101 protein-coding genes and 1 riboswitch (1 of these 102 running past the window's edge) are annotated in these 115,343 nt (G+C 59.7%); of the genes, 77 read left to right on the top strand and 24 right to left on the bottom strand.

Annotated elements, in window-relative coordinates; all coding sequences use genetic code 11:
• The 4 genes in view from EPN96_05960 to EPN96_05945 are tightly spaced (at most 36 nt apart) and all read left to right on the top strand, a layout consistent with a single transcriptional unit that may run on beyond the window.
• A protein-coding gene (locus EPN96_05960) for a F0F1 ATP synthase subunit alpha (GenBank protein TAL17369.1) crosses the window boundary here: on the top strand, window positions 1-296 show its final stretch. Its footprint begins 1,216 nt before the window's first position; 296 of the gene's 1,512 nt are visible here — the last part of the coding sequence; its start codon lies off the left edge, out of view; it ends in the stop codon at window positions 294-296.
• 15 nt (window positions 297-311) lie between these two features.
• Window positions 312-1,175, top strand: coding sequence for an ATP synthase F1 subunit gamma (gene atpG, locus EPN96_05955; GenBank protein ID TAL17368.1), 864 nt, complete (start codon window positions 312-314; stop codon window positions 1,173-1,175).
• Window positions 1,176-1,211: 36 nt separating this feature from the next.
• Window positions 1,212-2,618: a F0F1 ATP synthase subunit beta gene (gene atpD, locus EPN96_05950; GenBank protein ID TAL17367.1), complete on the top strand. Its 1,407-nt coding sequence runs from the start codon at window positions 1,212-1,214 to the stop codon at window positions 2,616-2,618.
• Window positions 2,619-2,628: 10 nt separating this feature from the next.
• Window positions 2,629-3,045 carry a F0F1 ATP synthase subunit epsilon gene (locus EPN96_05945; GenBank protein TAL17366.1) on the top strand — a complete coding sequence of 139 codons (417 nt, stop codon included), beginning with the start codon at window positions 2,629-2,631 and terminating at the stop codon, window positions 3,043-3,045.
• Between the two features lie 191 nt (window positions 3,046-3,236).
• Here the strand turns inward: EPN96_05945 and EPN96_05940 are convergent, their stop codons facing one another.
• The 5 genes from EPN96_05940 to EPN96_05920 form a co-directional block, all read right to left on the bottom strand.
• Window positions 3,237-3,809 (bottom strand): hypothetical protein, encoded by a 573-nt coding sequence (locus tag EPN96_05940; GenBank protein TAL17365.1) that lies wholly within the window; start codon window positions 3,807-3,809, stop codon window positions 3,237-3,239.
• A 10-nt stretch (window positions 3,810-3,819) separates the two neighbouring features.
• Complete coding sequence (gene nifS, locus EPN96_05935) at window positions 3,820-4,977, bottom strand: cysteine desulfurase NifS (GenBank protein ID TAL17364.1); 1,158 nt, start codon at window positions 4,975-4,977, stop codon at window positions 3,820-3,822.
• Complete coding sequence (nifU, locus tag EPN96_05930) at window positions 4,959-5,816, bottom strand: Fe-S cluster assembly protein NifU (protein ID TAL17363.1); 858 nt, start codon at window positions 5,814-5,816, stop codon at window positions 4,959-4,961. Before nifU ends, nifS begins: the two co-directional genes overlap by 19 nt.
• Before the next feature lie 109 nt (window positions 5,817-5,925).
• Window positions 5,926-7,002, bottom strand: a complete 1,077-nt coding sequence (locus EPN96_05925) for a TlpA family protein disulfide reductase (protein ID TAL17362.1) — start codon at window positions 7,000-7,002, stop codon at window positions 5,926-5,928.
• Window positions 7,003-7,035: 33 nt separating this feature from the next.
• Window positions 7,036-7,503, bottom strand: coding sequence for a hypothetical protein (locus EPN96_05920; protein TAL17361.1), 468 nt, complete (start codon window positions 7,501-7,503; stop codon window positions 7,036-7,038).
• 70 nt (window positions 7,504-7,573) lie between these two features.
• Between EPN96_05920 and EPN96_05915 the strand changes: the two genes are divergently transcribed.
• The 8 genes from EPN96_05915 to EPN96_05880 all read left to right on the top strand — a co-directional run bounded on the left by EPN96_05915 (window position 7,574) and on the right by EPN96_05880 (window position 19,055).
• Entirely contained in the window at window positions 7,574-8,197 is a 624-nt protein-coding gene (locus tag EPN96_05915) for a flavodoxin family protein (GenBank protein ID TAL17360.1), read from the top strand.
• On the top strand, window positions 8,197-8,658 hold the full coding sequence (locus EPN96_05910) for a transcriptional repressor (GenBank protein ID TAL17359.1): 462 nt from the start codon (window positions 8,197-8,199) through the stop codon (window positions 8,656-8,658). Before EPN96_05915 ends, EPN96_05910 begins: the two co-directional genes overlap by 1 nt.
• A 112-nt stretch (window positions 8,659-8,770) precedes the next feature.
• Window positions 8,771-8,884: riboswitch (SAM riboswitch) on the top strand.
• A 153-nt stretch (window positions 8,885-9,037) separates the two neighbouring features.
• Window positions 9,038-10,150, top strand: coding sequence for a homoserine O-acetyltransferase (locus tag EPN96_05905; protein ID TAL17393.1), 1,113 nt, complete (start codon window positions 9,038-9,040; stop codon window positions 10,148-10,150).
• Window positions 10,151-10,229: 79 nt separating this feature from the next.
• Entirely contained in the window at window positions 10,230-11,885 is a 1,656-nt protein-coding gene (locus tag EPN96_05900) for a hypothetical protein (protein ID TAL17358.1), read from the top strand.
• Window positions 11,882-13,486 carry a tetratricopeptide repeat protein gene (locus tag EPN96_05895; protein TAL17357.1) on the top strand — a complete coding sequence of 535 codons (1,605 nt, stop codon included), beginning with the start codon at window positions 11,882-11,884 and terminating at the stop codon, window positions 13,484-13,486. The genes EPN96_05900 and EPN96_05895 overlap by 4 nt, the downstream gene beginning before the upstream one ends.
• Before the next feature lie 99 nt (window positions 13,487-13,585).
• Window positions 13,586-16,519 (top strand): tetratricopeptide repeat protein, encoded by a 2,934-nt coding sequence (locus tag EPN96_05890; GenBank protein TAL17356.1) that lies wholly within the window; start codon window positions 13,586-13,588, stop codon window positions 16,517-16,519.
• Between the two features lie 189 nt (window positions 16,520-16,708).
• A complete protein-coding gene (locus EPN96_05885) occupies window positions 16,709-17,011 on the top strand; it encodes a hypothetical protein (protein ID TAL17355.1) in 303 nt (100 codons plus the stop codon).
• Window positions 16,995-19,055 (top strand): diguanylate cyclase, encoded by a 2,061-nt coding sequence (locus EPN96_05880; protein ID TAL17354.1) that lies wholly within the window; start codon window positions 16,995-16,997, stop codon window positions 19,053-19,055. The genes EPN96_05885 and EPN96_05880 overlap by 17 nt, the downstream gene beginning before the upstream one ends.
• A gap of 253 nt (window positions 19,056-19,308) precedes the next feature.
• Here EPN96_05880 and panB read toward each other — a convergent pair whose 3' ends face one another.
• The 13 genes from panB to EPN96_05815 form a co-directional block, all read right to left on the bottom strand.
• The gene (gene panB / locus EPN96_05875; GenBank protein TAL17353.1) at window positions 19,309-20,106 is read right to left on the bottom strand and encodes a 3-methyl-2-oxobutanoate hydroxymethyltransferase; all 798 of its coding nucleotides are present in this window, start codon (window positions 20,104-20,106) and stop codon (window positions 19,309-19,311) included.
• On the bottom strand, window positions 20,094-21,029 hold the full coding sequence (locus EPN96_05870) for a 2-dehydropantoate 2-reductase (protein TAL17352.1): 936 nt from the start codon (window positions 21,027-21,029) through the stop codon (window positions 20,094-20,096). Before EPN96_05870 ends, panB begins: the two co-directional genes overlap by 13 nt.
• A 37-nt stretch (window positions 21,030-21,066) precedes the next feature.
• Window positions 21,067-22,077: a hypothetical protein gene (locus tag EPN96_05865; GenBank protein ID TAL17351.1), complete on the bottom strand. Its 1,011-nt coding sequence runs from the start codon at window positions 22,075-22,077 to the stop codon at window positions 21,067-21,069.
• 4 nt (window positions 22,078-22,081) lie between these two features.
• Window positions 22,082-23,479 carry an argininosuccinate lyase gene (argH, locus tag EPN96_05860; GenBank protein ID TAL17350.1) on the bottom strand — a complete coding sequence of 466 codons (1,398 nt, stop codon included), beginning with the start codon at window positions 23,477-23,479 and terminating at the stop codon, window positions 22,082-22,084.
• A 15-nt stretch (window positions 23,480-23,494) separates the two neighbouring features.
• A complete protein-coding gene (locus tag EPN96_05855) occupies window positions 23,495-24,700 on the bottom strand; it encodes an argininosuccinate synthase (protein TAL17349.1) in 1,206 nt (401 codons plus the stop codon).
• A gap of 52 nt (window positions 24,701-24,752) precedes the next feature.
• Entirely contained in the window at window positions 24,753-25,664 is a 912-nt protein-coding gene (gene argF, locus EPN96_05850) for an ornithine carbamoyltransferase (protein TAL17348.1), read from the bottom strand.
• Window position 25,665: 1 nt separating this feature from the next.
• Window positions 25,666-26,871, bottom strand: a complete 1,206-nt coding sequence (locus EPN96_05845; GenBank protein TAL17347.1) for an acetylornithine transaminase — start codon at window positions 26,869-26,871, stop codon at window positions 25,666-25,668.
• A 3-nt stretch (window positions 26,872-26,874) separates the two neighbouring features.
• Window positions 26,875-27,738, bottom strand: a complete 864-nt coding sequence (argB, locus tag EPN96_05840; protein ID TAL17346.1) for an acetylglutamate kinase — start codon at window positions 27,736-27,738, stop codon at window positions 26,875-26,877.
• 11 nt (window positions 27,739-27,749) lie between these two features.
• A complete protein-coding gene (gene hslU, locus EPN96_05835; GenBank protein TAL17345.1) occupies window positions 27,750-29,066 on the bottom strand; it encodes an ATP-dependent protease ATPase subunit HslU in 1,317 nt (438 codons plus the stop codon).
• A 1-nt stretch (window position 29,067) separates the two neighbouring features.
• Window positions 29,068-29,616 (bottom strand): ATP-dependent protease subunit HslV, encoded by a 549-nt coding sequence (gene hslV, locus EPN96_05830; GenBank protein TAL17344.1) that lies wholly within the window; start codon window positions 29,614-29,616, stop codon window positions 29,068-29,070.
• 223 nt (window positions 29,617-29,839) lie between these two features.
• Entirely contained in the window at window positions 29,840-30,769 is a 930-nt protein-coding gene (locus EPN96_05825; GenBank protein TAL17343.1) for a tyrosine recombinase XerC, read from the bottom strand.
• A 154-nt stretch (window positions 30,770-30,923) separates the two neighbouring features.
• On the bottom strand, window positions 30,924-33,851 hold the full coding sequence (locus tag EPN96_05820; GenBank protein TAL17342.1) for a hypothetical protein: 2,928 nt from the start codon (window positions 33,849-33,851) through the stop codon (window positions 30,924-30,926).
• On the bottom strand, window positions 33,848-35,137 hold the full coding sequence (locus EPN96_05815; protein ID TAL17341.1) for a DNA repair exonuclease: 1,290 nt from the start codon (window positions 35,135-35,137) through the stop codon (window positions 33,848-33,850). The genes EPN96_05820 and EPN96_05815 overlap by 4 nt, the downstream gene beginning before the upstream one ends.
• Before the next feature lie 103 nt (window positions 35,138-35,240).
• Here EPN96_05815 and EPN96_05810 point away from each other — a divergent pair, with 103 nt between their 5' ends.
• From EPN96_05810 to EPN96_05800, 3 genes are all read left to right on the top strand, one after another.
• A complete protein-coding gene (locus EPN96_05810) occupies window positions 35,241-35,702 on the top strand; it encodes a YbaK/EbsC family protein (GenBank protein ID TAL17340.1) in 462 nt (153 codons plus the stop codon).
• A 78-nt stretch (window positions 35,703-35,780) separates the two neighbouring features.
• The gene (gene aroF / locus EPN96_05805) at window positions 35,781-36,794 is read left to right on the top strand and encodes a 3-deoxy-7-phosphoheptulonate synthase (GenBank protein TAL17339.1); all 1,014 of its coding nucleotides are present in this window, start codon (window positions 35,781-35,783) and stop codon (window positions 36,792-36,794) included.
• A gap of 36 nt (window positions 36,795-36,830) precedes the next feature.
• Window positions 36,831-37,586 carry a hypothetical protein gene (locus EPN96_05800; GenBank protein TAL17338.1) on the top strand — a complete coding sequence of 252 codons (756 nt, stop codon included), beginning with the start codon at window positions 36,831-36,833 and terminating at the stop codon, window positions 37,584-37,586.
• Window positions 37,587-37,831: 245 nt separating this feature from the next.
• Here EPN96_05800 and EPN96_05795 read toward each other — a convergent pair whose 3' ends face one another.
• The gene (locus EPN96_05795) at window positions 37,832-38,173 is read right to left on the bottom strand and encodes a hypothetical protein (protein TAL17337.1); all 342 of its coding nucleotides are present in this window, start codon (window positions 38,171-38,173) and stop codon (window positions 37,832-37,834) included.
• 158 nt (window positions 38,174-38,331) lie between these two features.
• On the opposite strand from EPN96_05795, the gene EPN96_05790 reads away from it, so the two are divergent.
• The 3 genes from EPN96_05790 (at window position 38,332) to EPN96_05780 (ending at window position 40,504) form a co-directional block, all read left to right on the top strand.
• Complete coding sequence (locus EPN96_05790; protein TAL17336.1) at window positions 38,332-38,553, top strand: XRE family transcriptional regulator; 222 nt, start codon at window positions 38,332-38,334, stop codon at window positions 38,551-38,553.
• Between the two features lie 206 nt (window positions 38,554-38,759).
• Window positions 38,760-39,434 (top strand): hypothetical protein, encoded by a 675-nt coding sequence (locus EPN96_05785; GenBank protein ID TAL17335.1) that lies wholly within the window; start codon window positions 38,760-38,762, stop codon window positions 39,432-39,434.
• Window positions 39,431-40,504 (top strand): hypothetical protein, encoded by a 1,074-nt coding sequence (locus EPN96_05780; protein TAL17334.1) that lies wholly within the window; start codon window positions 39,431-39,433, stop codon window positions 40,502-40,504. Before EPN96_05785 ends, EPN96_05780 begins: the two co-directional genes overlap by 4 nt.
• A gap of 67 nt (window positions 40,505-40,571) precedes the next feature.
• Here the strand turns inward: EPN96_05780 and EPN96_05775 are convergent, their stop codons facing one another.
• A complete protein-coding gene (locus EPN96_05775) occupies window positions 40,572-42,197 on the bottom strand; it encodes a hypothetical protein (protein ID TAL17333.1) in 1,626 nt (541 codons plus the stop codon).
• A gap of 185 nt (window positions 42,198-42,382) precedes the next feature.
• On the opposite strand from EPN96_05775, the gene EPN96_05770 reads away from it, so the two are divergent.
• From EPN96_05770 to EPN96_05635, 28 genes are all read left to right on the top strand, one after another.
• Window positions 42,383-43,042, top strand: a complete 660-nt coding sequence (locus tag EPN96_05770) for a hypothetical protein (GenBank protein TAL17332.1) — start codon at window positions 42,383-42,385, stop codon at window positions 43,040-43,042.
• A 500-nt stretch (window positions 43,043-43,542) separates the two neighbouring features.
• Window positions 43,543-45,273, top strand: coding sequence for a formate--tetrahydrofolate ligase (locus EPN96_05765; GenBank protein TAL17331.1), 1,731 nt, complete (start codon window positions 43,543-43,545; stop codon window positions 45,271-45,273).
• An 87-nt stretch (window positions 45,274-45,360) separates the two neighbouring features.
• A complete protein-coding gene (locus EPN96_05760) occupies window positions 45,361-47,349 on the top strand; it encodes a DUF4445 domain-containing protein (GenBank protein TAL17330.1) in 1,989 nt (662 codons plus the stop codon).
• A gap of 63 nt (window positions 47,350-47,412) precedes the next feature.
• The gene (locus tag EPN96_05755) at window positions 47,413-48,174 is read left to right on the top strand and encodes a carbon monoxide dehydrogenase (protein ID TAL17329.1); all 762 of its coding nucleotides are present in this window, start codon (window positions 47,413-47,415) and stop codon (window positions 48,172-48,174) included.
• 70 nt (window positions 48,175-48,244) lie between these two features.
• Window positions 48,245-49,195: an acetyl-CoA decarbonylase/synthase complex subunit delta gene (locus EPN96_05750; GenBank protein TAL17328.1), complete on the top strand. Its 951-nt coding sequence runs from the start codon at window positions 48,245-48,247 to the stop codon at window positions 49,193-49,195.
• A gap of 40 nt (window positions 49,196-49,235) precedes the next feature.
• Window positions 49,236-51,179, top strand: a complete 1,944-nt coding sequence (gene cooS / locus EPN96_05745) for an anaerobic carbon-monoxide dehydrogenase catalytic subunit (GenBank protein ID TAL17327.1) — start codon at window positions 49,236-49,238, stop codon at window positions 51,177-51,179.
• Window positions 51,180-51,200: 21 nt separating this feature from the next.
• Window positions 51,201-53,405: a CO dehydrogenase/CO-methylating acetyl-CoA synthase complex subunit beta gene (cdhC, locus tag EPN96_05740; GenBank protein TAL17326.1), complete on the top strand. Its 2,205-nt coding sequence runs from the start codon at window positions 51,201-51,203 to the stop codon at window positions 53,403-53,405.
• A gap of 104 nt (window positions 53,406-53,509) precedes the next feature.
• Entirely contained in the window at window positions 53,510-54,853 is a 1,344-nt protein-coding gene (locus EPN96_05735; GenBank protein TAL17325.1) for an acetyl-CoA decarbonylase/synthase complex subunit gamma, read from the top strand.
• Between the two features lie 94 nt (window positions 54,854-54,947).
• Window positions 54,948-55,823, top strand: a complete 876-nt coding sequence (locus tag EPN96_05730) for a dihydropteroate synthase (protein TAL17392.1) — start codon at window positions 54,948-54,950, stop codon at window positions 55,821-55,823.
• A gap of 256 nt (window positions 55,824-56,079) precedes the next feature.
• On the top strand, window positions 56,080-56,865 hold the full coding sequence (locus EPN96_05725) for an IclR family transcriptional regulator (protein ID TAL17324.1): 786 nt from the start codon (window positions 56,080-56,082) through the stop codon (window positions 56,863-56,865).
• A 377-nt stretch (window positions 56,866-57,242) separates the two neighbouring features.
• The gene (locus EPN96_05720; GenBank protein ID TAL17391.1) at window positions 57,243-57,767 is read left to right on the top strand and encodes a cupin domain-containing protein; all 525 of its coding nucleotides are present in this window, start codon (window positions 57,243-57,245) and stop codon (window positions 57,765-57,767) included.
• A 14-nt stretch (window positions 57,768-57,781) separates the two neighbouring features.
• Window positions 57,782-57,982, top strand: coding sequence for a hypothetical protein (locus EPN96_05715; GenBank protein ID TAL17323.1), 201 nt, complete (start codon window positions 57,782-57,784; stop codon window positions 57,980-57,982).
• Between the two features lie 64 nt (window positions 57,983-58,046).
• Window positions 58,047-59,978 (top strand): pyruvate carboxylase subunit B, encoded by a 1,932-nt coding sequence (locus tag EPN96_05710; protein TAL17322.1) that lies wholly within the window; start codon window positions 58,047-58,049, stop codon window positions 59,976-59,978.
• A gap of 43 nt (window positions 59,979-60,021) precedes the next feature.
• Complete coding sequence (locus EPN96_05705; GenBank protein TAL17390.1) at window positions 60,022-61,566, top strand: methylmalonyl-CoA carboxyltransferase; 1,545 nt, start codon at window positions 60,022-60,024, stop codon at window positions 61,564-61,566.
• A gap of 122 nt (window positions 61,567-61,688) precedes the next feature.
• Entirely contained in the window at window positions 61,689-63,353 is a 1,665-nt protein-coding gene (locus EPN96_05700; protein ID TAL17321.1) for a methylmalonyl-CoA mutase, read from the top strand.
• A gap of 16 nt (window positions 63,354-63,369) precedes the next feature.
• On the top strand, window positions 63,370-63,762 hold the full coding sequence (locus EPN96_05695) for a cobalamin B12-binding domain-containing protein (GenBank protein ID TAL17320.1): 393 nt from the start codon (window positions 63,370-63,372) through the stop codon (window positions 63,760-63,762).
• 9 nt (window positions 63,763-63,771) lie between these two features.
• On the top strand, window positions 63,772-64,185 hold the full coding sequence (mce, locus tag EPN96_05690) for a methylmalonyl-CoA epimerase (protein ID TAL17319.1): 414 nt from the start codon (window positions 63,772-63,774) through the stop codon (window positions 64,183-64,185).
• Between the two features lie 8 nt (window positions 64,186-64,193).
• Entirely contained in the window at window positions 64,194-64,913 is a 720-nt protein-coding gene (gene queC, locus EPN96_05685; protein ID TAL17318.1) for a 7-cyano-7-deazaguanine synthase QueC, read from the top strand.
• Window positions 64,914-65,082: 169 nt separating this feature from the next.
• Window positions 65,083-65,361: a DUF507 family protein gene (locus EPN96_05680; protein ID TAL17317.1), complete on the top strand. Its 279-nt coding sequence runs from the start codon at window positions 65,083-65,085 to the stop codon at window positions 65,359-65,361.
• On the top strand, window positions 65,358-65,630 hold the full coding sequence (locus tag EPN96_05675; protein ID TAL17316.1) for a DUF507 family protein: 273 nt from the start codon (window positions 65,358-65,360) through the stop codon (window positions 65,628-65,630). Before EPN96_05680 ends, EPN96_05675 begins: the two co-directional genes overlap by 4 nt.
• Before the next feature lie 401 nt (window positions 65,631-66,031).
• Window positions 66,032-66,319, top strand: a complete 288-nt coding sequence (locus EPN96_05670) for a co-chaperone GroES (protein TAL17315.1) — start codon at window positions 66,032-66,034, stop codon at window positions 66,317-66,319.
• Window positions 66,320-66,365: 46 nt separating this feature from the next.
• On the top strand, window positions 66,366-68,003 hold the full coding sequence (groL, locus tag EPN96_05665; GenBank protein ID TAL17314.1) for a chaperonin GroEL: 1,638 nt from the start codon (window positions 66,366-66,368) through the stop codon (window positions 68,001-68,003).
• A gap of 290 nt (window positions 68,004-68,293) precedes the next feature.
• A complete protein-coding gene (locus tag EPN96_05660) occupies window positions 68,294-69,514 on the top strand; it encodes a hypothetical protein (protein ID TAL17313.1) in 1,221 nt (406 codons plus the stop codon).
• Window positions 69,501-70,958, top strand: coding sequence for a HAMP domain-containing sensor histidine kinase (locus EPN96_05655; GenBank protein TAL17312.1), 1,458 nt, complete (start codon window positions 69,501-69,503; stop codon window positions 70,956-70,958). The genes EPN96_05660 and EPN96_05655 overlap by 14 nt, the downstream gene beginning before the upstream one ends.
• A 301-nt stretch (window positions 70,959-71,259) precedes the next feature.
• Complete coding sequence (gene lysA / locus EPN96_05650; GenBank protein TAL17311.1) at window positions 71,260-72,507, top strand: diaminopimelate decarboxylase; 1,248 nt, start codon at window positions 71,260-71,262, stop codon at window positions 72,505-72,507.
• Between the two features lie 99 nt (window positions 72,508-72,606).
• Complete coding sequence (locus tag EPN96_05645; protein TAL17310.1) at window positions 72,607-72,891, top strand: type II toxin-antitoxin system Phd/YefM family antitoxin; 285 nt, start codon at window positions 72,607-72,609, stop codon at window positions 72,889-72,891.
• Window positions 72,881-73,159, top strand: a complete 279-nt coding sequence (locus EPN96_05640) for a Txe/YoeB family addiction module toxin (protein ID TAL17309.1) — start codon at window positions 72,881-72,883, stop codon at window positions 73,157-73,159. Before EPN96_05645 ends, EPN96_05640 begins: the two co-directional genes overlap by 11 nt.
• A 311-nt stretch (window positions 73,160-73,470) precedes the next feature.
• Window positions 73,471-73,728 carry a hypothetical protein gene (locus EPN96_05635; GenBank protein ID TAL17308.1) on the top strand — a complete coding sequence of 86 codons (258 nt, stop codon included), beginning with the start codon at window positions 73,471-73,473 and terminating at the stop codon, window positions 73,726-73,728.
• A gap of 385 nt (window positions 73,729-74,113) precedes the next feature.
• On the opposite strand, the gene EPN96_05630 is transcribed toward EPN96_05635, so the two are convergent.
• Complete coding sequence (locus tag EPN96_05630; protein TAL17307.1) at window positions 74,114-75,883, bottom strand: M3 family oligoendopeptidase; 1,770 nt, start codon at window positions 75,881-75,883, stop codon at window positions 74,114-74,116.
• A 161-nt stretch (window positions 75,884-76,044) separates the two neighbouring features.
• On the opposite strand from EPN96_05630, the gene EPN96_05625 reads away from it, so the two are divergent.
• The gene (locus EPN96_05625; protein TAL17306.1) at window positions 76,045-76,722 is read left to right on the top strand and encodes a TMEM165/GDT1 family protein; all 678 of its coding nucleotides are present in this window, start codon (window positions 76,045-76,047) and stop codon (window positions 76,720-76,722) included.
• Here EPN96_05625 and EPN96_05620 read toward each other — a convergent pair.
• Window positions 76,715-78,478 (bottom strand): ABC transporter ATP-binding protein, encoded by a 1,764-nt coding sequence (locus EPN96_05620; protein TAL17389.1) that lies wholly within the window; start codon window positions 78,476-78,478, stop codon window positions 76,715-76,717. The genes EPN96_05625 and EPN96_05620 overlap by 8 nt on opposite strands.
• A gap of 249 nt (window positions 78,479-78,727) precedes the next feature.
• Between EPN96_05620 and glmU the strand changes: the two genes are divergently transcribed.
• The 26 genes from glmU to galE all read left to right on the top strand — a co-directional run bounded on the left by glmU (window position 78,728) and on the right by galE (window position 109,375).
• Complete coding sequence (gene glmU, locus EPN96_05615) at window positions 78,728-80,116, top strand: UDP-N-acetylglucosamine diphosphorylase/glucosamine-1-phosphate N-acetyltransferase (protein ID TAL17305.1); 1,389 nt, start codon at window positions 78,728-78,730, stop codon at window positions 80,114-80,116.
• 3 nt (window positions 80,117-80,119) lie between these two features.
• Window positions 80,120-81,946 (top strand): glutamine--fructose-6-phosphate transaminase (isomerizing), encoded by a 1,827-nt coding sequence (glmS, locus tag EPN96_05610; GenBank protein TAL17304.1) that lies wholly within the window; start codon window positions 80,120-80,122, stop codon window positions 81,944-81,946.
• A gap of 73 nt (window positions 81,947-82,019) precedes the next feature.
• Window positions 82,020-83,096, top strand: coding sequence for a sugar transporter (locus EPN96_05605; GenBank protein ID TAL17303.1), 1,077 nt, complete (start codon window positions 82,020-82,022; stop codon window positions 83,094-83,096).
• 31 nt (window positions 83,097-83,127) lie between these two features.
• Window positions 83,128-85,482 (top strand): polysaccharide biosynthesis tyrosine autokinase, encoded by a 2,355-nt coding sequence (locus EPN96_05600; protein ID TAL17302.1) that lies wholly within the window; start codon window positions 83,128-83,130, stop codon window positions 85,480-85,482.
• Entirely contained in the window at window positions 85,479-86,186 is a 708-nt protein-coding gene (locus EPN96_05595) for a hypothetical protein (GenBank protein TAL17301.1), read from the top strand. The genes EPN96_05600 and EPN96_05595 overlap by 4 nt, the downstream gene beginning before the upstream one ends.
• Window positions 86,187-86,200: 14 nt before the next feature.
• A complete protein-coding gene (locus tag EPN96_05590) occupies window positions 86,201-87,517 on the top strand; it encodes a nucleotide sugar dehydrogenase (protein TAL17300.1) in 1,317 nt (438 codons plus the stop codon).
• A 50-nt stretch (window positions 87,518-87,567) separates the two neighbouring features.
• Window positions 87,568-89,118: a hypothetical protein gene (locus tag EPN96_05585; GenBank protein ID TAL17299.1), complete on the top strand. Its 1,551-nt coding sequence runs from the start codon at window positions 87,568-87,570 to the stop codon at window positions 89,116-89,118.
• Window positions 89,119-89,143: 25 nt separating this feature from the next.
• Window positions 89,144-89,668, top strand: a complete 525-nt coding sequence (locus EPN96_05580; GenBank protein TAL17298.1) for an acyltransferase — start codon at window positions 89,144-89,146, stop codon at window positions 89,666-89,668.
• 10 nt (window positions 89,669-89,678) lie between these two features.
• Window positions 89,679-90,854: a glycosyltransferase gene (locus EPN96_05575; GenBank protein ID TAL17297.1), complete on the top strand. Its 1,176-nt coding sequence runs from the start codon at window positions 89,679-89,681 to the stop codon at window positions 90,852-90,854.
• 34 nt (window positions 90,855-90,888) lie between these two features.
• Window positions 90,889-92,043, top strand: coding sequence for an O-antigen ligase family protein (locus tag EPN96_05570; protein TAL17296.1), 1,155 nt, complete (start codon window positions 90,889-90,891; stop codon window positions 92,041-92,043).
• Entirely contained in the window at window positions 91,953-92,630 is a 678-nt protein-coding gene (locus EPN96_05565; GenBank protein ID TAL17295.1) for an acyltransferase, read from the top strand. Before EPN96_05570 ends, EPN96_05565 begins: the two co-directional genes overlap by 91 nt.
• 38 nt (window positions 92,631-92,668) lie before the next feature.
• On the top strand, window positions 92,669-93,868 hold the full coding sequence (locus EPN96_05560) for a glycosyltransferase (GenBank protein TAL17294.1): 1,200 nt from the start codon (window positions 92,669-92,671) through the stop codon (window positions 93,866-93,868).
• A gap of 53 nt (window positions 93,869-93,921) precedes the next feature.
• Window positions 93,922-94,485, top strand: coding sequence for an acyltransferase (locus EPN96_05555; protein TAL17388.1), 564 nt, complete (start codon window positions 93,922-93,924; stop codon window positions 94,483-94,485).
• On the top strand, window positions 94,478-95,575 hold the full coding sequence (locus tag EPN96_05550; GenBank protein ID TAL17293.1) for a glycosyltransferase family 1 protein: 1,098 nt from the start codon (window positions 94,478-94,480) through the stop codon (window positions 95,573-95,575). The genes EPN96_05555 and EPN96_05550 overlap by 8 nt, the downstream gene beginning before the upstream one ends.
• Window positions 95,545-96,672, top strand: a complete 1,128-nt coding sequence (locus tag EPN96_05545; protein ID TAL17292.1) for an acyltransferase — start codon at window positions 95,545-95,547, stop codon at window positions 96,670-96,672. Before EPN96_05550 ends, EPN96_05545 begins: the two co-directional genes overlap by 31 nt.
• 24 nt (window positions 96,673-96,696) lie before the next feature.
• Complete coding sequence (locus EPN96_05540; protein ID TAL17291.1) at window positions 96,697-97,719, top strand: NAD-dependent epimerase/dehydratase family protein; 1,023 nt, start codon at window positions 96,697-96,699, stop codon at window positions 97,717-97,719.
• A 29-nt stretch (window positions 97,720-97,748) separates the two neighbouring features.
• Window positions 97,749-98,882, top strand: a complete 1,134-nt coding sequence (locus EPN96_05535; GenBank protein TAL17290.1) for an SDR family oxidoreductase — start codon at window positions 97,749-97,751, stop codon at window positions 98,880-98,882.
• Between the two features lie 5 nt (window positions 98,883-98,887).
• The gene (locus EPN96_05530) at window positions 98,888-100,000 is read left to right on the top strand and encodes a UDP-N-acetylglucosamine 2-epimerase (non-hydrolyzing) (protein TAL17387.1); all 1,113 of its coding nucleotides are present in this window, start codon (window positions 98,888-98,890) and stop codon (window positions 99,998-100,000) included.
• Window positions 100,000-101,259 (top strand): glycosyltransferase WbuB, encoded by a 1,260-nt coding sequence (locus EPN96_05525; GenBank protein TAL17289.1) that lies wholly within the window; start codon window positions 100,000-100,002, stop codon window positions 101,257-101,259. Before EPN96_05530 ends, EPN96_05525 begins: the two co-directional genes overlap by 1 nt.
• Window positions 101,256-102,314: a hypothetical protein gene (locus EPN96_05520; protein ID TAL17288.1), complete on the top strand. Its 1,059-nt coding sequence runs from the start codon at window positions 101,256-101,258 to the stop codon at window positions 102,312-102,314. The genes EPN96_05525 and EPN96_05520 overlap by 4 nt, the downstream gene beginning before the upstream one ends.
• 33 nt (window positions 102,315-102,347) lie before the next feature.
• Window positions 102,348-103,556 (top strand): ATP-grasp domain-containing protein, encoded by a 1,209-nt coding sequence (locus EPN96_05515; GenBank protein TAL17287.1) that lies wholly within the window; start codon window positions 102,348-102,350, stop codon window positions 103,554-103,556.
• Window positions 103,553-104,449 (top strand): DUF3473 domain-containing protein, encoded by an 897-nt coding sequence (locus tag EPN96_05510; GenBank protein TAL17286.1) that lies wholly within the window; start codon window positions 103,553-103,555, stop codon window positions 104,447-104,449. Before EPN96_05515 ends, EPN96_05510 begins: the two co-directional genes overlap by 4 nt.
• A 9-nt stretch (window positions 104,450-104,458) precedes the next feature.
• Complete coding sequence (locus EPN96_05505; GenBank protein ID TAL17285.1) at window positions 104,459-105,445, top strand: glycosyltransferase family 4 protein; 987 nt, start codon at window positions 104,459-104,461, stop codon at window positions 105,443-105,445.
• Window positions 105,442-107,361: a polysaccharide biosynthesis protein gene (locus EPN96_05500; protein TAL17284.1), complete on the top strand. Its 1,920-nt coding sequence runs from the start codon at window positions 105,442-105,444 to the stop codon at window positions 107,359-107,361. Before EPN96_05505 ends, EPN96_05500 begins: the two co-directional genes overlap by 4 nt.
• Before the next feature lie 12 nt (window positions 107,362-107,373).
• Window positions 107,374-108,387 carry an NAD-dependent epimerase gene (locus tag EPN96_05495; GenBank protein TAL17283.1) on the top strand — a complete coding sequence of 338 codons (1,014 nt, stop codon included), beginning with the start codon at window positions 107,374-107,376 and terminating at the stop codon, window positions 108,385-108,387.
• Window positions 108,388-108,391: 4 nt separating this feature from the next.
• The gene (gene galE, locus EPN96_05490; GenBank protein TAL17282.1) at window positions 108,392-109,375 is read left to right on the top strand and encodes a UDP-glucose 4-epimerase GalE; all 984 of its coding nucleotides are present in this window, start codon (window positions 108,392-108,394) and stop codon (window positions 109,373-109,375) included.
• On the opposite strand, the gene EPN96_05485 is transcribed toward galE, so the two are convergent.
• Window positions 109,365-109,766: a hypothetical protein gene (locus tag EPN96_05485; GenBank protein TAL17281.1), complete on the bottom strand. Its 402-nt coding sequence runs from the start codon at window positions 109,764-109,766 to the stop codon at window positions 109,365-109,367. The two genes, galE and EPN96_05485, sit on opposite strands and share 11 nt — an antisense overlap.
• 120 nt (window positions 109,767-109,886) lie before the next feature.
• On the opposite strand from EPN96_05485, the gene EPN96_05480 reads away from it, so the two are divergent.
• The 4 genes from EPN96_05480 to EPN96_05465 all read left to right on the top strand — a co-directional run bounded on the left by EPN96_05480 (window position 109,887) and on the right by EPN96_05465 (window position 114,896).
• Window positions 109,887-110,738 carry a decaprenyl-phosphate phosphoribosyltransferase gene (locus EPN96_05480; GenBank protein TAL17280.1) on the top strand — a complete coding sequence of 284 codons (852 nt, stop codon included), beginning with the start codon at window positions 109,887-109,889 and terminating at the stop codon, window positions 110,736-110,738.
• A gap of 12 nt (window positions 110,739-110,750) precedes the next feature.
• Complete coding sequence (locus tag EPN96_05475; protein ID TAL17279.1) at window positions 110,751-112,034, top strand: DUF362 domain-containing protein; 1,284 nt, start codon at window positions 110,751-110,753, stop codon at window positions 112,032-112,034.
• A gap of 170 nt (window positions 112,035-112,204) precedes the next feature.
• A complete protein-coding gene (locus EPN96_05470) occupies window positions 112,205-113,539 on the top strand; it encodes a UDP-glucose/GDP-mannose dehydrogenase family protein (protein TAL17278.1) in 1,335 nt (444 codons plus the stop codon).
• Window positions 113,540-113,549: 10 nt separating this feature from the next.
• Window positions 113,550-114,896 (top strand): phosphomannomutase, encoded by a 1,347-nt coding sequence (locus EPN96_05465; GenBank protein TAL17277.1) that lies wholly within the window; start codon window positions 113,550-113,552, stop codon window positions 114,894-114,896.
• Window positions 114,897-115,243: 347 nt separating this feature from the next.
• On the opposite strand, the gene EPN96_05460 is transcribed toward EPN96_05465, so the two are convergent.
• The coding region (locus EPN96_05460; GenBank protein ID TAL17276.1) for an IS1595 family transposase at window positions 115,244-115,343 on the bottom strand (100 nt) is incomplete at its 5' end.

The following is a 115,343-nucleotide window of genomic DNA, read 5'->3' as shown; positions in this document are numbered from 1 at the left end:
CCCAGCAGCAGCTCAACCGCGGCGCGCGCCTCGTCGAGATCCTCAAGCAGGGCCAGTTCCAGCCGATTCCCGTCGAAAGACAGGTCGTCCTGATCTACGCGGCCACCAAGGGTTTCATCGACATGCACCCCCTGGAAAAGCTCGGCGCTTTCGAGCAGCAGCTTTATTCCTTCATGGACACCCGCAAGGAGTCTCTCATGACGGAGATCCGCGAGAAGAAGGTTCTCTCGGACGAGGTCAGGAACGCACTAAATTCGGCGCTCGAAGAGTTCAACGGAGTCTTCGCAGCCGAATAACCTGGAGCTTTCGAGATGGCGAACCTCAAGGATATAAAAACCAGGATCGCGAGCGTAAAAAGTACGCAGCAGATCACAAAGGCCATGAAGATGGTCTCGGCCGCCCGGTTCCGCAAGGCGGAAGAGTCCATCATCGAGAACAGGCCTTACTCCGACAAGATTCTGGAAGTGCTCGGGAGCCTGGCCCTTCGTACCGAGGAGGAGGCTCACCCCCTTCTGGAGAGGCGCGAAGCCAAAAACGTCGGAATAATCGTCTTTACTTCCGACCGTGGGCTTTGCGGCTCCTTCAACGGCTCGATTATCCGCAGCATCGACCGTTTCCTGAAGGAAAAGGCCGGGAAGCACGACCAGATAAGCCTTTACGTCGTCGGCAAGAAGGCACGCGACTACTACAAGTCGAGGCCCGTCGAGAAATTCGGCGAAAAGGCGGAACTCTTCGGGAACGTGTCCTACGGCCACGCCCAGGAGATCGGCCGCGAGGTCGTTGAACGCTACACCAATAAAGAGCTCGACCTCGTCTACATGGTCTACAACGAATACCGTTCGGCCCTCTCTCAGGTGGTCGTCTACGACAGGCTTCTCCCTGTCGAGCCCCCCGCGGTGGGAGCCGATGCGGTAAACCCGGATTACATTTATGAGCCCAGCAAGGAGCACATGCTCAGCTGGGTTTTACCGCGCTACGTCGACGTCCGCATCTTCCGGGCTCTTCTGGAGTCCACCGCGAGCGAACACGGCGCGCGCATGACGGCTATGGACAGTGCAACCAACAACGCCAGCGACATGATCGAGCGCTTGACCCTGAAGTTCAACCGCGCTCGCCAGGAGTCCATCACAAGCGAACTGATGGACATCGTCAACGGCGTCGAATCAATGAAATAAAGGGCGATCCGAGTCCAGCCAGGGAGGCCTTACCCAATGAGCGAGTTCGGCAAAATTTCACAGGTTATCGGTCCCGTCGTTGACGTAGTCTTCGAAGGCGGTCTTCCGGAGATTTACACGGCGCTGCGGGTCACAAACGCAGCGATCAACGACAAAGAATGGAACCTCGTTCTCGAGGTCGCCCAGCATTTGGGTGAAAACACCGTGCGCACCGTCGCCATGGACTCCTCCGAGGGTCTCGTGCGCGGCGCTCCGGTAAAGAACACCGGCTCAATGATCTCGATGCCCGTCGGCCGCGAGACCCTTGGCCGCATCCTCAACGTCATCGGCGACCCGGTCGACGAAGCGGGGCCGGTCCCCACGGACAAGCGGTCCCCCATCCACAGGACCGCTCCTCCCTTCGTGGAGATGAGCACGGTCGTCGAAGCCTTCGAGACCGGCATCAAGGTCATCGACCTTCTCGCGCCCTACCAGCGCGGCGGAAAGATCGGCCTCTTCGGCGGCGCGGGCGTCGGCAAGACGGTTCTCATCATGGAGCTGATCAACAACGTCGCGAAGCAGCACGGCGGCTTCTCCGTTTTCGGCGGAGTCGGCGAGCGCACCCGCGAGGGCAACGACCTCTGGCTCGAAATGAAAGAGTCCGGCGTTATCGACAAGACCTCTCTGGTCTACGGCCAGATGAACGAGCCGCCGGGAGCCCGCGCGCGCGTCGCGCTCTCCGCTCTCACCGTCGCCGAATACTTCCGCGACGCCGAAGGGCAGGACGTGCTCCTCTTCATCGACAACATCTTCCGCTTCACCCAGGCGGGTTCCGAGGTTTCGGCGCTTCTCGGCCGCATACCCTCCGCCGTCGGTTACCAGCCCACGCTGGCCACCGAAATGGGAACGATGCAGGAGCGCATAACGACCACCTCGAAGGGCTCCATCACCTCGGTTCAGGCGATTTACGTCCCCGCCGACGACTTGACCGACCCCGCTCCCGCGACCACCTTCGCGCATCTTGACGCGACGACGGTTCTCTCCCGCCAGATCGCCGAGCTCGGCATCTACCCGGCGGTCGACCCCCTCGACTCAACCAGCCGCATCCTCGATCCCCGCATCGTCGGCGACGAGCACTACGCTGTCGCCCGCCAGGTTCAGGAGGTCCTCCAGCGCTACAAGGATCTTCAGGACATCATCGCGATTCTCGGCATGGACGAACTGGCCGAGGAAGACAAGCTGGCGGTTTCCAGGGCGCGCAAGATACAGCGCTTCCTCTCCCAGCCCTTCTCCGTCGCCGAGGCCTTCACCGGCACCCCCGGCAAGTACGTCAAGCTCGCCGACACCATCAGGGGCTTCAAGGAGATCGCCGAAGGCAAGCACGACGAGATACCCGAGCAGGCCTTCTACATGGTCGGCACCATTGAAGAAGTGCTCGAAAGAGCTGAGAAGATGAAGGACTAAGGTGAACCCCATGAGCGAAGCGAAATTTCGCCTGGAGATAGTCACCCCGACGCGCCACCTCGTGAGCGAGGGCGTGGAAGAGGTGACGGCCCCCGGCGTCGATGGCGAGTTCGGCGTTCTGGTCGGCCATACACCCTATCTGGTTGAACTCGGGCTGGGTGAACTGATGTACCGCATCGGGAACGAAAAGAGCTTCCTCGCCGTGCGCAGGGGCTTCGCGGAGGTCACCCTCGACAAGGTGACGGTCCTCGCCGAAGAGGCCGAGTTCCCGGCGGATATCGATCTGGCGAAGGCCGAGAGGCTCCTGGCCGAAGCCGAGCAGAAAGTCAGCGAGCTTGTCGTATCGAGCGAGTCAAAGGAATACATGGAAGCCCAGGCGAAGCTCGACCGCGCAATGAATCAGGTCGCCATAGCCAAGAGACAGTAACGAAGCAAGACATATAAAGAAAAAAAGGCCGTCCTGATTGGGCGGCCTTTTTCATTCTCGCATCCGGCTTTTGGCCCGCTTTTGCCGCTCATCAATCGCAAAATCCAGGGCGTAGAACAACTACGACTGCGGTTTTGCTCTGTCTTCGCGACAAAATCGCTCTCAAAATCCGGCGCGAGCTGATTATGTTGTCAGGCAGGTTCTTCGGCGGTCTTCTTCGGAATTATATCGCCCTTTATCTTCGGGCCGTTCTCCCCCTTGACGATGGTGAAGCGCACGGCGGCCACGTCCTGCCGGTTTATCACCTTGCTGGCCTTGGCTATCAGCATCTGCGCCAGCTCGTCGGGGACTACCTTGCCGGCGGCGCCCGAGGTGGTGACCATCGTGCGGACCTTGCCGGTGATCAGCTTGGGATTCGCCAGAACCAGGCGGTCGATGAAGATCGTCTGGCCGAACTCCTCCACGTCGCTCCCGTAAGTCTCTTCCAGCTTGGATTTTATGTAGGTTTCGCGGCGTTCCAGAAAGCGGCGAAGCTGCGCCTGCAGGGAGCGGAACTTGAAGGCGAGGGTGCGGATCTGGAACTGGAGCTGGGTCGAGCGGGTGGACATCTGCCGGGTCAGTTTCTGGACGAGGCTCTCCACCTCCGCCATGAGGGAAGCGGGCTCGGTCTTTCGGAGGCCGGAAAGATAGAGGTCGTACTGGCGGCGCAGTTCCTCAATCTTTAATTCGAGCTCTACGATTTTTGTGTCCCGGGGTGGCGCCAACCTTTTGCCTTCAGCCTTCCATGTAGGGGGATATCGAGCGCAGACGCGCAATTATAGGCGGAAGTTTCTCGATTACAAAGTCAATTTCCTCACGGGTGTTAAAGCGGCTCAGGCTGAAGCGGATCGAGCCGTGGGCGAAGGTGAAGGGAACGCCCATTGCGCGAAGGACATGGGAAGGTTCGAGGCTCCCCGAGGTGCAGGCGCTGCCGGAGCTGGCGCACATGCCAAGTTCGTTCATGAGAAGCAGTATCGCCTCTCCCTCGACGAACTTGAAGGAGATGTTGACGGTGTTCGGAAGCCGGTCGGTCGGGTGGCCGTTCAGCCGGGAATCGGAGATGGAGGAGAGTATCCCCTTTTCGAGGCGGTCGCGAAGCGCGCGGACGGTGGTGTTCTCGTGGTGGATGTTCTCAAGGGCGATTTCGCAGGCCTTGCCGAGCCCGACTATGGAGGGTACCGGCTCGGTTCCCGCCCTTCTACTGCGCTCCTGATGGCCGCCGATGATGAAGGGACGAAAGGGGGTGCCCTTCCTGACGTAGAGCGCGCCGATACCCTTCGGTGCGTGAAGCTTGTGGCCGCTGAGAGCCAGAAAATCCACCGAAGTTTTGGCGATGTTCATCGGTAACTTGCCTACGGTCTGCACCGCGTCGGTGTGAAAGAGAACCCCCCTGGATTTGGCGAGTTCGGCTATCTCCTCGACCGGGAAGATCGTCCCCGTCTCGTTGTTGGCCCACATCACGGAGATGAGGGCCGTATCGTCGCGGATGGCGTCCCGAAGCTCGTCCATATCCAGAGCCCCGTCCTGATCGACGCCCAGAAGGGTCAGGTGGTACCCCTTCTTGACGAGGTGCTTCGCCAGATTGAGGACGGCGGGATGCTCTACCTTGGTGGTAATGAGGTGGCGCTTCTCCGGCTGGGATTCGAGGGCGGAGCGAAGGGCGGTGTTGTCGCTTTCGGTGCCGCAGGAGGTCATTATGACCTCGGAAGGGTCGCACCCGATGAGGGCGGCCACCCGCTCGCGCGCGGTCTTCAGGTCTTTCCCCACCTCCCCGCCGAAGGAGTGCATGCTGGAGGGGTTTCCGTACCTGTCGCAGAAGAACGGGCGCATCTCCTCGAAGACGAGGGGGTCTACGCGGGTGGTGGCGTTGTTGTCTAGATAGACAGTGTGCATTTTACCTCCTCGACCACCTCGATCTCGGGATCGACCAGTTCGCGCAGCTTGCCCTGCACAACGTCCTTGAGGGTTATCTGGGCCGAGGGGCAGTTGGTGCAGGCGCCGCGCAAACTCACGAGCACCTTCTTGCCTTCGACGTCCAGAAGTTCGAGGTCGCCTCCGTCGGCCTGGAGGGCGGGGCGAAGCTCCTCGTCGATTACCTTCTTTATGAGGGAGATGCGCTGGAGGTTGGTAAGAACCTTCGAGGGAGCGGCGGGGGCTTTCGCCTGCTTCGCGCCAAGCTCCTCCTTCAAAATCTCGTCGATCCGTTCGAGGCAGCGACCGCAGCCGCCCCCCGCCTTGGTAAAATTGGTAACGTCCTCGACGGTCCCTATGTTGTTTTCGTGGATGGCGCGCCGTATCTGGGTGTCGGTGACGCCGAAGCACTCGCAGACAAGCTCGCCCTCCAGCTCGTGGATGTCGCTCTTTATACCGCGGTAACTGTTTATCGCGGCCTCCAGAGCTTCCCGTCCCATGACGGAGCAGTGCATCTTTTCCTTGGGAAGGCCGCCGAGAAAATCGGCGATGTCCTTGTTGGTTATCTTAAGGGCCTCGTCGAGAGTCTTCCCCTTGACCATCTCGGTCAGGGCGGAGCTTGAGGCTATGGCGCTCCCGCAGCCGAAGGTCTGGAAGGTGGCTTTCTCTATGAGACCGTCCTTGTCCAGCTTCAGGTAGAGCTTAAGCGCGTCGCCGCAGGCAAGGCTGCCGACCTCGCCCACGGCGTCGGCGTCGTCGATCTTGCCCACGTTGCGCGGGTTCATGAAGTGATCTTTTACCTTATCGGTGTAATCCCACATAGGTTGAATGACCTCCCGAAAAAGCGGGTTTGCGTGCTAAATGTTTACCGGTGCAATGTATCAATTGGCTGCTCAAGAGTCAAAGTCCGCGACTATAAAGAAAGTATAGCTAGATTTTTTCAAGATGCGCTTTCAGATCGTCCATGTCCTTAGCCCCCTCGCCGGAGTGGATTATCCTGCCCGCGCCGTCCAGAAGAACCGTCGTGGGAGTGGCGCTGACTCCGAAAGCCTTGGCCAGCGGCCCGGCGATGCCGCCCTTGCCCCAGTCCGGAATGCAGGGAAGGGTGGTGTTGGCGCTCAAAAACCCGCGAATGCGCTTTTCCAGATAGGGGGAATCGACGTTGACGGCGTAGACCTTTACCCTGGGATACTGCTTCGCAAGCTCTTCCATCGACGGGAACTCTTCCCGGCAGGGCTGGCAGTAAAAGCTCCAGAAAAACAAGAGCACGTTCTCGCCGCCGCCTATTATCGCCTCGCCGCCGTCGAGGGTAGCGATGCCGGTGGCTTTCCCGACTGCCCCCTCCTTGCGCAGGACCATTCCCGAGGGAGCGAAGGTCGTGAGTCCGTTCTTGCTGGCGAGGGTCACGTTCTCGTCCCGTTTCGTCTCGAGAAGTTTTTGAACCGCCTCCTCGAAGCGCTCTTCGTCGCCGGGCTTGTACCCCTCTTGAAAGAGGCGGATGTAGCCGGATTTGTCTATGACCAGCGTCACGGGAAGAAGCTCGACGTTGTAGTCTTTGGATATCTGCTGGTCCTTGTCGCGAAGGACAGGGTACTTCAAATCTATTCCGGCCTTCGAGAGGGTCTGGATTATCCTCGCGTCGGGGAAAAAGTCGGTGTTGACGGAGAGCACCGTCAGCCCCCTTGAGGAATACTTGTCGTGCAGTTTCAGTATCTTGGGCATCTCCTCGATGCAGGACTTGCAGAAGATCGACCAGAACTCCAGGAGGACGACGTGGTTGCCGATGAAATCCGAAAGACGGCCCTCTCCGCCTCCCAGAAGGGGCGCGGCGAAAGCCGGGGCCTTTGCGTTGACCTCGACCAGCACCGTATCGCCGGAAAGCCTCTCCTTTATCGTGCCGGACTGGTCCTCTGCCTTGGCAGGGGCGCCGGCCCCTTTCTCCTTCGAGCAGGAGACGAGGTTCAGGGCGAAAAAAAGGCAGAGGAAAAGAGCGACAAACCTTCTCATTTATGAAGCGCCTCGGGAAGAATTTTGAAAATATCAGCTTTCCCCGAGTGCTTTTTTGAGCGTTTCGAGGTGAAGGGTTTCTTCGGCCACAAGCCTTTTGTAAAAGGCCGTCTCGGCCTTGCAGGAGGCTTTGAGGAGGCGAAGGTTGTAGAATTCCATCGCCTCCTTTTCCAGTTCGAGCGCCTTTTGGAGGGCTCCCCTGACCGAGATGTCGGAGGGGAGGGGAAGGCGGGAACTTTCGCGCTCGAAAACGTCCACCACGCCGGTTTGGGCGGCGACCATCGCTATCTCTTCCGGCCAGCCCGGGTTGTTTTTAAGTTCCTCGTAGATCGCCCTTACTCTGGCGACGTGGGAACCCTCCTCCTCGGCAAGAGCGAGAAAAATGGCTTTTACGAGAGCGCTTTTCGCCTCTTCGGCCGCGAGGAGGTAGAATTCCCTTCCGTCCGATTCAAATTTCAGGGCCTGCTCAAGGGCCAGCACCGCCGAGTCGCTCATCGTCATCCTCCATTGAAATATTTCTCCTGAAAGATTATATGATTCTAATTCCTTCTACAACCCGGAGGAGAGCCGCATGGAACAAATTACCGCTCCGAGGATACTGTGCATTTACGGCAGCCCGAGGAAGGACGGAAATTCCGACCGTCTCATGGACGCCTTCGTGGAGGGGCTTGAGGAGGGCGGGGCAGTGGCGCAGAAGATCTACCTTAGGGAACTACGTTTCAATCCCTGCAGGGAAATATACGCCTGCCGCAACAGCGGCGAATGCGCCCTCAAGGACGACATAACCGCCATCTACGCCGAGCTGCGCTCCGCTGACGCGATTGCTTTCGCCATGCCGGTGATGTTCTACGGGGCGGGCGCCCTCGCAAAGTCCTTCATCGACCGCGCCCAGGCCCTCTGGGGCATCAAATACCTCCTGAATCAGCAGGTCGCCACAGGGAGGCTGAAAAAGCGTAAGGGGGTGCTCCTCTCCGTCGCCGGCTCCAGGGGGCAGAAGGTCTTCGACGGGCTTCGCCTCATCTTCAGGTATTTTCTGGACGCCCTCGACGCCGACCCCTGGGGGGAGGTGGTCTGCCGGGAGGTCGACGTGAAGGGAGACATCGACAAGCATCCCGAAACCCTCGCCGAGGCCAGAGAATTGGGAAAGCGCCTCGCCGGGGAGCTTGGGGCCGAGATTGCGGGGCTTTCGGCCTGATGTCCCGCGACAGGAAGGCGCAGAAGCGTTCCGAGGAGGGGCGAAAGGTTCTCTTCGAGCACATCAAGGGAAAAGGACTTCGCTGGACCCAGCAGAGGGACGCGATCCTGAAGGCGTTTTTGCACGCCGACGCGCACCTCAGCGCGGAAGAGCTTTACGGGCTCGTCCGGAAGAACTGTCCGGAGATGGGGTTCGCCACGGTCTACCGCTGCATGAACCTCTTCGTGGAGGCGGGGATAGCCAAGGAGAGGCGGTTCGACGAGGAGCGCGTCAGGTACGAGCCCGCGGTGATGGCCGAGCACCACGACCACCTGATCTGCACCAAATGCGGGCGGATACTCGAATTCGAGGACGAGCGGATAGAAAAGCTTCAGGAGTCGATCGCGAAGGCGAAGGGGTTTTGTGTAACACATCATCGGATGGAGCTTTACGGGCTTTGCCCGAAATGCAATAATTGCTGAGCGCAAAAATCTGGTATATTAAAATTGTGGCCGTTTATACCTCACCACCCGGCGTGTAGAACACCGGCGAAGAGGCGGCCCATGCAGGTCAGTCAGGCGGCTGGCCGAAGACTTCTTATCTAGAGTGGCGGAGGGACCAGGCCCTGCGAAGCCACAGCAACCGGCCCGTAAAACGGCATCAGGTGCTAATTCCTGCGGGGCACGAAAACGCCCCGAAAGATGAGTGGGACGGCCCGCCGAAGACGGCTTGCCCTGATGCCCCGCCCGGACTTGAATCTTACAGGTCCGGCGGCGTGGCGTCCGGCCTCCTTTATACGCGGGTCTCCTTCCGGGAGGCCTTGAAAAGTTGACTATCAAAACCGGTGAAACCGTCGGGGTAGTGACGAGCCACAAGTTGGTGGTGTGCGCCCCGCCCGGCGAACTCAATCTCCAGAGCGGCCGTATCCTCGGTCCCATCGAGGTCGCGTACGAAACTTACGGTACGCGCGCGCCCGACGACTCCAACGTAGTACTTGTCTGCCACGCCCTCGCGGGCGACGCCCACGCAGCGGGAATCGACCCCGAAGGCCAAAGGCCCGGCTGGTGGGAAGCGATGATCGGCCCCGGCAAGCCCATCGACACCGACAGGTATTTCGTCATCTGCCAGAACGTGCTGGGCAGCTGCAAGGGCACCACCGGCCCCTCCTCGATAAATCCCCGGACAAAAAAGCCCTACGGGATGAAGTTTCCCGTCATCACCATACGCGACATGGTAGACGTGCAGGCTCGCCTTCTCGACCAGCTCGGGATACAGAGCCTTCTTTGCGTAATCGGCGGCTCGATGGGCGGGATGCAGGCACTGGAGTGGGCCGTGCGCTATCCCGGCAGGGTGCGCTCGATAATGCCCATCTCCACCACCGGGGCCAGCTCCCCGATGTGCATAGGCTTCAACCAGATATGCCGCAGCGCGATAATGTCCGACGCCAACTGGCGGGGCGGGGATTACTACGAGAGCGGGGAGCCACCCGCCGACGGCCTCGCCATAGCGAGGATGATCGGACACCTCACCTTCATGAGCGACAAATCGATGAGGCGCAAATTCGGCAGGAAGATCTCCGGGCGCGAGGGCATTTACGCCTTTACGGCGCAGTACGACGTGGAAAGGTACCTCCACTACAACGGCTACAACTTCCCCAAAAGGTTCGACGCCAACAGCTACCTCTACCTGACAAAGACCCTCGACACCTTCGACGTCTCCGACGGTTTTCCCGGCGGGGTCGAGGAGGCGCTTTCGCGGATAACGGCGAGGGTGCGCTTCGTCACCTTCACCTCCGACTGGCTCTACAACCCCGCCGACACCGAGGCGCTCACCTCCATACTCGAAGAGAGGGGCCACCCTGTCGAGCATTTCTGCCTGAGGAGCGATTACGGCCACGACGCCTTTCTCGTCGAGCACAACCTTCTGGCCCCCATAGCCGGTGATTTTCTGAATCAGGTAAGCTCAGGGCGGTGAAGGACGCCGGACGGTTAATTTAAAAATCAGGCCCGATGGTGTACCATGAGCCGTAAATTTACCCGTTGTGAGCAGGCTTATGACCTTCAAAAAATACTCCACGGCGATATTCGCGGCCCTGCTGGCGGGGCTGGTGCTGACGGTTTATTGGCAGACGACGGGGTTTGAGTTTATCAACCTCGACGATCCGGAATACACGGTCCGAAATCCCTTTGTTAACGGCGGCCTGAGCATAGAGGGAATTCATGCCGCTTTCACTCAATTCTGGGGAAGGTACTGGATCCCGGTCACGTGGCTCTCCTACATGGCCGACGTCAGCGTCTCCGGCCTGTCCCCGGAGGGGTTTCACCGCACCAACGTCATTCTCCACGGTTTGAACGTTCTCCTTCTCTTTTTTGTTCTTCGTAACGCTACCGGTTCGACCGTCAGGAGTTTCTTCGTAGCGGCTCTTTGGGCGATTCACCCCCTGCGCGCCGAATCGGTCGCCTGGGTGGCCGAGCGAAAGGATGTTCTTTCCGGGTTTTTCTTTTTGCTGGCGCTCCTGGGGCACATCGAGTACGCAAGGACGGGGAAAAAGCTCTGGCTGGCGGCGATAACCGTTTTCGCTCTGTTTGGGCTTATGGCAAAGCCGGTGGTGATGGTGCTGCCGGTTGCCCTGCTGCTAATGGATTTCTGGCCTCTTGGGCGTTTTCCGGAAGGAAGATTGAAGGAAAACCTTCCGGGCTACGGAAAGCTTCTCTTTGAAAAAGCCCACCTTTTCGCCCTCTCGGCGGTCTTTGTACTGATAACCCTTAAATCGCAGAAGATCGACGACGCCTTAAACTCAGGCCTGACTAATACGGCAGGCGCTTATGTCAATTTCGCCGCCGCAGTAAAAGCCTATTGCGCCTATATCTTCGGGACATTCTGGCCGGTTGGGCTCTACCTGCGCGGTAAAGAGTATGAGTTGACCTTCGGCGTGCCGCTCACGATTTTGTGCTTCGCGGTTCTCGTGCTCGTCTCCTTTCTCGCCTTCAAACATCGCAAGCGTTTCCCCGAACTTGCTTTCGGCTGGTTCTGGTATTTGCTTATCCTTTTTCCCAACAGCGGGATAGTGCGGGCGGGGATTAGTACTTTCTCCGACCGCTTCACCTACCTGCCCCACATAGGCATCATGGTGGCCGCAGTGTGGGGCGTCGAACGTCTTTACAGCCGTTTTGCGAAGGATTTAAGGCCGCTGGCGACGGCGGGAGCGGGGATAATAGCCATCCTCTCCATTCTTTGTTTCCGGCAGGTTTCAATCTGGAAGAACGATATTTCCCTCTTCACTCACGCCGACAGGGTGACCGGAGGGAAAAGCGCCATGGCCAAGGAAGTGCTGGGTGTCGCATGGTTCCTTGTCGGCAGGTATCAGGAATCCTACGACAGTTTTACCGTGGCGCTTGAACTCGATCCGGGCTTTGCCGGGGGGTATGGATATAAGGGGCTGGCGGCGGCGAGGCTTGGCAGGTACGCGGAAGCGTCGGAGCTTTGCAGGAAGGAACTGCAGCTTAATCCGGGAAACAAGGAGATAACCACCAGACTCGCGTACATTCTGATCCGGGCGGGAGACTTGCCGGGTGGAGCCAGGCTCGGTCTTGAGAACATCCGCCGCTGGCCGGACGACAAAGTAGCGTGGGAGGCGGTGAATTACCTGGGCGGGGAAGCAAAGGCGAGAGCGCTGGCGCAATCCGGAAATTCCGGGGCCGGGCCATGACCTTTAAAAACAAACAGACTGCGATCTTCGCGGCCCTGCTGGCGGGACTGGTGCTGGCCGTCTACTGGCAGACGACGGGGTTTGAGTTTATCAACCTCGACGATCTTGAGTACACGGTTCTTAATCCCCTGCTAAAGGACGGCCTGACTTTTGCGGAAATAAAAGAGGCTTTTACTTCGATTCAGCTTCGCACTTACATGCCCGTTACCATCCTTTCATTAATGGCCGACGTTCAAATCTTCGGCCTGAAGCCTTCGGGCTTTCACTTCACGAATACCCTTCTGCATCTTCTAAATACCCTGCTGCTCTTCGCTTTTCTTTACCGGGCCACGGGCTCAGGCTGGAAAAGTTTCTTCGCTGCGGCCCTCTGGGCGGTTCATCCCCTGCGGGCGGAATCGGTAGCTTGGGTCGCGGAGCGAAAGGACGTGCTGGCGGGGTTTTTCTTCCTCACGGGACTTCTTGCCTACTGCGAATACGCGAGGAGCAGGCGGCCTGTCTTTTACGCTACGACTCTAGCCGCAATGGTTCTCGGCCTGCTCTCCAAGTCCATCGTCGTGGTCTTCCCCGCCGCGCTCCTGATTGCGGATTTATGGCCCCTTGAAAGGTTCAGGCAGGGAGAAACGCCAAAAAAACTGCTCATCGAGAAAATCCCGTTTATTTCGCTTTCAATCCTTTTTTCGGGACTGTCTCTCTACGTTCACAGGAACACCTTCCATATGCAGGGGCAAAAGCCGCTCCTCGGCCGCCTTGCCGACATGTCTACCGCCTATCTCCACTATCTGGGGGAAACCCTGTGGCCCTTCGGTCTGGTGATGGAAGACAGGAACACGGAGGTTCACCTCACGGGGTTATCTGCGTTTGGCGCGGGACTTCTTATACTCGCTCTCACCTTTCTCGCCTGGAAGGCGAGGAAAACGGTCCCTGCGGCAACCGCCGGGTGGTGCTGGTACCTCGCCCTGCTCTTCCCGGTAAGCGGGGTCGTACTGCTGGATTTTTTCTTCGTGGCCGACCATTTCAGCTACCTTCCCCATATCGGCCTCATGGTTGCGCTTGTGTGGGGAACCGAGAACCTTTGCAGCCGTTTCCTGAAAGATACGCGATCATTGGCTGTTGTCGGGGGAACACTGGTGGTTGTCCTGTCGGTGCTTTGCTTCCGGCAGGTCTCCCTCTGGAAAAACGACTTCATCTTCTTCGGCTATATCGACAAAATGACCGGCGGGCAGAGCGCGACGGCCAAGAAATCGCTCGGCATAGCCTATCTGAACTCAAAGAAATTTGAAGAGGCTTACAGCTACTTTACACAGGCGTTACTGGTCGATCCCTCCGTGCTGCAGGGTTTTGGCTACAAGGGTCATGCCGCAGCAAATCTCGGCAGGTACCGCGAAGCCGCGCAGCTTTACAGGATCGAGCTTAAAAGGGTTCCGGGTGACAAGGATTTCAGCCTGATGCTCGCGAACGCTCTGGTCATGGCGGGAGACCTGCCGGAAGGAGCGAGACAGGCACTGGAAAACATTAAAAAATGGCCGGAAGACAAAGTTGCCTGGCAGGCTATTAATTTCCTGGGAGGTGTGGCAAAAGCGAAAATGCTTGCTGGAAAGTAAAGGTAGAGAGGGCCGGGTGCCGGGCGCTTAACGATGATTTCCACACCCGCCCCGCAGGTGTTATAATCCGGCAAGTTAACAGACAGCCCGGAGGAACCCATGGGGGCCCAGGTTTTTACCGAAAAGGCGGGAAAGAGGTTTTTACGCTCCCTTGCGGGGGGAATCGGACTGGCGTTCCTCGCTTCCTCGGCGTTTTGCTCATCCTCGCCCCTCCCGGAAAAGGAACTTCCTGCCGTCCTTGGCTCCCTGCTCGACGAGATACGCATAACCTCGTCGAAAAACCTCCCTGCCGGAGTTAATCGCAGCTCCACCCTGATGGCCGTCGGGATACCTATCGACGAGGCCATGAAGTTCCCCCTCCACGATCTTTTCCCGCAGCTCTCCCCCTCCGCAGCGGCGGAATCCTCTGCCGAGTACCGTAAAGCAATCGAGGCGCTCGGGGGGAAAAGGACGGAGGACGCCCTCTTTTACCTTGAGGAGACGAGGGCTAAGTCTCCCGTCGAGTCCGAGAAGGATTCGGCGGCCTTTTACATCGGGGAGCTGAAAAGACAGCAGAAAAAGCCCGGTCAGGCGATTTTGTATTTCGGAAAAGTCAGGGGCGGCAGCGCCCCGGAGGCAAGGTTCCGGCTGGCCGTCGTCGCGGACGAGGCGGGGCGCATCGATGAGGCGCGCGCGGCCTTTACCGGGCTCGCCTCCTCCGACACCTCAAGCCACCGCGCCGAGGCTCTGGCGTGGACCGGGAAAGACCTCTATCTCTCGGGGGAGATGGCCGGGGCTGAAAAAGCCCTTCTTGAGTCAATCCTTATCGGCGGGCCGGGGTCGGGCGACGCCGCCTTTCTCCTCGGGCTGATGCGCAGCGGGAGGGGGGATTTCGAGTCGGCGGAAAAGCTCCTCACCGGCTTTCTGCTGAATTTCCCGGAACACAGGCTGGCCAAAAGCGCGCAGGGCGCTCTGGGATGGGTCTTTCTGGAGGAGAAAAACCCCGAAGCGGCGCGAAGGCGCTTTGGCTGGGCGCTGGAGGGAGAGATTCCCTCCTCTCTGGAGCCGAGGGCGAGGTATGGCCTCGTCAGGGCGGCCTCGGAGGAGGGAAGCGCCGGCCTGCTCAGAGAGGAGCTTGGCGGGCTGGAAAAGGCAAGGGTCGATCCGCTCTGGAGATTTCGCGGATGGGTGGAGGCCGGGAGGTTTTTTTACAACTCGAAAGACTGCCGCGGGGCGCTGGACGCCTTCAGCAGGGCGGTTGAAATCCACCCGGAGGGCGAGTTCGGCCCGGCGGCCCTTTACATGGCTGGCGAGAGCTTCTCCTGCCTCGAAGAACACCGCGCCGCCGCTGACACCTTTCTCAGGGTGAAAGAACCCTCCTCACTCGTCCCCTACGCCCTTCTGCGGGCCGGGGAAAACGACCTTCGGGTAGCGGAGAACAAGCGGGCCGCCTCCTCCTTCCGCGCGATAAGCGAAAAATTTCCCGCCTTCGAGCACCTGCACAAGGCCCGCTACCTCCTCGGAAAGGCGCTCCTCGCCTCCGGCGACGACGGCGGGGCGTGGGCGGCCTTTGAATCCATTCCCGAAAACTCGCCCTGGTTCGCCTCCTCGCTCTTCGAGCTGGCCCTGATGGCGCACGAGGAGGAGAACTGGGATCGCTCGGCGAGGCTCTTAACGAAATTCATCAACGTTTTCCCCGCCGATCCGCGAAGGGACAAGGCGGCTTCGCTGCTGGGGGAGGCGGGTCTCATGAGGGGAGACCTCAAGGCGGCTGCGGTCGTCTACGCAGACCTTGAAAAGAGCGGAACGGACGAGACCTTGCGGGAGGAGGCCAGATACAGGCGCGGGCTTATCCTTATGTCGGAGGGTAGAACCGAAGCGGGGAGGGAGCTTTTCGATTCGCTGCTCGCCTCTTCGCCCAGGGGGAAAAACTCCCTTCTCATAGCGCTGACTCTGGGCAGAAGCTATTCGGCGGAGTCGAAGTTCGCCCTCGCCCTGCCTTACTTTGAAAAGGCCCTAGCCCAAAATCCGCCGGAAGCGGAGAAGAAAGAGGCGGAAAAAGGTCTCGCCTTCGCCCTCCTCGGCGCGGGCAGGCATGAAGAGGCGCTTGCGGCCTTTAAAAAGCTGGGCCGGACGCGAGACGGTTTCTACGGAGAGTGCATGAGCCTGATAAAGCTCGGGCGGCTGGATCTCTCGATGGCCGCCGTGGACGAATTCGCCGGGATCTACCCCGGCGACGAGAGGATCTTCGATCTCGAAACAACTCTCGCGGAGGGGCTTTCCAGAGTTGGCCGCCAGCAGGACGCCGCCGCCTACTACCGACGCACCGCCGAGAGAATAAAAGGCGAAAAGCGCGCCCGGGCGGTGCTGGCCTCCGCGAGAAACCTCGCCGGGGCCGGACTTACCGAAGAGGCGCTGGAAGCGTACGGACTTTTGTCCTCCGAAAAGGATCCGGTGTCCCTGACCGCGAGGGAAGAGTTAGGGGCAACCCTGCTCAAGCTGGGCAGGTTCGACAAGGCCCGCGAGGAGTTCACCCGTCTGGCCGGGGACCTGAAAGAGGACGCAGGCGTATCGGCGGCTCTCCGGAACGCCGGAAAGGCGGCTGCGGGCGCGGGAGACATCGAGAGCGCAGTGAAACTTGTCAACGAGGCTTTTTCGAGGGCGCCCGTGGACGACCCCGGCCCCCGGCAGGCGCTTTTGGCCGACCTCGGCGAATACCTCCTCGGCGCGAACAGGCCGGGCGAGGCGGTCAAGCCCCTCAGGGAGAGTTTTTCAATGCTGCAGGGGGCGGAAGGGCTTCGCGCGGGCGTCCTGCTCGGAAAGGCGCTGGAGGGCTCGGGCGACGAGGAAGGAGCGATAGAGGTCTACGGTAGCGTCGGCTACCTTTACTCCCTCGAAAACGAAGAGGCTGGAAGGGCGCTCCTGCGCGCCGGGGACCTCCTCCTCAAGGGAGGCAAAGCCACCGAGGCTGCCGAGATATTCAAGCGCATAGCCGAAAACGGGAGCGAGGCGGTAAAAAAAGAGGCGGCGTCGCGGCTGGAGGCGATGCAATAGGCACCCGCTTCTTCAACTTCCGGCAGTTTTTTTGGGCGGCCCTAAGAAGGTTTAGCATGACTGGCAGCCCCGATAGGTTTACACTCCGTTCTTGATTACGGCGTCCTCGCTACGGTGAAAGGCCGCCTTTATAATTAACGTCGTCCGGCAAGTCGAAAGACGCCCCGGCGATTTTGGCAAGACCCTCTAATGAAGAACAGGCTTTACAAATACGCATTTATAACTTTTTGCGTCGTGGGCGCCCTCTTCGCCCTCGTCAAGATCGTCTTTTTTGAATATCCGAAGATATCCCGCCTCCGCGAAGACTGCAAAAAAGAAGAGATTTCCGTCGAAAGGCTCCGCAGGGAGAGCGAAACCCTCACCCGCGAGATCCACGACATCGACGTAGACCCCGAAGTGGTGGAAAAATACGCCCGCAAAGAGGGTTGGGTCCGCGAGGGGGAGACTGTCTTTTTCATTCCAGAGAAAATAAAGAATGGCAAACAACCGTAGCGAAAAAAGGGAAGAGGCGGGGGAGCCCTCGGTCGGCAGCGCCTTTTTCCGGCTGATGGTTCCGGCGCTTTACGGGGCGCTTCTCCTTTTCGGAATATTCTCTTCGCCCGACTTTCCCCCGGCGGTGCTGGTCGGCGCTCTCGGAGTGTACACGGTCTACCTTCTCTGGCGCGTCTTCGCCATCTTCTCCGAGCAGGCGAGGCGCGAGGGGCAGGGCGTTCCCGTCGCCAGCGCGGTGGAGCTCGGCCTCCTCGCGGTCTTCGCTCTCGGCACCGCTTTTCAGCTCATCCCCGAGGCCGCCCCGGCCTGGCTGATAGCTCACGCCGCCGTCTTCGTGCTCCTCTCCTCGGTGGCGAGGTGGCCGGAAATTCTCCTCCTCAGTCTTTGCGCGGTAGCCGTCGGCAAGCTGTCGCCGGGAGTCCTCGGCGAAAACTGGCTTCCCGCCTCGGCGGGCCTTCTTCTGGTTTCGCTGTGCGGGACTATCCCGGTCGCAATCCAGAAAGGGCGGCTCGGCCAGCTCAAGAAACGCTACGAGAGGATGAAGCTCGACACCGAAAGGCGGGGAGACTCTCCCTCGGAAGGCGACGAGCCGCTCTACCGCCTCGAAGCGTCGGTGCAGGCCGCCATTTCCGAGATACGCGAAGCGATGGACGCGCACAGCTGCCTTCTGGCTCTCAAGACTCCTCAGGGAAGCCTTTATCTGAAGCACATCGTGGGAGAGGTGGGCGACGTCGCCTACGAGGCGAGGGTCAAGCTCAAGGGCTCGCTCTTCCACTGGGTTCTGAGCAACAAAAAAGAGACGGTCCTGCCGCTGGTGAGCGACCCCCAAAAGATGCTCGGCTATTACGATTCGCAGGTCAACGTAAAGAGCTTCGCAGCCGTTCCCCTGGTTATAGGGGGCCGGGTCGAAGGGATTGTCGCGGTGGACAGCCTGAAGGAAGGGTGGTTCCCGGCGGAAAAGATGCCCATTCTTCGCCTCGCGGGAAAGCAGATATCCTCCATGATGGACCACTGCCGGGAGATGGAGCAGGCTTCGCTGCAGATAAAGGATCTTCGGGTCTTCCGCGAATACTCCAAGCTTCTTGCCGCCTCCCCCCTCCCGAGGGACCTTCCCCTCCTGACGCTGAACGTCGTCCGCGAGAGGCTTTCCCCCGATTTCGCGGCGCTTGTCTTCGTCGCCGACAAAAGCGAGATGGAGATAGCGGCGGTGAGCGGCAAGGAGGAGGAAGAGCTTAAGGGAAAGACCTTCGACTCCTCCGAAAGCCTCTCCGAATGGGTGGTAGGGTCCAATAAGTACCTGCTTTGCACCCGCAAGGAAGACCTGCCTGCCAAGCCCCTCTTCTCCAGGGATATTGCGGCGAAGGGTTACGAGACGCTTCTCGTCTACCCGATTGCCTCACGGGGCAGCGCGATAGGCGTTCTCGTCGCGGGGTGGGAGGAGCCGAACGCGATGGAGCAGTCCGCCCTCGATTTTTGCGGCATACTGACGCGCCAGCTCGCCCTCGCCCTGGTGCACGCCAGGGACGCCGAGAGGCTCCGAAGGGCGCTGGCGGTAGACGAGACCACCGGCCTTCTCTCCCACTCCGGCTTCGTCTCGCTGCTTGAGCACGAGGCCAGAAGGACCCGCCGGTACGGGCGCGGCCTCTCGATACTCATCTACGACGTGGACCAGTTCGCCAAGCTAGCCGAGAGCTACGGGCAGGAGGCGCTGAGGGTGCTTTTGTCCGGGCTCGGAAAGCTGGTCGGCAACGACCTTCGCGACGGGGAGATAGCGGCCTACCTCGGCGGCGGCAGGTTCGGAATGCTGATTCCCGAGGTGGAAGGGGAGGAGGCCGTCAAGATGGCCGACCGCCTCTGCCGGATAATCGCCGCGACCTCTCTGCCGTGGAACGACATGCAGTTGCGTGTAACGGTCAGCATGGGGATCTGCTGCTGGCGCGGGGACGAGGACAACGCGCAGAAGATGGCGGGGAGGGCGGAGACGGCTCTTTACGAGGCGAAGCGGTCGGGGGGGAACAGGGTGGTTCTCAAGAGTCGCGACTAGGGGGACGGCTTCGGCTTTTTCCGTCATGCGTTGTCGCCGCCTTGCGCCGGGCGCTTGCCGTAGTCACGCTACTGTCTGCGCGCCCTTGCTCGACGGCTCCTAGCCTGACGAAAAAATCCAAAGCCGTATAAAAAACGCAGAAACGAAAGTCCGCCTCCAGCTTCTCGCGACGTTTTCATAAAGCCTCTGGTCTAAGGGTTTCAAATTCTGGCCCGTTGCATGGCGCTTGTTCTGCAAACCCTCTGGAACCCTCCTAGAACTGGTGCTCTTCGCCGGGGAAAGTGCGGTTTTCCACTTCTTCTTTGTATTTTTTCAGGGCTTCTTTTATTCCGAGCGAGGCGTCGAAGTACTTTTTTACGAATTTGGGGGTGAACCGGTCGTACAGTCCCGTCATGTCGTGGAAGACCAGCACCTGACCGTCGCAGTGGGGCCCGGCGCCTATGCCGACGGTGGGGATCGAGACCTCACTCGTGATTTTCGCCGCCAGCGTCGAGGGGACGCACTCGATGACTATCCCGAAGGCCCCCGCCGCTTCGAGGGCTTTGGCGTCCTCGACGAGCCGGAGCGCCGTCTGGGTGTCGCGCCCCTGAACCTTGAAGCCGCCAAGCTGCCCCGCCGTCTGGGGGGTGAGCCCGATGTGGCCGAACACCGGAATCCCAGCCCTGACAATCGCCGCCACCGCGGCGGCCTGATGCACGCCGCCCTCCAGCTTTACCGCGTCGGCGCGCCCTTCCTTTAAGAACCTCCCGGCGTTTCGCACCGCCTCCTCCACGCTGACCTGATAGGACAGGAAGGGCATGTCGGCGATCACCATCGCGCTTTGGGTCCCTCGCGCCGCCGCCGCCGTGTGGTGGAGCATCTCCTCCATCGTCACGGAGACGGTGTCGGGGTAGCCGAGGCAGACCATTCCGAGGCTGTCGCCCACGAGGACCACGTCGATTCCCGCCGAATCGACGAGTTTCGCCGTCGGGTAGTCGTAGGCGGTGACCATCGTTATAGGCGGGCCCTTTCTTTTGCGGGCCAAGAGGTCGGGGGCGGTTATTTTCGGCATGGCTGTATCCTCCCGGCTTTTACAAGCGCAGTGACGAGTCTCGTGAGAGTCATGTTGACGGGGCAGGGGACACCGGCCTTCTGCCCGAGGCGCGCCACGGCGCCGTTTATGAAGTCAATCTCGGTGGGGTTGCCTCTTTCGAGGTCCTGAAGCATGCTGGAGCGGTTTTCTCCTGTGGCCTTTGCGACCCCGAGAACCCAGCTTACCACTTCCTCCTCCTCGCCGAGGTCTATCTCCAGACTTTGAGCGACGCGGACGGTTTCCCTCACCGCCAGCGCCGAGAGTTCGGCGGCCTCGGTAATTTCGGGTATGAGGCCGTTTCGCACACCCAGAATAGCGGTGAGCGCGTTGATGCCGCAGTTCGCGGCGAGCTTTTTCCAGACGTGGGGCTGGATGTCGGAGGTGAAGCGGACGGGTATCTTCGAGGAGGCGAAGATATCGGAAAAACGAAGGCCGATGTTGCCCTTAGGCGAGGCGGGGCCGATGATTGTCTCTCCCGCCCCCCCGTGGCGAACCTCTCCGGGACCGAGTAAGGTCGCCCCTTGCGCCGTGACCCCTACGAGAACACGCTTTGCGCCGAGTTCCTCGCAGAGTATCTCAGCGCCGCCGAGGCCGTTCTGAAGGGTCAGCACAGCCGAGTCGGGGCCCATGAGTGCTCCGGCCGTTTTAGCGGCTTCGCGGGTGTCGGCGGATTTTACGGTGACGAGGACGAGATCGAAGGGTTCTTCGCGAAAAGGAGGGGCTATAGCGCGGACTGGAACCACGGAGAGCGCTTCCCCCTCCCACAGACGCAGCCCCCCGGCGTTAATCTTTTCGGCGCGCGCGGAGTCGCGGTCCACGAGGCGGACGAAGTGCCCCGAGCGGGCAAGCAGCGCGGCGAAGAGGGAGCCAAGAGCTCCGGGTCCGATGATGGCGATCCTCACGGTTTCACCTCAATTTCGGCACATGCCTGTAAACCGGTTATTTTGTACTTTCGTCTTTTCGCTCGGGAACTTTCACCCTAGCCACCGGAGACATCCCGCTTTCGTTTCCCGCTTCGTCCACTCCCGTGCACCCGTAGAGATACGTGGCGCCGGGGGTTGCGGTGTTGTCCAGATAAAAACTTTCGCCGCCGGGAACCTCGGCGAGCTTTGCAAGCTCCCCTTCGGCAGGGGCGCGGTAAATTAAGACCCTGGCGTAAGGCTCTCCCTGCGGGGCCATCCACATCAGCCGCACGGCCGCACCCTCTATAAAGACCGCCAGCTCCTTCGGCGGAAGAGGCGGCTCGGCGTCGCGGGGGGTGAGGTCAAAGTAGACGAGAGCGGACTCTATTCTCCACCCCTGCGGAGTTATCGCCGAAGTCCTGAAAGCGAGTTTCACGGTTTCACCGTTCTTGAACCCCGTCAGCCGGGCTTCGGTCTTCCCCTCCTCCAGAACGGCGGCGAGCTTGTCGTCCGGCCCGTAGACGGTGATCCCCTCGTAGTGGATAGTGGGGTCGGGCATCGAATACCTTACCGTCGCCCCGCCGTCCGCCGGGATAATCTCAACAACAGGTTTTTCAATCTTGTACCAGGTCGCCGCGACCGGCGCGGAGGGGGCGCTTGACCTTCCCCGCTCGTCTCTGGCGTAGACGCGGTAGCTGTAGGATTTTCCCGGCTCGGCGGAAGCGTCCGTCCACGAATAGAGCGCAGCTTCTCCCTGCGAAGGGAGCTGGCCCGCTTCCGAGTAGCTTCCGGCGCAGGTGGCGCAGTCCTCGCTCCCCTCCGGAAGCGGGGCTCTTTCGATGTAAAACGAGGCAGCCTCCCCCGGCCCGCCCGCGAGGGTGCGCGAAGGCATCGACCACGCTACGGTAAGGCCGTCTTCCCTTCCCCTCGCCACGAGGTCCCTCGGGTTTCCGAGGAGCGACACTCCCGGCGGGATCGGGTCGCCCATCCTCCCGCAGGAGAGGGGAGCCATAAAGAGGAAAAGGGCGGCGAGGAAGCGGAGCTTCAACTTGTCAGGCGCTTCTGGGCCAGAGCGCGTCGAGCCGGAGGAGGGCTTTTTCGCTCTCGGCGCGGACGTTTTCCGGCGCGGGGCCTCCGGCTGCTTTCCGGGCGGAGACGCTCCTCTCGATGGAGAGGGCGTCGTAGATGTCCTCCTCGATGAGCGGCGAGAACTCCCTTAGCCGGTCGAGGGTAAGCTCCTCCAGGCCGATGGAGCGCTCCTCGCAGTGGGACACGGCCTTGCCCGCCACTTCGTGCGCCTCCCTGAAGGGCATACCCTTTTTCGCGAGGTAGTCGGCGAGGTCTGTGGCGTTTACGAAACCAGCCTTCAAGGCCTCTCCGGCGCGGCCGGGGTTTATGGCGAGGGAGCGGACCATCTCGATGGTAATCGCCAGCGAGCCCTTGACGGTGTCGAGGGAGTCGAAGACAGGCTCCTTGTCCTCCTGCATGTCCTTGTTGTAGGCCAGAGGCAGGGATTTCATGGTGGTGAGGAGCGCGGAGAGGTTTCCGTTGACCCTCCCTACCTTCCCGCGAAGAAGCTCCGGCACGTCGGGGTTCTTCTTCTGGGGCATTATCGAGGAGCCGGTGCAAAAACCGTCGGAGAGGGTTATGAAGCGGAACTCCTGGCTCGACCAGAGGACCAGTTCCTCGCTCAGCCGGGAGAGGTGGGTCATTATCACCGAGCAGTTGAAGAGAAATTCGAGGGCGAAATCCCTGTCGGAGACCGCGTCGAGGCTGTTTCGGCATATCTCGCCGAAACCCAGTTCCCGCGCCACCATCTCGCGGTCGAGGGGGTAGGGGGTTCCGGCCAGCGCGCCCGCGCCGAGGGGCGAGCGGCGGGTTCTTTCGAGGGTGTCCTTCATCCTCTCGACGTCCCGTAGGAACATCTCGAAGTAGGCAAGCCAGTGGTGGCCGAAGGTCACCGGCTGGGCCCGCTGGAGGTGGGTGTAGCCGGGGAGGAGAACGCCGGATTCCCTTCCCGCCCTCTCGGCGAAGGTCTCGCAGAGCCCCCGCAGGAGGTCGAGAACGAGGGTTATCTCGTCGGAGAGGTAGAGGCGCAGGTCGAGCGCTACCTGATCGTTTCTGCTCCTGCCGGTGTGGAGTTTTCCCCCGACCGGCCCGACCAGTTCCGTGAGTTTCTTCTCCACCGCCATGTGGATGTCTTCGAGAGAGACGGGGAAGTCGACCTCGCCGCGCTCGATCGCCTTTTCCACCTCGCCGAGGCCGTCGACGAGGGTTTTCGCCTCGGCTTCGGTGAGCACCCCCACCTTCGCCAGCATCCGGGCGTGCGCCTTCGACCCCCGGATGTCCTGACGGTACATCCTCTTGTCGAAAGCTATGGAAGCCGTGAAGATCTCGACGATCTTCAACGTCTCCTCGCAAAATCTCCCTCCCCAGGGTTTCTCGGCCATTTTAATTCCCTCTTGTCAGCCCAGAAGTTTCTTCATGAGGCGCAGGCGCAGGGCGTTCAGCTTGATGAAGCCGGTGGCGTCGGCCTGATTGTAGACCGTGTCCTTTTCAAAGGTGGCGGTCTCGGGATCGAAGAGGGTGTTGGGGCTCTGGCGTCCGGCGACGATGCAGTTGCCCTTGTAGAGCTTAATGCGCGCTGTGCCGGTGACGTTCTTCTGCGTCTGGTCCATGAAGACCTGCAGGGCTTCCCTCTCGGGCGCGAACCAGAAGCCGTTGTAGACGAGGCGGGCGTACTGGGGCACGAGGCCGTCGCGCATGTGCATAACCTCGCGGTCCATCGTCAGCGACTCGACCGCCTTGTGCGCGGCGCGGAGGATGGTGCCGCCGGGGGTCTCGTAGACGCCTCTCGACTTCATGCCCACGAAGCGGTTCTCCACGATGTCCACCCTGCCGACGCCGTTTCTGCCGCCGATCTCGTTGAGCTTCTTCAAAAGGGCGGCGGGGGCCAGCTTCTTGCCGTTGACCTTCACCGGATTGCCGCTCTTGAACTCGATCTCGACGTACTCGGGGGTGTCGGGGGCCTCCTCGGGGCTGGTCGAGAGGATGAACATGTCCTCGGAGGGCTCGTTCCAGGGATTTTCAAGGATTCCGCCCTCGAAGGAGATGTGGAGAAGGTTCCTGTCGCTGGAGTAAGGCTTCGCCTTGGTGACGGGCACCGGGATGTTGTGCTTTTTGGCGTAGGCGATAAGCTGCTCGCGGCTGCCCAGCTTCCACTCGCGCCAGGGGGCGATTATCCTGATGTCGGGGGCCAGCGCGTAGGCGGTGAGCTCGAAGCGCACCTGATCGTTGCCCTTGCCGGTGGCTCCGTGGCTTATGGCGTCGGCTCCCTCCATCTGGGCTATCTCGACTAGGCGCTTTCCGATGAGGGGGCGGGCGATGGAGGTCCCGAGAAGGTAGTAGGACTCGTAGATCGCCCCGGCGCGGAACATAGGGAAGACGAAATCGCGCACGAACTCCTCGCGGAGGTCTTCTATGTAGATCTTGGAAGCGCCGGTTTTCTTGGCTTTTTCGTCGAGTCCTGCAAGCTCCTCTTCCTGCCCGAGGTCGGCCGCAAAACAGACGACTTCGCAGCCGTATTCCTCTATGAGCCAGCGCAGGATGATGGAAGTGTCGAGTCCGCCGGAGTAAGCCAGAACGACCTTTTTCACCTTGGATTTAGCCATCTTGAAACCTTCCTTAATGCAGTGGAGCCGGGCGGTGTACGCCGGGCGGTTTCTAATAATTGAAGAGAGTTACCATAATAGCCTTCTGTATATGAAGGCGGTTTTCGGCCTGATCCCAAACCGCCGAGCGGCTCGATTCCATCACTCCGTCGCTCACCTCCTCGCCCCGGTATGCCGGGAGGCAGTGGAGGAAGATCGAGCGGTCGGAGGCGAGGGAGAGGAGCCTTTCGTCCACCATGTAGCCCGCGAAGTCGTGCTTTCGCTTCTCCTTTTCCTCCTCCTGCCCCATCGAGGTCCACACGTCGGTGGTGACCACGTCCGCCCCCCGCACGGCCTCCGCCGGGAAGGAACAGAGGGATATTTTCGCCCCGGCCTCTTTCGCCGGTCCGATTATCGCGGGGCTCGGGAGGTATCCCGGCGGGCAGGCGAGGCGAAGCGTAAAGCCCATCGCCGCCGCCGCCTCTATCCAGGAGTGGGACATATTGTTCCCGTCGCCGACCCACGCGACGGTGATTCCTTCGAGGGTTCCGAGGCGCTCGATCACGGTCTGGAGGTCGGCCATCACCTGACAGGGGTGGAGGCGGTCGGTGAGGCCGTTGATAACAGGCACCGAACCCCAGCGCGCCAGCTCCTCGACGTTCTCGTGGGAATAGGTTCGTATCATCAGCATGTCCACGTAGCGCGAGAGGACGCGGGCGGTGTCCTTTATCGGCTCCCCGCGCCCTATCTGCGTGTCGCGGGGCGACAAAAAGATGGCGTGGCCCCCGAGCTGCGTCATTCCGACCTCGAAGGAGACGCGGGTGCGCGTAGAGGACTTGTCGAAGAGCATGCCGAGGGTCTTTCCGGCCAGCAGCTTGTGGGGAACGCCTTCGAGCTGCTTTTTCTTCAACTCCGCCGCGAAAGAGAGAATCTCCAGAAGTTCGTCCCTCGAAAAATCCTGAAGGCTCAGAAAATGTCTGATCATTTTATATTTTCCTTCCCGCCGAAAGGGTCTTTTCGAGGGCCGCGACAAGAGCGTCCACCTCTTTTTTAGTTACGATAAGCGGCGGAGCGAACCGAAGCACGCTCTCCCCCGCCGTTCCTGTCAGAAAGCCTTCCGCCATCAGCTCCTTCACTACCGATACCGCCGGGAGGGAAGGGGCCAGTTCGAGGCCCAAGAGAAGTCCCCGCCCTCTCGCAGCCCGCGCCACGGGGAATTTTTTCGCCAGAGAGGAGAGCTTTTCCAGAAAGTACGCCCCGGTCTCCCGGCAGTTCGCGAGGAGGTTCTCTTCCTCCAGCGCCTTCATGGCGGCGAGCCCCGCGGAGGCCGAAAGGGGGTTGCCGCCGAAAGTGGTGGCGTGGGTCCCCGGAACGAAATGCTCCGCTACCGCCGAGGTCGCGAGCAGCGCCCCCAGGGGCACTCCCCCGCCGAGACCCTTGGCCATTGTCGCCATGTCGGGGGTTACCCCCTCGCCTTCGCTTGCGAGAAAGGTTCCGGTTCTCCCGGCCCCGGTCTGCACCTCGTCGAAGATGAGAAGCGCGCCCTTTTTGTCGCAGAGCTCCCGCACCTTCGCCAGATACCCCGGCGAGGGAACCCGGACGCCTCCCTCGCCCTGAACGGGTTCGAGGATTACGGCGGCGGTGGTCTCGCCGACCACGCTTTCAAGGGCGAGGAGGTCGTCGTAGGCGACGTGGATAAACCCCTCGGGAAGGGGGGAAAACCCCTTCTTCACCTTCTCCTGCCCGGTGGCGGTGAGGGTGGCCAGCGTTCTGCCGTGAAAGCTCATCGTGGCGCTCACGACAATCTGCCGCCTCACCTCGCACCGGTCGAAGTGGTACTTCCGGGCCAGCTTTATGGCTCCCTCGTTCGCCTCCGCGCCGGAGTTGCAGAAAAAGACCCTGTCGGCGAAGGTGTGGGAGGTCAGCCACTGGGCGAGGAGCGCCTGCGGCTCTATGTGGTAGAGGTTGGAGACGTGGAGGAGCTTGCCCGCCTGAAGGGTGATAGCCTCGGTGACCTTCGGGTGGCAGTGGCCGAGGTTGCAGACGGCTATGCCCGCCAGAAAATCAAGGTACTCCTTCCCGTCGGCGTCCCAGACCTTCATCCCCGCCCCCCGCACAAGCGCGATGGGGAACCGGGCGTAGGTGTTCATTATGTGCTTTTCGCCAAGGGCGATAATTTCGGAATTATTCATAATTTACTCCGTTATTTCCGTGCCCACTCCGCCTTTGGTGAAGATTTCCAGCAGCACCGCGTGGCGGATGCGGCCATCGATGATGTGAACCTTTCTCACTCCCGAATCGATGGCGTCCACGGCGCAGCGGACCTTGGGGATCATGCCGCCGCCGATAACTCCTTTGGCGATGAACCCCTCCACCTCCCCTCTGTGCAGCGAGGGAATCAGCTTCCCTTCGCTGTCGAGGATTCCCGCGACGTCGGTCATGAGGACGAGCTTTTCAGCCTTGAGCGCCCCAGCCACCGAACCCGCCACGAGGTCCGCGTTGATATTGTAGGTTTCCCCCTTCGGCCCCACGCCGATGGGGGCGATTACGGGGACGAAGCCGCCGGCGTCGAGGGTCTCGATTATCCCGGCGTTGACCTCCTCGACCTCGCCCACCGCGCCTATGTCGATAAGCTCGCTTCCCTTTTTGACGTAGAGCTTTTTCGCCCGGACGAGGCCGCCGTCCTTGCCGGTCAGCCCGGCGGCCTTGCCGCCGTGAAGGCCGATCATGGAGACGATCTCCTTGTTTATCATCCCCCCGAGGACCATCTCGACCACGGCCATCGTCTGCTCGTCGGTGACCCTCATACCCTCCACGAAGGAGGACTTTATCTCCATCCTGTCGAGAAAGGCGTTTATCTGGGGGCCTCCGCCGTGGACGATAATGGGGTTCATGCCGATGTATTTCATCAGGACTACGTCGCGGGCGAAGGATTCCTTCAGGTCGTCCGCTATCATGGCGTGGCCGCCGTACTTTATGACCACGGCCTTGCCGTAGAATTCCCTTATGTAGGGCAGGGCTTCCTGAAGAACGGAGGCCTTTTCGATGAGTTTTTGCAAAGCTATCTCCCTTACAGAATAAAGCGGCTCAAATCCGCGTCGGCGGCGATATCCCCGAGCCTCGACCTGACGTAATCGCGGTCGATGGTAATGGAGCCGCCGCCCAGGTCGGGAGCCTTGTAGCTCACCTCCTCGAGAACCTTTTCGACCACGGTGTGGAGCCGCCTCGCCCCGATGTTTTCCGTCCGGTCGTTGACCTCCACCGCCACCGAGGCCAGCTCGTCGATCCCGTCCTCCGCGAAGGAGAGGGTTATCCCCTCCGTGGAGAGAAGGGCGGTGTACTGGCGGACCAGCGAGTTTTGCGGCTCCGTCAGTATCCTCACGAAATCGTCCCTGGTCAGGGAACTCAGCTCCACCCGTATCGGGAAGCGCCCCTGTAGCTCGGGGATGAGATCGGAGGGCTTCGATATGTGGAACGCTCCCGCGGCGATGAAGAGTATGTGATCGGTCCTCACCGTGCCGTACTTGGTCTGCACCGAGCTTCCCTCAACTATCGGGAGTATGTCGCGCTGAACCCCCTCGCGCGATACGTCCGGCCCCCGCCCCGCGTCGCTTCGCGAGGCGATCTTGTCTATCTCGTCGATGAAGATTATCCCGTCGTTCTGGGCGCGGTCGAGGGCGATCTCCACCACGCTCTCGTTGTCCACCAGCCTTGCGGCCTCTTGAGCGGTGATGGTCTTTCTGGCGTCGCCTATCTTCATCATCTTTTTCACGGACTTTTTGTTGCCCGTCAGGGAGCCGAAAAGTTCCTGGAGCTGGTCGCCTATCTGGTCCATCCCGCCCTGCATGATTTCTATGCGCGGCCCCTGCGAAGAAGCCTCCATCTCCACCTCGACCTCGCGCTCTTCCAGCTTCCCGTCGCGAAGGAGGGAGCGGAGCTTGTCCCTCGTAGAGGAATCGTCGCCCGGCTTCGAGGAAGGCAGGAGCAGGTCGAGGAGCTTTTCCTCGGCCAGTTCCTCGGCCTGAGAGTAAACCCTCTCCTCCTCCTCTTCGCGGACGAGCTGCACCGATTCGCGGACGAGGTCGCGTATCATCGATTCCACGTCGCGGCCGACGTACCCCACCTCGGTGAACTTCGAGGCCTCGACCTTGATGAAGGGAGCGCGGGCCAGCTTCGCCAGCCTTCTGGCTATCTCCGTCTTGCCGACGCCGGTGGGGCCGATGAGAAGGATATTTTTCGGCGTTATCTCCTCGCGGAGGTTCTCCTCCACGTGGCGGCGCCGCCAGCGGTTCCGAAGAGCGATGGCCACGGCCTTTTTCGCCTTGTCCTGCCCCACAATGTAGCGGTCGAGCTCGCTGACTACCTCGCGGGGGGTGAATGTCTGCATGTCACTGCTCCAGCTTGAGAAGCTCGATGTTTGAATTGGTGTAGATGCATATCCTCGCCGCCATGAGTAGCGCCTCGGCTGCTATCTTCTCCGGCGTGTAATCCGTGTGCTCGTAAAGGGCCAGCCCCGAGGAAAGGGCGAAAGGCCCGCCCGAGCCTATGGCGGCAACACCCTCGGTAGGCTCGACCACGTCGCCGGTGCCGGAGAGGATGAGGGTCGCCTCCTTGTCGGCGATGAGCAGCATCGCCTCCAGCCTTCTGAGGTACTTGTCGGTGCGCCAGTCTTTCGCCAGTTCTACCGCCGCCCGCCGGAGGTTTCCCCGATGCACGTCGAGCTTGCCCTCGAACCGCTCTATGAGGGTGAAGGCGTCCGCCGTTGCCCCCGCGAAACCGGCCAGCACCTTTCCCCCGAGGAGGTGGCGGACCTTCTTTGCGTTTCCCTTGAGGATCGTCGCGCCGAAGGTGACCTGGCCGTCCCCGGCCATGGCTACCTCTTCGCCTTTCCTTACGCAAACGATGGTCGTACCGTGAAATTTCGCCTGTTCTTCCATTTCCTCTTCTCCAGTCCGGCTTCTCTTTCGGCTATGCCTGCCCCCGGAAGTATTTACCGGGGGTCGTTTCTCGTGCGCGCTCCTCGCCGTATAAACGATACTGTCTCGTAGCGCGCCCTGCGGACTCCTTGCCCTTCACCGAAATAGTATGCCGGATTTAAAAACAAACCCTGCTCCCCGATCCTTCCGAGGGGGAGGCTCTCTTTGCGTTGCCCGTGGTCCCCTAAGCTCTGGGGTGAGCCTTGTCGTAAACCTCCATAAGCTTTTCGATGCCGAGATGGGTGTACTTCTGCGTCGTCGAAAGGCTCTTGTGGCCCAGCAACTCCTGAATGCCCCTGAGGTCAGCCCCGCCTCCGAGGAGATGGGTCGCGAAGGTGTGACGGAGGGTGTGGGGGCTTACCCTGCGCGAAATCGCCGCCCGCATCAGCCACTCGTTAAGTATCCGCCGGACGCTCCGGTCGGTCAGCCTTCCTCCCCTCGCGTTCAGGAAGACCGGCGCTTCGTAATCGGGGGGAAACCCCGCTTCCCTGCGCTCCCGGAAGTACTCCGACACGGCCTTCGCCGAGGGAGAGGTGAGCACCACCTCCCGTTCGACCTTCCCCTTGCCCTTGACCCTGGCGGTAAGGTTCGTCAGGTCGAGGTCCTTCACGCTGAGCGCCGTAAGCTCGCTCACGCGGACGCCGGTTGCGTAGAGAAGCTCCAGAATCGCCTTGTCCCTCGCCCCCGAAAGCCCCTCCTCCCTCACGCTGTCGAGGAGCAGGAAAACCTCGTCCACGGGCATGAACTCCGGCAGCTTTTTCGGCAGCTTCGGCGAGGCCACCGTCTCCGCCGGGCTCGATCCCAGATGACCCTCCCTCACCAGATACTTGAAGAAGGATTTTATGGCGCAAAGGTTCCTCTGCATCGAGGATTTCATGTGCGTCAGGTGCATGGAGCCCACGTAGGCCCGCACGTCTCCCGGCTCGATCTTCGACCAGAGGGCGGCGCCCTTCTCCTCGCCCGAGGCCGTTTTCGCAGCGAAGGCTTCGAGGTCGCGCCGGTAGTTCCGCACCGTGTGCGCCGAGGCGTTCCGCTCATAGGTGAGGTGCGAGCAGAACTCCTCTATGAGGGGGTCGGTTCTGCGCACCGGATTTTCTTCGCCGCCGCTTTTCATCTACGCCCTCTTGATTTTCCGCCGAGGGGAAACAAGTAGTTTAACACACTTGCGCGGGGGTACAACACTTTTGGGTGAGGCTACTGGAAATCTGCCGCGAGTCCCGGCTTCCTCTTTCGGGGAATGGCTGCGCCGGGGGGCGGATGACGGGAGCTCAGGAGGGCAGGGAAGGGGGGCCTAGTTCAAAAAAGTTTGCGGTAATGCCGGAGTTTTTTATCCTCCCGACGGTCTCCGGGTGGCAGGTGAAGAGGATGGCCTGTCCGTCTCCGGCGTAGTCGGCGACGGCGCGCAGGGACGCTGCCGCCCTTGCCGGATCGAAGTTCACGAAAACGTCGTCGAGGATAAGGGGGAGGCGGCCTGTTTTTTCTCCGAAATCGTGGGCCAGAGCGAGGCGGAGGGAGAGGTAAAGCTCCTCTTTCGTCCCCCGGGAGAGCTGCCCGGTCAAAAGCCGTTCCCCGTCAAATTTTACAGCGGCCAGATCGGGCTTTTCCCCTTCCTGCGAGGGCAGAATCCGCATAAAGCGCCCGCCGGTTATCTGTGAAAGGATTTTGGAGGCTTTTTCGAGGACCGCCGGCTGCCTTTCCAGCGTGTATTTGTCCAGAGAGGCGCGGATGAGGCTCTTCGCGAGGGATAAAATTCGCCATCGCCGGGCACTGTCGAGGATTTCGGCTCTCAGGGACTCGATTTTCTGCGCAAGCCCGGCCATTTCGGAGGAAGATTCGATGCTCTCCATCTGTACGCTAATGCGTCCGAACCTTTGCCTCGCGTCGCCAAGAGCCGCTTCAAGCTCTCTTGTTTTTTCCTTCGTTTCGGCAAGCTCGATTTCCCACTGAACCTTCTGTCCCAGAGAAAGGGCGCTGAGAATGGCTTTAGCGGCTTCGCCTTCCCCCAGGCTTTCGGTAATCTGCGCCTCGCAGAGGGCCATTTCCTTTTTCAGGTCGCGCGCCTGCGCGTAAAGGGAGGCCGAAGCCCTGAACCCCTGCGCGTCGGCGGTTCCGGCGGAGACGAGCAGTTTGTCCAGCCTGTCTTGGGCTCCTGCGAACGCGGCGGACAGCCTTTCAAGCTCCTCCTCTTCTCCCCCAAGGGCGGACCGGAGGCGGTTTTTCTCTTCCAGCGCTTCTCTGGCCTCCGCAGCTTTCTCATACGCAAGCTCGATAGCGTCAAGGAGCGGTTCGCTGCGGTTTTGTGCGGCAAACCTCTCCCCGAGGGACGACAGGGTCTTTGCGGCCGCCTCTTCCCAGTCCGCCGACTCTTCGCGCAGCTTTTCGGCGTACCCGGCTTTAAGTTTTGCGTTTGCAAGGGCGTTTCTCGCCCTTTCGCCCTCGCGCAGAAGCTCCAGAAAGGTTGCAGGAGGGTAATCGCCTCCGCCGAGGGCGGAAGATTCTTCCTTCCAGTCTTCCGTCAGTCTGTCGAGAAGTTCTTCTGCGCTCGCCAGACCGGCTTTTGCGGCGTGAAGACCGGCCTCGCAGGCTTTAACTTCTCCAAAACGCCGGAGTTCGGCTTCGACGCGCTCGATTTCGCCCGGAGTGGGGAGGGGGGGTAGGCCGAAGAACGCGGCGGAAGCGGCCACCTGCTTTGCGAGGCGTTTTTTGTCGCGCGAGTTCAGGAAATAAAGCGTTGCCGCGGCGATCAGGAGCGCGGCCGCAGGGAAAGCGGCCAAAGGCGCAAGGGCTGCTCCGGCCGCAAGCGCGACGCCGAGAAGCGCGCAGATCAGTATAAAAGGCGGCGGCGGAGCGTCGCGCCGTTCGCGGGCTTGGCGGGCGGGTTCTTTCAGGTCCGCCAGCCTTATCAGCGCTTCCGGGGGGTCCTCGACGCTTATGGAGAGGGGAGGCAGCTTTTCGAGGCCGGTTTTCGCCTCGTCGAGACGCCGCTTTGCTTCGCGCGCGCTTTCCTCGGCGTGCCTGAATTTTTCCGCCCACTCGCGGGCCTTGTTTTCGGACTCGACGCCGAAGGCGAGGCGACCGAGTCTCTCCTCGTCCCAGCCCGCGCCGAGGCGGGCCAGCCCCGCTTTAGCCTCCCTGCCGGCCTTGTCCGCTTCCTCCGCTGCCGCCAGGGCGTTTTTGACTCTTTCGCGATGGACGGGTATCTGCGCGTTGAGAGGCCTCAGAACCGGTTCCGCGGCGGCGAGCCCGAGGTCCGGATCGAGCTGGCCGAGCTGTCTTCGCAGCTTTTCGGCATCCTCCTTCGCCCTGTCGAGGGAGTTGCGGGCATTTTCAACCGCGCTTTCCAGGGTGGCGAGAGTCTCAAGGCCGTTTTGGGGGAATACAGGCGGAGCGCCGAGGTTTGACAGCTCGACCCCGGCGGACTTCTTACGGCTGAACGGTCCCCAGAGGGCTACCAACAGCTCGAGCCGGGCCTTATCGTTGGTCAATATCTCTTTTTCGGCGGTCAATCTTTCGATTTCGACCCTGATCTCATCCGCCTGAATGACTTTTGCTGCGTACCCTTCGGCGTTTTCCTCAAGTTTTTTAAGCTCCGCTTCGAGCGCGCGGAGCTGGGAGAGCGCGTCATTGATCAGCCCGCCGGTTTTTGGCTTCAGGATGGCTTCCATCTCTTTTCTCAGCGAGGATTCGGCGTCTTTCGCCGAGGTCCCCGCCCCGCTCACGCCCGCGCTGAAGAGCTTGTCCCTGATCCTGTCTTTTCCCGCCCTGTCGTCGGCCGTCCTGTTTTCGCCCAGCACCTCGAACTCCGCCAGATCGCCTAAATCGAAGCCGAAGACGGCGCGGTAGCTCTTTTCGTCGAACTCGTGGAGGAGCTTTTTCAGCTCCTCTTCGGTGCCCGCGGTTCCGTCGGGGCGTGTTAGGGAGAAGTTGCTCTTGCCCGGCCTTCTGCTTACGGTCCACCTTTCGCCGCCGCTTTCCAGGAAAACCTTGCCGCCGTGCGCGCCGCCGTTGAGAGCCGGAAGGGGACCGCCCTGCCTGGCCCCCGGAAAGCCGAAGAGGACGCCGCGCAAAAAGGCGAGGAGGGTGGACTTTCCCGCCTCGTTCGGGCCGCAAAAGACGTTGAGCCCCGCTCCCAGGTTTTCCTCACGGTAGCCCGAAAAGACTCCGTAGCCGTCGATCTGCCAGCCGGTGATCTTCATTCGCCGGGCTCCGTCAGCTTTTCGAGGGCGAGATCGCGGGCGGCCAGCAGCTCGGCGAAAAGGTCCTCGCCTTCGGGGGCCGGGGGGGCGAATTTTCTCAATTGCGGCTGTTTACCGTAAAGGTCGCCCCAGCATTCTCTGGAGAAAGCCCCAAGCGCTTCCGCGTCACCTCCGAGGGTCTCGACGAGCCCGATCAGTTCCGCCTCGAAACCCTGCCTTTCCTTAAGCTCGGCTATGTCGATTACCGGAGTAACTTCGACGTCGATCCTGTTCCACCACAAGAGGGGCTCGCTCCCCGCCGCCTCTTCCCTCAATTGGGAAACCAGCTGATCGAGCTCTCCCTGCGCCGTCAGTTCCCCGTAAAGGGCAGTGGCTCCCTTTAAAACGGCTCTGAGGACGACCGGCCTGCCGCCCGCCTCTCTCAGCGCCTCCTCTTTGGCCTTTGAGAGAAGCGAAGAAAGAAAGAGAAGATCGTCTGAACCCTCAAGGGAAACTGTCTTTCTGCTCTGGCGGAGGCAATCGAGGGGGACGAAGTCGAGCTTCGTACTGCGCGCCGCGTCGACCTTCACCACGTAAGCGCCGCGCTCGCCGGTTTCCCTCGGCGAGAGGGCCTGAAGGTTGCCGGGGTAGACGACGGCCGGGTTTTCTTCGCTGATGACGGCGTGGGTGTGGACGTGGCCCAGCGCCCAGTAGTCGAGCCCGGAAGCCCTTAGCGTTTCCAGGGAGGAGGGGGCATAGGGCTGCTGTCCGTCCGCCTTTCCGACGGTAGCGTGGACGAGGCCGATCTGAAAAACATCTTCTTTCGCCCGCTTGAGGAGCGAGGCGAGATCGCCGGTCTCCTCTCGTTTTTTGTAGCTGACTCCGTGAACGAGGGCGAGTTTTTCGCCGTCCCTTTCGACCGGGACTGTCGCAGGCTCCGGCCCGAAAACAGTTACGTTGGGACCGAAGCCGTTCTTTGCCCGCCATTTGTTCAGGAGCTCTTTATAGAGAGGGTCGTGGTTTCCGAGGACGATAAAGACCCGTATCCCCGCCTTGTCCAGCCGTCCGAACCCCCTTTGCAGCGCCAGCGCGGCGCGGATTCCGTGCTCCGGCCCGTCGAAGAGGTCTCCCGCGATAAGCAGAAAGGCGGCTTTTTCGCTGAGGCAAAGCTCTATGAGCGAGTCGAACGCCCTCAGGGTCGCATCGCGCAGGAGCGCCGCCACCTCGGGGTTTTTGGCCAAGACCCCCTTGAAGGGAGTGTCGAGATGCAGGTCGGCGGCATGTATGAAGGTAAAGGGGGTAGTCATAATAGGTGATTGTACACATCGGCGCAGTTTCACTCAACTTCTTGACGGCGCGTAGCGTACCCGCGACAATACATCCGCCTGTAAAATCTGAAACGGAGCAAAAATGCCGACGATAGAAGACGTAAGACTTTTCCTTTCTTCAAAGGGGATAGAGGTGCTGGAGTTCGCCGAGCCCACCCCCACCTCCGAGACCGCCGCCCTCGCGGTGGGGTGCGCGGTGGGGCAGATAGCGAAGACGGTGCTCTTCATCGTCGGCGAAAAGCCCGTCGCGGTGGTGACTTCGGGAGACCTGCGGGTGAAGGGGTCGGCCCTCAAGAGGGCGCTCGGGCTATCGGGCAAGGTCCGCCTCCCCGGCGAGGAGGAGGTCTTCGCCCATACCGGGTACAGGCCGGGAGGCGTCTGCCCCTTTCTCCTTCCGAAGGAGCTTGCCCTCGTCGTCGATTCCTCCATGCGCCGTTTCGGGGTGGTTTACGCCGCCGCCGGCAACGACCACAGCGCCGTTCCGGTCACGGTAGAAAAGCTTCTCGAAGTCACCCACGGCGTCGAAGCCGATGTGTGCGCTTGAGGGGCCGGGGCTATCGTGGTAATTTGGTTTAACCGGGCTGAGGTTTAGTTCCCGGCTTGCGAGGTTTTGGAGAGAGAAATGCTCATCGTGATGGAGCACCACGCGACGCCGGAGCAGCTAAAGACGCTGGTCGCGGCGATAGAGGCGCAGGGCTATAAGGCGCAGCCGATACCGGGGGGCGACCGCGTAGCCGTAGGCGTCCTCGGCAACCACGGCTACGTGGACGAAACTCCCTTTCGCGGCCTCGGCGGGGTGAGGGATTTTATCCACGTCACCAAGCCCTACAAGCTCGTCAGCAGGGATTTTCACCCCGAAGACACCGTCGTAAACGTCGGGGGGGTGAAGATTGGGTGGGGGGAGGAGCCGGTGATAATCGCCGGTCCCTGCGCCATCGAGAGCAGAGAGCAGCTCTTCTCGGCGGCGAAGACCGCTAAGGCTAACGGCGCTTCCATAGTCAGGGGAGGCGCGTTCAAGCCCCGCACCGGCCCCCACACCTTTCAGGGTCTCGGCTACGAGGGCATAAAAATGCTCGGCGAGGTCAAAAAAGAGCTGGGGATTCCGGTAATCACCGAGGTGATGAGGATAGACCAGCTCGAAACCGTCGCCGGATACGTCGATTGCCTACAGATAGGCGCCCGCAACATGCAGAATTTCGACCTCCTGAAGGAGGCCGCCAGGATTAAAAAGCCGATTCTCTTAAAGCGCGGGATGAGCGCGACCCTCGAAGAGTTTCTGGCCGCCGCCGAGTATCTGGTCGCGGGGGGGAACGATCAGGTCATACTTTGCGAGCGCGGGATTCGCACCTTCGAGCGGGCGCTTCGCAACACCCTCGATCTCGGCGTCGTCCCTTACCTGAAAAAGATAACCCACCTGCCGGTGATGGTCGATCCCAGCCACGCCATCGGCATCCGCGAGATAATACCGGTAATCGCCAAGGCCGCCATAGTGGTAGGGGCGGCGGGGGTGATGGTGGAGATGCACCCGGAGCCCGCCCGCGCCCTCTGCGACGGGCCGCAGTCGCTTCCCCCCGAGGGTTTCGCGGCAATGATGAAGGAGATAAAGGCGCTCAAATCCGCGCTTGCGAGTTTCTGACAGGGAAGTAAACCAAAAGACAAAAGGAGGCTTGAGATGAGAAAAAAGATAGCCATAACGGCTTTTGCGGCGCTTTTGACGCCGATAGCCGCCAGCGCGCTTGAAGTGGGCGTTCAGGGGATCTACTGGATGCCCAAGTTCAGCGCGGATCTCGAAATCGACGGCGGGACCAAGTTCAGCGCCACCGACGACTTCGGCGTCGACGACGATCAGGGCATTCCCGGCGTCCGCGCCTTTTTCGGCATCGGCGACCACCACATAAGCGTGAGCGGACAGGCCGCCACCTACGACGGTACCAAGACCATCTCCGAAGACATCTCCTGGGGCGATACGGTTATCGTCAGCGCCGGGCAGAAGGGCTCCTTCACCTACGACTACACCATGATCGACGCGACCTACCAGTACGACCTCATCGACCTCGAAAACGTGGCCGCCGGTTTCTCGCTCGGCCCGGTATTCAACCTCAAGTACCTGGACGGCACGGTCGAGATAGAAAACGAGACCGTCGCCGCCAAAGAAACGCAGGATTTCACCGCGCCGATTCCGATGGTGGGCCTCGGCCTCCACGTCGGCATACTCCTCGACCTTCTCGAAGCCAGGGCGCAGGTCGCCGGTATAGGCTACGGCGGAAACAGGGTGCTCGACGGCCTCGCCGAGATATCCTTCACGCCCTTCCCCTTCCTTGACATAAGCGCCGGTTATCGCATGATGAGCGTCAACATCGATTACAGCGATGTGAAGCTGGAGCTTTCGCAGAGGGGGCCGTATGCGGGGGTAACTCTCTCCTTCTGAGGAAAAACCGGCGCATCCTTTTCGCCCCCGGCGTCGTCATGTCCTCGCTTAAGGGCTCGCCGTAGCGCTGCTACTGCCTCGCCCTCTCGCTGCGGGATTCCTCGCCGGGAACGAAAAACCGCGCCGGGCTTTAAAAGCGAAGGGAAAACTCCTCGCCCGGCGGCAAAATCCTGCGCCGTTTGAAAAAAAGAAAAAGTAAAAAGAAAGGGCCGTCCATTTCGGGGCGGCCCTTTTTTCGTCTGGTGCTAGTTATCTTCTTTTTTCATGCGCATGAACACGTCTTGCGGCCATTTTGCAGCCTCTATCAAAGCCCCGCTGCTTTTCATAACCTGAGTGGTCTCGGGCGCATAGCCGGGCTTTACGAACTTAAGAATTACCTGCTTTGTCTCCAGTCCGAAACCCTGGAGCCAGCCCATCAGTTTGTCGAAATCGTAGTAGAAGGGCGTATTGCCTATCGGCTCGTCTTTCCCTTCGACGAATACTGTAGCGCCTGTAGGCTCCGACCTGATTGCGGTTGTCGTTTTCGAGCATCCGGCAAACATCATAAGCGCTAAAACGCAGACAAGAAACAACCTCGCCTTTTTCATAAACTCGCTCCTTTCAATGATTTGGAGTGGTGGCTTTATGTCGTGGTGCGTAAGAGATAATAAGGTGCTGGAAATAAAGAAGTCTACAGCCTATGAGTAGCAATAATGCTACTCATAGGCTGTAGACTCATAGGCGGTATTGCCCTGAAATCGTTCGCATGGCGAACAAGAAAGAGTTGCTTGCTTTCGGGGATACTCTGCGCCGTCTCAGATATGAGGCGGGGTTTTCTCAGGAGAAGCTCGCCGAGCTTTCCGGAATCCACAGGACCTACGTGGGGAGCGTCGAGCGGGGCGAGCGAAACGTCGCCCTTTTGAACATAATCAAACTGGCTCGCGCTCTCGGGGTGCCTCCCGCCAGACTCCTTGATGGGAACGAATAAATAATATTGAGTGAAAATATAAAGGGCTGTCCATCACTGGGCGGCCCTTTTGCATGCCCTGATTCCTGTATCCCGTAAGTTCTTGTAATCGCCGGATAAAAAATCGTTTTTTCTGCGCCGCGTGAACCCGTCTGAGTTTTACAATCGGGAAATCACTCCTTTGAGTGAGGCAAAAGGCGACAACGCGGTGTAAAAGGAGAAATGAAATGGGATTTTTAAGCGGAATACGGGACAAGGTTATAGACTTTTTTGACGGGGCTGGCGGAAACGATAAAAAAAATAACAGCGGCAAGCGGATTGCCCCCACGAAAGTTCCGAAAAGCCCCCCGGCCCCTGAAAAAAATCACACTCCTACTATCGGCGGCCTTAAAGTGGCGCAAAGGGACTACCCGGACAAAGACAAATATTTAACCGATAAGGAGAGAAATAAAATAATAGAGCAGGCGAAACAGTGGGACAAAACTCCTTACCCTAAGGGCGAAAAATATTCCGGAGCAAATGCTGTTAAAGGGAAAGGTGCTGATTGTTCCGGTTCCACATGCGCGATATACGAGGCCGCAGGATTTCCATATGAATACAAGTATGCAAACCCGAATAAAGGCCCTAAAAACTTTACCACCACCAAAGAATTCGAGAATATACCGGACGGGGTTTCGCCAAGAGCGGGTGACGTGGGCTGGTACGGGAATAAAAGCGGAGGCCACATGGTTATTTACGACCCCAAAGCGCCAAAAACCAAAAACGGCATGACCGGGGACAGTTGGAGTGCAAGAAGGCCCGGGGTTGATTACGGTCCTGCGAACACCAAGATGTTCGAGAGTCAATATGGAAAGCCGGTCTGGTTTCGGTACGTGAAAAAACCCGGGAAAAAGGAACCATGAGAGCTTTTTTTGCAGGTGTGCTTTGGGTGCTTTTGTCGGCCTCCGCCATTGCCGCCGATTTACCCGAGTTGGTGTGGTCGCAAAACAAGGCGTCCCGCGGAGACGGGAACGTTTACGATTTGATGCTTCTTGGAGATGCACTCTACATGCATACGGAATTCATCAGCGAAGCCGATGAAATTTCAAACACGATTTTGGTAGTAAATGCATTTAGCGGCAAAGAAGTTCTAAAGGCGGCATCCGGGCGGAAAGTGCTGACTCCCGCCAGGTTTGGAGATATATTGTGCGTTGAGGACCAAAAGACTTTTTACAAGGGGGACGGGGGAATAGATAAAGAAGTAATCGCCTTGCGTTACTTCGATCTTTCAAAAGGGGCCGAGCTTTTCTCTCAGAATGTTCCCAAGGACGTGAAGGTGGCTTACGACAAATATCCGCCGAGGGACAAAAGGGTAAAGAGCGACCTTCCCCGCCGGGTCGGCGGCCTCTCCTGGGAGGGAAACACCGTTTACGACTACGGAGGGGACGGCGGTTTCGTCTGGGTGCACGAGGCGTTTACCGGCAAAAAGTACTGGGAGCGCGAGCTTGGCGGGATCATAGACGCAGACCCGATTTTGGCGGACGGAGTTTTGTACGTCGGCGACGGGTCTTACCTGTGGGCGCTGGACGCTAAGACCGGCGAGGATATCGGAAAGAAAAAGTTCAGCGATGGCTGGATAGAAAGAGAGCCCGCCATAACTGGCGATTCGATTTACGTGACCGACACGGTCGAACCGAGGGAATACGGCGATTTTCTGCCAAAGGTGCCCAGATACCGCCTATACAAACTCGACAAAAAGACGTGGAAGGAGCTTTGGCGATTCGAGGCGGAGGTGATGACCGGGCCGGTGGTGGAGAATGATAGGGTTTACTTCGGGAGCTGGGACAACAATCTTTACGCGCTCGACGCGAATACAGGCAAAGAGACCTGGCGGTTCAGGGCCGACGGCGAGATAAACGAAACCCCCGTTATTTCCGGCTCCATGCTTTACTTCACTACCGGCAAGACCGTTTATGCCCTGAAGATAAGATGAACCGTGCTGATGGAATAAGAAAGGGCCGCCCAGTGTTGGACGGCCCTTTTGTCGTTCCGGTTAGGAATTATTTCTTGGGTTCTTCCGCGACTGCTCCGGCGGGTTTCAACGCCTTTTCGGGGAAGAAGGCTACGTTGTAGTCGATTTCGGCTTTTTCGCGAAGCTGCTTCATATGGTCGGCGAGAACCTGCTCGCGCTTGGCGGGCAGAAGCTCCTGCCGTATCTTTTCCCTCTCCGATTCCAGATTCCCCATGTTGGGCATGGAGATGCTGGAGATGCGGAAGGCGTAGGCCGCTTCGCCTATCTCGAAGCCGTCCTGCGGCACGAAGCCGGGGGAGAGGTTCGCGAAAAGGGCGTCTTTGGCCTCCTGTGAGGCGCCGAGCGGCTGTATCGAATCGCTCTTTTTGTTGAAGGGCTGGGTGGCGAGGGAGGTGTATCTCCCGGCGGCCACGGCCGAACCCCAGTTGCCGCCCTTCGCGGACTGTGCGAACCTCCTGGCTGCTTCTTTGGCCAGCCTTTTTGCCTCCACCTTCGCCCACTCGGCCTTCACCTGCTCGCGTATCCTGGCGAGGGGAGGTATTTCGCTCGGCTGGGCGACGGCAATAGCGACGAGGTAGACCCCTTCATTGCCTTCCACAACCTCGCCCGAAGCGCTCGGGGAGAGGGCGAAGAGGGCTTCGAGGAATTTCTTTTCCTGCGGGACGGCGGGATGCGGCTCGCCCTGCGCGACAAGCGGCGTTACCGAGGGGGAGAGCTTTTCCCAGGAGGTCTTCTTGTCCTCGATGTCCATAAGGAGGTTGTCCGCGGCCTTGAAAGCCAGCTCGCGGGCCTTTTCGCGCCTGACGATGACGGCAAGTTCGTCCTTCACCTCGGCGAGAGGCTTCTGACGCTTGAGATTTTCATCGTAGAAGAGGGCGGCGCGCGCCTGATATTCCTGTTCGAGCTGTTTGTCGGGGACCGAAACCTCGGCCATGAATTTCGTGGAGGGCAGAAAAACGTACTTGGCGCTTCTCTTTTCCTGGGTCCTGAACAACTCCCCTTCGGTCTTCAGGAATTCGGCGAGCTTTTCGTCGGTGGCGAAGGCGGAGGAGATGAAATTTTCAGGCTTGAAGGCCACGTAGTCGGCAGTAATCTGTGTGTTGCGGTTCCGAAATTCCTCCTCCACCTCCGCGTCGGAGACTGCGGCGGAATTCTTTACCGCATCCTGCGCCTTGGTGAGGAGCAGTTCTTCCCTGCGCTCGGCCTTGTACTGGTCGTGGGTGTAGTTGTTGGCCCTGAGGATAGCCATGTAGCGGTCCTGGCTGAAAGCGCCGTTTTCCGCGAAGGCGGGCTGGCTCTTTATCGCCGCGTTCAGTTCCTCTTCGGTCACCTTGATTCCCATCTCGCCGGCGGTCTTCAAAAGGAGGACGCGGTCGATGAGGAGGTCGAGGGCGCGGTCCTTGAGGCCGAGCTGGTCGAAAAGCTCCTGCGGGATCTGGTCCCCGAAATTCTTCCGGTAGAAGGATTCGAGCCTTCTGTAGGAGTCGGTGTACTGTTCGGCGGTTATTCCGGCGCCGTTGACCGTCACCGCGTATGTTTTCTTCGTGTCGCGGAAGGTGCCGTAGCCGAAGTAGAAGGCGAAGACGAATATAATCAGCCCCAGTATGACCTGGAAGACGCGGTTTCTCGCGTTTTTACGGATCGCTGCAAGCATCTTTGGGCTCCAAAATCAATGTTGTGTCAAAGCTTTTCAAAGGCGGTTACGCTACACTGAAAGGCCGCGAAAATCAAGAGATGCGAAACCATACTTTGTGTGCTAAATCTACCTCGTAGGAAAGTCTGGATTTTCCGGCAGGGTCCATTTTGAAAGGAGACGATATGCGTTTCGGGAAAGCGTTGTTGACCGCTGTGATTTTGACCTTTTTCGCCATGCCTCTGCAGGGCGTCGCCCACGCCTCGGGCTCGGGAGGACTGGCCCAGCCCTTTTCCAAGGGCTCGGGCATGTTCGGGGTGACGATGGGCTATTCCCAGAAAGATCTTCACGACGCCCCGGAAGCCCAGAGCCGCAAGCTTTTCTTCAAGGGCGGCTTCGGTTTCGGCGGAGGCTTCGACGGCTACGCCTACCTGGGCTTTTCCGACCTCAAATATGACGAATCCTCCTTTTCCGGCTCTCTGGGCGAACTAATCGGCCTTGGGATGCGCTACGGCGGGTTCCTCATAGGGGAAGGGCCCGCGAGGATGGTAATAGACCTCCAGTGGGAATATTTCGGCAGCGAGGACGGCGACCGGAAGGCGACCGTCGATACGAAGCACGTCGCGGCCTATATAGTCCGGGAATTCGGCGCTGCCGGAAAGATAGGATACTTTTATCCGTACGCGGGCCTTAGGTACTCCGACGCCCATTACTCGAACGACGACTGGAGGGATTACGACGAGAATCACAATCTCGGCTTTTTCGGCGGGGCCGATTATTTCGTTAACCCGAACGTCTTCTTCTCGGGCGAGATGCATATCTTCGACGAGGAATCGATTTCCCTGACCGCCGGATACCGGTTCTAAGACTCCGGGCGTTCCGTTTTAAATTCGGACAAGGCGGTTCTAAAACAGTTTGAAAATTTGCATAGAACCGCTCGGCGCAAAGCCCCGGGCAGTCCCGTAACCGCTTGTTGTTTAAACGGAAAATCGCCCGTAAAAGTTTGTACAATTTGTGCTTGACACGTCGTTTTGCGGCGGCGTATTCTGGCGAAGCTTTTCCCCTCGGTAACAGCGTTTGACAACCTCGTTTTTATGATTGGGCCCGGTTTTTCGCGGCCCTCTTGACCCAGGTGCGGGAGCCGGATTCCGGACGCCTGCCGGGGGTCTCGGATTCAAGGGGATGGCAAGGAGATTTGGGGTTTTTTCCCGCCGGGGTTCCCCTTCCTCCGGGTTTATCATTCACGACAGGAACGGCTGAACCGGCTACTTACCGCGGCGCCGTTTCTTTCGCCTTGTAAATTGTAACCGGGCCTAGACTCCAAGATTGCAACGGCCCAGAACCGGGTTTCCAGGGAGGATTAAACATGGCAAAGCTTAAGCCCAAGAACGTCCCGTCGGACCTTGAGATCGCCCAGAAGCACAAGATGCTCCATATCCGCGACATCGCGGAGAAGGCGGGCCTCCTCGAAGATGAAATCGAGTACTACGGCAAGTACAAGGCGAAGATCGATTTTGAAGCAGTACTCAAGCGCCTCTCCAAGAAGCCCGACGGCAAGCTGATCGACGTCACGGCCTGCACCCCCACCCCCCTCGGCGAGGGCAAGACCGTCACCTCCGTCGGCCTCAACGAAGGTCTCAACAAGATCGGCGTCAATTCGATGCTCTGCCTCCGCCAGCCCAGCCTCGGGCCGGTATTCGGCATCAAGGGCGGCGCGGCGGGCGGCGGCTACTCCCAGATTGTCCCGATGGAGGATCTCAACCTCCACTTCACCGGCGACATCCATGCCGTCTCCATCGCCCACAACCTCTGTTCCGCCGCCCTGGAGACCTCGCTTCTCCTCGGCAACCCCCTCAACATCGATCCCCATACGGTCCAGTGGCGCAGAGTCGTCGACCTTAACGACCGCTCGCTCCGCTCGATCGTCGTCGGCCTCGGCGGCAAGCTCAACGGCGTTCCCCGCGAGACCGGCTTCGACATCTCGGTCGCCTCCGAAGTCATGGCGATTCTGGCCCTCGCCACGGACCTCAAGGACCTTCGCAAGCGCCTCGGCAGAATCCTCCTCGGCTACACCTACGACGGCAAGCCCGTTACCACCGAGGACCTGAAGGTCGCCGGCTCGATGACCGTTCTCATGAAGGACGCCCTCAAGCCCAACCTGATTCAGTCCCTCGAAGGCAACCCCACGATCATCCACGCCGGCCCCTTCGCGAACATCGCCCACGGCAACAACTCCATCATAGCCAACCGCGTGGGCCTCAAGCTCCGCGACTACGTCGTGACCGAGTCCGGTTTCGCGGCCGACATGGGCGCCGAGAAGTTCATGAACATCACCTGCCGCTACGGCAAGTTCAAGCCCAACTGCGTAGTCGTCACCTGCACCGTGCGCGCCCTCAAGATGCATGGCATGCCCGCGGGCGAAGCCTCAAAGATGACGCCCAAGCAGTTGGCCGAATACCTCAAGCAGCCGAACGCCGCCTACCTCGAAAGGGGCCTGGAGAACCTCGCCAAGCACATCGAGAACATGAAGAAGTTCGGCATCCCGGTCGTCAACACCGTCAACCGCTTCGCCTTCGACACCGACGAAGAGGTCAAGATCATCCAGGCCGGTGCGGAAGCCTCCGGCGCCAGCGCCTCCGTTCCGATCGAAGTGTGGATGCACGGCGGAGCCGGCGCGACCGAAGCGGCCCAAGAAGTCGTCAAGGCCTGCAACGAGCCTTCCAACTTCAAGTTCCTCTACCCCGACAGCTGGTCGATCAAGCAGAAGATCGAAATCATCGCCAAGGAGATCTACGGCGCGGACGGCGTCAACTACCTCCCCGAGGCCGAAGACAAGATCAAGAAGTTCACCGAGATGGGCTACGCCACACTGCCGATCTGCATGGCCAAGACCCACCTCTCCCTCTCCGCCGACCCGACCCTCAAGGGCCGCCCGAAGGGGTTCACCATCACCGTCCGCGAAATTCGCGCGAGCCTCGGCGCCGGTTTTCTCTATCCGCTGCTCGGCGAAATGCGCACCATGCCCGGTCTCTCCGCCGACCCGGCTTACAAGTATATCGACGTAGACGACAAGGGCCTCATCAAGGGTCTGTTCTAAGTCATAAAGCAGTAAGGTCGCAGTTTTGACTGGCGCGGGGCGGCAGGGTGCCGCCCCGCGTAACCTCCCCTGCGGGAGTTTTTATAAGTGCCCAAAACGAAGCACACCGTGCGGTTCATGCCGGACGGTGTTTCGGTTGACGTATTCGCGGAAGCTGAGAACCTCCTTCGGGTAGCTCTGGTGGCGGGGGTTCACGTCAACGCCTCCTGCGGAGGGTCCGGGACCTGCGGCAAGTGCAAGGTCAAGATCCTTGAAGGCGAATACGAAGCCGACAGGTCGGCGAAAATATCGGACGAGCAGTGGGAGGAGGGTTATCGCCTCGCCTGCCGGACGCGCGTAACAGGCGATCTCGTCGTAGAGGTGCCCATAGAATCCCGCCATGAAAAGGGCGTTTTGGCGAGGCTCAGGGGGACGGGCCAGGACCATGTCCTTGCGGAGAAGCACTGGGGAGCGGAGTACGAGACGGTTCCGCCGGAACCGCTCGTCAGAAAGTACTTCCTGGAGCTTACGCCCCCTTCGGAGGGTGACAACATCTCCGACATGGGGCGCCTCGCGCAGGCGCTGAAGCGGGATTACAGGATTGATCAGGTCTTGGGTGAGATGGAGATGATACGCTCTCTCCCCAAAGTCCTGAGAGAAGGCGAGTGGAAGGTTACCGCGACGGTCCTTACCGGACGGTGCGGAAACCGGATACTCCGGGTCGAGCCCGGAGACACCAGAAAAAACGCCTACGCTCTCGCGGTTGACATCGGCACGACGACCATCCACGCGCAGCTCGTCAACGCCTTCACCGGAGAGAAGCTGGCGAAGGCCGCCGAATACAACGCGCAGATGTCGATGGGCGAGGACGTTATCACCCGCATCGTCCACGCGATAAAGCCGGGCGGGCTGGAGATTCTCCAGAAGCGCGCGGTAAAGACCGTCAACGAGGTTTTAAAAGAGGTCTTTGACAAAACGGGAGTTTTGCGAGAGGAGGTCACCCACCTCGTACTCGGCGGAAATACCACGATGACGCAGCTTATACTGGGCATCTACCCCAGGTACATCAGGGAGGCCCCCTACGTCCCGGCGGCGAATCTCTTCCCGGTCTTCCCCGCCTCGGAACTGGGAATCGAGCTCACCCCGAGGACTCTGGCTTACGCCATGCCCTGCGTCGCCTCCTACGTCGGCGGCGACATAACCGCCGGGGTGCTGGCCACCCAGATGCACCTCCACGACGAGCTTACCCTCTTCATGGACGTGGGCACCAACGGGGAGATAGTCATAGGGAACAAGGACTGGATGGTCTCGGCCTCCGCCTCCGCCGGGCCCGCCTTCGAGGGCGGCGGCGTGAAGTTCGGAATGAGAGCCTCCTACGGCGCGATAGAGCAGGTCAGGATAAACCCCCTGGATCTCGAGCCGATGTTCATGACCATAGGCCAGCAAAAACCCAAGGGTATATGCGGCTCCGGAATGATCGACTGCATAGCGGAGCTTCAGCAGTGCGGCCTCATCTCCCAGAACGGGAAATTCAACCGCGAGCTCTCCGGCGTGACCTGGAGAATCCGCGAGGGGGAAGGGGGCTGGGAATACGTCCTCTGCAAGGCGGAGGACAGCCAGCTCGAAGAGGACCTGACGATAACCGAGCCGGATATCGACAACCTCATAAGGACCAAAGCCTCGATTTACGCCGCCTGCTCGGTGCTTTTAAAATCGGTCGGGCTGCACTTCGGCGACGTTCAGAAGATAATAATCGCCGGCGGCTTCGGGCAGTACATAGACGTTGAGAAGGCTATGACGATAGGCCTTCTGCCGGAGGTCGAGCCCTCCAAGGTCAGCTACGGCGGAAACACCAGCCTTGAAGGTTGCAGGATAGCCTGCCTCTGGTCGGGCAAGGTGGCCGAGGCGGAGCAGATAGGTTCGATGATTACGAACATCGAGCTCTCCGTATCGAGAATTTACATGGAAGAATACGTGGCGGCGCTTTTTCTCCCCCACACGAGGATGGAAGAGTTTCCGCTGCGGGCGAAAAAACTGGAGGAGACAAACAAACTCCTCGGCGAGATCCGGCGGGCGCACCCGCAGGAGAATCCATAAGGAGGTTGTTGAAAAGTCGCAGCAGTTTTTCAACAACCTGAAAAAAGAAAGGTTTTAAAGATCTTGAGTTTCAATATAGCAGTAGCCGGCAAAGGCGGCACCGGAAAGACCACCGTCACCGGCCTCATCATCCGCCACCTTATCGGCCTTAAGAACGGCAGGATTCTGGCGGTAGACGCCGACGCGAACATGAACCTGAACGAGGTTCTCGGCATAGGGGTGCATCAGACGGTAGGCCAGATACGCGAAGGGCTCGGCGCCACTCCCGCCGGGATGACCAAGGACGCCTACATAAACTACCGTACCCAGGAGTGCCTGATAGAGGGCGAGGGGTACGACCTCATATGCATGGGGCGGCCCGAGGGGCCGGGCTGTTACTGCTACGCCAACACCCTTTGCAAAAAATACGTCGACGAGATGGCGGACAACTACAAGTACGTCGTCCTCGACAACGAAGCGGGGATGGAGCACCTGAGCCGCCGGACGACACACAACATGAATCTCATGTTCGCCGTCACCGACTCCTCGGTAAGGGGGATACAGGCGGCGGGGCGCATCAGGGACCTCGTCGGGGAGTTGAAGCTCAAGATCGGGAAGATAGCCCTCATCATCAACAGGGTTCCCGGCGAACTCGAAGAAGCGACCAAAAAAGAGATTGAAAAGATCGGCCTCGAACTGGCCGGGGTCATCCCGAACGACCCGAACGTCTACAGATACGATCTCGAAGGCAAGGCCACCTTCCTTCTGCCGGACGATTCCCCGGCGGTTGTGGCGGTGGGGAAGATTATGGACAAATACCTGAATGTGGAGGGGCCGCAAAAATAGCGGCTCCGACGTTTTTTTACTTGACCGTTTGGCAAAAATTTAAAGCCGACGGATGAAAGGAGAGAGCACCATGGCATTTGAAATTCCCAAAGACTCCTACGCCGGGTCCATCAGAGAGATCGCCGTGGGGAGTGGTGGCAAGGCGTTGAAGGTGGGCGGCCAGAACGTAATGCCCCTGTGCAATTTCGAGGGGACCGTTCCGAACCGCGCGCTGGTGGCGATGGAAGTCTTCGACAAGGCCGCCATCACCGCCAACTGGGCCGAAGAAGCGAAGGCCCCCTTCGCCGACGTCATCGGAGACCCCGTAGCATGGGCGAAAAAGAACATCGAGAAGAACGGGGCGGACCTCATATGTCTGCAACTGGCTTCCTGCGACCCCAACGGCCTCAACACCAGCACCGCCGAGGCGGTCGAAACCGTCAAGAAAGTCGCCGGAGCCATCAACGTCCCCCTCATCGTCTGGGGCTGCGAGAACAGCGAAAAGGACGCGGAACTCCTTTCCGCCGTCGCCGAAGCCTGCGAGGGCATGAACCTCGTCCTCGGCCCCGCGGTCGAAGACAACTACAAGAAGATCGGCGGCGCGGTCATCGCTTACGGCCACACGCTTGTCGCCCAGACCCCGATCGACGTCAACATGGCCAAGCAGCTCAACATCCTGCTCGGCAACCTCGGCGTCAAGAACGACAAGCTGATAATGGATCCCTCAACCGGCGCCCTCGGCTACGGCATCGAGTACTCCTACTCGGTCATCGAGCGCATGCGCCTCACCGGCCTCAAACAGGGCGACGACAAGATGCAGCTTCCCGTCATCTGCGACGTGGCCAAGTACGCATGGAAGACCCGCGAGGCCAACATCAGCGAAAAAGACGAGCCCACCTTCGGCAACATCGCCAAGCGCGGCGTCCTCTGGGAAATCATCACTGCGACCGACCTCCTCGCGGCCGGAGCGGACATCCTGATCCTGCGTCACCCCGAAACGGTGCGCGTAATTAAAAAAGTCATCAACGACGTTATGGCTTAAGGCCGGCGTCGAAAATCCCCTCCAGGGAGGTTAAAAGGATATGGCGAACTTGCGTGAAATCAAGGACATCACAATATGTGAGTCCACAACGGAAATGCTAATCAAGGGGCGGGCGGACAACGTATCCACCGCGTTCGACCGCGCCGACGACATCAAACCCTGTCCGATCGGCGCGCTGCAGGCCTGCTGCAAGCACTGTTTCATGGGTCCCTGCCGTCTTTCGAGCAAGGCGCCTTACGAGAAGGTGGGCGTCTGCGGCGCCAACATCGACGTTTTCCAGGCCCGCGGCTTCGGCCGCATCGTCGCAGCCGGCACCGCCGCTCACTCCGACCACGGTCGCGAGATGTCCGAGCTCTTCCTCTCCGTTGCGAAGGGCGAAAATTCCGACTATTCGATTACCGACGTGCCCAAGCTCATGAGCATGGCAAAGGACATGGGAGTGGCCACCGAAGGCCGCGAGCAAAAAGACATCGCGATCGAGCTCGGCGAGAAGTGCCTCGCCCAGTTCGGCCAGCAGCACGGCTACCTCAAGCTTCTCGACCGCGCCCCCAAGAAGCGCTTCCAGAAGTGGCAGGATCTGAACATTCTCCCCCGCGGCGTCGATCGCGAAGTCGTCGAAATGATGCACCGCACCCACATGGGCGTTGACCAGGACTACAAGAACCTGGTTCTGGGCGCTGCCCGCTGCGCTCTGGCCGACGGCTGGGGCGGCTCCATGATCTCCACGGGCCTTTCCGACATAATGTTCGGCACCCCCAAGCCGATAGAGGCCACGGTTGACCTCGGCGTCCTCGAAAAGAACATGGTCAACATCGTGGTGCACGGCCACGAACCCCATATGCTCGACATGGTCTGCCGCCTTTCCACCGACCCCGAAATGGTCGCCAAGGCCAAGGCCGTCGGCGCGGAGGGCATCAACGTGGTCGGCATGTGCTGCTCCGGCAACGAGCAGCTCGTCCGCCGCGGTATTCCGCACGCGGGTAACTTCATGCAGTGCGACTCCGCCATCATCACCGGCGCCGTCGATGCCATGTTCGTGGACGTGCAGTGCATCCAGATGGGCCTCGTGCCGCTCTCCAAGTGCTACCACACCAAGTTCATTACCACCAACTACCGCTGCAAGATCGAAGGCGCGGAGCACGTCGAGTTCCACGGCGAGCACGGCGCCCGCGAGGCCGGGGTAGAGCTGGTCACGAAGGCCGTCGAAAACTTCAAGAATCGCGGCGTGGTCCAGATACCCTCGAAGAAGACCAAGATGATCGGCGGTTTTTCGCACGAAGCGATCAACTACATGCTCGGCGGCTCCTTCCGCGGTTCCTACACCCCGCTCAACGACAACATCATCAACGGCAAGATACGCGGCGTAGCCGGCGTCGTCGGCTGCAACAACCCGCGCGTCAAGCATGACTGGGTCCATGCCGAACTGGTCAAGGAACTCCTCCGCAACGACGTACTCGTCGTCCAGACGGGATGCTCCGCGATCGCGATGGCCAAGCTCGGCTTCATGCAGCCCGAGGCGGCCCTCAAGTACTGCGGCCCCGGCCTCCGGGAAGTATGCGCGGCCGTCGGCATGCCGCCCGTCCTCCACTCCGGCGCCTGCGTAGACAACAGCCGCATCCTCGAAGCGGTCTGCGAAATGGTTCGCGCCGGCGGTCTCGGCGACGACATCTCCGACCTTCCCGTCGCCGGAGCGGCTCCCGAGTACATGAGCGAAAAGGCTATCGCCATCGGTCATTACTTCGTGGCCAGCGGCGTCTTCACCGTCTTTGGCGTAACCTTCCCCGTCACCGAGGGAACCAAGTTCGCCGACTACATCTTCAACGGCATCGAGCAGGACCTCGGCGGCAAATGGGCCTTTGAGACGGACCCCTACAAGATGGCCCAGCTCATGATCGACCACATTGACAGCAAGCGCCAGGCGCTCGGAATCCATGTCCAGAAAGAGCGCGTGCTCTTCGACATGGAAGCCCGCCGCCAGCTCTAAGGGACCAGGGAGGCCTAAGATATGTCTAAAATCATCCTTTCAGGAGTTATCCGCGGGGCGCACGAAATCTATGCCCGCGTGGAAAAGAAAGTTAACGACGCCATCGCGAAGTACGGCGCGGAAAAGGAAGTCAAACTTCCCAACACCGCTTACTACCTGCCGGTCATCTACGGCATACTCGGCATGAAGGTCGAAAAGCTCGGCGACATGCTCCCGGTGCTTGCGAAGTGCAAATCCCTGCTTCCGCCCAAGGTCGCGGAAAACCTCTGGGTGCCCTACCTTGGCCACGGCCTCGACGCGGGCATGCAGACCCTCTTCTGCTTCGACATGGAAGAGGCTCTCAAGTATCTCGAAGCCCCGATTCCCTACGTCCTGGGCGAAGACCCGACCGATGACAACATCTGGCTCGGCGCCGCGGACGACATCATCATGAGAAAGCGCGGCGTCGAATTCGTCGATGGCTCCGCTCCCGGTTTCGCAGCCATCGTCGGCGCGGCTCCCACCAAGGAAATCGCCGCCGCCATGGCCAAGGAACTTCAGGAAAAGGGCATCTACGTCTTCATGGCCGGTTCCCACAAGGGACAGACCTTCGCCGAGCAGCTTCGCGACGCCGGCGTGCAGGTCGGCTGGCCCACCCGCCTCGTGCCCTTCGGGAAAGACACCTCGGCGGCTATCCACGCCGTCGGCTTCGCCACCCGCGCCGCCATCGCTTTCGGCGGCGTACAGCCCGGCGACTACGCCGGCATCCTCCGCTACCAGAAGAACCGCGTCTTCGCCTTCGTCGTCGCACTCGGCGAAGTCACCGACGAGTGGTACGCGGCCGCGGCGGGCGCCATCAACTACGGCTTCCCGACCATCGCCGATTCCGACATTCCGGAGATTCTGGTCACCGGTATCTGCACCTACGAGCACGTCGTCTCCAACATCCCGCACGACCAAATCGTCCAGAAGGCGATCGAAGTCCGCGGTCTCAAGATCCACATCACCAAGATCGACATTCCCGTCTCCTACTCGCCCGCCTACGAAGGCGAGCGCATCGGCAGAGACGCGATGCACGTCGAGCTCGGCGGACCCAAGGCCAGTGCCTTCGAGTTCTGCCAGATGAAGCCCCTCGACCAGGTCGAGGACGGCAAGTTCACCGTCGTCGGCCCCGACCTCGCCGACATGGCTCCCGGCTCCGTCCACGACTTCGCCATCTGGGTGGAAGTCGCCGGAAGAAACATGCAGGCCGATTTCGAGCCCATCCTCGAACGCCAGATGCACCACCTCCTGAACGGCGCGGAGGGTATCCTCCACATCGGCCAGCGCGACATCCTCTGGATGCGCATATCCAAGAAGTCCGTCGCGGCGGGGCTCAGCCTCAAGCACTTCGGCACGATCCTCCACGCCAAGTTCCACAACGAATTCGGCAAGATCGTGGACAAGGTCCAGGTCACCCTCTACACCGACAAGGCGAAGGTCGCCGAACTCCTCGAAAAGGCCCGCGCCACCTACAGGGAACGCGAAGAGCGCCTCGGCTCCATGACCGACGAGACGGTCGATACCTACTACAGCTGCACGCTTTGCCAGTCCTTCGCTCCGGACCACGTCTGCGTCATCACCCCCGAGCGTCCCGGCCTGTGCGGCGCCTACAACTGGCTCGACGGCAAGGCCGCCTTTGAAATAACCCCCACCGGCCCCAACCAGCCCATCAAGAAGGGCGATGTAATCGACGCCCGCCTCGGCCAGTGGATCGGAGTCCAGTCCTTCGTCTACCAGAACAGCCATGAGGCGGTGCCGCAGTTCAGCGCCTACTCCCTCATGGACAACCCGATGACCTCCTGCGGCTGCTTCGAGGCCATCGTCGCCCTCCTGCCGATGTCCAACGCCATCATGGTCGTTGACCGCGACTACGCGGGCATGACCCCCAGCGGCATGCCCTTCTCCACCCTCGCGGGCACGGTCGGCGGCGGCTCCCAGATTCCGGGCTTTGTCGGAATCTCCAAGTTCTACATCGGCTCCAAGAAGTTCGTCTCCGCCGAGGGCGGCATCCTGCGCGTCGCGTGGCTCCCCAAGGCTCTCAAGGAATCCATGGCCGATATCATCCGCAAGAGGGGTGAGGAAGCCGGCTGCGCGGACCTCCTGGACAAGATAGCCACCGAAGAAAACGCGACGAGCGAAGAAGAAGTCCTGGAATACATGACCAAAGTGGGGCATCCCGCCCTTACGATGGACCCCATGATGTAATTTGAAGTCCTGGCCCGGGGAGGCGGCGCTTTGCGGCCTCCCCGGCCGATCAGGGAGTGAAAAACGCTCTTTTTAGAGCTTACGGATGAAAGGAGAATCGGGCCATGGCATTGACCGGTATCCAGATTTACAAGCTTTTGCCGCAGACGAACTGCAAAGACTGCGGGGATCCGACCTGCCTGGCGTTCGCAATGAAACTGGCCGCAGGGAAAGCCGAGCTTTCCAAATGCCCCCACGTTTCCAGCGAGGCCACGGAAAAGCTTGCCGAGGCAAGCGCACCGCCCATTCGCGTTGTCGAACTGGGCGAAGGCGACGTCGCCTTCAAGGTTGGCGGCGAAACCGTCAAGTACCGTCATGAAAAAACCTTCGTCAACCCCACCGGCCTTCTGGTCTATCTGTCCAACGCGACGGACGGAGCCAAGGTCGACGCCGAACTGAAGAACCTGAACGAGGTCAAGTTCGAGCGCGTGGGCTACACCCTTCAGGCCAACGGCGCTTACCTTCGCGACGAAAAAGGCGACAAGGATTCCTTCCTCGCCCTCGTGGGCAAGGTCGCCGGAGCCACCAAGAAGGCGATCATCGTCGATTCCGCCAATCTCGACACGGTAAAGGCCGCCGCCGCCGCCCTCAAGGGCAGGAAATTCGCGGTATCCGGCCCCGCCGCCGCCGATCTCGCCGCCCTCTCCAAGGAACTCGGCTGCGCGGTCGTGGCCAAGGGCGCTTCCACGGAAGCCGTCGCCGACGAAGGCGCCAAGCTTGTCGCCGCCGACGTAAAGACCGTTATCCTCGACGCCGGCTGGACCAAGATACGCGACGCCCTCACCGGCAACATCGCGTTCCGCCGCGGCGCCCTCGACAAGAAGCAGCGCGAAGTGGGCTTCCCCTCCATCGCCTTCGCCTGCGGAATGACAACCGACTTCTACACCGAGATGGCCTACGCCAATCTCCTTATCGACAAGTACGCCGGCCTCGTCGTGATCTCGACCCTCGACCCCGCCGCCGTGCTGCCCACCACCGTCAACCGCCTCAACATCTACACCGATCCGCAGAGGCCGATGACGATGGATCAGGGCATCTACGCCATCAACAACCCCGGCCCCGACAGCCCGGTGATCATCACCACCAACTTCGCCCTGACCTACTTCGTCGTCAGCGCGGAAGTGGAAGCCAGCAGAGTGCCCACGTGGCTGCTGATCATGGACACCGAGGGCATGTCCGTTCTCACCGCCTGGTCCGCAGGCAAGTTCGTCGCCGACGCGATGGCTCCCTTCGTCAAGAAGTCCGGAATCACCGAGAAGGTCAACCACCGGAAGATCATCATCCCCGGTTTCGTTGCCCAGCTTTCCGGCGAATTCCAGGAAGAGCTCGGCGAGGGCTGGGAAGTCATCATCGGCACCCGCGAGGCAGGCGACATTCCGAAGTTCCTCAAGGATCTCACCGCCAAGTAAAAAAAGTGGAGGGAGGCGCTTTCAAAGGCGCCTCCCCGTTTTTTTTAAAGCTTTAAATCCGAAAAAACCTTATCCGTGGAGGAAATCCATGAAAATTTGTACAATCGCCGAATCTATCAACATAATGTCCAAGACGATAGGGCCGGCCATTCGCGAACGTGAAAAGGGGCCCATCCAGAAGATGGCCGCCGAAGAACTCGCCGCCGGTTCCGACATCATCGACCTGAACCTCGGACCCGCCCGCAAGGCCGGCGACGAGATGATGGCGTGGCTCGTCAACGTCGTCCAGGAAGTAAAGAAGGACGTACGCCTGGCCCTCGACACCACCAACTCCGTCGCCATCGCCGCCGGCCTCAAGGTCTGCAACGAGCGCGCCATCGTCAACTCCGTCTCGGCCCACCCGACGAGCCTTGCGGAGAGAATTCCCCTGATCAAGCAGTTCGACGCCGATTTCGTCGCCCTGACCATGAGCGAAGAGGGAATTCCGCGCGACGCCAACGAGCGCGCCGTCGCCCTCTCCACCATCATGGCCGCCGCCGAAGAAGCCGGAATCCCCAACGAGCGCTACTGGGTTGACCCGATCGTCCTGCCGGTCTCCGTAGACATCGGCCAGGTCAAGTCCTACATGGAGTTTCTGCCGATGGTGCCCGCGATCGTTCCCGGCGCGACCAACACCTGCGGCCTCTCCAACGTCTCCAACGGCGCCCCCGACCACCTGCGTCCCATACTGAACCAGGTCTACCTCATGATGCTCTACACCCTCGGTCAGGAGTCGGCCATCGTCGACGCCTACGACAAGAACATGATGGACCTTTGCCAGGGCAAGAGGGCCGCTGAAGTCGAAATGATCAGAAAGCTGATGAACGGCGAAGCCGTCACCGCCACCACCGACGCCGAGAAGGTGACCCTCAAGACCTTCCGCGTCCTCAACGGCGACGTCCTCTACAGCCACTCCTGGCTCGAAGACTGACAAGCCTCTTTTTTCGCATGAAAACGGGCGCGGGCGGTTAAATCCCCCGCGCCCATTTTCTTTTCCGGCAAGTTACGGGTATTCTCTCCTTGACATAAATACAACGCAGTTTGCATTATTAAAAGGATTTACCGGGATTCCCCCTCAAGCGGGGCGTGGGTTCCGATGAAACCCGATTTCAGGAGGGCGCCGCCGCCGCTACGGGGCGGCCTGGAAACCCTCAAAGATTTGTGCGAAGTTCAGTGAGAGGTGGAAAGTGGGAAAGCGAAAGAAGTCCAGCTACATAATCCAGTCGGTCATGAACGCTCTGGATCTGCTGGAGGAGTTCAGGGGAGACGAGACGGAGCTTGGCGTGACCGAGCTCTCAAAGAGGCTGAATCTCCATAAAAACAATGTTTTCAGGATACTCGCGACCCTGGAGAGCCGGGGCTACATGGAGCAGAACAAGCTCACCGGCAACTACAGGCTCGGCCTTCGCGTCCTGGAGCTCGGCCAGGTCTTCATAAAGCACATGGGGCTCCTCAAAATGGCCCGCCCGATACTTCGGGAGATCGTGGAGCGCTCCAACGAAACGGCGTACCTCGGCCTCATCCGGGAAAACCGCGTCGTCTACGTGGACGTGGTGGAAGCCACCCGCCCGGTGCGCGTCGTCTCGCGGGTAGGGGTTGGGCTGCCGGTCTACGCCTCCGCCGTCGGAAAAGTCCAGATCGCTTACGAGTCGGCGGACGAAATCGAATCGGTTCTCGAAGGCACCCTCAGCCCCTTCACGGAACACACGATAATCGACAAGGAAATCCTCAAGGAACATCTCAAGATAATCCAGAAGCAGGGCTACGCTCTCGACGACGAAGAATACGACGAGGGCATACGCTGCGTGGCTGTGCCGGTGCACGACTACACCAGAAGAGTGATAGCCGGACTGTCCATTTCGGGACCCGCCTACAGATTTACCGACGAAAGGCTTGAAAAGGAGTTGATCCCGCTGGCGCTCGACGCGGGACGCCGCCTCTCCGAGCGGCTCGGGTTCGACCTGTCGCTCTAGGGTCCGGACTTTGCCCGCCGGAAGAGGGCGTTCGTTTATGAATCGCCCGTAAAACCGGGTTATTTCCGGTTTTTCTCCCCTGAGTCCCGGCGTCGGCTAACTTTACGCCTTTTGTGCAAATTTGAGTGAAGGTCCCGCCAGGCCGCCCAGGCGAGCGGCTTTAACGCCGCTAAATACGTTTTATCTGGGCTAAATAATTCTTGACCCTTACTTTAATAAAGCCTAAAATTGTTTCCTCCTGAAAGGTTTTGAAGAAAACCGAAATTGGAGTTTTAGCATTGAGCCAGAATACTGAACGCGGGCAAAAAAGGCGGTCCTCCGAGGAAAACGTAGAGGAATTCGCCATCGGGGCAAAGATCAAGGCGCTCCGCACCGCCATGAAAAAAACCCTTCAGGAAGTGGCGAACGAGACCGGATTTTCCCCTGCGCTGATATCGCAGATAGAGAACAACAACGTCTCGCCGCCCATAGCCACTCTCGCCAGGATAGCCAAGGTGCTTGGCGTACGGGTCGGCTACTTCTTCCGCGACGAGGGGCCGGATTGCGTTTACGAGGTTTTGCGCGCCCACGACAGGCCGATAATCTCCAAGGTCATATCGTCAACGGGCGGCAGCCACGGCTACATTTACCACGCCCTGACGCACAAAAAGCGCGACAAGCTCATGGAGCCCTTCGTGCTCACCGTCACTCCGGGCATGCGCGAAGACGAGGAACTCTACTCCCACGAGGGCGAGGAGTTTTTACTGGTCATGGAGGGCGAGGCCGAGATACTGCTCAACAACGAGAGAATAATTCTCGGAGAAGGCGATTCGGTCTACTTTGAATCGACGATGAAACACCGCCTCCTTTGCAGGGGAACCAAAGAGGCGAAGGTTCTGGCGGTGCTTTGCAGGGGAAACTGACGGGGAGAGCGCAATTGGACAGAGCGAAAAAGAAAAAAATCGCGGCCTCCATCGCCGCGATAATGCATTACGAATCCGGGTTTGCCGCCGCGCCCGCCGAGGCCGAAAGACCTCCCGTCGCGCAGCTTCCCCCGGCCTTCTGGGGCGTGGCCGGCCGTCAGGACCAGATGTCCATGCGCGCCTTCTGGCAGCGGAGGCTGGTCAAATCCTGGTAGTCGCCCGCTTTTAAAAAAAATCAAACCCGGCAAGATTCAAGTTCTACTATAAAGGAGCCGCCAAATGGCCAAAAAGGCGAAGAATCCGCTAAAAATCACCGACTTGACCTTTCGTGACGGACACCAGTCGCTCTTCGCGACGAGGATGCGCACCGAGGATATCGAAGCCATCGCCGAGACGGCGGGCAAGGCCGGGTATCACGCAATGGAGGTGTGGGGCGGGGCGACCTACGACACCATGCACCGTTTCCTTGGCGAAGACCCCTGGAAAAGGCCGAAAATCCTCCGGAAGCACGTTCCCAAACAGGTCAAGTTCCAGATGCTCCTTCGCGGCCAGAACCTCGTCGGGTACAGAAACTACGCCGACGATGTAGCCAACGCCTTCGTGGACGAGTCCTGCGAAGCCGGTATCGAAATCTTCCGCATCTTCGACGCCCTCAACGACGAGCGCAACTTCGAGACCGCCGCAAAGGCCGTCAAACGCAACAAGATGCACTTTCAGGCCGCGCTCTCCTTCACTCTCATCGGGAAAAGGGTGGGCGGCGACATCTTCACCCAGGATTACTGGGTCAAAAAGGCCAAAAATTTCGCGCAGATGGGAGCGGATTCCATCTGCATAAAGGACATGGCGGGGCTCCTTTCGCCCGACGACGCCTTTGATCTCGTCAAGGCGCTCAAGAAGGCGGTGCCCCTACCCATCGAGCTGCACTGCCATTCCACCTCAGGTCTCGCGGAGTACACCTTCCAGAAGGCTATAGAGGCCGGTGTGGACATCATCGACACCTGCTCGGCCCCCTTCGCCAACCGCACCAGCCACCCCGCCGTCGAGCCGATAGTCGCCATGCTTCAGGGCACCGACCGCGACACGGGAATAGATTTTTCCAAGCTCGAAGAGATCTCCGAATACCTCGAAACCATTGCGCCCAAGTACAAGCACCTGCTCGACACCACCCGCCTCGCGGTGGTCGATATCGGCGTTCTGCTCCACCAGGTGCCGGGCGGCATGCTCTCCAACCTCGTCAACCAGCTCCGCCAGGCGGGAGCCGAAGACAAGCTCAGTCTCGTTTTTGAAGAGCTTCCCCGCGTGAGAAAAGACCTCGGCTATCCTCCCCTCGTCACTCCCACCAGCCAGATAGTCGGAGTGCAGGCCGTTCAGAACGTCCTCTTCGGCGCGCCGGGGGGCACCCTCGCGCAGCGCTACAAGATGATCTCCGCGCAGGTCAAGGACTATTGCTACGGTCTTTACGGCGCTCCTCCCGGAGAGGTGAATGCGGAACTTCGCGCCCTCGCCCTCAAGGGCTACCCCCGAGGCGAGAAGCCGATAACCACCCGTCCCGCCGACATCCTCGAACCCGAGCTGGCGAAGGCCAAGGAAGAGATCGGGGAACTCGCGAAGGACCGCAAGGACCTTCTCCTCTACACCCTCTTCCCGACGACCGGCAAAAAATTTCTCGCCGTCCGCGCGGGCAAGGAAGCGCCTCCCGCCGAGTGGAAGGCCAAGACCCTCGAAGAGGCCAAAGCCGAGGACGAGCTGGTCCGCAAGGCCCTCGCCGGAGAGCTGGCCGAGAAGAAGGAACCCCCGAAGGTGAGCGAGAACGCCCGCACCTATCAGGTCTATGTGGACGGCGAGCACTTCGAGGTTGCCGTCGAGGGCGAGCCCGGCTGCGCCCCGGCGGTGACCTCGGTCGCCCCCGTCAAGAGCGCCCCGGTCGCGGCCCCCGCCGCTCCCAAGGCGACCACTCCCGCCAAGGCTGCTCCTCCCAGGGCCGCCGCCCCCGCCGGAGCCGGTTCTCTTACCGCTCCCATGCCGGGCATGATCGTCGATTACAGGGTCAAGGATGGCGATCAGGTGAAGGCCGGAGACGTCGTCGTCATCCTCGAGGCGATGAAGATGGAAAACAGCCTCGAAGCGCCGGTCGGCGGCACGGTCAAAGAGATCTACTTCAAGAAGGGCGACACGGTCTCCAAGGACGCGGTGCTTCTCACCATAGGCTAGCAGGCAACCAAAATTTATCAGTGAGGAGGCGCTTATGGCGACCCTGCAGGAAAAATTCGACCTTCTGGCGAAAAAGAACGCCGACGCCGAGGCCGGAGGCGGCCCGGACCGCGTGGCGAAGCACCACGCCAAGGGCAAGCTGACGGCGCGGGAGCGGCTCGATCGCTTCTTCGACGCGGGCACCTTCGTCGAGGTGGACAAGTTCATAACCCACCAGTGCAAGAACTTCGGGATGGAAAAGCAGGTTTACCTCGGCGACGGAGTCATCACCGGCTTCGGCAGGGTGAACGGACGGTTTGTCTACGCCTACGCGCAGGATTTCAACGTCATAGGCGGCTCGATGTCGCTGACGATGGCCAAAAAGATCTGCAAGGTGATGGACATGGCGCTCAAGAACGGCGCGCCCTTCGTCGGTTTCAACGATTCCGGGGGAGCGCGCATTCAGGAAGGCGTCGGAAGCCTCGCGGGCTACGCCGACATCTTCCACAGAAACGTAATGAGCTCCGGCGTCATTCCGCAGATATCCGCCATAATCGGCACCTGCGCGGGCGGCGCGGTTTACAGCCCGGCGCTCACCGACTTCATCTACATGGTCGAGGGCGGGAGCCACATGTTCATCACCGGGCCCAAGGTCATCAAGTCCGTCACCAACGAAGACGTGACGATGGACGACCTCGGCGGCGCGATGGTTCACAACCGCACCTCCGGCGTCGCCCACTTCACTTCCGTAAACGACGAGGACTGCATCGACCAGATAAAGTTCCTCCTCGGTTTTCTGCCCTCGAACAACCTCGAAGACCCGCCCTTCGTCCCCGGCGGCGACCCGGCGAACCGGAAACTCACCTCGATAAACGCCGCCGTGCCGCCAACCCCCAACCAGGGGTACGACATGAAGACCATAATAAACGCGATGGTCGACGACGGCGTCTTTTACGACGTACACGCCCATTACGCGCCCAACATCATCGTCGGTTTCGCGAGGATGGGGGGCCACGCGGTCGGCATCGTCGCCAACCAGCCGATGCACCTAGCCGGTTGCCTCGACTGCGACGCCTCCATGAAGGGCGCGCGCTTCGTGCGCTTCTGCGACGCTTTCAACATCCCCATCATCACCCTCGAAGACGTGCCGGGCTACCTCCCCGGCATCGATCAGGAGTACAAGGGGATAATCAAGCACGGCGCGAAGCTCATCTACGCCTACTCCGAGGCCACCGTCCCCAAGATTACCGTCATCACGAGGAAGGCTTACGGCGGCGCATACTGCGTCATGAGCTCCAAGCACCTTCGCGGCGACCTGAACCTGGCCTTCCCCACGGCGGAGATCGCCGTCATGGGGCCGCAGGGAGCGGTGGACGTAATCTTCGCCAAGGAGATCGGGGCCGCCGAGGACAAGAAGGCCGCGAGGCAGCAGAAGATCGACGAGTACTCGGCGCAGTTTGCGAACCCCTATCAGGCCGCCGAGCTCGGGTACATCGATGAAGTCATAATGCCGGAGGATACGCGCATCCGCATTATTCAGGGGCTGGAGGCGCTTAAGACGAAGCGCGACACCAACCCCCCGAGAAAGCACGGCAACATTCCGCTGTAAAGCCGGAAGCGGAGGACTCCCCCTTTTAGGGGCCCGTACGCGGCGCACACAATTTTGAAGCCCGTCAGGTGAGAAGAATAAGACCTGGATACTTTGAGCCATAAACTTTCTTGGAGAAGAAGATGAGCCGGGACGAAATTAAGGCGAAATTCGACAAGTGGGAGCAGGAGCCCATAGCAAAGACCCTGTCGAAGACACCTGAACGCAAGGAAGTCTTCCTTACCACCTCCGGCAACGAGATGAAGAGGGCCTTCACCCCCCTCGACATTAAAGAAGAGGACGAGCTTCAGGCCGAGCTGGGGCTTCCGGGCGAGTATCCCTTCACTCGGGGCGTCCAGCCGAACATGTACCGCGGCCGCTTCTGGACGATGCGCCAGTACGCCGGTTTCGGCACCGCCGAGCAGACCAACGAGCGCTACAAATACCTGCTCGCGCAGGGGCAGACAGGCCTCAGCGTAGCTTTCGACCTCCCGACCCAGATCGGTTACGATTCCGACCACGGGCTGGCCGAGGGCGAGGTCGGCAAGGTGGGCGTCGCGGTGGACAGCCTTCGTGACGTGGAGATACTTTTCGACGGCATCCCGCTCGACAAGGTCTCCACCTCCATGACTATAAACTCCCCCGCCGCCGTCCTCTTCGCCATGTACCTCGCGGTGGCGGAAAAGCAGGGCGTCCCGCTGGACAAGCTCACCGGGACCATACAGAACGACCTTCTCAAGGAGTACATCGCGCGCGGGACCTATATCTTCCCGCCCACTCCTTCCTTGAAGATAATCACCGACATAATGGCTTACTCCAAAGAGCACGTGCCGCAGTGGAACACCATCTCCATCTCCGGCTACCACATCCGCGAAGCGGGCTCCTCGGCGGTGCAGGAAGTCGCCTTCACCCTCGCCAACGGCATCACCTACGTGCAGGCGGCGCTTGACGCCGGGCTGGACGTTGACGAGTTCGCCGGGCGTCTCAGCTTTTTCTTCAACTGCCACAACAACCTCCTTGAGGAGGTTGCGAAGTTCCGCGCCGCGAGGCGCATGTGGGCTAAGATAATGAAGGATAAGTTCAAGGCCAAGAGCGCCCGCTCGATGATGCTTCGCTTCCACACCCAGACGGCGGGGTGCTCGCTCACCGCGCAGCAGCCCGACAACAACATCGTCCGCGTAACCATACAGGCGCTCGCGGCGGTCCTCGGCGGCACCCAGTCCCTCCACACCAACTCCCGCGACGAGGCCCTCTGCCTCCCGACCGAGGAGGCGGTGCGCATCGCCCTTCGCACCCAGCAGGTTATAGCCTGCGAGTCCGGCGTCGCCGACACCGTAGACCCCTTCGCCGGTTCCTACGCCGTCGAGGCTCTCACCGACGAGATCGAGAAGAAGGCTTTCGAGTACATAGGCAAGATAGAGAGCATCGGCGGAGTCGTCAGGGCGATAGAGGCGGGCTACATCCAGAAGGAGATAGCCGATTCCGCCTACCAGTACCAGCGCTCCATCGAAACCGGCGACCAGGTGGTCGTGGGCGTCAACCGCTTCTCGGTCAAGGAGGAGCCGATGAAGAACCTCCTTCGCGTAGACAAGGCCGTCGAGGAGTTCCAGAAGGGCAAGACCGCCGCAGTCCGCGCCGAAAGAAACGCGAAGGCCACCGCCGATTCCCTTGAAAAGCTGCGCAAGACCGCGATCGACGGCGGCAACGTCGTCGCCCCCATCTTCGAGGCGGTAAAAACTTACGCGACCCTCGGAGAGATTTGCGATACACTTCGCGGCGTCTACGGCGAATACACCGAAGCCGGTTAAGGCAGGAGGAAAGAAAATGCAAAAGAAGATACGAGTCCTCATAGCCAAGCCCGGCCTCGACGGACACGACCGCGGCGCGAAGGTTGTCGCCAGAGCCCTTCGCGACGCCGGAATGGAAGTAATCTATACCGGGATACGGCAGACCCCCGAGTCGATAGTCACCGCCGCCGTTCAGGAAGACGTGGACGTTATCGGCCTTAGTTGCCTTTCTGGCGCTCACAACGTCCTCTTCCCCAAGGTCGCGGAAGGGCTAAGGGCCAAGGGTAAATCCGACGCTCTCCTCTTCGGGGGCGGGATCATCCCCCTCGAAGACATCCCCGGCCTCAAGGCCGCCGGTTTCGCGGAGATATTCCTCCCCGGCACCGACACCGGATCCGTGGTAAACTTCATCAATGAAAACGTAAAGTAGGAGGGGGTCATGTCCAGCCCGAGAAAGATAAATCACATCGGCATCGCGGTTCACGACATCGAAGCCGCCGCGAAGTTCTACACTGAAAACCTCGGCCTTTCCCTCGGCGGAATCGAGGAAGTGGCCGATCAGAAGGTAAAGGTCGCCTTCCTGCCCGTCGGCGAAGTCCGTCTGGAACTCCTCCAGCCGACCAGCCCCGAATCAGCGGTGGCGAAGTTCCTCGAAAAGAACGGCCCCGGCTTTCACCACGTCGCCTACGAGGTCGCCGACGTAACGGCAGAGGTCGAAAGACTCAAGGCCGAAGGGGTGAAGATGGTTGACGAGAAGCCCCGCAAGGGCGCTCACGACTCCCTCATCGCCTTTATCCACCCGAAGGCCTCCGGCGGCCTTCTCACTGAAATAGTACAGCCCGCCCACGGGTGAGAGATTTGATGAAAGATAAGAGTTCTACCCTTGCGGCGGGCCAGAGGCCCGCCGTGATTCTTTTGAGCGGCGGGCTCGATTCCGCCACCACCCTCGCCATAGCCAGAAAAAAGGGGTTTGTCTGCCACGCCCTCAGCTTCCGCTACGGCCAGCGCCACCACGTTGAGCTCGCCGCCTCGAAGAGAATCGCCGAAACTTTCGGCTGCGCCTCCCACGTGACGGTGGACCTTGACCTCGGGGCCCTGGCTCCCTCCGCCCTCACCGGCCAGAGCGAAGTTCCGAAGCGTGGGGGGGTCGAGGAGATAGGCGAGAAGATACCCTCCACCTACGTCCCGGCGAGAAACATCATATTTCTCTCCTTCGCGGCGGCGCGCGCCGAGGGTGTCGGAGCGAGGGATATCTTTATCGGCGTAAACGCTGTAGACTACTCCGGGTACCCCGATTGCAGGCCGAAGTTCCTCAGCGCCTTTGAAAAAGCGCTCAACGCGGGCACGAGAACCGGCGTCGAGGAGGGCTCCTTCACCATTCACGCCCCCCTGATACGGCTCTCGAAAGCCGAAATAATCAAAAAAGGGCTCGGACTCGGGGTGGACTACTCCCTCACCCGCTCCTGCTACGACCCGGACACGGAGGGAAGGGGCTGCGGCAACTGCGAAAGCTGCCTGCTTAGGCTTAAAGGCTTTTCGGAGGCGGGAAGAACGGACCCGGCCCCTTATCGAGGCCGTTGAAAACTGTTGCGAGCCCCGTTTTCTTCGTCGCGTGCTCGCTCGGGCGCTCGCCTAACACCCGGTTATGTCTCGCTTCTCGCTGCGCGTCTCCTTGAAACCGGGGCTTCTCACGACGTTTTCAGACAGCCTCGATTCTAATGTTTGAAATGCTGGTGCTTGAAATGGAGAGATATTGATACCTGCGGGAACGATTAGGAACATCGCCGAAAGGTCCGCCGACAAGCTTCTGAAGTACGGAGCCGTGCGCGGCGACCGCGCGGTGATAGTCCACGCGGTAGAAAGAGCGCTGACCGAGGAGCTCGATGTCGAAAAACGCCTCCGGGAAGAGGCGGACAAGATACTCGAAGCCCACATGAAGGAAGCCCGGAGCGCGAAGGCCGACCTCGGAGCGCTCAGGGACAAGATTCTGAGAAAACTCGCCGAGGATAGGGGAGTGGTTCTGAAATGACCCCCAGCGACGAAAAGGTGCTGGCGATGATGAACCGCGCCGTAAGGGCGCTGGGAAAAGAGAAGGGCGTCACCCTCCTCGACCACGATCTGGCCAGAAGGGCGCTCCGCGAATCCCTGGCCGAAGGCCTCGCCGAGATCGACGACATCCATGAAAAAGCCAAAGAGAAAATCCGCTCGTTATCCCGCAAAGTAGCCTCCGGCACCCGCGAGTGGGACGAGCTCTTCGCCAGATACGTGGACGAGGAGCGTCGCCGCAGGGGGCTATAGTGTCCTGTGCGGCTAGTCACTTCCTGTATGGACGCCGCTTCATCCCGATCCGCTTTGTCGTTCGTCGCCCGAATACGGCCGGGTATTCGGTCTCCTCACTTCGCGCGGTCCCCGGCCCGCTTTCCCGGATACCGCAGGAGACTGAAATGGCTGAAACGCCGATTGAGCAACCTTCTCAGGCAGCCGCCGGGCGGGGCCGGATCGGGCGAATCGACGCCCATAATGACGGAAGCCACTAACCGCACAGGACACCAGTCTGTTCTTTTCATTTTAGACCGAAAAAAATATCCAAAACCGCTTGACGAGACCCGTTGCCGTGATTATCTTCCCCGGCAACAGGGGCATGTTCGTCCCCGAACAATAAAACCCATTCCATAGAAGTCACCAAGGAGGAATTTGAAATGAAAATCCGTCCCCTTCAGGATCGCGTAATCGTAAAGCGCCTCGAAGAAGAAAACAAAACCGCCAGCGGTCTCATCATCCCCGATACCGCCAAGGAAAAGCCCCAGAGAGGCGAGATCGTCGCCGCCGGGCCCGGCAAGAAGGACGACAAGGGCAAGCTCATTCCCCTCGACGTAAAGGCGAAGGACAAGGTCCTCTTCTCCAAGTACGCGGGCACCGAGATTAAAATCGGCGGCGAGGAGCTCCTCATCATGCGCGAAGACGACATCATGGGCATCATCGACTAATCAGGCTTTCAAATATTAAATTTCAGATATCAGGAGGTATCGAATAATGGCCGCCAAGGAAATCAAGTACTCCCAGGACGCCCGCGCCCTGACCCTCAAGGGCGTAGACGCTCTCGCCAACGCAGTCAAGGTGACCTTGGGCCCCAAGGGCCGCAACGTCATCATCGAAAAGAGCTGGGGGAGCCCCCTCGTCACCAAGGACGGCGTCACCGTCGCCAAGGAGATCGAGCTTGAGAACAAGTTCGAGAACATGGGCGCCCAGATGGTCAAGGAAGTCGCTTCCAAGACCTCCGACGTAGCGGGCGACGGCACCACCACCGCCACCGTCCTCGCCCAGGCTATCTTCCGCGAAGGCTCCCGCCTCGTGGCCGCCGGGCACGACCCGATGGACATCAAGCGCGGCATCGATGCGGCCGTCACCGTCTGCGTGAACCGCCTCCACCGTATGTCCAAGGAAGTAAAGACCCAGAACGAGATCGCGCAGGTCGGCACCATCTCCGCCAACAACGACCGCACCATCGGCGACATCATCGCGAACGCGATGGACAAGGTCGGCAAGGAAGGCGTCATCACCGTCGAAGAGGCCAAGGGCATGGAGACCACTCTGGACGTGGTCGAGGGCATGCAGTTCGACCGCGGCTACCTCAGCCCCTACTTCATCACCAACCCCGACAAGATGGTCGCCGAGCTCAAGGATCCCTTCATTCTCATCAACGAAGGCAAGATCAGCTCGATGAAGCAGCTTCTGCCCGTCCTCGAAAAGGTCGTCAACACCGGCAAGCCGATCGTAATCGTCGCCGAGGACCTCGAAGGCGAAGCGCTGGCCACCCTCGTCGTCAACAGGCTGCGCGGCACACTTAACGTCGCCGCCGTCAAGGCTCCGGGCTTCGGCGACCGCAGGAAGGCGATGCTTCAGGATATCGCCATCCTCACCGGCGGCCAGGTCATCAGCGAAGAGCTCGGCTTCAAGCTCGAAAACGTCACCCTCGCCGAGCTCGGCACCTCAAAGCTTGTCCGCATCGACAAGGACAACACCACCATCATCGACGGTGCCGGCGCCAAGGCCGACATCGATTCCCGCGTCAAGCAGATCCGCGCCCAGATCGAGGAGACCACCTCCGATTACGACCGCGAGAAGCTCCAGGAGCGCCTCGCCAAGCTGGTCGGAGGCGTGGCCGTCATCAACGTCGGCGCTTTCACCGAAGCCGAGATGAAAGAGAAGAAGGCCAGAGTCGAGGACGCCCTCCACGCCACCCGCGCGGCGGTTGAGGAAGGCATCGTCCCCGGCGGCGGCGTCGCTCTTTTGCGCTGCATCGCCGACGTCGACAAGCTGCGCCTCAGCGAAGGCCAGAAGGTCGGCGCGCGCATCGTCGCCAAGGCTCTCGAAGAGCCCCTCCGCCAGATCGTCAAGAACGCCGGCGGCGAGCCCTCCGTGGTCGTCAACGACGTACGCAGCAGGGCAAATGCGATGGGCTTCGACGCCTACAACGGCAAGTACGTCAACATGCTCCGCTCCGGCATCATCGACCCCACCAAGGTCACCCGCACCGCGCTTCAGAACGCGGCCAGCGTCGCCGGTCTCCTCCTCACCACGGAGGCGATGGTCGCCGAAATCCCGAAGAAGGACGAAGGCCACGGCGCTCCCGACATGGGCGGCATGGGCGGAATGGGCGGCATGATGTAATAAATCCCTCGCCAGGGATTTGCTGAACACCAAAAGCCCGCGGGTTAATCCTCGCGGGCTTTTTTCTTGCCGGGAATATTACTCTGAGCAATCATAGGACTAACCGGCTTCCTCTTTCGGCGAAGGGCTGCGTCGTTTCTCGGGCGCGAGTCTCGGCGTATTCACGATACTGCCTTCGACATCGCGCCCTTCGGACTCCTTGCCCTTAGCCGAAATAGTTTGCCGGTAAATAAACCAGCTTCTCTGGATGTTTTTTCTAAAGCCACTAAGGGTTTTGACCGGAGAGACTTTTGACGCGAGCATTCTTTAAATTCGCCTCCTCCCTTCGGGTGACGGTGGTTCTTCTCCTCCTTCTGGCCTCCCTCGGGGCGGTCGGGACCTTCGGGCTTTGGCCGAAGGGTCTTTCGGCGGAGGAGTACCGGAACCTTTACGGGTTTTTCGGGAGCGTCATCGCCGTCCTCGGCCTCGACGACTTCCACAAGAGCTTCCTCTACCGGGGCCTCTTCGCCCTCTTTTGCCTGAATCTCTCCCTTTGCGGTTTCAGGCGTTCCCTGGACGGCTTTCGGGATTTCGCCGGTACGGGAAAACCGCAGGAGAAGCTCTATCTTCACGGGACGGGCGCGAAAGAGGCACTTGCGGCGGCGGGGTTTTCCGTCTCGGAGGACGGACTCCGGGGATGGCGGCGGAGGTGGGGGTTTCTGGGGTTTCCCCTCGTTCATCTCGCACCGCTGGCGGTCGCGCTGGGGGCGTTCTGGGGGAGCGCCGGAGGGTTTATCGCCACCGAAAACATCTACGTCGGCAAGACGGCGGCGACCGTATATAGCTGGAGCCTCAAAAAGGACGTGAACCTCCCCTTCTCGATAGCGGTGCGGGGCAGAAACACCTCTCTTTTCCCCGGAAAACTCCGGATTACCTCGCTCAAGGCGGACGGAACGCAGTCGGAGCCCTTCGACGCCCCCCCCGGTGCGACCGTTCCCGTTCCTGGAACCGGCTACAGCGCCAGAGTCGAGGAATTCGACCCCGAAAACAGCAATCTTCGGTACTTCATCGTAGAAAACGTGCTTTCCCGCGGACCCTTTTCGAGAGGAAGGGAGGAGGGAGCGCCGGTTCGCCTTCGTCCCTACGCCTTCAAGGGCTTCGAGATAAAGAGGGTGGAGGTGCCCGTCGAGCTTCTGAGCGGCGCAACCGGCGGGGTGCTGGCCTCGGGCGTAATCGCGGTTAACGACCCGCTCTCCTACGGCGGCTACAAGATTTACCTTACGGCCTGGGGCGAGGACGACGCCGGGGCGAAGACCGTTGGCTTCCAGATAACCCAAGACCCCGGCGAGGGGGTCCTGTGGGCCGGGTCGGTGCTTCTGGCTCTCGGCATCTTCATACTCCTCTTTTCCGACGCCGGGTGGGCGCGCGAGGAGAACGGGTTCCTGCTGGTGAAGGCGAGCGCGGCGAGAAGAAAGCTCCTCAGGAACGCGCTTTCGGTTCGCGGTGAAGAAAAAAACGATGACGATACGTAGGCGGCTCTGGCTTTCGGTGATGGCGCTCCTCGGCTTCGTGCTGCTGGGGAACGGCCTGGTGGTGCTCGGCGTGGAGACCCGCGAGCTGCACCGGAGCCTCGTGCGCGAATCAAAGACCTTCGCCCTCCTCGCCGGGCCGCAGGTGCTTCGCCTCTTCGGCGAGGGCGCGATGCGCTCCGAGGACCCCGCGAGGACAAAAGAGCGGCTTTCCGCCATCGCGGAGGGGCTTCCCTCCCTCGTCGCCTTCGCCCTCGTGAGCGACAGGGGAAAGATTCTGCTCAAATACCCCGAGGACGCCGTCATGCCCCCCGTCGATCTTTCAAGGACCGGTGAAGAGGAAGGGGAGCAGTACCGTAGGGAAGGGCGGTCCATCGAGCTTGTGACCCCCCTGCACGGCAGGGAGGGGAGCCCGCAGCTCTTTTTCCAGCTCTTGGTCTCCGAAGAGCCGGTAAAGGCGAGGCTTCTCGGGCTCGCGTGGGTCTATACGGGCAGCTTTCTGCTTCTGCTGGCCTTCGGCGCCTTTCTCGCTTCGAAGATCGCAAAGTCCATTCTCGGTCCTCTGGTAAAGCTCAAATCCGCCGCGCTCAGGATAAAGGAGGGGGACCTCTCGGCGCGGGCTCCCGAAGCGGGGGCGGGGGAGATCTCCGACCTGGCGCGCGCCTTCAACGCGATGGCGCGGGAGGTGGAAAGCCACCGCGACAAGCTGGAGGAGTCCAACAAGGCGCTTACGCGGGCTTACGCCGAGCTTCAGGCGATGCAGGGTGAACTGGTCTCGCTGGAGCGCATGGCCGCCGTCGGGCGCACCGCCGCCGCCGTCTCCCACGAGATAGACAACCCGATAGGCATAATACTGGGCACGGTCCAGATGATGAGGGAAGAGCTCGCCGTCGATTCCGAGCTTTACAAGGACGCGGAGCTTATCGAGGAAGAGTGCAAGCGGTGCCGCAGGATAGTGCGAGACCTTCTCGACCTCGCCCGGCCCGGCGCGGGCAAGTGCACGCCGGTGGATCTTCCCTCGGTGGCGGGGCTGGTCCTCCGGGGCCTCTCCCATCACCCCTCCTTCAGGCGAATCGAGTTTCGCTCGCGCTTCCCCGATGATTTGCCGCCGGTTTTCGCCGACGTGGACGGGGTAAAGCAGGTCCTCCTGAACCTCCTTCTGAACGCCGCCAAGGCGATGGAGGGTGAGGGGACCGTCGAGCTTGAGGCCCGGGCCGGCGAAGGGTTCGTCAGGCTCGCCATCCTCGACTCCGGCCCCGGAATCCCCGAGGAAAACCTCGAAAAGATCTTCGAGCCCTTCTTCACCACAGCGGGGAAGGGGGACGGCTCCGGCCTCGGCCTTTCGGTCAGCAGGCGGATAGTGGAGGAGCAGGGGGGCAGGCTCTGGGCCGGGAACCGCCCGGAAAGGGGAGGCGCTTTTTACCTGGAGCTGCCTACGGAGTGTTGACGGGTTGGCAGGACGCCAAATAAATGCTAGTTATTAAAATTGTGTGATTAGCCGGGGCTTCGGCTTCCTCTTTCGGCGAATGGCTGCGTCGTTTCTCGGGCGCGGGTCTTGGCGTATTAACGATACTGCCTGCGACCACGCTCCCTGCGGACTCCTTGCCCTTCGCCGAAATAGTTTGCCTTAAGGGAAGTATATGTCTCCTTTCCCGCCCAGCCCCCGAGGTTTTTCACCACATTTCCAGAAACTGTTTGAACTTTACATATTTTCAGCAGGCTTCATGAGCAGAAGCCGGGAGAATCGAATGCATCACTTCAAATACGTTAACGGGGAGCTTTGCTGCGAGGGAGTGCCCCTCCGCCGGATAGCCGGGGAAGTCGGCACGCCCTTTTACTGCTACAGCAGGGCCACCCTCCAGAAGCACCTCTCCTCCTTCCAGGACGCCTTCGCCAGGGTTAACCACCTTCTCTGCTACTCGGTGAAGTGCAATTCCAACCTCGCCGTGCTCTCCGAGCTTTTCAGGGGCGGCGCGGGGGCGGATATCGTCTCCGGCGGGGAGCTCTACCGGGCGCTCAAGGCGGGCGCGGACCCCAAGAAGATCGTCTACTCCGGCGTGGGCAAGCGCGAGGACGAGATAAAGTACGCGCTCGAAGCCGGGATACTGATGTTCAACGTGGAGAGCCCGCTCGAACTCCTCACGATAGACCGCGTCGCCGCGACGCTGGGCGTAAAGGCCCCCGTCTCCATCCGCGTCAACCCCGACGTGGACCCCCGGACCCACGCCTACATCTCCACCGGGCTGAAAAAGAACAAGTTCGGTATAGCCATCGAGCGCGCCCTAATCGAGTACCGCACCGCCCGGGACCTTCCGAACATCGAGGTTCTCGGCGTCGACTGCCACATCGGGAGCCAGATCACCGAGCTCGCCCCCTTCGCCGACGCCATGGAGAGGCTCAAAAAGCTCATCAGCGACCTTCGGACGGAGGGGATGAAGGTACAGTATCTCGACATTGGCGGCGGCCTCGGAATCCCCTATTCCGACGAGACCCCCCCGGCCCCGGACGAATACGCGCAGACGGTTTTAAAGGTCGTCGGCGATCTCGGCTGCACTCTGGTGCTCGAACCCGGCAGGGCGATAGCCGGAAACGCCGGAGTGCTGGTCGGCAAGGTCCTCTACGTGAAGGAGGGCGAGGCGAAAAAGTTTTTAATCAGCGACGCCGCGATGAACGACCTCGTCCGTCCCAGCCTCTACGGGGCCTACCACGCCATATTGCCGCTAAGGGAAAACACGAAGCTGCAGAAGGCCGATCTCGTCGGCCCCATCTGCGAATCCGGCGATTTTCTCGCCAAGGACCGGGAGCTCGCCGAAATGGACTGTGGCGATCTTTTCGCAGTGATGAGCGCCGGAGCCTACGGCTTTGCCATGAGCTCCAACTACAACTCCCGCCCGAGGGTGGCTGAGGTGCTGGTGAGCGGGGAAAAGTTTGCCGTGGTGCGCAAACGCGAAAGCTATGAAGATTTGATACGCGGAGAGTCGATACCTACCTTGTGAGACGGCTTCGGCTTTTGACGCGGGAAAAGACTGAAACCGGATTTGACTTCCGGCAAGTTAATATGTACATTTATCCTGTACATATAGATGGAGGTTTTTATGAGCATTGCAACAACTTACACCGATGCGAGAGCGCATCTCGCAGAATACATGGCCAAGGCCGAGTCTACGCGGGAGACCGTCATCATCTCGCGCAGGGGCCGCGAGGATATGGCGCTTCTGGCGGCTTCGGAATTATCCAGCCTGATGGAGACGGCGCACCTTCTGCGCTCGCCCAAAAACGCGGAGAGGCTTTTGTCCGCCCTCGCGCGCTCCCGCGAAGAGTCCTCACAGCCGACGTCAATCGAGGAACTGAAGAAAGCCCTCGGGTTCGATGAAAAGTGAGGAGCCCACCCTCCGGCTGACGGTTTTTTTACCGGAATTCCGGGAGGATTTGCGCTGGTGGGTCGAAAACGACAAGCGAACTGCGCTTCGCATCCTCACCCTGATAGAGGCTATCGCCCGCGACCCCTTCAACGGCCTCGGAAAGCCCGAACCACTGAAATACCTCGACCCCGACACCTGGTCGCGCAGAATAACGCAGGAGCACCGGTTGGTTTACCGCGTTCAGAAGGGGCGGATTGATTTTTTACAGGCAAGGTATCATTACTGAGCTACGGTATGACGGCTTCGGCTTTTGACGTTTTATCAGTAAATGCAGGTTGCGGTTTTGACCGCCCAAAAGCAGCGGTGGGAAGAAAAGGCGTGCCCCCTTTGCGCCAAAGCGCTCGTTCATCGCTCGGCGAGCGCGCAAATCGCCACGGGCTCATGGCGCGCTCGGAACACCCTCGCTCTCTCACTCGCTGGCGCCGGATGGCGTGGGGAACGAAAAAAAGGCTCGCCGATAAGCGAGGTAAAAACAAGCTTATCGGCTCGGAAGTGGGGTTTTACACATAGTCATATATTGCAATAAAGGAAAATAATATGACCGGAATCAAAACCAACTCTGGAGCATCTTTAAATAAAAAATGGAAAGTGGGTGCTAAACATGCTCTTTATCACAAGGAGGGCAAATGGTTTATGCCTTTAGAGTTGTTTCCGGGTGCATATTTTGACCAATTCGGGTACGTTTTGTTTCAAAAAAAAGAAGATTACTTAAATTGCAAACAGTTAAGTATCAGAGAAAGAGTTAACGTCAGAGGCGGTATCTCTGGCCTGCCTAGCTATAAAACTTTTAATTAATATGATTGAATTTATTCCCTGCTACAAGCTGTAGCCGTCCCATTCATGCTCGGGATCGGGGTAGAATGTAACGGAAGAGGATTTGAAACCATAGTGGTAGGTCGGGTGGAGCGGAGCGATACCCGACGTTTGCAATGTTTACAATATTGTTTTTGTTGGGTTTCGCTACGCTCAACGCCAACCTACATTAAGGGCCTGCCGAAACCGGCGGACCCCTTCTGCTTTAATGGTTTAAATTCGGCAATCTATTTCCGTTTTTCCCCGGCGCGGTTTTCCGTTCCCGGCAAGGAATCCCGGAGCGAGAGGGCGAGGCAGTAGCAGCGCTACGGCGAGTCCTTGAGCGAGGACATGACGACGCCGGGGGCGGAAAGGATGCGCCGGATACTCAGGTGTTCTCCAACTCCCCTATCAGCTTCTCCAGAACTCTATACCCCCCCGCCCAGAAGTTCGGATCTTCGAGATCGTAGCCCAAAGAGACGACGAGTTCCTGAGGGCGCTTGCTGCCGCCGGCCGCCAGTATTTCGATGAGCTTGGGGGCGAATCCGTCGCCCTCTTCCTCGTACCTGCCGTAGAGGGCGAGGACGAGAAGCTCGCCGAAGGTGTAGGCGTAGCAGTAAAAGCGGGTGTGGATGAAGTGGGGAATGGCCGACCAACTCCACTTCGTGGCCTCCAGCGTCTCGACGGTGTCTCCGTAAAGCTCCGCCAGCCGCTTTTCCCAGAGTCCGCAGAAACTCTCGGGGGTGACGAACTCGGTGGCGGTGAGCTTGTGGGCGTCGAGCTCGAAATCGGTGTACATAGTCTGGCGGAAGGTGGTCGCCAGCACGTCTTCGATCCTCTCCGCAAGCAGCGCCCTCTTGCTGGCCCTGTCCATCTCGCGCCCGAGGAGCTTTTTCGTGAGTAGCAGCTCGCCGAAGACGCTGGCCGTCTCGGCGAGAGGCAGCACCGGGCCGTATTCGAGCAGCGGCTGTTTGCCGGCGAGCGTGAAGTGGACGGCGTGGCCGAGCTCGTGGGCCAGCGTGGCCGCGTCGCGGAGCTTGCCGGTGAAGTTGGTGAGGACGTAGACGGGAAGGGTGGGCGCGGCCCCCATGCAGAAGGCCCCCCCGGATTTTCCCTGCCGGGGTTTGGCGTCCACCCGGCCTTCGTCCAGCAGTTCCGCCGCTATTTTGGCGAAAGAGGGGTGAAAGTCGGCGAAGGAGGAGATCACCAGCTCCTTCGTTTCCTCCCAGGTTATCGCCTCCGCCTCCTTTTCCGGCAGGGGGGCGGAGAGGTCGGAGGACCAGAGTTTTTCGACGCCCAGCGCCGAGGTCTTCCAGCGGTAGTACCTCTGCGCCAGCGGGTAGTTCTCTCGCGTCACCCCCATCACCGTATCGACAGCCTTGCGGGAAAGCTCGTTCTGCTCGTCCACCGGGGACATTATGTCTTCATAGGAGCGAAGCTCCGTATTCTGCCTGTGGTCGAGGGCGAGGGCGTTCCACACCGAGGAGATTACCGTCTTCGCCTCTCTGTAGGCGGCGGAGTAGGTTTCGAGGGCTTTACGCCGAACCGCCCTGTCGGGGTGCTTGACCAGCGCCAGCAGTTCTGAGCCGGTGAGGGTCTTTCCCTCTTCGAGCGGCGAGGGGAAGGTGAAGGCGCTCGTTAGCTTCGAGTAGAGCTGGACGAAAGCCGTCCGCCCGGAGAGGGCCTTGAGGGTGAGTATCGATTCCTCCGGCTCGGTCAGCCGGTGGGACTTCGCCCTGCGGGTCTCGGTCAGATAGTGGGAGTAGGCCGCCAGCTTCGGCGAGGCGGCGAGGGCGGCGAACTTTTCGTCGCTTATCCCGTCGAGTTCGAGGGTGAAAAAGATCGTATGGCGGTGGGCCTCGGTGGACTTTTCCCTCACGCGGTGGAGGAGGGTGAGGATGGCCGGGTCTTCCGAATTCGCGCTGTACCCGAGGCTGGCGTAAACGTAGGGGGCTACCGAGGCCAGATGCGCCTCCTCGTAATCCTCAAGCGCCGCCAAGAGTCCATCCGCATCGACTCCGGCTACCTTGCCCCGCCACTTTTCCTCAAAGTCTTTCGCCGCCTTTTCAATCTTCCCGATATCGGACAAAAGGGCGGGGTCTTCGGGGGATTTGTAGAGGAGGGAAAGGTTCCAGACGGGAAGTTCTTCGGTATTCATTCTTGCCTCGCTTGTATCCGGCGCATCCTTTCCGCCCCCGGCTTTGTCATGTCCTCGCTCAAGGGCTCGCCGTAGCGCTGCTACTGCCTCGCCCTCTCGCTCCGGGATTCCTCGCCGGGAACGGAAAAATCGCGCCTGTAAATCTCTACGCAAATAACTTGATGTTTTTGGCAACCTCCCGAAGTATGTGGCACCGGTTACCAAAAGAAAAGGGGGTTACGCAAAATCCGTTTCTCGTAATAGAATCGCCTCTACAAGGAGTTGATGTGGATTTCAAGAGTTTCGCGGAGACCTTCAGCCTCGTTTTCGTAGCGGAGATGGGCGACAAGACCCAGCTTCTGGTTATGGCTCTGGCGGCGCGCCACGCTTGGGGGAGCGTCCTTATCGGCGCGGCCTCGGCCTTCGCGGTTCTCGGGGTAATAGCCGTGGCGGTGGGTCAGGTTCTCTTTCGCGTGGTGGACCCGCTCTGGATAAAGCTCGCCGCAGCCTTCCTCTTCATGGTCCTCGGCCTTATGGCGCTCTTCGGAAAGGAGGAATCCGGCGGGGAGGAAAAGGAGGAGCCCCACACCCGCTCAATCGCGCTCGGGGTCTTCGGCCTCATCTTCGTGGCGGAGCTTGGCGACAAGACGCAGTTGGCGACGATGGGGATGGCGGCGAGCTCCCCTTCGGCCCTCTGGGTCTTCGCGGGCGCTACCCTCGCCCTCTGGTCGGTCTCCCTCATCAGTATATTCTTCGGCAAGAAGGTGGTGGCGAAGCTGCCGGAAGCCCTCGTCCGCAAGGGTTCGGGGGTCCTCTTTATCTTTTTCGCGCTTCTCACCGCCTGGTCGGCGCTCAAATAGGGCAGGGGCACAGGGGAGAGGGAGACTCCCCGCTCTGCACGGCCCAGAGGCCGTGGTAGACGCCGCCCTGCGCCACCAGCTCGGCGTGGGTTCCCCTCTCGACTATGAGCCCGTCTACGAGGACAAGAATCTCGTCACAGCTCTTGACCGTCGAAAGCCGGTGGGCGACCGCAACGGTAATCCTTCCCGCCCCGAACTCCCCCAGCCCCTGCTGGATAATCTCCTCGGTCCGGGTGTCCACCGCCGAGGTGGCCTCGTCTAGAAGGAGGATGGCGGGGTCGCGAAGGAGAGCCCTCGCGAGGGATATTCGCTGCCTCTGCCCGCCCGAGAGCTTGACCCCCCGCTCGCCGACCCAGGTGTCGTAGCCCTCCGGCAGTTCCATGATGAACTCCTCAGCCCCCGCGATCCGCGCCGCCGCCCGCATCTTCTCCTCTTTCGCCTCCGGCGCTCCGAGGAGGATGTTTTCCGCTACGGTGCCGGAAAAGAGAAAGGCGTCCTGCGAGACGTAGCCTATATGTTTTCGGAGGCTGTCGAGCTTTATGGAGCCGAGGGGTCTCCCGTCAACGAGAATCTCGCCCCTCACCGGGTCGTAATAGCGCAAGATGAGCTTTATTATCGTGGATTTGCCCGCTCCCGTCGGCCCCACTATCCCTATCATTTTGCCGCGCTCGGCCCGAAACTGCGCGCCGTGGATAATTTCCTCCCTTTCGGGGTAGGCGAAATGGACCTGCCTGAATTCGAGTTTTGCCGGAGGGGCGGTAAGTTCCACCGCGTCCACCGCGTCCAGAATAGTGGGCGTCGTCTCAAGAAGTTCCAGAATCCGCTCGGCGGAAGCTTCTGACCGCTGAATCTGGTTGATGAGCATTCCGAAGATGAAGAGCGGCATAACGAGGCGCATGGAAAAGAGGATGAAGCTGGTGTAGTCGCCCACGCTGGGGCCGTTGCCGCCGAAGGTGAGTGCTGCGCCCCCGGCGATGAGAGCGGCGTAGGTTACCCCCGCTATGGCGTAGATTAGCGGGATGAACTTCGAGCGGTCTATTGCGGCGGAGATCGCGGAATCCCTGTAAACGGCGGAGCTTTGGCGCACCCTTTCGGCCTGCGATTTTTGCGCGGTGTAGGCCTGTATGACGCCCATCCCCTGAAGGTTGTTCTCCACGATGGAATTTATCGCGCCGACGGCGAACCTCGCCTGCCGGTACTTAGGCTGCACCGTCACAGCGAAGTATTTTATGGCGACGATGACGAAGGGAAGAGGGACGAAGAGGAGGAGGGCGAGCCTCCAGTCCAGGAAGAGAAGAATGCCGTAAGTACCCGCGAAGGTTATGACAATCCTTATTATCGAGGTGGTCGCGTCGGAAAAGAAGTTCTCAAGGTTGTCCACGTCGGCGACGATAATCGACATCAGGTCGCCGATGTGGCGCTCCTCGAAAAAGGAGGCCTCGAGCTTTTGCAGATGCTCGTAAATGCCTGTCCTGAGGTCGTGGCGGACCCTCTGGGCGATATCCGACCAGAAAAAATCGCTCAGGCTCTGGAAAAGGGCCAGACCGAGAAAGGTCCCCAGAATCAGCAGCCCCTGGAGGACGAACCACGAGCCGGGAGTGGTTTTTGGCTGGGTCAGCCTGTCCACCACCGCGCCGACGATGACGAAAGGGAGGAGGTCGAAGCCGCGCGCCGCCACGTTCGTTACGAGGCCCGCCCAGACCTTCGCCGAGTAAGGGCGCAGGAAGGGCCAGAGTTTCCAGAGGTATTGTCCCATCGGGGTGTCGCGGGTTTCCCCGTTCTTTTTCGTCATGTCGCCGCCTTGAATTATGATTGCCCTATGGATGATATCATAATTTTTCTTCTCTTTCGCCGATTACGGGGGAAGTTTCAGGGCGCGGGCGGCTGTGGATAATTATCGGGAGCGCCGCCGGAAAGCGTTGCGCGTTCAACCCTTTCGTTTGATTGTTAAAGTGTTTTTTGGCATAATGACGGGCTTGCTTGAACGCTATCTTTACGAGGCGAAATGAAAAAAGAAGTCGTTGCGATAATTCTTGCCGCCGGGAAGGGAACCCGCATGAAATCCTCCCTTTCCAAGGTTCTGCACCCGATTCTGGGCGTCCCTCTGCTGGGATACCCGGTCGAAGCGTGCCGGAAAGCCGGCGTAAGCGACGTCGTAGCCGTTATTGGCCATCAGGGCGAGGCCGTCAGGGAGGTTTTCCGCGATACCGGGCTGGTTTTCGCCGTTCAGGAAGAGCAAAAAGGCACCGGCCACGCGGTTTTGTGTGCGCGTGACGGTGTCGGCGAGGGAAAAGGTGTCGCCCTTATCCTCTGCGGCGACGTGCCTCTGATACGCCCGGAGACCCTGCAGGCGCTTCTTGAGAGCCACCTTTCAAGCGGCAATCTCGTCACCGTGCTCTCGATGGCCCCCGAAAATCCGGCGGGGTACGGCAGGCTGGTGCGCTCGGACAAGGGCGGTCTCCTCTCGATCGTCGAAGAAAAAGACGCCACCGCCGAAGAGAAAGAGATAAAAGAGGTAAACACCGGGACCTACGCCGTGACGATGCCCTGGCTCTGGGGGGCGCTCGGCCAGGTCGGCTCCGACAACAGCCAGGGCGAGTATTACCTCACGGACATAGTCAAAATCGCCGCCCGGGAGGGCAAGGCGGGCTCGCTCCTTCTCGGCGACCCCGTAGAGGTGATGGGCATAAACGACCGCGCGCAGCTGGCCGAAGCTTCGCTGCACATGCGCGCGCGCATAAACAGGACGTGGATGGAGAGCGGCGTCACTATCGAAGACCCCTCCTCGGCGTGGATCGAGCCCGAAGCGGTAATCGGAGAGGACGTAACCATAGGCCCCGGCGTCAGTCTGGCGGGGCGCACTGTGGTCGGGCGGGGAGTTGTCATAGGGCAGGGAACCCTCGTAAAGGATTCCGAGATAGCGCCCGGGGCAATCGTAAAGCCCTACTGCGTAATCGAAAAGGCCTTCGTGGGCGAGCGGGCGGTAATCGGGCCCTTTGCGCATCTTCGTCCGAAATCTAAAATACTCGCCGAAGCGAAAGCTGGTAACTTTGTCGAAATTAAAAACTCCGTCATAGGAGACGGCAGCAAGGTAAGCCACCTGAGCTACATCGGAGATTCCGAGGTCGGCAGAAACGTCAACGTCGGCGCGGGCACCATTACCTGCAACTACGACGGAGCAAACAAATGGGGCACAAAGATCGGGGACGGCGCCTTCATCGGCTCCAACTCCAGTCTGGTGGCCCCCGTGTCCATCGGCGCCGGAGCGGTCGTCGGGGCGGGTTCGACCATTACCAAAGATGTCCCTCCCGGTTCGCTGGGTATAGGCAGGGCCATGCAAAAATCGATAAGCGGCTGGAAGAAACCGGTTAAAAAGACCGGGGGAGACAAGTAAGAAATGTGCGGGATAGTTGGCTACGTCGGGCGGCAGGAGTGCGTCCGCATCATAATGGACGGACTCAAAAGGCTCGAATACCGGGGTTACGACTCCGCCGGAATTGCTGTTTACGACGAGGGGCTGATAAACATCCGCCGAAGCGTCGGAAAGCTGGTCAACCTCGAAAACAGCCTCTTTTCCGCTCCCCTGGCGGGATGCCTCGGCATCGGCCATACCAGATGGGCGACCCACGGCGCTCCCAACGAGCAAAACGCCCATCCGCACAGCATGGGCGACATATCGGTCGTCCACAACGGCATTATCGAAAACTACATGGCGCTCCGCCGCGAGCTTGTCTCCGAGGGGTACGTCTTCACCTCCGACACCGACACGGAGGTAATCCCCCTTTTAATCCACAAGTACCTCGACACCGGAATCTCCGTGGAGGAGGCCTTCCGGGCAGCTCTCGGCCGCCTCGAAGGCTCCTACGCCGTGGCGGTCATCTGCGGGAGGGATTCGGGCAGGCTCTACGCGGCGAGAAAGGCCAGCCCCCTGGTCCTCGGCCTCGGCGAAGGGGAGAATTTCGTCGCCAGCGACATACCCGCCCTCCTCTCCCACACCAGAAAAATAATCTTTCTGGAAGACGGCGATGTCGTGATACTGGACCACGACGGCGCGAAGGTAACCGACTCGACCGGAAAGGCGGTCTCCCGAGAGATACACCAGATCAGCTGGTCCCCCGCTATGGCGGAAAAGGGCGGCTACAAGCATTTCATGCTAAAAGAAATTTTCGAGCAGCCACGCGCCATCGCCGAAACCCTTTCGGGCAAGCTTCACCCGATAGAGGGCAGGGTGGAACTGGAGGGCGAACGGGCCGACGAGATAGCGCGTTCCCTAAAGACGCTGCACATAGTCGCCTGCGGCACCAGCTACCACGCGGGTCTGCTCGGCAAATACTGGATCGAGAAGCTGGCCAGAGTGCCCGTGGTGGTCGATCTGGCCAGCGAATACCGCTACAGAAACCCGATAATCGACAGCGGCACGGCGCTTCTGCTGGTCAGCCAGTCAGGGGAAACCGCCGACACCCTTGCGGCGCTCGAAGAAGGCCGCTCCAAGGGTGCGTCGATACTTTCGATTTGCAACGTGGTCGGCTCCTCGCTGGCGAGAGCCTCCGACGCCACCCTGTTCACTCACGCAGGCCCCGAAATAGGCGTCGCCTCCACAAAAGCCTTTACGACTCAGCTCGCAACCCTGTATATCATGGCCCTTTTCATCGCCAGGGCGCGCGGGATGCTGACTGCCGAAGAGATTATGGAAAAGATGGAGGTCCTCCGGAAGGTTCCCACCGCCGTCGAGCACGCCCTGGAGTTTGAAGGAGAATACGTAAAGGCCGCGCAGGCTATACGGGACGCCAGAAGCGCGCTCTTTCTCGGACGCGCCCTGAACTTTCCCATAGCCCTCGAAGGCGCGCTCAAGCTCAAGGAAATAAGCTACATACACGCCGAGGGGTACGCCGCCGGAGAGATGAAGCACGGCCCCATAGCCCTCGTAGACAAGGAGCTTCCCGTAATCGCCCTCATGACAAAGGGATCCTCCTACGACAAGATGCTTTCAAACGTGGAAGAGGTTCGCGCAAGGGGCGCGAGAATCTTCGCGATAGCCTCGAAGGATGACGAGACGGCCGGGAAAATGAGCGAAGCGGTTTTGCCCGTTCCCGATTTTCCCGAGGAGCTTATGCCCATCGTCGCCAGCATCCCCCTGCAGCTCCTCGCTTACCACGTGGCGGAACTGAAGGGAACGGACGTAGACCAGCCGCGCAATCTCGCTAAATCCGTAACGGTCGAGTAGCCCGGCGGCCATGAAAATGAAATCCGCCCATTCGACGCAGCCGGAACCGGCCGGCTTTTTGACAGAGAGAAAAATGAAAAGTCCTGGAAAGGCTTTATTGTCCCTCACGGTTGCCGCCCTTCTGGCCTCGCTGGTCCAGGGCTGTTCCACCGGCGTCAAGTACACCAACATACCGCCGGGAACCGTCCGCACCCTCGAAGAAGCTCCCCCCTCCGCGGTGGTGGAGAGCGAGAAGGTGGAAATTCCCGTTTACGGGGACGAGGAGCCCTCCCTGCAATACAAGGCGGGGCCGGGGGACGTCCTTCTGGTCAGCGTTTTCGGCAGGCCGGATTTCGGAAGCCCGATACTGGTAAACGGCCAGGTTCAGGGGAGCAGGGTTGACGGGGACGGCCGCATACAGCTGCCGATGCTCGGCTCTATAGAAGTCAGGGAAAACACCACCGAAGAGATACGGGCCAAAGTAGAAAAGCTTCTCTCCTTGTACCTCAAGGAACCCTCGGTGACCGTCGAAGTCCTCGCCTACGGAAGCAAGCAGATATCCCTCCTCGGCCAGTTCAACGCGCCGGGGGCCTACTATCTTGACAGGCCGACCCGCCTCCTTCAGGCGCTGGCTCAGGGCAAAGGGCTTAAGGACAACGCCGATCTCAAGTCGGCGAGGCTGGTCCGCGACCAGAAGGTGCTTCCGGTCGATATCTACGCGCTGGTGCGTGAGGGCGAGGTAGCCAACAACATCTGGATGCGCCCCGGCGACACGGTTTTCGTGCCCCAGCAGATGGGACGAAGGGTGTACGTCTTCGGGGCGGTGAAGCGCCCCGGCCCCATTGACATACCCGAAGACCAGAAGGCGATAAACCTTACGCAGGCCGTCGCCTTCGCGGGTCTTTCCGACGCCAACTACGAAGAGGGGCACATACGCATAATCCGCTCCCGGTCCGCGACAAAGGGTGAACTGATGGTCGTCGATCTCAAGAAAATCCTCGACGGAGAGGCGCTGCCCTTCATGCTCGTGGAAAACGACATAGTGTTCGTACCCAAGGGCGAGCTTGGGGAGTGGAATCAGGCTATCGCCGAAATGATGCCCACCCTGCAGGCCGTCGGCGCGTTTTTGCAGCCTTTCGTCCAGATTCGCCTGCTCACCAGCGGCCGATGATTAAATCCGTGCGAATAATTGAGGTGATGGCTTGAGTCCTAACGAATCCAAAACCGGCGCCGTGGTTTCTCCCGAGGAAACCGTCTCGATACGGCAATTTATCGACGTTGTGCTGCGCCGCCTGAAAATCGTACTGTTCTGCTTTTTTCTGATCTTCTCATTCTCCGCCCTGTACACGTTTAAAGCCGCGCCCGTTTACAGACTCCAGTCAACTCTTTACGCCAAGCAGAGCAAAGCCAGCATCTCCGTCCTGGACGACCTTGGAATCGGCGCCCCGAGTCCCATCGAAGCGGAGATGCAGATACTCAAATCGAGAACCAATATCGAAGAGGTCGTCAGAAGGCTTCATCTCGACTGGGGGGTAAGCAAGAAAAACCGCCAGGTCTCCGTGAAGGTAGCGGACTATTTTCTCCCCCCCGAAACCGAGGAGAGGACGCTTTCGATAACCTTGCAGGGAGACGGAGACTTCAGCGTAGCGCATAAAGACGCGATTCTCGGGCAGGGGCGCGTCGGCGAACCCTTCAACAGCGGCGGAATCAGGCTGAAACTCGAAAAACTGGAGGGCCCCGCCGGGGAAAAATTTGAAATCACCTACAAGTCCTTCAGCGCGGTAGTCCGTGAAGCGCTGAGCAGCATCACCGCGGTGGAAGTCGGCAAGAAGACCAACGTCATCGAAGTCTCCTGCATGGATACCGATCCCGTCAGGGGGATGGAGATAATCAACACCCTTGTGGACGTGTATCTCTCGCGGACGATAGATTTCAATACCGGAGAGGCCTCCCAGTCCCTTCAGTTCATCGAAAAGCAGCTTGCCGAGGTCAAAAAAGTCCTCGAAGGCGCTGAAAAGGACCTTGAGAACTACCGGAAGAAGACGGGCATCGTCCTTCTGGACGACGAGGGCAGGAAAATCGTCGAAACTCTGGCGGATCTGGAGAACCGCAAGGCGCAAATTTCCTTCAACCGAAGACAACTCGAAATTTCGGTGGCTTCGCTTAAGGAGGCCGCCGCCAGGGGGAAGAGTTTTTTTCCCGCCGCAAACTTTTCCGATCCTCTGGTGGCTGAACTGAGCAAGCGCCTCTCCGAACTCGAATTGAAAAAGCAGTTTCTCCTCACCGATTCCACCGAGGACCATCCCATGGTCCGCCAGATTGAAAGCCAGCTGGTGGAAACGAGGGCGCGGCTTCTTTCCGTCAACGAAGAAGCCCTCGCCCAGACGGCGAGAGAGCAAAACGCCATCGAAGATCAGATAAAGACCAATGAAAACCGCCTCAAGGACCTGCCGGAGGTGGAAAGAACTCTCGCGGGACTCACCCGCGTCATGAAGGTCAACTCCGACATGTACATGTTTTTGCTCGAAAAACATGAGAGCGCCAGAATCCTCAAGGCTTCCACGATAAGCAACATTCGCGTCATCGACCAGGCGATAGTCCCGGATCTGCCGGTCAAGCCGAACAAGCCGAGAAATCTGGCGCTGGGCTTTTTGCTGGGGTTGTTTATCGCCGTCGGCGTCGCCTTTATCGTGGATCACCTGGATAACGCCGTTAAGACTGCCGACGAAGCCGCTAAAACAACCGGGATGCCGGTCCTGACCCAGATTCCGTACATGGGAAGCAAGCGCAAAAGGGAAAAGAAAAACGGCAAGCACGCCAAAATCCAGGAAGAGGGGCCGATTGAAGCGCTCGTGGGACACCACGATCCCAAGTCTCCCATAACGGAAGCCTACAGGCGCCTCCGCACCGCGCTTCGCTATTCAAATATTGAAAAACCTTTCAGGAAGATAATGTTCACCAGTTCCCTTCCCGGCGAGGGCAAGTCCACAACCGCCGCGAATTTCGCGGTCGTTCTGGCCCAGACGGGTTCCAGGGTTGTGCTGGTCGATTGCGACCTGCGCAAGCCGGTAATAGAGACATTCTTTAACCTGCCGCGTTCGCCGGGCCTGACGGAGCTTATCGCCAAAGAGGCAACTCTGGACGAGGGGATAAAGCCCACACAGATACCGGGTCTCTTTCTTCTTCCCTGCGGAGTCATCCCCCCCAATCCCACCGAACTGATAGGTTCGGACAGGATGAAAGAGGTGTTGCACGAGCTCGAGGAACAATTCGATTTCATAGTCATCGATACGCCCCCGGTAATGCCCGTATCGGATGCGCAGGTGCTTGGAGAAGCAGCGGACAGGGTTGTGCTTGTCGTTTCGGCCGGCAAGACACCCGCTCCGGCGCTCAGACTCACAATAGAGAGGCTTAAAGAGACCAACGCCGAGGTTTGCGGACTGGTTTTAGGCCATCTGACGAAAAGCAGAGCGGGCTATTACAGTTACGGCTATGGCTACGGAGCCTACGACAAATACTACGGAGACAAATCCGGCAAGCACAGCGAAGAAAAATGATCAAACGGCTCCTCTCCCTGGTAAAAAGCAAAAAACCGGTCCCGGCCGGTAATTATACGGATCATCACTGTCATATTCTGCCGGGGGTGGACGACGGAGCGAAGACGATCGACGAATCTCTGGATATGGCGCGGGTGCTGTCGTCGCTGGGGTTTACCACGGTCCATTGCACGCCTCACTGCATGCCGTACTACTCAGAACTTTTGCCCGAAACGGTCAGGGAGATGGCGGTTTCCCTTCAGGGCCGGATCGACGAAGAGGGAATAGCCCTCCGGGTATTACCCGGCATGGAGTACCTGATCACGGAAGGTTTCGCGAAATTTATCCCCGACCTTCTTCCTCTTGGCGGCACCGGTTTTGTCCTCGTCGAGACCGAAAGGCATATGCACCAGGATTTTCTGGTCGATATGCTCTACAAGATAAAGCTCAAGGGGCTCACTCCGCTCATCGCGCATCCCGAAAGAACGCCCCAGGTTCTCAGAGACAAATCCCTCTTCGATAAAATCATGAAAATGGGATGCGCCTTCCAGATAAACCTCGCGAGTTTCTCGGGGCTTTACGGCCCGGAGGCGAAAGCGCTCAGCAAAAAAACCATGAAGGATTTCGGGGCTCCTATCATCGGGTCGGACGGGCACAGCGTTCATCAGATAAAAAAATACGTTTCAGAGGGAATGAAAACCTGGCTTGAAGGCCGGGAGCCATAGGGACAGGGTGAGAAGTGATAAAATTTGACGGCATTTCCGGGAAAAGAGAAAAGATCGCCGTAGTCGGGCTCGGCTACGTCGGGCTACCTCTCGCCGCGGCTTTCGGCAGGGTCGCCGAGGTCATCGGCTTTGACATAATGGAAAAAAAGATTGAAGCGCTCCGGCTCGGCCATGACGCCACCGGCGAGTTGACCGCCGGGGACCTTGCGTCCACGAGAATCGACTACACTACCGATCCCGGAAAACTAAAGGAAGCCCGTTTCCTTATCGTAACCGTACCGACCCCCATCGACGGGAACAACCGGCCCGATCTGCGGCCCGTCGAGTCCGCTTCGAGGATGATAGGCAAAAACCTCTCCAGGGGTTCGATAATCGTCTACGAATCCACCGTCTACCCCGGAGTGACCGAAGAAATTTGCGTGCCGATACTCGAAAAGGAATCCGGCCTTCGGTGCGGGGCGGATTTTCGGGTCGGGTACTCGCCGGAGAGGATAAATCCCGGCGACAAGGTTCACACTGTGGATAAAATCATAAAGGTCGTCTCCGGCCAGGACGAAGAGACCCTCGAAACGGTCGCCCGCGTCTACGAGATGATCGTAAAGGCCGGGGTTCACCGCGCCCAGTCGATAAAAGTTGCCGAGGCGGCGAAGGTAATCGAAAATACCCAGCGAGACATAAACATTGCCCTGATGAACGAGCTTTCAATCATCTTCGGGAAGCTCGGCATAGATACCCGGGCCGTGCTCAAAGCGGCCGGGACAAAGTGGAATTTTCTTAAATTCACCCCCGGCCTCGTCGGCGGCCACTGCATAGGGGTAGACCCGTACTACCTCACCCACAAGGCCGAATCCGTCGGTTACCACCCGGAGGTAATCCTTTCGGGGCGGCGTATCAACGATTACATGGGCAAGTACGTCGTCGAGAACACCCTCAAGGAGATGATACGCGCAGGCAAGGCGATACAGGGCAGCAAGGTTCTCGTCCTGGGCCTTACCTTCAAGGAAAACGTGCCCGACATCCGCAACTCCAAGGTCGTGGATATCGTAAACGGACTTTCGGAATACGGAGTGGAGGTTTGCGTGACCGATCCTCTGGCGGACCCGGCCGAAGCGATGCACGAATACGGCATCACCCTGCACTCCGTGGAGTCTTTGGGGGCGGTGGACGCCGTGGTTCTGGCGGTAGCCCACGAAGCGTACGCCGGGCTGACACCCGAAACCCTTGCCGCGCTGATGAGGAAAGGCAACGGAAAAGGCGTCATCATCGACGTAAAGGGGTTTTTGGACAGACGCCTGGTCGAGGAAGCCGGAATCCGCTACTGGCGTCTCTAGATGATGGCAGGCGCAAAAAATCCCTGCCCGATACGGGAGGCGGCTGCGGTATGACAGCCACGGCGGGGTTTAAACCCAATTTCAGCGCAAAGCAATACGGGAAAAACCTCTTTTCCAATATTACGCTTCTGGCGGTCAACAGCGTCATAGGGATACTTTTCACGCCGTATCTCATAAAGCATCTCGGCGTCGCGGCTTACGGCCTCGTTCCCCTGATAAACGGCATAACAAGCTACCTGACCCTTATCACCGCCTCGATAAACAACGCGGTCGGCCGCCACATGGTCGTCGCCGCAAGCAACGGCGAACACGACAAGGCGGTGCTCATCTTCAACACCTGCCTCTGGGGGTCGATAGGCCTTGGCGTCTTCATGATGCTTCTGGCTCTGGGGGCCACCCTGAAGGTCGAAGCCCTCATAAACGTTCCCGAAGGATTCACCTTCGACGCCCAGGCGCTGCTTCTTACCTCGGTCCTTTGCGTCGCCATTACCTTCGTTTCCACTCCTTTTTCACTCGCCATGTTCTACAGCAACCGTCTCGACGCCAGATCCAACGTAACCCTCCTCAACAGGATCGTTTACGTGGTTCTGGCTTTCGGCCTGATAGGCTTCGTCACCGCGCGGCCCCTCATGATAGGTCTTGCGGCGGTGGCCGGAACCGTGGTGGCTTTCGTTCATACCCTGCGGTACTGGCGGCTTCTGACGCCGTGGCTGAAGGTAAGGTTCGAGTTCAGCCTGGGAGTTCTGCGCGAATTCATGGAGTTCTCCCTGTGGGTGATGGTGAATCAGCTGGGCAACATGATCTTTCTGACGGCCGATCTCATCATCGTCAACAGGATGATAGGGCCCACGGCAAACGGCGTCTACGCCGCGCTTTTGCAGCTCGTGATACTTCTTCGGGCGTTCAGCACCGCGGTATCGTCGGTTTTCGCTCCGGCGATAGTTCATATGTACGCCAGAAACGATTTTGACGCTCTTTACGACTATTGCGCGAGGTCTGTAAGGGTCATGGGGTTTGCGCTGATCGCGCCGGTAGCCGCTATCTGCGCCTTCTCCTACCCGCTGCTTCGCGTCTGGCTTGGCGAGGAGATTGCCGCAAACTCGGGCCTTCTCTTCTTCATGACCTTTCACATGTGCTTCAACCTCGCGGCGCTTCCGCTCATATCCGCCTTTCAGTGCAAAAAACGGGTGCGCACCCTGGGGCTTGTCACCTGTCTTTCGGGGCTCTTTAACGTAGGGGTTGCGGTATTGCTGCTGAAGGTCACCTCCCTTGAGATGTTCGCCGTCGCCGTAGCGGGGATGATCGCCTTTACCCTGAGAAATTCGGTTTTCACGCCGATATATCTGGCCGGGTGGCTCAGAAGGCCGTGGTACTCCCTGTTTTTCCCCATACTAAGGGTTTTTCTCGCCGTATCTGCCGCGGTATTGGCGGGCCGGAGCTTTGAACTCTTCTGGACCGTTGAAAAACTGCCGGGTTTGGCGGGTAATGTGGCATTGTTGACTGTTCTTAGCCTCTGCATCGGCTGGCTCGTAATCTTCAACGCCGATGACAGGCGAAAGGCCTTCGCGCTGGCGTCCTCGTACGTCAAAAGGCAAGGTTGAGCGAAAGCTTCATGGAGACAGTTGAATGAGATCACTGTTACGGATAATCGGAATTCTTAAAAATCGCTTTGAGAAAGCGGCGGATCCCGTAAAATACGCCCGTTCCATCGGGGTCAGGGTCGGGGAAAATTGCCGCCTTTTGGGCGTGGAGTTCGGAAGCGAGCCATTTTTGATCACAATCGGCGACCGCGTTACCATCACCAACGGAACCCGTTTCATCACCCATGACGGCGGTGTGTGGGTCTTTCGCGGCAAGCACCCGGACATGGACGTCTTCGGCCCCATAACCGTCGGCAACAACGTCTTTATAGGGGTCAACAGCATCATCCTCCCCGGCGTAACCATAGGCGACAACGCGGTCGTTGGCGCGGGCTCGGTGGTAGCGAAAGACGTTCCTCCAAACACCGTCGTCGCCGGGGTTCCGGCGAGACAGGTGCGAACTCTGGACGAATATTATGAAAAAGCCATGAAGAAGGCGGTCTTCATCCGTTCATTGCCGATGAAGCAGAAGAGAAAAATTCTGCTCGAAAAATTCGGGCTCGGAAAGTAGAAGCGGGCGGATGAAGATTCTGTGCGTAACCGGAACGCTTGCGGGAGGGGGGGCCGAGCGGCAGCTCGTAAACCTCGCGCGCGGTTTCAAGGAGGGTGGGCACGAGGTCTCCTTCCTGGTGCTCGGCCACAGCGCGGAAACGAATTTTTACGGCCACCTGCTGGAAGAGGCGGGCGTACCCCTCATCGTTGCGGGCCTTGGGGGGACCCTTCCGGATAAAATGCTTTCCCGCTTTACCCTTGGCCGTATCCTCGCCCGCAGTTTGCGCATAAGGAGGCGGATAAAGGAGTTTGACGCCGACGTGGTTCTCTCCTTCCTCTGGCCGGCCAACCTTCAGGTGATATTCGCAGGGTTTCCACTGAGGAGCTGGGGCCTTGCAGTCGGCGAACGCAGCGCGAACGAGGCGTTCTTCCATTCCAGAAAAGGCAGGTCCGTTCTTTCGGCCTACCGTTTCGCGGACGCGGTGGTAACGAACTCCTTCGCCAACGCAAAGATGATCGCCGGGGTGAGGCCTTTTCTCTCCCCGAAGCTCCACACCATTTACAACTCTGTGGATTTCGATACCTTCAAACCCTCCCCGGAGTACACTCCCCGGCAGGGGGGCAAAACCCTCATCGTTGTCGCGGCGACCCTCCGGTCCCTCAAGAACGCCGGGAGGCTGGCTCAGGCGATTGCCTCTCTGGAGCCGGAGTGCCGGGAAAAGCTCCGCGTCGAGTGGTACGGCCATCGCAGTTCGACGGAGCCAAAGGAGTATGACGAAGTCCGGAAGACAATCTCCGGGCTCGGCATAGGGGAGCAATTTCGCCTCATGGGGCCGAGCAACGAGATAGCGAAAGCCTACCGGCAGGCCGATTTCGTGGGGCTTTTCAGTGTGCTGGAGGGGCTGCCGAACGGCGTCTGCGAAGGGATGGCCTGCGGCAAGCCGATCTTGACCAGCGATGTCTCGGACGCGAGAAAACTGGTTGAAGAGGGCAGAAACGGCTTCGTCTGCGACCCTCTGGACGTGGCCTCGATAGCCGGGGTTCTGCGCTTTGCGGTGCGGGCCAAAGACGAAGAAATTCTGGAAATGGGCCGCTGCAGCCGGGAAAAAGCTGAAAGACTTTTCGGTGGAGGCAGCGCCGTGTCAAAATACGCCGGTCTTCTGGCGGGCCTCGTCCGTAAACCACGACAGGCGAATTTGAAATGACGAATTCCGGACAGTTAAAGAGACAAGGCATCTGATGTACAGCAAACCCGCGCCGGTCAGTCTCACCGGCATGGCTCTTATGATGATGGGGCTCTATCTGTTTTGCGTCCCGTTCTTCATGGCGAGCTACATGCAAAAGCTGCTTTTGGCCGCTGTCGCTTTCGCGTACTTCGACGCCCTGGTTTTACGGCGCATAAAACCAGGAAGGGATGAACTGGCGGTTTTCGGGTTTTCCCTCTGGGCTCTCGCCCTGATTTTCACAATGCCCCTTGACGGCTCCACGGAATACATTGCAATCCGTTTTTTCTCCGTCTTCGCCGTTTACTCGCTGACAAAGCGCCTCGCGATTTCGCGCCGCAGATGGATGCTTCTGGGGCTTTGCTACATCGCGGGCTGTTTCATAGCCGCCGGACTCGTCTTGTATAGCTGGCTTCTGGGGGAAAGCATCGCGGGCCGGTTCACCGTGGAGGGGCTCAACGCCAATTACGTCGCCTACTGCCTGGCTACGGCTGTGCCCGTGGTTATCTCTCTTTACTGGAGCAGTGGAAGGGCGCGCAGCATTGGGCTGGCCGTCTTCTCCGTGGCGGTGTTCGGTTTCGCAATAGTTCTCACGGGCAGCCGCGGGGCCGTGGGGGCGCTTGTCGCGGCGCTGGGAATCTTCTGTCTCTACCAGCTTCGCTCACGGATGTTTGTGGGTGTCCTGACGGCGGCGGCCGTGATGGCCGCGAGTTACGGCGCTTTCTTGCTGGTGCCGGAAGAAACCCAGATGCGGCTCATGGGCGACTTCGCGGGAGGGAGCGCGGACGTAGCCTTTACCGGGCGTCTGGAGGTCTGGCCGTACGCCCTGAAGCTTTACTCCGAAAACCCGATTTTCGGCGTAGGGCCGGGCGCCTTCGCCGAAACTAACCCTCTCCTCATCGGCGCGCATAACGTTTTTTTGAGCGTGGCCGTGGAAACCGGCACAGTCGGTCTCGTCCTCTTTGTAATCGCGACAGTTATCTGCGCACGGCGCGCAAGGTATTTGAGTTGGGGCCACTGGGGGAAATGGAGTATGTTTGTCCTTTTGGCGGTCTGGACGCCGATCGCGTTCACAGGGATATGGGAAACCGCTCCGGCATCCTGGTTCGCCTGGGCGTGGACGGGAAACATCGCCCTTCTTTTCCCGGGCGAAAGAGAAACAGGCGGGTAACGGTTCTTGCAAGAAGTGAAAGGGTTTTGGGTTTGACAGGCAGAAGCAGAAACATCTTCAAGTTGATACTGAAAACCATACGGCTCAAGCGCGAAGCCATGCGGGCGAACCGGGACCCGGAGGGTTACGCCCGGTCTCTCGGCGTCAGGCTCGGGACCAATGTAACGTTGCTGGGCATAAGGCCCGGGACCTTCAGCACCGAGCCGTGGCTGATAACCATCGGCGACAACGTGTGGATAACTTCCGGCTGCCAGTTTATCACCCACGACGGGGGAACCCTTATCTTCCGCCGGGAGGTTCCCGATCTGGAGCTGACCGCGCCCATAACCATAGGCAACGACGTAATGATAGGCCGGGACGTTACGATACTTCCCGGCGTGAACATCGGCAGCCGCGTGATCATAGGGGCCGGTTCGGTGGTCGCCAAAGACATCCCCGACAATTCCGTTGCCGCGGGCAACCCCGCGCGCGTGATAAAGACCGCGGACGAGTACCTTGAAAGCGCAAAAAAACGCTCGCTTCATCTCGGCCACCTTTCGGGCCCGGAAAAGGTGGCGGCTTTAAAGCGCCACTTCAACGTAGAGTAATCCTCGGCAATGAGCATTTTTTCAGGTAACGGGGGAAAATGTCCACAAGCGGCTGGGTAGCGTACGTCGGGCCGATGCCCTTTCCCTGGGGCAGCGCGGGCTCCCGCAGAATGTACGGCGTCGCATCCTCTCTGGCAGCGGCCGGTTACAGGGTCGTCGTCGGGCATGGGGGCCATGAGCCGGGAAGAATCGAGCTTCTGCACGAGGATTCGGGCGCCGTCTCGCATATCGGCCTCGGGGAGCGTCCGGAGCAGCTAAAGGGCAGGATACGCAACATCCGCCACTCGCTCGTGCGGGGCTATCTTACCTCGGGCGCGCTGACGGTGCGCTGGCTGGACTCGCAATCCGTAAGGCCTACGCACGTAATCGCTTACGGCGGTTTTGCCCCGTACATGTTCAGATTGCTCGGCTGGTGCAGAAAAAATTCCATTCCCCTGATCGCGGACGTAGTCGAATGGTACGATCCCTCCCACCGGAGGGGCGGATATCTGAATCCTTTCTACCTGAGCGCAAAGTTCGCCTTCCGTTTTCAGTATGCGCGCTGCGACGGGGTCATCGCCATCAGCTCCTTTCTGGAAGATTACTACTCCGGCAGGGGGTGCAAAGTCATCCGGGTGCCGCCAACCCTCAACGTAGAGGGACTCGCGCAGAGGGTGCCGCGAAAAAGAGGCGCGAACGAACCTCTTACCCTTGTCTACGCGGGTTCTCCGGGAAAGAAGGACCTCGTCGGAAACGTGATAAAGGGGCTCCTTCTGGCGGATCCGGAGGGCAGGAGGACGCGCCTTCTCGCCGTCGGCCCGGCCAGGGAGCAGATTTTGCGGCTGCTGGGGGAAAGCGGCGAATTGCCTCCGAACGTCGTCGCGCTGGGACGCCTCCCCCAGCCGGAGGTGGCCAAAATACTGGAGAAGGCGGATTTCAGCGTCCTTCTTCGTCCCCGCGAAAAGTACGCCGAGGCCGGTTTCCCGACAAAATTCGTCGAAAGCCTGGCGGCGGGGGTGCCCGTAATCGCGAACATCACCAGCGACCTCGGGGATTACCTCCACGACGGCGTCGAGGGGCTCGTCTGCCGGGACCATTCGCCGGAAGGGTTCGCCGAGGCGCTTTCCCGGGCGATGGCTCTTTCTGCGCGGGAACTGGACGAGATGAGCGCCGCCGCCAGAAAAAGGGCGGAGGACTCCTTTGATTTCAGGAATTTCGCGAAACCTCTGGCCGCGTTTCTGGAGGAACTGAGAAGTTGAAGATTCTCGCTTCAGTTTTTCATTTTCTGGGCAGGCTCAGACGCCGCTTGACGATGTATGTAATGCGCCCTCTTTTCGGCGGCTGCGGCAAGCGATTCTGGTTCGATCCGCAAGGCCATTACACCTTCGGCAATATTTACGTGGGCGACGACGTAAGCCTCGGCCTTCGGCCAACCATGATAGCCGCGTTGTCCGAGATCCGCATAGGCAGCTACGTGATGTTCGGGCCGGAAGTGATGGTGATAGGGGGAGGCCACAACATTACGGTTCCCGGCCGTTTTATGAAAAGCGTCCATGAAAAGACCGGCAATGAAGACCTCGGAGTCGTAATCGAGGACGACGTATGGGTCGGAGCGAGAGCCGTCATTTTGCGCGGCGTGCGGGTGGGGCGCGGCTCGGTGATCGGAGCCGGAGCCGTCGTAACGAAATCGGTGCCGCCCTACGCTCTGGTTGCGGGGAATCCCGCGCGCATCATCAGATTTCGCTGGGACGTCGAAACGATTATGTCCCACGAGCAAAAACTTTATCCGGCCGAGAAGCGTTTTGCGAGGGAAGAGGTGGAGAAGTATATAAAAGAAAGCGAAATGCTTTCGCCCGCGAGGTTGAATCGTGGCTGACCGCCCACTTCGCGTGTGCCTGGTCTCCCCCGTGCCGCCGCCTTACGGCGGTATCGGTCACTGGACGCAGATGGTTCTTCGCCATTCCGAAAAACACGGCGATCTGGAGATGAGCGTAATAAACACAGCTCCCCGGTGGCGCGCCGTTCACGATCTGGCGAAATGGAAGAGGGTGACAGGGGGAGGGCTCCAGCTTTTGCGCGACGTGGCGAGGTTCATCTCCCTCATGATCAGGCGAAAACCCGACGTGGTGCACCTCACCACCTCGGGCCAGCTGGCCGTCGTCCGCGACATCTGGATTCTCAGGATTGCGCGGCTGTTCAAGGTTCCGGCGGTCTATCACATACGCTTCGGGAGGGTGCCCGAGATCGCCGGAGAGGGTACGTGGGAGTGGCGAATGATGCGCCGGGCGATGGCAATGGCGCACACCGTCATCCCCCTCGATTCGGCGACTGAAGACGCAATCCGGAAATACGCGCCCAAAGTCAGGGTGCTCCGTATTCCGAACTGCATCGACCCCTCCGAACTGCCCGCGCCCCGCGAACCAACCGGCGAGGGGACGGCCATGTACCTCGGCTGGGTAATTCCCACGAAGGGCGTCGGCGAGCTGGTGGAAGCCTGGACGCGGCTTAAGCCGAAGGGGTGGCGGCTTATGGTCGCGGGGCCCGGCGACGCGGCGTATAAAGAAGAGCTTCTAAAGACGCACCGGCCCGAAAGACTGGAGTTCACCGGCGAGCTCGGCCATGAAGAGGCGATGAAACTCTTGGCCGGGGCGGACCTCTTCGTGCTTCCGAGCTACACCGAGGGTTTTCCCAACGTGATTCTGGAGGCGATGGTTCTGGGGAGGCCGATAGTGGCAACCACCGTCGGGGCCATCCCGGAGATGATTTCGGACGGCTGCGGGATTTTAATCAGCCCCAAAAACGTTGAAGAACTGACGGATGCTTTGTCCCGCGCCCTTTCAGACGGAGCCTTGCGGGCCGGTCTCGGCGTTTGCGCCCGCGCCCGCGCCCTTGAGGAATTTTCAATCGAGGCGGTATTCGCGCGGTACAAGGCGCTGTGGAAAAGCTGTTCGGCCAAATCGAATTGATTAGCGGCGTCTTATCGCGGAGCAATCTGGTGTCGTCTGAAAAAATAACAAATTCCGGAAGTTCTGGCGGCGACGGCTTCGAAGGAGGGCGCTTTCTGGCCATGCTCATGGTGGTTTACGGCCATTGGCTCCAGTATGCAGGCCGTTACTCTCTTCCGGGGCTGACTCCGGGGGAGATAGCCAAAATACTGCATTATCTCTATTCGGTGCATATACAGGTTTTCTTTTTTATCGCCGGTTTTGTATATTATAAATATTCAAAGCCCATAGGCGGCTTCGGGAAATACCGGAGTTTCCTGGCGGGCAAGGCGCTCCGGCTTCTTGTCCCGTTTTTATCGGTCAGCCTGGTGCAGTTCGCCGTCAAATACTTTCTGGGAGGCGGAGAGCCCCGGCAGCTGGCAGTCATGCTGTTTGCGCCCCGTGGCGGACCGGCGGCGCATTTATGGTTCCTGTACGTGCTTTTTGCGATTTTTGCCATTGCGGGCTCAGCCGAACTGCTGCGCGGCGCAAAAAAGCCTATCGCGCTATTTGCTTGCTCGCTGGCTCTTGCGTGTCTGCCGATCGGGTTTCCTTCCTACAAAGAGTTCGGCTTGCTGGATTTGCAGTCGCTGGTCTGGTTTATGCAGTTTTTTCTGGCGGGAAGCGTTTTGGCCGAAAAGGGGCTTAACTTTCCGGCGCTTAACCGGTACTGGTTTTTCGCCCTCCTGGCGTTTGGCGTCTGGGGGCTCTCGCGGCCGGAGTCTTTTTCCGGCTATCCCTCGGCGGAGCAAGGGGTTTTTAACCGAATCTTTCAGTTTGCGGTAACCCTGGCGGGTATCGCAGCCGTGATCCGCTTCGGCTCTTTTGTAAAAGGAGTTCTCAGCCGATTTGTGGCCGGGATTTCCGGGCTATCCTACGACATATACCTGCTGCACGTTATTATAGCCCACGGCATGTTCACTGTTTTTGTAAGACTAAAACCGGGATTGGCGGCTTCGCTGGTCTGGGTGACGCTGGGCCCGGCGCTGTGCATTGGAACGGCGATTTTAATTGCCGGGGCGCTACGCGCATACGCGCCCCTGCGCATGGTTTTTCTGGGATTACCTTACCGGCGGTAGCCCAGCAAGGAAGGCAAAAGTACAATGTTCAAAAACAAAATTCTTCTTATTACCGGCGGCACCGGAACCTTCGGGAACGCTGTGCTCGAGAAATTCAGGGACTTTGATATCGGCGAGATACGCATATTCAGCCGCGACGAAAAAAAGCAGGACGATATGCGGAAGGAGTACGCCGATCCCCGGATAAAGTTCTACATCGGGGACGTGCGCAACGAATCGAGCCTTCGCGACGCGATGTCGGGGGTCGATTTCGTCTTCCACGCCGCGGCCCTAAAGCAGGTGCCCTCCTGCGAGTTTTTCCCGATGGAGGCCCTCAAGACCAACGCCATCGGCACCGAAAACGTCCTCACCGCCGCGATTCTGGACAAGGTCAAGCGGGTGGTGGTGCTCAGCACCGACAAGGCCGTCTATCCCATAAACGCGATGGGGATATCGAAGGCGATGATGGAGAAGGTCGCGGTGGCCAAATCGAGGGTCGCCGGGGCGAAGACGGTAATTTCCATCACCCGTTACGGCAACGTCATGGCCAGCCGGGGTTCGGTTATCCCCCTCTTTATCAAGCAGCTTCAGGAGGGCAAGCCGCTCACCGTGACCGATCCGGCGATGACCCGCTTCATGATGACCATCGAGGACGCGGTCGAACTGGTGGAGTACGCCTTCACCCACGGCAGCGCGGGCGACATCTTCGTCCAGAAGGCCCCCGCCTGCACCATCGAGACGCTGACGGCGGCGCTGAAAAAACTTCTGAAGGCGAAGAACCCAGTAGAGATCATCGGCACGCGCCACGGGGAAAAGCTCTACGAGGCGCTGCTTTCGCGGGAGGAGTTCGCCCACGCCGTGGACATGGGAGGTTACTACCGGGTCCCGGCCGACAGCCGCGACCTAAACTACGCCCTTTACACCAGCAAGGGCGAGCCGAAGCTCAGCGGCCTCGACGAATACCACTCCCACAATACCCGGCGCCTCGACATCGAGGATACCTGCGAGCTTCTGATGAAATTAAAGTGCGTAAGACAGGCGATTCGCGGCGAAAAGGTCGAAGTCTGACCTCTCCCGCTTTTAAGACAGGAAACGAGATGAAGGTACTTGTCACCGGCGCGAAGGGGTTCGTAGGGAAAAACCTCTGCCTGGCGCTTCGCGAGCGTAAAGAGGTCGAGGTCTTCAAATTCGACATCGACAATTCCCAAGAGGAATTGAAGGGCTTTCTGGCGAAGGCGGATATCGTATTCCACCTGGCGGGGGTCAACCGGCCCCGGAGCGTCGAGGAGTTCAAAAGCGGCAACGTCGGGTTCACCGGCGAGCTTTGCAATATCCTGAGGTCAATGGGGAGAAAACCGAAAGTAATTCTTACCTCCTCGATTCAGGCCGAGCGCGACAACCCTTACGGCGCCAGCAAGCTCGGAGCCGAGGGGGAACTGGAGAGCTACTGCGCGGCGACCGGGGCCGAGGGCGTCGTCTACCGGCTGAAGAACCTCTTCGGCAAGTGGTGCCGCCCGAACTACAACTCCGTCACCGCCACCTTCTGCAACAACATCGCGAAGGGATTGCCGATTCAGGTATCGGACCCAGCCTGCGAGCTTGAGCTAACCTACATAGACGACGTGGTCGTTGCCTTTTTGGCGGAACTCGAAGCCGCGCCCCGGCCCGGTTTCCGGTTCGCGGAGGAGCTGAAATCCACCCGTATAACCCTCGGCGAGCTTTCCGGGATGATTCAGGGGTTCAAGCGCCACCGCGAAACCCTTCTACTCCCCGATTACAGCCGAGAGTTCGTGCGGGCCCTTTACGCCACTTACCTGACCTATCTCGAACCCTCCGATTACGGCTACGGTCTCGACATAAAAGCCGACGACAGGGGAAGCCTCGCGGAATTCATAAAATCACCCCACTTCGGGCAGATTTTCATCTCTCGCACCAGACCCGGCATCACTCGGGGGAACCATTACCACCACACCAAGACGGAAAAATTCATGGTCGTGGAGGGGAGCGGAATCATACGGCTTCGCAGCGTCTTTGGCGGCGAGGTTCTGGAGTTTCCGGTGCGCGGCGAGGAATACAAGGTGGTGGACATACCTCCGGGGTACACCCATTCCATCGAAAACACCGGAAGCTCCGAGATGGTTACTCTCTTCTGGGCGAGCGAGCAGTTTAACCCGGGCAACCCCGACACTTTTTTCGCGCCGGTCCTTGGCGCGGGGGAGGGCAAGCAATGAAGGTAATGACCGTCGTCGGCACCCGGCCGGAGATAATCAGGCTCTCCCGCGTTATGGCGGCGCTCGACCGCCATCTCGACCACGTTATCGTCCACACCGGGCAGAACTACGACTACGAGCTGAACCAGATCTTTTTCGAGGACCTTGAGATACGTAAGCCAGATATCTTTCTGGAGGCCGCGGGGGCCACCGCCTGCCAGACGGTGGGCGCGATTATAGCAAGGGTAGACGAGGCGATGGGGTGTGAGAACCCGGACGCCATTCTCGTGCTGGGCGACACCAACAGCTGCCTCGCCGCCTACCCCGCGAAGCGGCGCAAGATTCCCGTCTTCCATATGGAGGCGGGGAACCGCTGCTTCGACCAGAGGGTGCCCGAGGAGATAAACCGCAAGATAGTCGACCACATCAGCGACGTTAACATGCCCTACAGCTCGATCTCCCGCGAGTACCTCCTTGCCGAGGGGCTTCCTCCCGACCGGGTTATCAAGACCGGCAGCCCGATGTTCGAGATTCTCCACCACTACTTGTCCAAGATTAAAAAATCGGAGGTTCTCTCCCGGCTTTCCCTTGAGGAGGGGCGGTACTTCGTGATAAGCGCCCACCGCGAGGAAAACGTGGATTCCCCGGTGGAGTTCAAAAAGCTCGTGGAGACCCTTGACAGCCTCGCCGAAACCTACGGTTTCAGGATTATCGTTTCGACCCATCCGAGAACCAGAAAGCGCATAGACGCCGAGGGGGTCACCCTGAACCCTCTGGTCGAACTGATGAAGCCTCTGGGTTTTTGCGATTACGTTAAGCTCCAGATGAGCGCCAGGGCGGTCCTTTCCGACAGCGGGACGATTACCGAGGAGAGTTCCATACTCAATTTTCCCGCGCTCAACATACGCAACGCTCACGAGAGGCCCGAGGGTTTCGAGGAAGCGTCGGTAATGATGACCGGGCTCGACTGGGGAACGGTAAAGACCGCGCTCGGCGTCCTCGAAAGCCAGCCGAGGGGGGAAACGAGGCTTCTTCGCCCCGTGGCCGACTATTCGATGCCCAACGTCAGCGAGAAGGTGGTGAGGATAATTCTGAGCTACACGGACTACGTGAACAGGGTGGTCTGGAAAAAGAACTGATGGCGAAAATTCTCCTCCACACGCTGGTTTTTCCGCCGGACGGGAATTCCAACGCCTACATTTTCGGGGATCTGGCCCTGGAGCTTAAAAACCTCGGCCACGAGCTCGTGGTCCTCACCACGACCCCCCATTACAACCTCGACGAAGAGGCGCTCCGGGCGCAGCCGATGAGGCCGGAACGCGGCGATTGGCTGCTCAAAAGCGACTACTACGGCATACCCTGCTACCACATAAAGGTTCCGCAGGTGAAAGGCTCCATCGCCACCCGCATGAAGACGGCGATACTCTTTCACGGGCTGGGTTTCTACGCGGCCCTCGGAAAAGAATTCAGTTGCGACGTGGTTCTGTCCCAGTCGCCGCCGCTCTCGATAGGCCTCGTAAGCGCCTGGATAGCGAAGAAGCATCGGGCGAAGGCGGTTTACCTCGTGCAGGACATCTTTCCGGACGGGCTTATCGACCAGGGGAAAATAAAAAATCCCCTGTTGATCCGGTTTTTGCGCCTTCTGGAGAGGAAGGTTTACAAAAGCAGCGATGCCGTAACCAGCATCTCCGACGGCCTCGTGGAGATACTCCGTAAAAGGGTGCCCGCAACCACGCTCCTTAGAACCATCCCGAATTTCGTCAACACGGAGCTTTACCGTCCCCTCCCGAGGCACAGCGATTTTTCAAAGGAGCACGGCCTCGATGATCGTTTCGTCGCGAGCTACGTCGGAAACATGGGAAACGCCCAGAATTTCGCGCCCGTAATGGCCGCCGCGAAGGCCCTCAAGGGTCTGCCGTTTAAATTCATCCTCGCCGGGGGCGGGATAAAGCAGGAGGCTCTGGCGAGAGAGGCCAGGGAAAAGAATCTGGAGAATCTGGAGGTCTGGGGGTACCAGCCGAGGGAAGTCACGCCGGTTATAAACGCCTCCAGCGACCTTTGCCTCGTGCTCCTCTCCTCGCACGTCAAGAACTTCAGCTTCCCCTCCAAGATTTACACCATCATGGCCTGCGGAAGGCCGATACTCCTCTACGGACACCCCGAGGCGGACGTATCGCGCTTCGTGCAGGAATCGAAGATAGGCTGGGTTGTCCCGGACGGCGACGTAGAGGGGTTTTGCGAAACCCTCAAGAGACTCTCCGGCGACCGCCAAACCCTTGACGAATACGGGCGGCGGGCGCTCGCTCTGGCTAAAGAGCGCTTTACGGCGAAGGCCGTCGCCCATTCTTACGACGACCTTTTCGCGACGCTGACGGGAACCGGACGAAAGACCGCATGAAACTTGAAATAATAAAAAAAATCCCCGATTGCAGGCTGCTCTGGACCGGCGGCGGAAAGTATCTGGCCGCGAAGGGCAACAGGTTCTTTTTCGTGGACGGCGAGGGTAACCACCTCTCGAAACCGGGCGAAGTTGGCGCTACGTGGGAGAGGGGGCTTTCCCGCGTACGCCTTTTCCGCCATTTCCTGCGGCTGGGCGTCCACCATCTCCTGCCCCTCGGGGACGGAGCGTTTCTGGTGATCATCAGAAAGCGGGCCTACCGGGTGGAAGCGGACGGGGCCATTACCTCCGAATTTCGCTTCCCCAGAGGGAACAAGCCCGCCGCGAAGGGGGTTTGCGTGACCCCCGCCGGGGACATTTTCCTCGCTGAATACGCCCTGAACGGGCAAAGAACTCTTCCCGCGATGGTTCACAGGAGCCGCGACGGCGGCAAAACCTTTGAGACCGTCCACGAATTCGAGGCGGGGCTTATACGCCATTACCATTTCGTCCAGTGGGACCCTTACGAAAATTGCCTCTGGATGGGAACCGGCGACGCCGACAGCGAGTGTCTTCTTTTCAGGGGAGACGAAAGCGGGGAAAACTGGACGAACGCCGGAGGCGGCAGCCAGCTCTGGCGCGCCGTCGGAGTGGCGTTTCGCCCCGAGGCGCTGTACTGGGGGACGGACGCCGGTTCCGACGCGGGAACCCATCCCAACTTCGTCATGCGCTTTGACCGGAAGACCCGTGAACTCCGGAAGGTTATGGAGGTTCAGGGCCCCTGCCACGGAAACGCGGCCCTTTCGGACGGGACGCTGGTCGTTACCACCGGCGTCGAGGGGGGGCAAAACGAAAAGGACCGCAGCGCCCACCTTTGGGCCAGCCGCGACGGCGTTTCGTGGGAGGAGCTTTTTTCCTGCAAAAAAGATCTCTGGCCGCATATAGTCCAGTTCGGGGTTATTCGCTTCCCCCAGGGCATGGAGAGCGGCGAAAAGCTGGCTTTTACCTGCTTCGGACTCGAAGGAAGGGGGGAGCGCTCCCTTATCGCCCGCATAACGGACGGCCAGCCCGTTTAAGGGCGGATTTACAACGATCAAGATGAGAAATGCATGAAATATAAAGAAACAGCGGTGGTATTCGGCCTGTCCCCGACGGGCCTCAGCGCCGCCCGTTCCCTGGACCGAAACGGCGTCGCCGTTTACGGCGTCGATGTCCTGCGCTACGAGATAGGCCACTTTTCAAAGTCGGTTAAGCACGACAAGCGCATAAGCTATCTTCCGGCGGGGCCGGAGCTGCTTGCGGGGCTCATCTCTTTTGCAAAAGAATGTCCCGAAAAGCCGGTCATCTTCAACGCGAACGATTACTACATCGATTTCATCGCCGCGAACCGCGCCGAACTGGAGCCGTATTTCATCCTGACCGATTCCATGAGGCCCGAGTCCAATTCCGTATTCCTGAACAAGCGCACCTTTTACGAGGTCTGCGAAAAAATCGGCGTCGCCATGCCCAGGACCTTTTTCCCCGAAAGCGACGAAGAGGCCTTGGCCGCCGCCGGAAAAATCAGGTATCCGGCGATTGTGAAGCCCTCGATGGGCTTCAAGCTCAGGAAACTTCTTCGCGGAAAAAAGCTCGTAGAAGTAGCCGACGCCGAAGAACTGATGAACTGGTGGCGGGTCTTCAAGGAATGGAACGCGGATGTGGTTTTGCAGGAGTGCATCGGCGGGTCGGAGCAGAATATCGCGGTGGCCGGGCTCTACATGGACAAAAACCGCGTCTGCCGCTCGCTCTTCACAGCCAAGAAATACAGGCAGTACCCGCCGATGTACGGATCGGCGTCGTACATAGAATCGAAGTGGATGGAGGAAGTGGCGGCTCTCTCGGAAGACCTGATATCAAAATTGGGGTACCACGGCGTGTGCGGCACCGAGTTCAAATGGGACGAGGCGGACCGCTGCTGGAAGCTCATAGAGATAAACTGCCGCCCGACTCTCTGGTTCGCCATAACCCGCGCCTCCGGGGTGGACGTGGTGTGGGACGCTTACTGCGACCTTCGGGGAAGGCCCAATCCCGTTCACCGCGGCGGACAGACCGACGGCGTGCGGTGGCAGCTTTTCATACGCGACATGGTCTCCTCTGTCCATTTTTTGCGTTCCAGAGAGCTTTCCTTCGGGGAGTTCTGGAGGACCGCCATCGATCAGCGAAACAAGGAGTGGGCCATCTGCGCCTGGGACGACTGGGGGGCCAATTTCGGGTACGTCGTCAACACGCTCGCCCACATCTGGACTAATTTCATAAAGCCGCCCGGGGACAGAGCATGATCCCTGCGGCGTCTGCGGATACTTCGGCTGTAACCCGCCGCGTCGTGGTGCTTTCGATGGATATCGAAGACTGGTACCACGTCGATTACCTGGACAAAAACCTCTGCGACCGAAGCTACTCCATGCTTGACGGTCTGGAGGTCTACCTCGGGATAATGGACCGGCACGGAGTCTCCTCCTCGTTTTTCTGCACCGGAGAGATCGCGGAATCGATAGCCCCTTCGCTACGGCAGATGCTCCTTGCGGGCCACGAGATAGGGAGCCATACCCAATCGCACGTAAGGCCGCTTACCATCCCGGGCGAAGATTTTCGCCGCGAACTTTTTTCGTCGAAAAAGACGCTGGAAGAGATTATGGGCTCCAAAGTGGAAGGGTTTCGCGCCCCCTGCTTCAGTCTCGACGACGAAAAGCTGGCGATGGTGCGCGAGGCGGGCTACCTCTACGATTCCAGCCGCATCGCCTTCAAGGAAAATCCCCGGTACGGTCGGATGGAGCTCGCGGGCTTCGAGGAGGTCCGCCCGTGCGTCTTTCGGGACGGGGATTTTTTCGAGTTCCAGATGTCCACGCTGAAGGTTTTAGGCAAAAACGTGCCCGTTTCAGGGGGCGGATACCTGCGAATTTTCCCCTGGTGGCTCATGGGACGCCTTATAAGGCGGTATATCGGCAACAATTCGCTCTATCTTCTGTATATTCATCCCTACGAGCTTTCCCGCAAGCCCGCTCCCGCGCCTCCTCCCGGCCTCGGAGCCCTGAACAACCGCAGATTCAGGACGGGACTCGGGGGAGTGGAGGCGAAACTGAATCTTCTGATCGGGGCGCTTAAGGACGAAGGCTTTGCTTTTACGACCTTTTCAGCTTTGCGAAAGAGCCTTACGGATACCGGTGGAGCGTAGCGGCGGCACATGGAATATCTGATTTCACTGATGCTGGGCGGCGCCGGAGCCCTCATAATGCAGCGCTACGCCTTCGCCCTGGGCTTCGTCGATCTTCCCAACGACCGCAGCTCCCACAGGATTCCCACGCCAAGGAGCGGCGGGGTGGGGATCTTGTTCGCGGTTGTCTTTTCGGGTGTCTGGCTCGGGCAGACTCTGTGGCTGTACCTTCCTGCGGCCTTCCTCGCGGCGGTCAGCCTTTTTGACGACAGGTTCGGACTCAGCGCGAAAAACCGTTTCCTCGTCCAGTTCGCCTGCGCGCTGGCGGTGGTCGCGGGTCTTCGGGGGGGGCCGGGAGCGGATTTCCCCTCGTATCTGCCGCTTTTCGTCTTCTGGGTGCTGTGCCTGACGGGAACCGCGAACTTTTACAACTTTATGGACGGAATCAACGGCATTGCCGGGATTACCGGCGTGCTCGCCTTCGGAGGGCTTGCCCTGTTCGGCTACCTCAGGGGGATGGAAGAGGCGGAGGTACTTTTCAATCTCTCCGTCTCGGCGGCCTGCCTGGGCTTTCTGCCCTTCAATTTCCCGAGGGCGCGGGTTTTCATGGGGGACGTGGGCTCGGTGCTGCTCGGCTTTCTCTTCGGGGCGCAGCTCTACCGCTACAGCGACTCCCCCGCGACCTTCTTTTTGCTCTGCGGGCTTTTGTTCCTCTTCTACGCGGATACTTACTCGACTCTCTTTATACGCAAGATGGACGGGGAAAGGCTCTCCCAGGCGCACAGGCGCCATCTCTACCAGATCATGGCCAACGAACTGGGGCTGCCCCATTACGCCGTTACGCTTTTATACGGCGGGGTTCAGGCGATTGTGTCGGCTTCATTGCTTTTTTCCGGGCCGCCAAGTAATATTGAGGTGGCGTCGCTGCTTGGTTTTTGGTCAACGCTCTTTTTGGCGGCGACTTATCGTTTGCGTAAGAAAGCGGCCGCACCCGGCCGCGTTCGAGTGGGGAAATGAAGCCCGGAATCATCAAGAACCGCCGTTTTCTCATACTTGCCTTCGACTCCATCCTTATTTGCGCGTCTTTTGCGCTGGCTTGGCTGCTTCGGTTCGATCTGATACAGTCCAGCCCGAACTGGGAGAGGTTTTTCGCTCTTCTGCCGGTGATAGTCTCGGTAAAGCTCGCGGTTTTTTACCTCTTCGGCATCGGGAGAAGCTGGTGGCGCTACGCCTCCATGAGCGATTTGATGAGGCTTTTGAAGGCGAACTTTACGGGTTCGCTCTTCGTGGTCGCCTTCGAGTTTTTCGCCCAGGGTCTCGATCTGATACCGAGGTCGGTTCTGCTCCTCGACGGCGTCTTCTGCTTTTTGCTGATGGGGGGCGTCCGGTTCTCGGTCAGGGCCTACAAGGAAGGCCACATCTCCATGTCCGGCCTGAAGCGTTTCGGCGGAGAAAGGGTTCTGGTCGTGGGCGCGGGGCAGGCGGGGCAGATGCTGGTGCGCGAGATTCGCGCCAATCCCCACCTGAAGCTTAAGGCGGTGGGTTTCATCGACGACGACGAAGCCAAAAAGAACTCAAGCATTCAGGGGCTCCCGGTTCTCGGCGACAGCGAAGGCCTCGTCAAGGTCGTGCGCGGGTTTTCGATAGACAAGGTCATAATCGCAATACCCTCCGCCTCCGGCAAGGATATCAGGCGGATAGTGGAGAAGTGCAGGGATGCAAGCGTCTCCTGCATGACCCTTCCCGGCCTGGGCCACATCATAGGCGGCAAGGTTTCAGTCAACGAGCTTCGCGACGTGGCCCTCGACGACCTTCTGGGACGCGAGCCGATAAGCCTCGACACCGCCGCCATAAACTCCTACCTCAGCGGCAAGAGGATACTGGTGACGGGGGCCGCGGGTTCCATCGGCAGCGAGATATGCAGGCAGGTCGCGAGGTTTGCGCCGGAAAGCCTTATTATTTTCGATTCCGCCGAATCCCCGCTCTTCCACATCGACCGCGAGCTCACCGCGGAGTTTCCCAACCTCAAGGTCGAGCCCAGGGTCGCCGATATCAGGGACGTGGCCAGGACCCAGCGCATCTTCGCCCGCCACATGCCCCACGTGGTCTTCCACGCGGCCGCCTACAAGCACGTGCCGATGATGGAGATCAACCCCAGCGAGGCTATAAACACCAACGTGCGGGGAACGAGGCTCCTTGCCAACGCGGCGGAACGGTTCGGCGTAGAGAAATTCGTCATGATCTCTACCGACAAGGCGGTCAATCCGACAAATGTCATGGGGGCCACCAAGCGCGCGGCGGAAAAGTACGTGCAGGGGCTCTCCAAGCACTCCAGAACCCAGTTCGTCACCGTGCGTTTCGGCAACGTCCTCGGCAGCGCCGGAAGCGTCGTCCCCATCTTCCAGAAGCAGATCGCGGCGGGAGGCCCCGTCACCGTCACCCATCCGGAGGTGACCCGCTTCTTCATGACCATACCCGAGGCCTCGCAGCTTGTCCTTCAGGCGGGCGCGATGGGCAGGGGCGGCGAGATATTCCTCCTCGACATGGGCGAATCGGTAAAGATCGTGAAACTGGCGGAGGATCTCATCCGGCTCTCGGGCTACGAGCCCTACGAAGACATCCAGATAAAATTCGTCGGCCTTCGGCCGGGAGAAAAGCTCTACGAGGAGTTGCTCCTCGCGGGCGAAGGCGTCCTGCCGACTTCCCACGAAAAAATACGGATAGCGCAGTCGGACGACGTTGACTGGGAATTCGTCAACGGGCAGATAGAAGGGCTTTATCAGGCCGGCCGTCAGGCCGATCCGGAAGTCCTCATCCGCCTTTTGAAAGATCTTGTCCCCGAGTACCGGCCCGACCTCGCGGGGGTTGCGCAGGAAGAAACCGTCGCGGTCCAGTTGCCCTGCCCTCCTCCTGTGTGCGAAACCCTTCACTAAAACGGTTAAATAATGAAAAAGAAGATTCTGGTTACCGGCGCCGCTGGTTTCATCGGCTCCCACCTTAGCGAGCGGCTTCTGGCGAGGGGCGACGAGATCGTCGGACTCGACAACCTCAACGACTACTACGACGTGACCCTCAAAGAGGCGCGCCTGGCGCGGCTTTTGCCCAAAGAAAACTTCCGCTTCGTCAAAATGGAACTCTCCGACAGGGAGGGGATGGAGAAGCTCTTCGCCGAAGAAAGGTTTGAGCGGGTAGTAAACCTCGCCGCCCAGGCGGGAGTGCGGTACTCCCTTAAAAAACCCCACGCCTATGTGGAGGCCAACCTCGCGGGGTTCGTGAACGTACTGGAGGGGTGCAGGCACAGCAAGGTCGAGCACCTTGTCTACGCCTCCTCCTCCTCGGTTTACGGCGCGAACACGAAGATGCCCTTTTCCATCCACCACAACGTGGATCACCCTGTTTCCCTCTACGCCGTCTCCAAGAAAGCCAACGAGCTGATGGCCCACTCCTACAGCCACCTCTACCGGCTGCCGACGACGGGCCTTCGCTTCTTCACCGTCTACGGGCCTTGGGGAAGGCCGGACATGGCGATGTTCATCTTCGCCAGGAAAATTCTGGCCAGCGAAGAGATAGACGTCTACAACCACGGCCTCATGCGCCGCGATTTCACCTACGTGGACGACATAGTCGAGGGCGTCATGAGAACGCTCGACCGCGTCGCGGCCCCGAACCCCCAGTGGAGCGGTGACAACCCCGATCCCGGAACGAGCCTCGCCCCCTACAGGCTTTACAACATCGGCAACAACAACCCGGTCGAACTCCTCTACCTCATAGAGGTCATCGAAAAGGCTATCGGCAAGAAGGCGAAAAAGAAGCTGCTTCCCCTTCAGCCCGGCGACGTGCCCGCCACCTACGCCGACGTGGACGACCTGATGGCCGACGTTGGCTTTCGCCCCGCCACCCCCATAGAGGAGGGCGTACGCCGCTTTATAGAGTGGTACCGCTCCTTCTACGGGGTCTGACGACATAGTGGGAAGGCGCGTTCTCGTAACCGGAGGCGCGGGCTACATCGGCAGCCACGTCGTTCTTGCCCTCGTTGACGCCGGTTACGAACCTCTGGCCTTCGACAACTTCTCCACGGGAAACCGCTTCGCCGTCTTCGCGGAATGCGAGGAGGGCGACACCGGCGACGGGGAGGCGCTTGCCCGAGCAGTGCGAAGGTTCAGGCCCGGGGCGGTAATCCATCTGGCCGCCTCTATCGAGGCCGAAGAGTCGGTGTTAAATCCCCTCAAGTACTACCGCAACAACGTCGCGAACCTCCTGAACGTTCTGGAAGCGTCGGTCCGGGAGGGGGTGGAGAATTTCATTTTCTCCTCCTCGGCGCTGGTTTACGGCGTTCCCGCCCGGCTGCCCGTCGATGAAACCGCTCCGCTCGCCCCGATAAACCCCTACGGCGCCACCAAGGCGATGGGCGAGAGGATAATAGCCGATCTTGCGGCGAGAACCGGGGGGTGGAGGGCGGTTTCGCTGCGCTATTTCAACGCCGCCGGAGCCGATCCGCTCCTTCGGGCGGGAGAGTGCAGACAAAATCCCTCCCACCTCGTCACTCTAGCCCTCAAAACGGCGCTGGGGGAGCGGGAAAAGCTGATGATTTTCGGAACCGACTATCCCACCCCCGACGGCACCTGCGTGCGGGACTACGTGCACGTCAGCGATCTGGCCTCGGCGCACCTTCTCGCCCTCGAAGCCCTCCTCTCGGGCGGAGCGGGAGGGGTCTACAACTGCGGCAACGGCGCGGGACATTCGGTGAGGGAGGTAATAGAGTCCGTCAGGCGGATCACCGGGGCGGCTTTCGCGGTGGAGGAGAGCGGCAGGCGGCCGGGAGACCCCCCGATGCTGGTGGCCGACAGCGGGAAGATTAAAAGGGAGTTGGGGTGGAAACCCCGTTTCGCGGATATCGGCGAGATAGTCCGGACGGCCTGGGAGTGGGAGAAGAAACTTAAGTTTTAGGCTTGCGAAAGACGAATCTCTTGTCCAGGTGGTATTTGATGAAATAGCCCAGCGCGAGGCCGAGGGCGGCGCCGGCGTAGCGCATCGCCTTCGACCCGAAGAGGGCGTCGAAGGCCAGCTCGAATCCCCAGAATATCGCCGTCGTGACAAGACCCATCGAGGTGTATAAGATAAAGAGCCGGGTGTCGTGGGAGAGGCTTTTTGTGCGGTAGCGGAAGATGTACTTCTTGTCGAGCGCGTACTTTACCAAAAGCCCCGTCCCGGTGCCGAAAGCCATCGCGAGGGGAAGCTGGAAAACCCCCTGATAGAGGCGGACAAACACCTCCTGACTCCCTATGTTCACAAGGGAGGAGATTACGGCGAAGAGGGTGTAGAGAATCAGGATATCCACGGTGCCGGGATTCTAACAGGTTGGAAAGATAAATTAAAAGCCCGATGGCGCTTAACTTCCGTTTTGTTTGCGTAGTATTATCTCCCGCAAACCTTAGGTTTTCGCTGACTGCGTTATGAGGTGCGTTTGGCGTACGGTCTCTGGAGGCTGCTTCGGCCCTCCCAATGGATAAAGAACGGTTTCGTGCTGGCCCCGCTTCTCTTCACGGGGCTTTTCGACGATCCGCAGGCCGTATTCCGGGCGTTTTTCGCCATGTTCCTCTTTTGCGCGGCTTCCTCGACCGTTTACATCGTAAACGACATCTGCGACGCGGAAAAAGACAGGTTGCACCCCAAGAAAAAACTCCGGCCCATCGCCTGCGGAACCGTAAGGCCGGGCGCGGCTCTTTGGCTGGCGTCGTTTCTGGTGCTGGTGCAGGCCGCCGGGTTTTTCTACCTCAGGGAAGTCTTCTGGGTAATTGTCGCGTACGTTTCCCTCAACGTCCTTTACACGGTTAAACTCAAGACCATCCCCGTGGTGGACATCTTCGTCGTGGCGACCAGCTTCGTCCTCAGGGTATTCGCCGGAGGCCGGGCGCTCGACGTGCCGGTATCCGCGTGGATGTTCGTAACCACCCTTTCTCTGGCCCTCTTCCTCGCCTCGATAAAGCGCAGGCAGGAGCTCTCCCTCATGGGTTCCGAGGGGAGGACGGTGCTCAAAAACTATTCGGTGGATCTCGTGAACCGGTACGCCCAGATATCGGCCACCGGGGCGCTGGTCTTCTACAGCCTCTTCGTGATGAGCGCGAGGCCCGAGCTGGTGGTGACAATACCCGTCGTCCTCTTCGGGATTTTTCGCTACTGGTACATCGTGGACAGCCTCGGGCGCGGGGAATCGCCAACCGAAGCCTTCCTCGGCGACGGACAGCTTCTGGCCACGGTCGCGCTCTGGGTTTTGATCTGCGGTTATCTCCTTGTCGGAACAGTACGTTAAAGAGCGGTGAGAATGAGCACTTCAAAGGTCGCGATACTGAAAACCTCCCCGGAGACGGTTCTGGGCGATTACCACAAACTTATGAATCTGGCGGATTATCAGGCATACCTTCCCAAGGACGCCGATACCGCGCTGAAGATCAACATTAGCTGGCATTTCTTCTATCCCGGAAGCTCGACCACCCCCTGGCAACTCGACGGGGTAATCCGCGCGATGAAGCGCGACGGCTTCGACCCGGCGCTGATACACGGCTGCCACAACCGCACGGTCGTCATCGACGCCCACCTCGGCGAGTGCGAAAACAAGCATATCGACGTTATCAGGGCGCACGGGCTGCGCAACGTCCACCTCTACGAAGGAGAGGAGTGGATAGACGTACGCGACGCGGTGGGCGACCTGACGAAGGAGTTTCTCTGCCTCGGCAAGGTCTACCCCAAGGGGTTTCGGATTCCGAAGAGGTTCATCGGCGAGAACATAATCCACCTGCCGACGGTCAAGACCCACGTCTTTACAACGACCACCGGCGCGATGAAAAACGCCTTCGGCGGACTTCTTAACGAGCACCGCCACTGGACCCACCCGGTTATCCACGAGACCCTCGTTGATCTCCTGATGATCCAGAAGAAGATACACAGGGGGGTTTTCGCGGTGATGGACGGCACCTTCGCGGGCGACGGCCCCGGCCCCCGCTGCATGATACCCCATATCGGCAACGTCCTTCTCGCCTCGGAGGATCAGGTGGCGATAGACGCGGTGGCGGCGTACCTGATGGGTTTCGACCCGCTCCGGGACATCAAGTTTATTCGCCTCGCCCACGAGAGGGGGCTCGGCTGCGGCGACATAAAGAAGATCTCCATCGAGGGAGACTCGAACCTTCTGGAAAAGCGCTGGAACTTCACCGGCCCCTTCAAGAAGATGACCTTCGCCTCCAAAATGCAGCACCTGATCTACTGGGGGCCGCTGAAGGGCCCGGTGGAGTGGTCGCTGAAGACCTTCCTCGCCCCGTGGTCCTACATCGCCTCCGTCCTCTACCACGACATGTACTGGTATCCTGCGAACTACGAGAGGGTGAAAAAGGTGCTGGAAAGCCCCTGGGGGAAACTCTTCCAGAACTGGGAGGAGAAGGCGATAGACCCGAACGACCTCACGGCGAAGGGCTGGAGCGACGTCGGCGAAACGGGAGCCATGCTTGACAAGACCACCGCGAAGATGATCCGCGACGCCTTCGGCGTCCTGGGGACGACGGTGATGGAGGCTCCCGAGATCTCGGCCCGGCGCGGCCGCAAATGCAAATAAAGCCAGGGCCTGTCTATGGCGGGCCTTTTTTCGGGGATCGCGCCGGATTTTGAGAGCGATTTTGTCGCGAAGAGTGAGCAAAACCGCAGTCGTAGCGGGACTACGTCGAGGATTTTGCGATTGATGAGCGGCAAAAGCGGGCCAAAAGCCGGATGCGAGGAGGAAAAAAGATGAAAATTGGAGTCGTAGGCGCGGGCTACGTCGGTCTTGTCGCCGGAACCTGCCTGAGCGAGATGGGTAACGCCGTAATCGTCGCCGATATCAGCGAAAGGGCGATAGAGCTTCTCAAAAGGGGAGAGGCCCACTACTACGAGCCGGGCATAGAGGAGCTTCTCGAACGCAACCTCCGGGAGGGGAGGCTTTCCTTCACCAACTCCACCGCCGCAATGGTCCGCGAGTCGAAGGTTATCTTCCTCGCCGTCGGGACCCCGCAGGGCGACGACGGCTGTGCCGACCTCTCCTATATAGACAAGGCCGCCCGGGACGTGGCGGAGGCGCTGGAGGAGCCCAAGACGGTGATCATAAAGTCCACGGTCCCCGTCGGCACCAACCGCAGGGTGGAGAAGATCTTCGCCGAGTACGCGAAGCATCCCGTAGAGGTGATAAGCAACCCCGAGTTCCTGAAAGAGGGCGCGGCGGTGGAGGATTTCATGCGCCCCGACCGCATAGTCGTGGGGGTCCGGAGCGAAAAGGGTGCCGACCTCATGCGCACGATCTATTCGCCCTTCATGCGCACCGGCGACAGGCTGATGGTGATGGACCCGGAATCCGCCGAGATGACCAAATACGCGGCTAACGCCATGCTGGCCACCAGAATCAGCCTTATGAACGAGATAGCCAAGATTTGTCAGGCGGTGGGCGCGGACGTAAACCACGTAAGGAGGGGCGTCGGCTCCGACCAGCGCATAGGCAGCAAGTTCCTCTTTCCCGGCCTCGGCTACGGCGGAAGCTGTTTTCCGAAGGACATAAGGGCGCTCTCCCATCTGGCCGAGCTTCACGGCGTGCCGCCCCTCATCTGCCGCGCGGTAGACGGGGTCAACGACGCCCAGCGTTATTTCTTTTTGCCCTTGATTGAAAAGGAATTCGAGGAAGACTTAAAGGGGCGGACCTTCGGGGTCTGGGGGCTTTCCTTCAAGCCGCGCACCGACGACGTGCGCGAGGCTCCCGCCATCGACCTGATACGAGAGCTATGCACCAGAGGCGCGAAGGTGAAGGGGTTCGACCCGGAATCGAGGGAGACTGCGGGGGCGGCCTTTTGCAGGCTCGGCCTGACGGAGGTCGAGCTGGTCGAAAGACAGTACGAGGCGGCGAAGGGGGTGGACGCTCTCCTGATCTGCACCGAGTGGAGCGAGTTTCGCTCCACGGATTTCGACCTCCTCCGGGAGACGATGCGGGGCAGGACGATCTACGACGGAAGAAACCTTTACGAGCCCAAAGACGTGGCAGAAGAGGGGTTCGCCTATCACTGCATTGGAAGACCCTTCGTGAAACCGGCGAAAAAATAGGGAGACGATCATGAAAACCCTTTCAGCCTTCAAAGCCTACGACGTACGCGGCCGCGTTCCCGACGAGCTCGACGCCGATTTCGCCTACTCGATAGGCAGGGCTTTCGTCAGGCTTTACAAGCTGAAAAGGGCGATAATCGGCAGAGACATCCGCCCCTCCGGCGTCTCCCTCTCCTCTTCGCTGGCGCGGGGAATGGCCGACGAGGGCGCAAGCGTCTTCGACATCGGGCTCTGCGGCACCGAGGAGGTCTATTTCGCCACCTTCCACGAGAAAATGGACGGCGGCGTGATGGTCACGGCCAGCCACAACCCCGCCGATTACAACGGGATGAAGTTCGTCCGCGAAGAGGGAAGGCCGGTAAGCGCCGACACCGGGCTGATGGAGATAGGGCGGATGGCGCAGGCCGGAGGCTTCGGCCCCCCCCGCACCGGCGGAAATATCACCCTCCTCGACACCCGCAAAGACTACATAGCCCATCTTCTCGGCTACGTCGACATCCCCAAGCTGAAAAAACTGCGGATAGTGGCCAACTCCGGCAACGGCTGCGCGGGGCCGGTCGTGGATGAGCTTGCGGAAAAGCTGCCCTTCGAGTTCGTGAGGATAAACCACGAGCCCGACGGAACCTTTCCCAGCGGCGTCCCCAACCCCATCCTCCCCGAAAACCGCGAGGCCACGAGGAGCGCGGTGCAAAAAAGCGGCGCGGATTTCGGGGTAGCCTGGGACGGCGATTTCGACAGGTGTTTTTTCTTCGACGAGGAGGGAGGGTTCATCGAGGGGTACTACCTCGTCGGCCTGCTAGCCGCCGCGATGCTGAAAAAATACCCCGGCGGAAAGATAATCCACGACCCCAGGCTCCTGTGGAACACCGAGGAGATAGTCCGCAGCGCGGGGGGCGAGACGGTAAAGTGCAAGAGCGGCCACGCCTTCATAAAAGAGAAAATGAGGCAGGTGGACGGGGTCTACGGCGGCGAGATGAGCGCGCATCACTACTTCCGCTCCTTTTCCTACTGCGACAGCGGGATGATACCGTGGCTGCTGGTGGCGGGGCTGATGAGCGACACCGGCCAGAAACTCTCGAAAATGGTCAAGGCTATGCAGACGCGTTTCCCCGTCAGCGGCGAGATAAACCGCCGGGTGGTCGATCAGGCGGCGGCGATAAGGCGGGTGCGGGAGAAGTACGAGCCCTCGGCGCTGAACGTGGACGAGACCGACGGCATCAGCCTCGAATTCCCGAAGTGGCGCTTTAACCTGCGTTCCTCCAACACCGAGCCGGTGATACGGCTCAACGTCGAAAGCCGGGGGGATGAGGGGCTGCTCAGGGAGAAGACGGCGGAATTGCTGGAACTGATAGGCTGAAATTTTACAGAAACGTAGGGCGGGCTCGGCCCGCCGGTCTACGTTTGCGAGGCTTTGCCTCGCGCTCCCAGCCACCTTTTGAGTGAGCAAAAGGTGGCCCAAAACTCAGCCCGGACCCGTCGCTCGCGCCTTTGGCGCGACCACTTCGTTCCGGCTGGGCCGTACGGGGCACCCGCTCCGCTTACGCTTCGCTAAGACCCCGCGCCGGCCCGACGCCTCCACTCGTTGCGCCGCGTACGGGCCCGAAGGGGACGGAAACAAGGCTCGCCGATAAGCGGGTAATTATTCGCTTATCGGCTCGAAGGTAGTTTTAACAACTACTTTTTCTTAGGGGCTGTCCTAGATAATCAGCCTAAATAGTCTCTAACCAGTTGTTTTACCTGAGCTAATTGAACTTTTGGGTCAGGGTTATTGAAACGCCATTCGCATTCCTTCAAAAACAGGTGA

Source organism: bacterium, assembly GCA_004322275.1.
GTDB lineage: Bacteria > Desulfobacterota > Deferrisomatia > Deferrisomatales > BM512 > SCTA01.
The sequence above is the reverse complement of the archived record's forward strand: the minus strand, read 5'-3'. Positions and strand labels throughout refer to the sequence as shown.

Coding starts and splice junctions, on each gene's coding strand:
- atpG (TAL17368.1), top strand. CDS start 312: ATGGCGAACCTCAAGGATATAAAAACCAGGATCGCGAGCGTAAAAAGT.
- atpD (TAL17367.1), top strand. CDS start 1,212: ATGAGCGAGTTCGGCAAAATTTCACAGGTTATCGGTCCCGTCGTTGAC.
- EPN96_05945 (TAL17366.1), top strand. CDS start 2,629: ATGAGCGAAGCGAAATTTCGCCTGGAGATAGTCACCCCGACGCGCCAC.
- nifS (TAL17364.1), bottom strand. CDS start 4,977: ATGCACACTGTCTATCTAGACAACAACGCCACCACCCGCGTAGACCCC.
- nifU (TAL17363.1), bottom strand. CDS start 5,816: ATGTGGGATTACACCGATAAGGTAAAAGATCACTTCATGAACCCGCGC.
- EPN96_05925 (TAL17362.1), bottom strand. CDS start 7,002: ATGAGAAGGTTTGTCGCTCTTTTCCTCTGCCTTTTTTTCGCCCTGAAC.
- EPN96_05920 (TAL17361.1), bottom strand. CDS start 7,503: ATGACGATGAGCGACTCGGCGGTGCTGGCCCTTGAGCAGGCCCTGAAA.
- EPN96_05915 (TAL17360.1), top strand. CDS start 7,574: ATGGAACAAATTACCGCTCCGAGGATACTGTGCATTTACGGCAGCCCG.
- EPN96_05910 (TAL17359.1), top strand. CDS start 8,197: ATGTCCCGCGACAGGAAGGCGCAGAAGCGTTCCGAGGAGGGGCGAAAG.
- EPN96_05900 (TAL17358.1), top strand. CDS start 10,230: ATGACCTTCAAAAAATACTCCACGGCGATATTCGCGGCCCTGCTGGCG.
- EPN96_05895 (TAL17357.1), top strand. CDS start 11,882: ATGACCTTTAAAAACAAACAGACTGCGATCTTCGCGGCCCTGCTGGCG.
- EPN96_05890 (TAL17356.1), top strand. CDS start 13,586: ATGGGGGCCCAGGTTTTTACCGAAAAGGCGGGAAAGAGGTTTTTACGC.
- EPN96_05885 (TAL17355.1), top strand. CDS start 16,709: ATGAAGAACAGGCTTTACAAATACGCATTTATAACTTTTTGCGTCGTG.
- EPN96_05880 (TAL17354.1), top strand. CDS start 16,995: ATGGCAAACAACCGTAGCGAAAAAAGGGAAGAGGCGGGGGAGCCCTCG.
- panB (TAL17353.1), bottom strand. CDS start 20,106: ATGCCGAAAATAACCGCCCCCGACCTCTTGGCCCGCAAAAGAAAGGGC.
- argH (TAL17350.1), bottom strand. CDS start 23,479: ATGGCCGAGAAACCCTGGGGAGGGAGATTTTGCGAGGAGACGTTGAAG.
- EPN96_05855 (TAL17349.1), bottom strand. CDS start 24,700: ATGGCTAAATCCAAGGTGAAAAAGGTCGTTCTGGCTTACTCCGGCGGA.
- argF (TAL17348.1), bottom strand. CDS start 25,664: ATGATCAGACATTTTCTGAGCCTTCAGGATTTTTCGAGGGACGAACTT.
- EPN96_05845 (TAL17347.1), bottom strand. CDS start 26,871: ATGAATAATTCCGAAATTATCGCCCTTGGCGAAAAGCACATAATGAAC.
- hslU (TAL17345.1), bottom strand. CDS start 29,066: ATGCAGACATTCACCCCCCGCGAGGTAGTCAGCGAGCTCGACCGCTAC.
- hslV (TAL17344.1), bottom strand. CDS start 29,616: ATGGAAGAACAGGCGAAATTTCACGGTACGACCATCGTTTGCGTAAGG.
- EPN96_05825 (TAL17343.1), bottom strand. CDS start 30,769: ATGAAAAGCGGCGGCGAAGAAAATCCGGTGCGCAGAACCGACCCCCTC.
- EPN96_05820 (TAL17342.1), bottom strand. CDS start 33,851: ATGAAGATCACCGGCTGGCAGATCGACGGCTACGGAGTCTTTTCGGGC.
- EPN96_05815 (TAL17341.1), bottom strand. CDS start 35,137: ATGACTACCCCCTTTACCTTCATACATGCCGCCGACCTGCATCTCGAC.
- EPN96_05810 (TAL17340.1), top strand. CDS start 35,241: ATGCCGACGATAGAAGACGTAAGACTTTTCCTTTCTTCAAAGGGGATA.
- aroF (TAL17339.1), top strand. CDS start 35,781: ATGCTCATCGTGATGGAGCACCACGCGACGCCGGAGCAGCTAAAGACG.
- EPN96_05800 (TAL17338.1), top strand. CDS start 36,831: ATGAGAAAAAAGATAGCCATAACGGCTTTTGCGGCGCTTTTGACGCCG.
- EPN96_05795 (TAL17337.1), bottom strand. CDS start 38,173: ATGAAAAAGGCGAGGTTGTTTCTTGTCTGCGTTTTAGCGCTTATGATG.
- EPN96_05790 (TAL17336.1), top strand. CDS start 38,332: ATGGCGAACAAGAAAGAGTTGCTTGCTTTCGGGGATACTCTGCGCCGT.
- EPN96_05785 (TAL17335.1), top strand. CDS start 38,760: ATGGGATTTTTAAGCGGAATACGGGACAAGGTTATAGACTTTTTTGAC.
- EPN96_05780 (TAL17334.1), top strand. CDS start 39,431: ATGAGAGCTTTTTTTGCAGGTGTGCTTTGGGTGCTTTTGTCGGCCTCC.
- EPN96_05775 (TAL17333.1), bottom strand. CDS start 42,197: ATGCTTGCAGCGATCCGTAAAAACGCGAGAAACCGCGTCTTCCAGGTC.
- EPN96_05765 (TAL17331.1), top strand. CDS start 43,543: ATGGCAAAGCTTAAGCCCAAGAACGTCCCGTCGGACCTTGAGATCGCC.
- EPN96_05750 (TAL17328.1), top strand. CDS start 48,245: ATGGCATTTGAAATTCCCAAAGACTCCTACGCCGGGTCCATCAGAGAG.
- cooS (TAL17327.1), top strand. CDS start 49,236: ATGGCGAACTTGCGTGAAATCAAGGACATCACAATATGTGAGTCCACA.
- cdhC (TAL17326.1), top strand. CDS start 51,201: ATGTCTAAAATCATCCTTTCAGGAGTTATCCGCGGGGCGCACGAAATC.
- EPN96_05735 (TAL17325.1), top strand. CDS start 53,510: ATGGCATTGACCGGTATCCAGATTTACAAGCTTTTGCCGCAGACGAAC.
- EPN96_05720 (TAL17391.1), top strand. CDS start 57,243: ATGAAAAAAACCCTTCAGGAAGTGGCGAACGAGACCGGATTTTCCCCT.
- EPN96_05710 (TAL17322.1), top strand. CDS start 58,047: ATGGCCAAAAAGGCGAAGAATCCGCTAAAAATCACCGACTTGACCTTT.
- EPN96_05700 (TAL17321.1), top strand. CDS start 61,689: ATGAGCCGGGACGAAATTAAGGCGAAATTCGACAAGTGGGAGCAGGAG.
- EPN96_05695 (TAL17320.1), top strand. CDS start 63,370: ATGCAAAAGAAGATACGAGTCCTCATAGCCAAGCCCGGCCTCGACGGA.
- mce (TAL17319.1), top strand. CDS start 63,772: ATGTCCAGCCCGAGAAAGATAAATCACATCGGCATCGCGGTTCACGAC.
- queC (TAL17318.1), top strand. CDS start 64,194: ATGAAAGATAAGAGTTCTACCCTTGCGGCGGGCCAGAGGCCCGCCGTG.
- EPN96_05675 (TAL17316.1), top strand. CDS start 65,358: ATGACCCCCAGCGACGAAAAGGTGCTGGCGATGATGAACCGCGCCGTA.
- EPN96_05670 (TAL17315.1), top strand. CDS start 66,032: ATGAAAATCCGTCCCCTTCAGGATCGCGTAATCGTAAAGCGCCTCGAA.
- groL (TAL17314.1), top strand. CDS start 66,366: ATGGCCGCCAAGGAAATCAAGTACTCCCAGGACGCCCGCGCCCTGACC.
- EPN96_05655 (TAL17312.1), top strand. CDS start 69,501: ATGACGATACGTAGGCGGCTCTGGCTTTCGGTGATGGCGCTCCTCGGC.
- lysA (TAL17311.1), top strand. CDS start 71,260: ATGCATCACTTCAAATACGTTAACGGGGAGCTTTGCTGCGAGGGAGTG.
- EPN96_05645 (TAL17310.1), top strand. CDS start 72,607: ATGAGCATTGCAACAACTTACACCGATGCGAGAGCGCATCTCGCAGAA.
- EPN96_05640 (TAL17309.1), top strand. CDS start 72,881: ATGAAAAGTGAGGAGCCCACCCTCCGGCTGACGGTTTTTTTACCGGAA.
- EPN96_05635 (TAL17308.1), top strand. CDS start 73,471: ATGACCGGAATCAAAACCAACTCTGGAGCATCTTTAAATAAAAAATGG.
- EPN96_05630 (TAL17307.1), bottom strand. CDS start 75,883: ATGAATACCGAAGAACTTCCCGTCTGGAACCTTTCCCTCCTCTACAAA.
- EPN96_05625 (TAL17306.1), top strand. CDS start 76,045: ATGTTTTTGGCAACCTCCCGAAGTATGTGGCACCGGTTACCAAAAGAA.
- EPN96_05620 (TAL17389.1), bottom strand. CDS start 78,478: ATGGGACAATACCTCTGGAAACTCTGGCCCTTCCTGCGCCCTTACTCG.
- glmU (TAL17305.1), top strand. CDS start 78,728: ATGAAAAAAGAAGTCGTTGCGATAATTCTTGCCGCCGGGAAGGGAACC.
- glmS (TAL17304.1), top strand. CDS start 80,120: ATGTGCGGGATAGTTGGCTACGTCGGGCGGCAGGAGTGCGTCCGCATC.
- EPN96_05605 (TAL17303.1), top strand. CDS start 82,020: ATGAAAAGTCCTGGAAAGGCTTTATTGTCCCTCACGGTTGCCGCCCTT.
- EPN96_05595 (TAL17301.1), top strand. CDS start 85,479: ATGATCAAACGGCTCCTCTCCCTGGTAAAAAGCAAAAAACCGGTCCCG.
- EPN96_05585 (TAL17299.1), top strand. CDS start 87,568: ATGACAGCCACGGCGGGGTTTAAACCCAATTTCAGCGCAAAGCAATAC.
- EPN96_05580 (TAL17298.1), top strand. CDS start 89,144: ATGAGATCACTGTTACGGATAATCGGAATTCTTAAAAATCGCTTTGAG.
- EPN96_05575 (TAL17297.1), top strand. CDS start 89,679: ATGAAGATTCTGTGCGTAACCGGAACGCTTGCGGGAGGGGGGGCCGAG.
- EPN96_05570 (TAL17296.1), top strand. CDS start 90,889: ATGTACAGCAAACCCGCGCCGGTCAGTCTCACCGGCATGGCTCTTATG.
- EPN96_05565 (TAL17295.1), top strand. CDS start 91,953: ATGGGAAACCGCTCCGGCATCCTGGTTCGCCTGGGCGTGGACGGGAAA.
- EPN96_05560 (TAL17294.1), top strand. CDS start 92,669: ATGTCCACAAGCGGCTGGGTAGCGTACGTCGGGCCGATGCCCTTTCCC.
- EPN96_05555 (TAL17388.1), top strand. CDS start 93,922: ATGTATGTAATGCGCCCTCTTTTCGGCGGCTGCGGCAAGCGATTCTGG.
- EPN96_05540 (TAL17291.1), top strand. CDS start 96,697: ATGTTCAAAAACAAAATTCTTCTTATTACCGGCGGCACCGGAACCTTC.
- EPN96_05535 (TAL17290.1), top strand. CDS start 97,749: ATGAAGGTACTTGTCACCGGCGCGAAGGGGTTCGTAGGGAAAAACCTC.
- EPN96_05530 (TAL17387.1), top strand. CDS start 98,888: ATGACCGTCGTCGGCACCCGGCCGGAGATAATCAGGCTCTCCCGCGTT.
- EPN96_05525 (TAL17289.1), top strand. CDS start 100,000: ATGGCGAAAATTCTCCTCCACACGCTGGTTTTTCCGCCGGACGGGAAT.
- EPN96_05520 (TAL17288.1), top strand. CDS start 101,256: ATGAAACTTGAAATAATAAAAAAAATCCCCGATTGCAGGCTGCTCTGG.
- EPN96_05515 (TAL17287.1), top strand. CDS start 102,348: ATGAAATATAAAGAAACAGCGGTGGTATTCGGCCTGTCCCCGACGGGC.
- EPN96_05510 (TAL17286.1), top strand. CDS start 103,553: ATGATCCCTGCGGCGTCTGCGGATACTTCGGCTGTAACCCGCCGCGTC.
- EPN96_05505 (TAL17285.1), top strand. CDS start 104,459: ATGGAATATCTGATTTCACTGATGCTGGGCGGCGCCGGAGCCCTCATA.
- EPN96_05500 (TAL17284.1), top strand. CDS start 105,442: ATGAAGCCCGGAATCATCAAGAACCGCCGTTTTCTCATACTTGCCTTC.
- EPN96_05495 (TAL17283.1), top strand. CDS start 107,374: ATGAAAAAGAAGATTCTGGTTACCGGCGCCGCTGGTTTCATCGGCTCC.
- EPN96_05475 (TAL17279.1), top strand. CDS start 110,751: ATGAGCACTTCAAAGGTCGCGATACTGAAAACCTCCCCGGAGACGGTT.
- EPN96_05470 (TAL17278.1), top strand. CDS start 112,205: ATGAAAATTGGAGTCGTAGGCGCGGGCTACGTCGGTCTTGTCGCCGGA.
- EPN96_05465 (TAL17277.1), top strand. CDS start 113,550: ATGAAAACCCTTTCAGCCTTCAAAGCCTACGACGTACGCGGCCGCGTT.